We start from the raw sequence: 85,960 nt of genomic DNA, 5'->3' as shown, positions 1-85,960 counted from the left end.
TGCCAGGCGTTTTCGTAGCGGTCGTTGGGCTGGTCCGGGTTCTTGTAGATGCGCACCAGGCCGGGATGCTCCGGGTCGCTGCCGGCCACCGGGTGGTCTTCCAGTTCGCCGAAGCGGCGGGCGAAGGCCACATGCTCGGCGCGGCTGATGTCCTGGTCGCGGAGGAACAGCACCTTGTGCTGGAGCAGCAGGGCCTTGATCTCGGCGAACAGGCTGTCGTCACGGGCGGCATCGCCCAGGTTCACACCGCTGATCTCGGCGCCAATACTGCAAGTGAGTTGTTCTACGCGCATCTTGTTGTTCTCCTCAGGCGAAGTTTGTTCGGCCGTGCCGTGGGGCTTTCAGCGCGGTCCGTGAGGAGGAATCTAGGGACGAGGGGGGAGGGGGCGACCATTCATTTGATGACAGGGCTTTCGCAGTTGATGACAAGTTCCCGCGCGCCGATACGGGAATACTCTCGACATTGACCTGGGTCAGTTTTCGCGCAGGTATCGAGCCAGGTTCGAGACGAAGCCCCCTTCGATTTTCGCCTCCCGGCGAGTCTCTTTTTTTCAGTCGTCGAAATGCCGCCCACAAAAAAGAAACCCAAAAGGCTTGCCCCTCGTCTGCAAAGATTCAGGCGATGAACAGGCATCAGGATTACTGCGCCCTCTCAGCCGACCAGACGCTTGATATAGGCCTCCCTGAGCATTCGTGTGACGGTGCCGGGCTTGCCCGACCCGATGGGCTGCCCATCGATGGCGATCACGGGGTAGACCAGCGTGGTCGACGAGGTCACGAAGGCTTCGGCCGCCTGTTTCGCCTCCTCGAGGGAAAATGCCCGCTCCTCGATGCGGTAGCCGCACTCCTGGATGACCGTCAGCATGCTGGATCGGGCGATCCCCGGAAGCAGGGCCTGGGACAGCTCCCGTGTCACGATCGAGCCCTGGGCGTTCAGGATGAACGCGTTGTTCGAGCTGCCTTCGGTCACCAGCCCGTCGCGGACCAGCCAGGCGTCATCCGCGCCCTGTTGCCTGGCCGCCTCCTTTGCCATGCAGGCGTAGAGCAGCTGGGTCGTCTTGATGTCACTGCGTTGCCAGCGCAGGTCCGGCAGGCTGATGACCGACAGCCCGCGCTTGGCTATCGGACTATCCAGGATGGCCTTCTCCTGCGTGTAGATGACCCAGGTACAGGGCGTCGACTCATCCGGATAGGCGAAGTTGCGGTCCTGCACGCCACGGCTGACCTGGACGTAGACCAGGCCTTCGGTCACGGCGTTGAGCTTGACCAGCCGCGCGTGGATTGCGGCCAGCTCGGCTTCATCGAAGCTGGCGACCATCCCCAGCTCCAGGAGCGAACGGCGCAGCCGCGCCATATGGGCGGCGAAGTCGATCAGGCGCCCGCCGATCACCGCGGTGACTTCGTACACCGCATCCCCGAACATGAATCCACGATCGAATACGGAGATCTTGGCTTCGTTTTCGGGAAGGTAACTGCCATTGAGGTAGATAGTGCGCATGCTGGCTGATGCCTTTGCTGGGGACGTCCGCTATCGCTGGTGGCCTGCACCGGCTACTGGAACATCGAGGCCGACCTTGATGTTGCTCATCGACACGAGCGTCTTGAACCGCTTGACGTTGTTGCTCTCGAAGAACAGCTCCCTCGTGAGCTCGGTGTACTGCTCCATGTTCTTCACCAGCATGATGAGGACGAAGTCGCACTCACCCGCGACGTAGTAGCACTGCTGTACCTGGGGGCACGCGAGGAAGCTGCGCTTCATGGCGTCCAGCAGGTCCAGGCGCTCGCTTTCCACCTCCACCTCGGCGATGACCGTGAGTGCGTAGCCCAATCGCGAGGGGTCCACGACAGAGACTGTCTTTCGTATGACCCCATCCGCGTTCATCTTCTTCAGGCGGCGATTGACGGCGGCGGACGACAGGTTCACCTGGGCGCCAAGGTCCTGCTGGGATGTGGTGGCGTCCTGCTGGACGGCCTCCAGCAGGGCCTGGTCGAACTGATCGAGGTTCATTTCGGAAGGCTCTGAATGGAAAATCGGTAGCTGGCCCGAAAACGTAATAAAAGTTCATCGGCTAGCCGGAAATCAAGAAATCAGTACGGGATTGCGGGAATAACATTTACCCATTTACCAGAAACCCAGCGCCCCATGGGCTGCACCGGAGAGTCCGATGAGCAAGTGTCCCGATCTTCGCCTGAATGGCCTGATTCTGCTCCAGCAGATCCGCACCCTCGGTGAGATAGGTGCCGACCCGGCCAATGGTGGGCGTACCCGTATCGCCCTGACCGATGCGGAGAAGGCGGGCCGCGACCAGCTCGTTGCGTGGATGAGGGAGCTTGGCCTGGACGTCCGGATCGACCGTATCGGCAATATCTTCGGCACCCTTCGCTCCGCCACCGACCAGGGCGACCAGGCCCCTTTGATGATGGGTTCCCACATCGATACCGTGACCAACGCCGGCGCCCTGGATGGCTGCTACGGCGTGTTGGCGGGGCTCGCCGTGGCCCGTGCATTCCGCGAGGCGGACGTGCTGCCGTCGCGCTCCATCACCATCGGCGACTTCACCAATGAAGAGGGCGTTCGTTACCAGCCGGACATGATGGGCTCGCTGGTCCATGCCGGCGGGATGTCAGTCGAAGAAGCCCTGGCAACCATGGGCACCGACGGCACCCGCCTGGGCGACGAACTGCAACGCATCGGCTATGCCGGCGACCTCGAGCCGGGCGCCATCCTTCCCCATGAATACCTCGAGCTGCATATCGAGCAAGGCCCGATCCTGGAGGCCGAGAACGCCCTGATCGGCGTGGTCGAGAACCTGCAGGGCATCTCCTGGCAGCAGGTCGTCGTGCAAGGCAATGCCAACCATGCGGGCACCACCCCGACCCGTTTGCGCCACGATGCCGGCTATGTGGCCAGTGCTGTAGTGGCCGAATTGCGCCAGATCGCCAGGGACTCGGGCGGAACCACCCTGGCGACCGTCGGCTGCATGAGCTTCGAGCCCAATGTGATCAACGTCATTCCGCGCAAGGCCAGCTTCACGGTGGACTTGCGCGACCCCGACGAGGAACGGCTGGTCGCCGCTGAACGGCGTCTGGAAAAGTTCCTGGCCGTCATCGCGGAAGAGGAGGGCGTGCGGATCAGCAGCGAACGCCTGGTGCGTTTCCAGCCGGTGATCTTCGATGCCGGCCTGGCCGATGAAATCGAAGCCTCCGCCAGGCGCTTCGGCTTCAGCCACAAGCGCATGACCTCCGGTGCCGGTCACGACGCGCAGATGATCGCGCGGATCGCCCCGTCCGCAATGATCTTCGTGCCCAGCCGTGGCGGTATCAGCCACAACCCCCGCGAGCATACGGGTGACGATCAGTTGCTCAAGGGCGCCGAGGTGCTGCTCGACGTCATCGTCCGGCGCCTGAGCGCCAGCCACTGATCCATCGACCATTTCCAGGGCCCGTCGGCGTTCCTGGCGGGCATGGGCCCGGGTTTGCCCGATGAAGGAGCTGCCAATGTTGATCGCCAACCGCAACGCCAAGCGTGAAGCCTACCCCGATGACCTGAAGGGCATCATGAGCATCCGGAAGGCCAATGAGAGTCGCGCCTGGCTTTCCCAGTGGTCGCGGCTGAACAGCGCGGGTACGCCGCTGTACTCGTTGCCCGACCTGGCCGCGGAACTGGGGGTGGCGGACATCCTGGTCAAGGATGAATCGGAGCGTTCGCTGCTGGGCAGCTTCAAGGCGCTGGGTGCGCCCATCGCCCTGGTGCGCCTGATTCTTCGCCGGTTCCCGGAGCAGCGCTTCGAGGTGCGCGGCCTGCTGGCGGGTGAGTACGGCGCGGCGCTGGCCGATTTCACCGTGATCAGCGCGACCGACGGCAACCATGGCCGCGCCCTGGCAGCGGCGGCCCAGAGCGTCGGCTGCCGTTGCGTCATCGTGCTGCATGCCAACGTCAGCATCGAGCGTGAAGAGGCCATTGCGGCTTATGGCGCCGAGATCGTGCGGATCAGCGGCAACTACGACGAGTCGGTCGAGGAGGCGGCTGCACTCGCCGAAAAGAACCATTGGCTGGTGGTTTCCGATACCTCCTATGACGGCTATGAGGAGATCCCGCGCGACGTGATGCAGGGTTACGGCAGCCTCGCTGCCGAGATCATCGAGGCACTGGTCCGGCGTCAGGGCAGCGGCCCGGCGTTCACCCATGTGTTCCTGCAAGGCGGCGTTGGCGGCCTGGCGGCGGGCGTTGCCAGCTATCTCTGGGAACTCTATGGCGAGCGGCGCCCGACTTTCATCGTGGTCGAGCCGGAACAGGCCGATTGCCTGTACCAGAGCGCCATTGCCGGCGAGGCGGCCAAGGCCACCGGCTCGGTGGATTCGGTGATGGCGGGCCTCGCCTGTGGTGAAACCTCGCCATTGGCCTGGAAATTCCTGCAACCTAGCGTCGACTTCTTCATGACCATCGAGGATGACGAGGCGGTCAGTGCCATGCGCCGTTTGGCCGCCGGCAGCCAGCGCGATATCCCGCTGGTGGCGGGCGAGTCGGCGGTGGCCGGGCTCGCCGGGCTGGTGCGGATCGCCGCGTCGAAGGGCCTCAGCGCCGATGTCGGTATCGATGGGCAGTCTCGTGTCCTGCTGATCAGCACCGAGGGCGCCACCGCTCCGGGGGTCTACGCCGAACTGGTTGGCGAAACCGCCGACGCCGTCCTGTCCCGCCAGAAGGCCTGGTCGCCCACGGCCTGACTTCCACCCTCGATCCGACCAGGTAGGGTGCGCTGTGCGCACCAAGAACTGAGCTAGGCGCAGGGGTGATCCCGCAATCGGTGCGCATGGCGCACCCTACGGTGGGGCAACAGGAAGTCCAGGTGCTACGAATAAAAAAGGCCGCCAGTGTGCGGCGGCCAGGTCTCCAGCTTGTGGCTATCGACCAAGTAACGTCTGTCAGGGATCCCCGGGCCTCGTGCTGGGGAGCTCGAGACCCGGAGGAGCCGCAGATCGCAAAGGTGATCTGCGGGTGCGAGTGGTGTCGGCACCAAGCAGCCCGACACAAGTTGAATGACGACACCTCTCGTACGCGTTTGCCGTCCAGGCCTCAGCCGTTGCTGGGGAAGGCGAACTGCGCCGCCTCGTGGGTCGCGCGCTGCGGCCAGCGCTGGGTGATGGCCTTGCGACGGGTGTAGAAGCGCACGCCGTCCGGGCCGTAGGCGTGGAGGTCGCCGAACAGCGAGCGCTTCCAGCCGCCGAAGCTGTGGTAGCTCACCGGGACCGGCAGCGGCACGTTGACGCCGACCATGCCCACTTCGATCTCGTCGCAGAACAGGCGCGCGGCTTCACCGTCGCGGGTGAAGATGCAGGTGCCGTTGCCGTACTCGTGGTCGTTGATCAGCTGCATGGCGGCCTCCAGGCTGTTGACGCGGACGATGCACAGCACCGGGCCGAAGATCTCTTCCTTATAGATGCGCATGTCGGCGGTGACGCGGTCGAACAGGGTGCCGCCGACGAAGTAGCCGTCCTCATGGCCGGCCACGCGGTAGCCACGGCCGTCCACCACCAGCTCGGCACCGGCAGCGACGCCGTCGTCGATGTAGCCGACCACCTTGTCGCGGGCGGCGGCGGTGACCAGCGGGCCCATGTCCAGGCCGCTGCAGGTGCCGGCGCCGACCTTCAGGCCCTTGATCTGCGGGACGATCTTGTCCACCAGGGCATCGGCGATCGGGTCGCCCACGCACACGGCCACGGAGATGGCCATGCAGCGCTCGCCACAGGAACCGTAGGCCGCACCCATCAGCGCGCTGACGGCGTTGTCGAGATCGGCATCCGGCATCAGCACGGCGTGGTTCTTCGCGCCGCCCAGGGCCTGCACGCGCTTACCGCGCTTGGCGCCTTCGGTGTAGATGTACTCGGCGATCGGGGTGGAGCCGACGAAGCTGATGGCTTTGACTTCCGGCGCCTCGATCAGCGCGTCCACCGCTTCCTTGTCGCCGTGCACCACGTTCAGCACGCCCTTGGGCAGGCCGGCCTGGTGCAGCAGTTCGGCGATCAGCAGGGTGGAGCTCGGGTCGCGCTCGGACGGCTTGAGGATGAAGGTATTGCCGCAGGCGATGGCCAGCGGGTACATCCACAGCGGCACCATGGCCGGGAAGTTGAACGGGGTGATGCCGGCGACTACGCCGAGCGGCTGGAAGTCGCTCCAGGCGTCGATGTTCGGGCCGACGTTGCGGCTGTATTCGCCCTTGAGGATTTCCGGGGCGGTGCAGGCGTATTCGACGTTCTCGATGCCGCGCTTGAGCTCGCCGGCGGCGTCTTCCAGGGTCTTGCCATGCTCTTCGCTGATCAGCTGGGCGATGACCGCCTCGTTCTGTTCCAGCAGTTGCTTGAAGCGGAACAGCACCCGGGCGCGCTTGGCCGGCGGGGTGTTGCGCCAGGCCGGGAAGGCGGCCTTGGCGGCGTCGATGGCCCGCTGCACGGTGGCGCGGCTGGCCAGGCCCAACTGGTGGATGGCCTCGCCGGTGGACGGGTTGAACACCTCGGTGGTGCGGCCTTGGTCAGCGATGCGTTCGCCATTGATCAGGTGCGGGATGCTGCTCATGGAGGCTCCTCGGCGTGAATGCCGTTGGGCGGGTTGGGCGTCTTCTCCAGCTTGTGTCGAATGAATGGGTGAGTTAAAGCTAGATTTACTTCACTTAACTTATTGAAAAACTCACCTATGCCCAAAAAGCCTCCCCTGAGCCAGGTCAGTGACTTCGACCTGAAGCTCCTACGACTCTTCAAGACGGTTGCCGAATGCGGAAGCTTCGCCGCGGCGGAAGGCGCGCTGGGCATCACCCGCTCGGCCATCAGCCTGCACATGGGCGACCTGGAGAAGCGCCTCGGCATGCGCCTGTGCCAGCGTGGCCGGGCCGGCTTCGCCCTTACCGACGAGGGGAGGGAGGTGCTGCGCGCCAGCGAAACGGTACTGGTGGCCATCGAAGGCTTCCGCAGCGAGGTCAACCAGATGCACCAGCAGCTGCGCGGCGACCTCAATGTCGGCATCGTCAACAACCTGGTGACCCAGCCACGGATGCGCATCACCCAGGCGCTGAAGGCGGTGCGGGCGGAAGGGGCGGGGGTGCGCATCAACCTGAGCATGAGCACCCCGGGCGAAATCGAGCGGGGATTGCTCGACGGCCGCCTGCACGTGGGCGCGGTGCCGCTGATCACGCCCTTGTCGGGGCTGGACTACAGCCTGCTCTACGAGGAGCGCTCGAACCTCTACTGCAGCCATGAGCACCCGCTGTTCGAGCGCGCCGGCGACGTCAGCAACGAGGACCTGCGCAGCGCCGACGCCGTGGTCCCCAGCTACCGCATGACGGCCGAAGCCATCGGCCTGCACCAGCTGCTCAACTTCGCCGCTTCGGCCACCGATCGCGAGGGCATCGCCTTCCTGATCCTCACCGGCAGCTACATCGGTTTCCTCCCTGACCACTACGCGGCGGCATGGGTGGAGAAGGGCCTGATGGCGCCGCTCGGCCCGGATCGCCTGTTCTTCGAGGCGAAACTGGCGGTGGCGACCCGCAAGGGGCGCCGGCAGCACCTGATCCTCGAGCGCTTCCTCGACGCCCTCCAGCGCACCCGCTGATCCCTCCCTAACGCCCGCCCCATCACGCCCGCACCGGTCGAGCCAGTCGTTTGACGGCTCGACCGGCGAGTCATTGCCGCAAAAAAATCCATGACGGCCTGTTGACACGAAGTTTTGCTCGGTCCTAATCTGCATACAGCGCTGCACACATTGAAATGCACATCACAACACACAGCGCCAAATCGATAGCTGACTCTTCTGCCTACAACAACAACGTTCCCGGAGAGATTCAAAATGGCTCGGTTCTTCTCTCGCTCCATCCGCAATCTGATCGCTTGCGCCACCGCAATCGGCGCGTTGCTCTCCCAGGCCCCTGCCCAGGCGGCCGATACGCAAATCTGGAAAGACATCCAAAAGGCCGGCGTGCTGCGCTGCGGCGCGGCTGTGGCTGCCCCGTATGTCATGCGCGATGCGGCCTCCGGCCAATACAGCGGTTACTTCGTGGACCTGTGCCGCGACTTCGGCGAGAAGGTGCTGAAGGTCAAGGTGGAGTTCGTCGATACCAACTGGGACAACCTGGTTGCCGGCCTGCAAAGCGGCAAATGGGACCTGGCCATGGCCCTCAACCAGACCCCGGAACGCGCCCTGGCGGTGTCCTTCTCGGCACCGGCGACCGACTATCAGGTGTCGCTGCTGGTCAACAAGGACAACCCCAAGTTCGCCGGCGCCGGCAACACCATCGCCGACTATGACAAGGAAGGCGTGACCTTCGCCGTGATGTCCGGCACTGCCCAGGACAAGGCGATCTCCGCCGTGGTCAAGACCGCGAAGATCATGCGTCTGCCCGGCATGGACGAGACCCGCCTGGCGGTGATGTCCCGTCGCGCCGATGTGCTGGTGGATGCCAGCGACACCAATCATCTGTTCGCGGTGGCCAACCCCGACTGGGCGAAAGAGGTGCTGCCCAAGCCTGCCCTCGCCAAGCAAGGTGTCGCCTTCGGTCTGCGCCGCGATGCCAGCGCCGCCGACCTGCAGGTGCTGAACATCTACGTCACCCAGCGTCGCGAGACCGGTGAGATCGACGCCCTCGTCGACAAGGCCTCAAAGCTGGCCAACGCCGCAGAAAAAACCGCCCAGTGATCTCTCGTTGACCCCTGAGGGTCCCCCTGCGGGGCCCTCCCGGAGAATCTCCCTATGAATTCCCCCTATCTGGTGGCCGCCCAGCCACAGTCTGCGTTCGCCTCCGATTCGGCTTCCGGCGACTTCATCCAACTGCGCAACGTGTGCAAATCCTACGGCGAGCAGCTGGTGGTGATGGACAACCTGAACCTGGACATGCGTGCCGACGACCGCCTGGTGATCATTGGTCCGAGCGGCAGCGGCAAGAGCTCGCTGCTGCGGGTCCTGATGGGGCTCGAGGGTATCCAGGGCGGGACCATCAGCTTCCAGGGCAAGCCCTATATCAACGGTGGCTCCACTCGCGCAAAGACCCTGGACGAGGGCCTGCGGACCCAGATCGGCATGGTCTTCCAGCACTACACCCTGTTCCCGCACCTGTCGGTGCTGAGCAACCTGATCCTGGCGCCCACCAAGGTCCATGGTGTCTCCAAGGCCGAAGCCACCGAGCGTGCCCGCATGTACCTGGCGCGCCTGGGGCTGGAAAGCAAGCTCAACGCCTATCCCAGCCAGCTGTCCGGCGGCCAGAAGCAGCGCGTGGCCATCGCCCGGGCGTTGATGCTGGAACCCAAGCTGATGCTGTTCGATGAAGTGACGTCCGCCCTCGACCCGGAAATGGTCATCGAGGTGCAGAACGTGATGCTGCAGCTGGCCGAACAGAAGATGGCGATGATCATCGTCACCCACGACATGCACTTCGCCCGGCACATCGCCACCCGGGTGGTGTTCTGCGCCAACGGCAAGGTGGTCGAACAGGGCCCGCCGGAGCAGATCTTCACCCAGCCCAAAGAAGCCCGTACCCGGGAATTCCTCGAAAAAGTCCTGCACCTGGACTGAGGGCGAAGCCATGAACTACCAATTCGACTTCCACTTCCTGAGCGGCAATTTCGGCGTCCTCTGGGACGGCCTGAAGGTGACGCTGGAGCTGGCGCTGGTCTCCAATCTCATCGGCCTGGTCTGCGGTTTCGGCCTGTGCCTGATGACCCTGAGCCGCTGGTTCTTCGTCCGCTGGCCGGCCCAGCTGTTCATCGAGTTCTTCCGCTGCACGCCGGCGCTGCTGCAGATCGTCTGGTTCTTCTACTGCGTGCCGATGCTGTTCAACGTGTTCATCGACCCGGTCGCCATGGGCTTCCTGGCGTTGGGCCTGAACCTCACCGCGTTCAACGCCGAGGCCTACCGGGCCGGTGTCCAGGCGGTGCCGCGCGAGCACCTGGACGCCTGCGTCGCCCTGGGCCTGCGGTCCTGGCAGCGCACGCTGTACGTGGTGTTGCCGCAGGCCCTGCGCAGTGCCTTGCCGGTGCTCATCACCAACGGCATCGGCACTCTGCAGCAGAGCGCGCTGGTGGCCATCGTCGCCGTCTCCGACCTGATGTACGTGGGCAAGAGTCTGGCCACCGAGGCCTACCGCCCGCTGGAAACCTACACCCTGATCGCCCTGGTCTATTTCGCTCTGTCCCTGCCCATCGCCCAACTGGTGCAGTTGATCGAGCGTCGCCAGGACGCCGCGGCCGCGCGCTGAGGAGAACGCCATGACCCTAGACTTCGCCATCGTCCTTACCTACTGGCACGTGCTGGCCAAAGGCCTGGCGCTGACCCTGGCCATCACCCTCGGCTGCGCCCTGGTCGGCAGCCTGGGCGGCTTCCTGCTCAGCCTGCTGCGCCTGTCCCGTGCCCGGTTGCTCAAGCTGCCCACCACCCTCTATGTGGAGTTCTTCCGCGGCACGCCGCTGCTGATCCAGTTGTTCTGGGTGTTCTTCTGCTTCCCGGTGGTGTTCGGCGTGGATATCCCGCCTTACCTGTCGGTGGTGATTTCGCTGACGCTGTACATGGCGGCCATCACCAGCGAGACCTTCCGCGGCGCGCTGAAGTCCATCGCCGGCGAACAGCATGACGCCTGCACCGCGCTGGGCCTGACCTCGCGGGTGAAGGTGCTCTACGTGATCTTCCCGCAGGCGCTGCTGCGGGCCATTCCGCCGCTGCTGTCGAACGTGGTCAGCCTGTTCAAGGAAAGCGCGCTGATCTCCTCGGTGGGGATCGCCGACCTGATGTTCGTCGGCCAGAACATTTCCAACAGCACGGCCCGGCCGGTCGAGTTCCTCTCCGCCGTCGCCGTCATCTACTTCCTCGTGGCTTTCCCGCTGACCCGGCTGGTCGGCGTGGTCGAAGCCCGGATGCTCCGGCGCTACGCCTACTAACCCCCCAAAAAGCACCCTCCTGGAGAGTTCATCATGCAATTGAAAGGCATCCTGCCCGCCCTCGTCACGCCCTTCGACAAGTCCGGCGCGGTCGATCACGAAACCCTGGCTTCCATCATCGAGTACCAGCTCAAGGCGGGCGTCAGCGGCTTCGTGCCCCTGGGCTCCACCGGCGAGTACTACGCCCTGACCAACGAAGAGCGCCGCCAGGTCATGGCAACCGTGAAGGAAGTGGTGGGTGACCGTGGCGTGCTCATCGCCGGCGCCAACGGCTCCTGCACCCGCGAAGTGATCGAGCAGGTCAGGCAGACCCGCGACGCCGGCTACACCAATGTGCTGATTGCGCCGCCGTACTACGCGCTGCCGTCCCAGTCGGAGCTGATCGGCCACTACCAGGCGATCCTCGATGCGGTGCCGGATGTCAACGTGGTGCTCTACAACTACCCGGTGCGCACCAACGTGGAAGTCGGCTTCGACGTGCTGGAAGCCTTCAAGGACAACGCCCGTGTAATCGCCATCAAGGAAAGCAGCGGCAACCTGCTGCGCGCCATCGAGATCGGCAACACCTACAAGGACAACTACCAGCTGTCCTGCGGCTCCGACGACCAGGCCCTGGACTTCTTCCTGTGGGGCGCCAGCAGCTGGATCTGTGGCCCGGCCAACTGCTTCCCGGACCAGGTGGTGGATTTCTACCGCAAGTATTCCTCCGGCGACCTGGCCGGCGCCCAGGCGGTGATGCGTTCGCTGTTCCCGGTGATGGCCAGCATGGAGTCCGGCAAGTTCATCCAGAAGGTGAAGTACGGCTGCGAACTGGCGGGCTTCAACGCCGGCAACGCGCGCATGCCGCTGCAACCCTTGACCGATGACGAGAAGGCCGAGTTCCGCAAGGTATTCGAAGCTTCCCAGCGTTGACCCGAAGCCGGCATCGGCTCCAAATGGAGTCGATGCCGAAAACCCGAGAGAGCAGAGATGACCAGCCAAGTTTTCACCTGTATCGAAGGCCACACCGAAGGCATGCCCGTGCGTATGGTGGTGGGCGGCGCACCGGAACTGCGCGGTGCGACCATGAGCGAGCGTCGCCAGCATTTCATCGAAGCGTACGACTGGGTCCGTCGGGCCCTGATGCTGGAACCCCGTGGCCACTCGCACATGTCGGGAACCCTCTTCTATCCCCCGGTCAGCGCCGAGGCCGATTTCAGTCTGCTGTTCATCGAGACCTCCGGCTGCCTGCCGATGTGCGGTCACGCCACCCTCGGCTCCATCACCTTTGCCCTGGAAGCGGGGCTGGTGACGCCGAAGACGCCGGGCCAGGTGGTGGTGGATGTTCCGGCCGGCCAGATTCGTGCCCGTTACGAGCGGCAGGGCGACAAGGTCACCTCGGTGCGCTTCACCAACGTGCCGGGCTTCCTGCTGTACCAGGACGTGCAGATCTACCTGCCGCAACTGGGCAAGCTGAAGCTCGACATCGCCTACGGTGGCAACTTCTATCCGATCATCGAAGTCCAGGCCAACTACGCCGGCTGCGAACACTTCACGCCCGAGCAACTGCTGGAGTGGGGCAGGGAAGTGCAGCGCCTGGTCAACGCCAATTTCGATGTGGTGCACCCGGAAGACGCCTCGATTCGCGGCGTGAAGCACTGCATGTGGACCGGCCATCCGCTGGCCAAGGACTCCCACGGGCGTGCTGTCGTCATCGCCGGTGACAGCCTGGTGGACCGTTCACCCTGCGGCACCGGTACCTCCGCGCGGGTTGCCCAGCGTTTCGCGCGTGGCTGGCTGGCCGAAGGCGAAGCCTTCCGTCACGAGAGCATCATCGGCAGCCGCTTCACCGGCCGTGCCGAAGCTACCACCACCCTGTCGAACGGAGCTTCGGCTGTTTATCCGAGCATCGAGGGCAGTGCCTGGATCACCGGGCGGGCCGAGTTCTTCGTGGATGACACGCAGCTGTACTGGGATGGTTTCTCCCTCGGCGATTTCGTCGGCAAGAAGGGGGATGTATGAATCCTCAACAAGGCCAGCTCGTGGAATCGGCGGTCGTCATTGGCGGCGGTATCGTCGGTGTCTGCTGTGCCCTGTACCTGCAGCGCGAGGGCTACCAGGTCACCCTGGTGGACCCGGCCGCGCCGGGCGACAGCACGGCGAAGTGGAGCTGCGGCCAGATGGCGGTGAGCGAGGTCATCCCGCTGTCCAAGCCCGGCATCCTGAAGAAGATCCCGTCCTGGCTGCTGGATCAGAAGGGGCCGCTGGCCCTGCGCCCCAGCGCGCTGCCGGGCATCCTGCCGTGGTTCCTGCGCTTCGTCGCCTGTGCCCGCCACTCGAAGATCGTCGAGATCGCACGGGCCATGACCAGTCTCACCGAGACCGTGTACGAGGATTACGCGCCGCTGCTGGACGCCTGCGCGGACAAGACCCTGCTCGGTGAACGGCCGATCCTCGAAGTGTTCGATTCCCCCTCGGCCATCACCCACGAGAAGCCCCACCTGGAGCTGCGCGAGTCCCTGGGCTTCAAGGCCGAGATTCTCGATGCCAAGGCGATTTCCGACCTGGAGCCGGTTTTGGCAGGCAAGTTCAACCAGGGCCTGCTGTTCCCGGACTGGCGTTCGGTGAGCGACACCAAGGGCTTCATCGCCGCCCTGACCCAGAGCTTCCTCGATCAGGGTGGTGTGCGTGTCCGCGACCAGGTGAAGCGGATCGACGAAGTGGCCGATCGCGCCACGGGCGTCACGCTCAAGAGTGGTGATCGACTGCCGGCCAATCATGTGGTGGTGGCGGCAGGCACCGGTTCCCGGGAGTTCTTCGCCCAACTCGGCGCGAGCATCCCCCTTGCCGGCATTGCTGGTTACCAGGTGCTGCTGCCCAATCCGGGCGTGGAGGTTCGCCACTCGGTGATCTATGCCGACGGCGGCTTCTGCTTCAGCCCCATGACCCGCGGCCTGCAGATCGGCGGCACCATCGAGTTCGCCGGCCCCAATGCCGAACCCAACTTCAAGCGCGCCGACATCATCCTGGAAAAGGCCCGGCGGATCCTGCCGCAGCTGCAGACCAGCCAGTTCGAGTACGGCGTCGGCTACCGCCCGTTCCTGCCGGACACCAAACCGGTGATCGACCGTTCCGCGCGGCTTGGCAACGTCTACATGGCCTTCGGCCACGGCCAACTGGGCCTGACCCTTGGCGCCACCACTGGGCGCCTGATTGCCGACCTGGTCGCTGGACGACCGACCGCACAAGACCTGACGCCCTTCAGCGCCAACCGTTTCGCTTTCATTGGAGGACTCGCATGACTTCGTATGACCAGCTCTATATCAATGGCCAGTGGGTTACCCCGGTCAAGGGTGGCACCTTCGACACCCTCGATCCGAGCAGCGAGGCGCTGATCGCCAGGGTCGCAGCCGCCACCGCAGAGGATATCGACCTGGCGGTGAAAGCCGCTCGCCAGGCCTTCGACGAAGGTCCCTGGCCGCAGATGAGCGGTTCCGCCCGCGCTGCTGTGCTGCGCCGCATCGCTCAGGGCATCCGCGACCGCCAGCAGGAACTGGCCGAGCTGGAAGTCCGCGACAACGGCAAGCCGCTGCCCGAGGCGCTCTGGGATATCGGCGATACCGCCGGATGCTTCGACTTCTACGCGGACCTCGCCGAAGACCTCGACAGCCATCTGGAACAGCCCGTAGCCCTGGCGGACGAGCGTTTCAGCTCGGTGGCGCGCAAGGAGCCGGTGGGTGTGGCCGGGGCGATCATTCCCTGGAACTTCCCCATGCTGATGGCCGCCTGGAAAGTCGCTCCGGCACTTGCCGCCGGTTGTAGCATGGTGCTCAAACCCTCCGAACTGACTCCGCTGACTGCCCTGGAGCTGGCGCGCATCGCCGACAAGGCCGGGCTGCCTGCCGGCGTACTGAACCTGGTTCCGGGCCTGGGGCCGGACGCCGGCGCGCCGCTGGCCGAGCACCCCGGCATCGACAAGCTGGCCTTCACCGGCAGCGTGCCCACCGGCAGCCGGATCATGCAGGCCGCCGCCAAGGACATCAAAAACATCAGCCTGGAGCTGGGCGGCAAGTCGCCTTTCATTGTCTTCGCTGACAGCGATATCGAAGCGGCCGTCGAGTGGATCATGTTCGGCATCTTCTGGAACCAGGGCCAGGTCTGCTCCGCCACCTCCCGGGTGCTGGTCCAGCGCGAGCTTTATGAGCCTCTGCTCAAGCGCCTGAAGGAAGAGGCCGAAATGGTCCGCATCGGCAATGGCCTGGAAGAGGGCGTGCTGCTCGGCCCACTGGTGAACAAGGGCCAGTACGACAAGGTGCTGGCCGCCATCGCCCGCGGGAAGGAGGAGGGCGCGCGGCTGGTCTACGGCGGCGAGCGTCCGACCGGTTTCGACCAGGGCTTCTACCTGCAACCGACCATCTTCGCCGACGTGCCGGAAGACAGCTGGATCTGGCAGGAAGAAATCTTCGGCCCGGTAGTCTGCATGCGTCCCTTCGACAATGAAGACGAAGCCCTGCGTTCGGCCAACGACTCCCGCTTCGGCCTGGCCGCCGCCGTGATGTCGAAAGACCTTGCGCGCTGCGAACGGGTGGCCCGCAAGCTGCGCGCCGGCATCGTCTGGATCAACTGCTCGCAACCCACCTTCACCGAGGCGCCCTGGGGCGGCTACAAGCAGAGCGGCATCGGCCGCGAGCTGGGCGAATGGGGCCTGAACAACTACCTGGAAACCAAGCAGATCACCCGCTACGACAGCGAACAGCCCTGGGGCTGGTACATCAAGTAAGGAGGACGCCATGCGCTGGAAAAAGACCCTGCAACTGGTGGACGTCCACTGCGAAGGCGAGATCGGCAAGGTCATCACCGGAGGTGTGGTCGGCATCCCCGGCGAGACCATGCTGGACAAGATGAACTACATCAACGAAGTGGATGACAGCCTACGCCGGCTGGTGGTGCTGGAGCCGCGCGGCTGCCTGCAGATGTCGGTCAACCTGCTGTTGCCGCCGACCCGGCCTGAGGCCCAGGCGGGCTTCATCGTGCTGCAGGCGGACAAGGCCCATCCCATGTCCGGCAGCAACTGCATCTGCGTGGTCACCGCGCTGCTGGAACTGGGCATGGTGCCGATGCAGGAGCCGGAAACCACGGTTGTGCTCGATACCCCCGCCGGCCTGGTGACCGCCAGGGCCCGCTGCGAGGACGGCCGCTGCCTGAGCGTTTCGCTGGATATGGTGCCGGCCTTCGTCGAGCAGCTGGACGTGGCCATCGAGACGGAAGCCTTCGGCACCATCAAGGCCGATATCGCTTTCGGCGGCGTGTACTACGCCCTGGTGGATGTGGACCAGGTTGGGCTGTCCATCGCGCCCGAGAATGCCCGTGAGCTGGCCAGCGCCGGCGTGGCACTGAAGGAGGTGATCAACCGCCAGGTCGATGTGCAGCATCCACTGTTCAGCGCCCTCGATGAGGTTGCCTACGTGATGTTCCGCAATCGTCTCGACGGCAGCACTTACCAGACCTGCACCACCTTGCCGCCGGGGCGTGTGGACCGCTCGCCCTGCGGCACGGGCAGCTCGGCCAACCTGGCCACCCTGGCTGCACGCGGATTGGTGGAGGTGGGGGATCGGCTGACCTCCCGTTCCACCATCAATGGGGAGTTCCAGGTCCAGCTGCTCGGCCGCACCGAAGTGGGTGGCAAGCCCGCCGTTCTGCCGCGAGTGACCGGGCGTGCCTGGATCTACGGCATCCAGCAGCTGGGCGTGGACCCGGACGACCCCTTGGCCGCGGGCTTCATGTTGAGCGATACCTGGGGGCCGGCGTTTCCACATTAACTCAAGCGCGTACTTGTGAGCGGCAGGCCGGTTTGTTGGCCTTCACCGACGCGGGTTCCTGATTACAACTTGGAGAAACGCAATGCGCTTTAAGCAAGTTCTATCCGTAGTGGACTGCCATGCCGAGGGCGAAAGCGGCAAGGTAATTGTCGGTGGTGTGGGCCGGGTGGCTGGCCAGACCATGTTCGACAAGCGGGTTCACCTGGAAACCCACATGGACCATATTCGCAAAATGGTGCTATTCGAGCCGCGCGGTGCCGTCTGGCACAACGCCAACATTGTCCTGCCGTCCAATCACCCTGAAGCCGACATGGGCTATGTGATCCTGGAAACCACCGAGTACCCGGCGATGTCGGGCTCGAACACCATGTGTGTGGCGACGGTACTGCTCGAAACCGGCATCCTGCCGATGCAGGAGCCGGTCACCAATCTGACGCTCGAATCGCCTGCCGGCCTGATTCATGTGCGTTGCGAGTGCTCCGCTGGCAAGGTGACCAGTGTCCGCCTCGTGAACCAACCCGCCTTCTGCTATCACCTCGACAAGCACATCGAGGTCGAAAGGCTTGGTACCGTACGGGTCGATATCGTCTATGGCGGCATGACCTTCACGATGGTCGATGCTGCTGATCTGGGCTTCACTATCGATCCGTCCGAAGCGCGCGAACTGTGTGAAATCGGTCAGAAACTGAAGTTCGCGGCTGCCCAGCAACTGGCGGTCGAGCACCCCGAGAACCCCGCCATTCCGGGTATTACCAACACTGAGTTCATGGGGCCCCTGCGTCGTGAAAGTGGCCAACTGATCTCGAAGAACTGCGTGGTGGTGTCCCCCGGTCGTTGTGATCGGTCCCCCTGCGGTACTGGCTCGTCGGCCAGGCTGGCATTACTGCATGCAAAAGGATTGATCAAACCCGGTCAGACCTTCATCCACGAGTCCATCACCGGTAGCCGGTTTACCTGTGCCATTGATGGCCTGGCCGAGGTCGGCCGTTATCCAGCTGTTATCCCGGCCATTGCCGGTCAGGCTTGGATTACCGGCCTGTATCAGATGGGGATGGACCCTACCGACCCTTACCAGGAAGGCTTCACCGTGGCTGACACCTGGATGACCACCGTGTAACCACCAATGCTCCCCTCAGGGATGAGAGGGCCCCGTCCAGCACGCGGGTCAGCGGAGCTCGTCTGTACTACTGGGATGATTACCATGGGCGTAGTGACGATCGATGCGCAAAACAATGTTCGAAGGCACGGAGGACGCTACATCTACGAGGAGTTGCGCAAGCAGATCCTCACCCTCCAGCTGCGCCCCGGCGTGCAGCTGGACGAAGTGTCGCTGGCCGCGCAGTTCGGGGTTTCCCGTTCTCCGGTGCGCGATGCCCTGGCGCGTTTGATCAGCGAGGGGCTGGTCACCATCCTGCCGAACCGCACCACGCTGGTGACGCCTTTCGAGATCGAGGAGTTTCCCAATTACATTGCCGCCCTCGACCTGACCCAGCGCGCGGTGACCCGTCTGGCGGCGGTCAATCGCACGGATGACGACCTGAAGCGCATCCGCCAGGCCAATGCCGCGTATATCAAGGCGCTGGACGGCGGCAACTTCCAGGCGATGTCCGAACTGAACAAGGGCTTCCACCTGGAAATCGCCAGGGCAGGCAGAAATCCCTACCTGACCAGCTACTACGAGAAGCTGCTGGGTGAGGGGCAGCGGCTACTGCACCTGCATTTCGATTTCATCGTCAGCTCGGCAAAGTTCGGCCGTCCGGATGGGGATCACGACGAGATCATCGAGGCGATCACGCGGCAGGAAGCCGATGCCGCGGAACGTGCATCCCACGAACATACGATTCTGTTCCGCGATCGTTTCCTGGAGTTCATGAAGCAGAACCTGACGAAGAACATCTCCGTTCTCTAGGCGGTCAGCTCCAGCCTCCAGTCGCGTTCAACATGCAATGACCCAGTGCATTCAATCCGTCACCACGACCAGACTCCGCGATGCAGACAAAGCAATTCCCGCGACATATCGCCGTCCTGCTGCTGGCCGCCCTGGCCTGTGCTTTCGCCGGCAACCACATCGCCGCCCGCATCGCCTTCGATGACGGGGCAGGCCTGCTGCTCGCCATCCTCTGCCGCTCCGGCGTCACCATGCTGGCCCTCGGCATCCTGGTGCTCTGGCGACGGGAGTCCCTTCGTCTCGGCGCCGGGGTGCTTGGCTGGCAGATCCTGGTGGGCTGCCTGATTGGCCTGCAAAGCTTCTGCATCTATTCCGCGGTTGCCCGGATTCCGGTTGGCCTGGCCCTGCTGGTGGTCAATCTCGCACCGGTCTTTCTGGCGGTGTTCACCTACGTCCTTGGCGGCCCGGCGCCTACGCGTCGAGCGGCGTTCCTCATGCTGGTAATCCTCTGCGGCCTGCTGATAGCCCTGGATGTGCCGACGATCCTTGCCGACAAGGGAGCGCCGGACCAGCGCTGGCTCGAGGGCGTGCTGTTCAGCCTGGTCGGCGCGGCGGTGTTCGCTGCCGCCATGTGGGTTTCGGACAACCGCCTGTCCCGGATGGCCGGGACGGTGCGCAGCATGCTGACCATGGCCCTGGTGTTCCTGCTCGCCAGCATGGCCGGTATCGCCGGCGTGGTCCCCGGGGGCCTGGCGCTGCCGGAAACGCTGGGAGGGGGGATCGCCCTGGTGTTCCTGGTGGCGTTCTATGGCGCGGCGTTCTCCACGCTGTTCATCTGCATGCCGAGGCTGGATATCGCGCGCAATGCGCCGGTGATGAACGTGGAGCCGGTGGCCGGCCTGCTGTTCGGCTGGCTGGTACTCGACCAACGGCTCAGCGGGTTGCAAGTCTTCGGGGGAGCCATGGTGGTCGCCGGGATAGTGCTGCTGGCCCACAGGCGCCACGGCTGAGCCATTTCGCCAGCAGGGGCGCTGCGTTACTCTTGCCGACAAGACCCCAGGCCGTCAGCCGTACTGGGCAACAAGCAGAGAGTGGCCGATGAGCAACGATGCAGTAGAGCCGGAAAGCAACGGCCGTCGACATGGCGGGCGATTCATCTACGAAGAGCTGCGCAAGCAGATCCTCACCCTGAAACTCAAACCGGGCTCGCCGCTTGATGAGGTCTCGCTCGCCACGCAGTTCGGCCTGTCCCGCTCTCCCGTGCGGGACGCCCTGGCGCGGCTCATCACCGAAGGGCTGGTGACCATCCTGCCCAACCGCACCACGCTGGTGACGCCCTTCGAGATCGAGGAATTCCCCAACTATGTGGCAGCCCTGGACCTGATCCAGCGTGCCGTGACGCGACTGGCGGCGCTGCAGCGCACCGATGAGGACCTGGAGCGGATTCGGGCTGCCGAGGCGACCTACATGGACTCGATCACCCAGGGCGACTTCCAGGCGATGACCGAGTTGAACAAGACGCTCCACATGGAAATTGCCCGTGCCGGCAAGAACCCCTATCTCACCAGCTATTACGAGAAGCTGCTGGGCGAAGGCCAGCGCCTCCTGCACCTGCATTTCGACTACGTCATCAGCTCCGCCCGCCAGACGAAGCTGGGGCGTGACCACGAGGAGATAGTCGAAGCCATCGCTGCCCGCGACGCCGATGCGGCGGAAAACGCCGCCCACGAGCACACCATGCTGTTCCAGCGGCGCTTCCTGGATTTCATGCAGCAGAACCTCACGTCGCAGATGAGGATCTCGTAGGTATCGGGAATGTGGGGCTGGGGCCGGTCACCGGGGGAACGCCCGAATTCAGGCCCCGCATCCCCGGGGCCTGATCTTGCGGAAGATCAGACTGCAGCGGCCGGGCTCCGGCCCAGTACCCGCTCATACTCCCCCTGCGCGGTTTCCTCCGAGAATTCACCGGCCCACTTGGCTACGACGACGGTCGCGACACTGTTGCCGATGGTGTTGCAGGTGGCGATGGCCATGGACATGAAGCGGTAGACGCCGAATAGCAGCGCCAGGCCTTCCACCGGCAGTACGCCGATGGCGGTGACGGTCGCGGCGAAGACTACGAAACTGCCCCCCGATACTGCCGCGGCGCCCTTGGAGGTCACCAGCATGATGGCGACTATGCCCAGCTGCTGCTCCCATGACAGCGGCACGCCGTAGGCGTTGGCGATGAATAGCACGCACAGCGACATGTAGATCGAAGTGCCGTCCAGGTTGAAGGCGTAGCCGGTGGGCAGCACCAGGCCGACGCTCTGTTTGGAGCAGCCGAGCTTCTCCAGCTTGTGCAGCAGGCGCGGCAGGGCGCTCTCGGAAGAGGCAGTTCCGACGACGATGAAGACCTCGTCCTTGATGTATTTCAGGAAGCGCCACAGGCTGAAGCCGGAGAGGCGGCACACCGCACCCAGCACCACGGCGATGAACAGGATTACCGCGACGTAGAACATCAGCACCAGGTTCGCCAGAGACATGAGCACGGCAGTGCCGTTGCTGCCCACGGCGTAGGCCACCGAACCGAAGGCGCCCAGGGGAGCGAACTTCATGATCAGGTTGATGAACTCGAAGAAGCACTCCGAAACCCGATTCAGGCCGTCCTCGATCACCACGCGGCGCTCTTCCTTCAGTGCCAGCAGGGCGAAGCCGAACAGCACCGAGATCACCAGCACTTGCAGCAACTGGCCACCGGCGAACGCGCCGACGAAGTTGTCGGGGAAGATGCCGTAGATGAACTCCATGGTGGACGAAGGCGCATGGCCCTTGGCCAGGGCGGCCGCCGCGGCGGCGGAAGTGGCACTGTTGGGGTGGGCGTCGTGCATGCCGGAGCCTATGTCCAGCAGGTTGCCCCAGGCGAGGCCGATGGCCAGCGCGATGGTCGATACCACTTCGAAGTAGACCAGCGCACGCCAGCCCACCTTGCCGACGCGCTTGATGTCGCCGGCGGAGGCAATGCCATGGACCACGGTGAAGAACACCAGGGGTGCGACGGCGGTCTTGATCAGCTTGAGGAAGATATCGCCGAGGATCTTGAACTGGGCGGCCAGTTCCGGAGCGATGAAGCCGAAGGCGATGCCCAGGGCCATGGCAGCGATGACCTGGAAGGTCAGGTCGCGGTAGAACGGCTTTTTCGGGGAAGCAGTCATGTCTGCGATCTCTTATTGTCGTTATCGGTAAGGCGCATGAAGCAGGCCCCGCCAGTCCGCGGAACCTGCGGTAGGGCTCAGCGCTTGACCGCGCCTTCGCGGGCCAGTGCGCGGTCCACCATCTGCGGTGCCAGGCCTAGGTAGTTGGCCGGATCGGTGAGGCGCTCCAGTTCGGCGCGGTCCAGGCGCGCGGTGACTTCCGCACGCGCCAGCAGGGCGTCCAGCAGGCTGATGCCGTCCTCGTTGGCGACGCGGCAGGCGCCGTAGACCACGTCGTGGGCGACCTGGCGGCCCAGGGCAGGGGCCAGACCCATCATCACCGCCTCGGCGACGATAAGGCCGCGGGTCATGTCCAGGTTCTGGCGCATGCGCTCGGTGCGCACTTCCAGTCCGGCGAGCATGAACTTCGCCTGGCACAGGGATGCGGCGGACAGGGCGAAGGCTTCCGGGATGGCCACCCATTCGGCCTGCCAGGGGCCGGTGGAGCGCTCGAAGTCCTGGATCATCGCATCGAGCATCAGCCCCGCCTGCTGGCGTACGCCCTTGGCGGCGGCGTACATCAGCTCGCAGGAAATCGGGTTGCGCTTCTGCGGCATGGTGCTGCTGGCGCCACGGCCCTTGACGAAGGGCTCGTACACCTCGCCCAGTTCGCTGGTCATCATCATCATCACGTCCAGGGCGATCTTGCCCAGGGAACCGGTGACCAGGCCGAGGAAGTTGAGGGTTTCCGCCAGGCCGTCGCGGGCCACGTGCCAGGTGGCCTGGGGCGCGCCGAGGCCGAGTTCATCCATCAGCGCTTCCTGCACGTCCAGGCCCTTGTCGCCGAGGGAGGCGAGGGTGCCGGCGGCGCCGGCAAACTGGCCTATTTCCACGCGCGGGCGCAGTTCCACCAGGCGCTCGGCGTGGCGGTCGAACATGCTCAGCCACACGGCGCATTTGTAGCCGAAGGTGATGGGCAGCGCATGCTGCAGGTGGGTGCGGCCGGCCATGGGGGTGTCACGGTAGCGTTTGGCGAGATCCGCCAGCAGGCCGCGCACGGCCTGGACGTCGCGCTCGACTATGGCCAGGGCAGCGCGGACCTGGAGCACTACGGCGGTATCCATGATGTCCTGGGTAGTGGCGCCCCAATGCACATAGCGACCGGCTTCGCCGCAGATTTTCGACAGCTGTTCCACCAGCGGCAGGATCGGGTATCCGACGATCTCGGTCTCGTGCTGCATCAGTTGCAGGTCGAGAGCCTCGTAACGGGCGAGGGCGGCGATCTGTTCGGCTGCTTCGGCGGGAATCACGCCACAGCGCGCTTCGGCCTTGGCCAGGGCGATTTCGACTTCGATATAGCGCTCGATGAGCGCCTTGTCGGAGAACACGGCACGCATTTCGGCGGTGCCGAACATATCGCGGAAGAGGGCAGAGTCGAAAACGGTAGTAGACATGGCGTAATCCTGGGTTGCTTGTTATGTCCGTACATATTGAAATGTACGGACATATGAATACGCCCGGACTGATACACTGTCAATCTGTTGTGTGTTCCAGGACTGACGAACGGCATGAACGAAGCTCGCTACGCGCTGGTGGCCAAGGACTTGAAAGACAAGATCGCCAATGGGGGCTACCCGGTGGGGTCGTTGCTGCCCACGGAGCTGGAGTTGTGCGAGCTCTACGAGGTGAGCCGGCACACGGTGCGTGCGGCCATCACCCAGCTGCAGAACCTGGGGATGGTGTCGCGGCGCAAGCGGGTTGGAACACGGGTCGAATCTTCAGCGCCCAGCGGCGGCTACCGGCACTCGCTGGAGTCGGTGGAAGACCTGGTGCACTTGGCCGAAACCCAGGTGCGCAGCATCCAGAACGTCCGACATTTCGTGGCCGACATCGCCGAGGCCGAGCGCCTCGACCTGCAGCCGGGTGGCCATTACTTCTGCATTTCGAGCATCCGCATCGACCAGGGCCGGGAAAGCGCCCCCATGTGCTGGACGGACGTATATGCGGATGAGGCCTATGCCGAGGTCATCCCGCTGGCGGAGCAGCATCCGGGCGAGCTGATTTCCGCGCTGATCGAGCGCAGCTTCGGCCGTCGCATCGACGTGATCGACCAACAGGTGCGGGCGGTGCTGATCTCGCCTGAGCTGGCGCAGAAGCTGACGGCCGAGCCCGGCACGCCGGGGCTGAAGATCACCCGCCACTACCGCGACGAGCAGGGCAAATTGGTGGTGGTTTCGGAAACCGTGCATCCCGATGATCGCTTCACCCTGGTGATGCAGATGAAGCGGGAGAAGCCGTAATCGCCGATTTCCGGAGAGATGGTCTTCACTCCGAATGATGGGGGCGCATCCCTTTCTGCAACGATTTCGCTCAGGTGTCCTGATGGCGCGCCTTTCACTCGGTTTCAGGCTCGTGCTGGCTTCAGGATGACTCTGGACCTGCCGGTGCGCGTCACCCCTCTCCTGTTCAGGGAGAGGGATGCGTCCGGCAGTTCGTAGGACGGGGCGGGCGGCGTTCCGCGAGTTGCGATACCCATCAGCCCTGTCCGCATGGGTATCGCTCCGCTCGCGGAGCGCCGCCCGACCCATCCTACGGGGGCGATGCGGCGCCCGGTTTGTGTTGGCTTCAGGAGGGCATTGGGCTCGCCGGCGCGCGTCACCTCTCTCATCTTCAGGGGTGAAGAGACAGTTTTCGGAAGCACCGCTTCCGGTGCCAATGAACGCCTGAGCGCGAAGCGATCGGGCCGGGGCGCAGAGCGGGGGACGGGGGAGAGGGATGCATCCTACGGGGGCGATGCGGCGCCCGGTTTGTGTTGGCTTCAGGATGTCTTTGGGCTCGCCGGCATCAACCCTTGATGGATCGCTCCCGCAACTCCCGCGTCTGCTCCAGCAGCCAATCGCGGAGTATCTGCATTTCCATCGACCCGGCCAGGTCGCGGCGGCAGACGAAGTAGTGCTTGCGATCATCGGCAAGAACGGTCTCGTTGGTCGGCCTTACCAGCTTGCCCGCGTCCAGCTGCGGCTGTACCAGGTGCCGCCAGGCCAGACCGACGCCTACTTCCTCCTGGACCGCGTCCAGCAGCATCGAAAAATGGCTGAAATCCATGGTTTCCTTGCACCTGGCGGCATCGAGGCCGAACTGCTTCAGCCAGAACGACCAATCGACAGGCGCCCAGAGCCTGGCTTTCCAGTGGCTCGCACTGAGGTTCAGCAACGTGACGCTCATCAGCCCGTCGAGGGTCGTGATATGGGGGTGCTGTTCGAGAAAACCGGGTGTACAGACGGGGAATATCTCTTCGGAGAAGAGGTATGTGGCCACGTACTGCGGGTGCTCCTCGAGCCCCAGGGTCACGGCGGAGCTGAAGCTTTCCTGGTAGTCCGGGTTTGCCTCGGAGCTGATCAGGTGCAACTGGAGTTCAGGATGCTGGGCCCGCAGTCGCTTCAGCCTCGGCATCAGCCAGAGCTGGGCGAAGGCGGTGGTGGTGATCAGGGCCAGGTAGTCCAGGCTATTGCGTCGCAGCAGTTCGCGGGACGTAGCGGCTATGTGCTGCAGGGCGGAGGAGGCCGCCAGGTACAACGCATTGCCGTCGCTGGTGAGTTGGACCTTGCGGTTGCCGCGCAGGAACAGCTTCAGGCCATAAAAATCCTCCAGCGCCTGGATCTGGCGACTGACCGCTGCCTGGGTCACGCAGAGTTCCTCCGCCGCCAACTTGAAACTGCCGTGGCGGGCGGCCGCTTCGAAGGTGCGCAGCGCATTCAATGGCGGGAGTAGCTGCCTGAGGTTGCTCATTGGGCGCACCTGTCGATTCGGACACTGCGAACAGTTAACCAGAACGCAACTGGGAATGACAGGTTATGGCGATATTGTTGCCGGAATCTGCGCTGGATGCCTGCAGTTCACTTAACCAAAAGCTAAGTGAATGCCACGCAAAACTCGTTTGTCAGCAGATCGCGAACTATCGAATATCGACCTCACATCACCCCACCCGGAGGCACCAAAACAATGAGGTTCGAAAACAGGATTGTCGTGATTACCGGAGGCGCCGGTGGCGTCGGTCAGGCCCTGGTCCGGCTGTTCGCCGCCGAAGGTGCACGCCTGATGATCTCGGACATCAATGCCGACGGCTGCCAGGCGATGGTCGACCAGGCCCGTGTCCTCGGCGCCGAGGCCGACTGCCTGGCGGGCAATCTGCGGGAGAAGGAATATTGTGAAGCGGTCATCGCCCGGGCGGTCGAACGCTTCGGCGGTGTCGACATCCTGCTCAACAACGCCGGCATCATTCCCCGCGGAACCATCGAGGAAACCACCGACGAGATGTGGTTCACGGCGATGGACGTCAACCTGAATGCGGTGTTCTTCCTCTGCCGCGCCGCCATCCCCCATATGAAACAGCGTGGCGGCGGTGCCATCGTCAACACGTCTTCGGTCTGGGGCACCTATCCGGGTCCTGGCCACGTCGCCTACTGCACCAGCAAGGGGGCGGTGGCGGCACTGTCGAAGAACCTGGGCCGGGACTGCGCTCCGCTGGGCATCCGCGTCAATGCCGTCTGCCCGCACGAAATCAACACGCCGATGATCCGCAGTGGCTTCGAGCGCCGGGGCCTGGACCCGGACAAGGCCATCGAGGAGCTGAACAAGACCGTGCCGCTGGGCCGCATCGCCGAGCCGGAGGATATCGCCGATGTGATCGCCTTCCTGGCTTCCGACCAGGCCCGCTACATTGCCGGCGAGACGGTGGAAGTCACCGGCGCCAAACCGGTTTCAGGCTGAGGAACGCACATGATGCTGAACAACAAGGTGGCCGTCGTTACCGGCGGCGGGCGTGGAATCGGTCGCGGGATCACCGAGAAACTCCTGGAAGCCGGCGCTCGGGTGCTGGTCGCGCAGCGCCAACCGCTGGATGAAGGCCTGGGCGCCAATCCTCAGGTGGCCTGGGTCGAGGCCGACCTGGCCCAGCGCGATGCGCCCTATGCCATCGCGCGGGCGGCCGAGGAGCGGTTCGGCGCTGCCGATATCCTGGTCAACAACGCCGGCTTCATGTTCGAACGCTCGCTCGACGAGATGAGCGAGGATGACTGGGACCGGATGATGGCCGTCAACCTGCGCGCCCCGGTCTTCCTGGCCAAGGCCCTGCTGCCACAGTTGCGGGTGCGTGGCGGCAGTATCGTCAATATCGGCTCGATCGAGGGCATAGGTGCCAACCCCTGGCATACCGCCTATTGCGGCTCCAAGGCCGGCGTACATGGTTTCACCCGTGCGCTGGCCGTCGATCTGGGGCGCGACGGCATTCGCTGCAATGCCATCGCCCCCGGGTGGATCAACTCGGACCTGAGCCACGCCTATATCGACGCACAGCCCGATCCCGTGCAGGCCCGTTCCGGCCTGCTCAAGCTGCATCCCGTCGGGCGTACCGGCGAGCCGCAGGACATCGGCAACGTCGTCGTCTTCCTGGCCAGTGAAGCTGCGGCCTTTATCACCGGCCAGGTGATAGTCGTCGACGGCGGTCGGACTGCCAAACTGCCGTTGCCGTTCTGAGTCTTGCTTGCTGGGCCTCCTCCGCATTGCCGGCGTTGCGGAGGAGGCCGCCTGTTTCGCGAACGAAAATATCGGCTGCCTTGGCTGCCGGTGATGGCGATCTACTTCGTGGATTTCACACAGCCGTACCGCACTTCCCTGGATGGGGAATATCCATAGAAGGCCGCATAGCATTTGCTGAAGTGGCTGGAGGAGGCAAAGCCACAGGCAATGCTCACTTCGGCAATGGGCAGGTCCGAGTGCTGGAGCAATCGCCGACTTTCGGTAATGCGCAATTCCAGGTAGAAACGAACGGGCGTGGTCCCGAGTTGCTGCTGAAACAGCCTTTCCACCTGCCGCTTGGAACGACCGACATAGCGGGCAAGCTGGTCCTGGCTCAGCGGCTCTTCGATGTTCGCGCTCATCAGGGTGATCGCATCCCGGACGGGCTCGCAGCGGTCAGCCGGTCGCGATCGACCACATAGCTCTCGCTGGTCACCTGGCTATGTTTCGCGATCTCGGCGAGAGCAGCCCGATTTTCCGGATGCACTGCGCACTTGTACCCATCGAGCAGCCGTGCCTGCCCCAGGGACCATGCCGCATTCCATAGTCCGCCCAGTACAACTCCCTTCTCGTTCGCTGTCCGCAGCAAATCCGTGAGCTCAGGCGTTGGTCGCAACGGCGTTCTCAAGCCCCCACAAACCACGAGTAGATCAAGCTCGGGCAAATGGCCGCTGTCCAGTGTGGCGCTCGGGGAAATGACCAGGCCAAGCTCGCTGGCGACCGACTTGCCGTCCAGGCTGAAGGTCTTCGTTGCGAAGGCGCCCGGCCTGATCAGGTTGGCGGTGACGAGGGTGTCGAGCGCTTGCGTGAACGCTGGAAGAGAAAAAAACTCGAGCAGGACAAAGCCTACTCGAGCATGAGGTAAGGACTCATCTTTCTGTTCACCAACAAAGCGGAGGTTGCGTCCCTGCAACGCGTCGCTGAAATACCTCCTGTCTCTCAATCTTTTCCTCTTTGCGTTGCAACAGGCCTCATAAGAATCCAGCCGTCCTGGATGGTGGTGGCCATCGCACCGGGCTTGCGACTCTCCCGGGCCGTGGTGGTCAAGCTGTTTTCCCAATCGCGCCGAGGCGCTCGGGTTGAGCGTGCTTTCGACTGGTGAACACGCAGTATCACCAGGGCCAGCGCCAGGGTCGAAGTCACCTCGAGCCGGTGCTGGGGCATGACGAACATCACGCCCAGGGCGAAGACGATGAATGCGATGACGGCCCAGGTCAGCCAGGGAAACAGCCACATCTTGAAGGCGATTTCGGCGTTCTGTTTTTGCAGCAACGAGCGCATGCGCAGCTGGGAGAAGGCGATGACCAGATAGACCAGCAGGGCGATCGACCCGGAGCTGGCCAGCAGGAGCGCGAACACCTGGGACGGCGCGAAGAAGTTCAAGGCAGTCGTCAGCATGCCGATCAGGGTGCTGGCGATGACGGCAGCCCGGGGCACGCCCGCTGCGGAGGTCCGCTGGATGAAAGCCGGCGCATCGGAACGTTTGCCGAGCGAGAAGATCATGCGCGAGGAGATGTAGATCGAGGAGTTCAGGCAGCTGGCTACGGCCACCAGAACCACTATGTCCACCAGGAACTTCGCATAAGGGATGTTCATGATTTCCAGCGCCCGCTGGTAGGAGCCCTGGACCGGCAACAGGGGATCATCTGACCCGCTCAAGAGAACGGTCGCATGAAAGGGCGAATAGAAATTCGGGATGACATCCCGACTTGGCGGATGCCAAGTGCTGCTGCAGGGTGGCGCTCTGTCATGAGCCATTGGTTGCTTGGGTGCGGTAATGCGAAAGGCCGCCCGACTCGACCACCGCCCGGAAGGCGGTGGCGAATCGGCTCGATCAAGGCATCAGTTATGCGGACGCGTTGATCCAGATGGTCTTCAGTTCGGTGTACTGGTCATGTGCCCAGATCGACTTGTCACGCCCACCGAAGCCGGACTCCTTGTAGCCACCGAACGGCGTCGAGGCATCGCCTTCGCCGAAGCAGTTGACTGTCACCACGCCCGCGCGGATCTCCCGCGACAGGCGCAGGGCATTGCGCAGGCTGCCGGTGTAGGCCGAAGCGGCCAGGCCGTAGACGGTGTCGTTGGCCAGCTCGATCGCCTCGTCGATGGTCGAGAAGCTGGTGACGCTCAGCACCGGGCCAAAGATCTCCTCGACGAACAGGCGGCTGTCGCGGGCCACGCCGTCGACGATGGTCGGCTGCACGAACACGCCCGACTCGGTCTCGCCACCCTGCACCACATCGAGCTTCTGCTCGGCGGCGTATGCCAGGTAGGAGCGAACCTTCTCGAAGTGCGACTTGCTGACCATTGCGCCCAGACGGTTGTCCGGGTCCAGCGGGTCACCCAGTTTCCAGTCCTTGAGGTGTTTGACGATCAGCGACAGCAACTCGTCCTTGACGTCCTTATGGACGATCAGACGCGAGGATGCCGAGCAGTTCTCGCCCATGTTCCAGAATGCACCGGCGGTGACGAACTGGGCGACTTCGTCCAGGTCCTCGCAGTCGCTCATGACCACCGCCGGGTTCTTGCCACCCAGTTCCAGCACGATGCGCTTGAGGTTGGACTCGGCGGCGTATTTCAGGAACAGGCGGCCGGTGTCGGTCGAGCCGGTGAAGCTGACCATGGGGATGTCCATGTGGCGGCCGATGGCCTCGCCCACTTCACGCCCACCCCCCGGGACGAGGTTGAACACACCCGCAGGAATGCCTGCCTCATAGGCCAGCTCCACCACGCGCAGGGCGCTCAGGGTGGTTTCCTTGGCCGGCTTGACCACGATCGAGCAACCGGCTGCCAGCGAAGGGGCGATCTTCCAGGCCAGCATCAGCAGCGGGAAGTTCCACGGCAGCACCAGGCCGACCACGCCAATGGCTTCGCGCACCACCATGGTCACGGCCGCGTTGCCGGTCGGGGCGGTGTTGTCGTAGATCTTGTCGATCAGCTCGGCGTGCCAGCGGATGGTGTGGATGGTTTCCGGCACGTCGACGTTCTGGCACTCGCTGACCGGCTTGCCGCTGTCCAGCGATTCGAGCACCGCCAGTTCATGGGCGTTGTCTTCCAGCAGCTGGGCGAACCTGAGCAGGATGTGCTTGCGCTCGCCGGGCTGCAGCTTCGACCAGCGGCCGTCGTCGAAAGCCTGCTTGGCGGCGGCCACGGCCACATCGACATCCTGCACGTCGCAAGCGGCGATCTCGGCCAGTGGCTCGCCGGTGGCCGGGTTGGTGGTGACAAAGGTACGGCCCGACAGCGCATCACGGAATTCACCGTCGATGAACGCCTGGGTACGGAATTCCACTTTGGCGGCGATTGCCGCGTACTCCTCTTTACTCAGCAACTCAGCCATTGTTGGAACCCTCGGTGATTTTCGCGATGTTGCGCTTGAGCACGGCGATGATGTCTTTCAGCGCCTGCTGCTGTTCGCTGTCGAGCGGTTGCATCGGTGCGCGCACGCCGCCGGCACGCAGGCCGCTCAGCTCGCAGCCGTGCTTGATCGATTGCACGAACTTGCCGCTTTCGAGGAAGTCCATCAGCGGCATCAGCTCGGCCATGATGCGGCGGCCCTTGTCGAAGTCCTTCTCGATCACGCAGGCCTCGTACAGGGCCACGTGTTCGCGGGGAATGAAGTTGGAGCCGGCGCATACCCAGCTGCGGGCGCCCCAGGCGAAGAACTCCAGGGCCAGGTCATCCCAGCCGCAGGACAGGGCGATATCGGGGTGTTGCACGGCCAGGCGATGCAGGCGGGCCGTGTCCCCCGAGCTTTCCTTGATGGCTTTGATGTTCTTGCAATCGGCCACTGCAGCGAAGAACTCGTCGCCCATGCCGACGCCCATGCGGGCGGGGTAGTTGTACAGCATGATCGGCAGGCCAGCCGCGCGGTCGACGGCCAGGACGTGGGTAGCGATTTCCTGCTGGGTCGGCAGGGCGTAGGGCGGCGAGCCGACCAGGATCGCGTCGGCCTTGATGGCCTTGGCGGCTTCGGCGTAGGCGACAGACTCCTCGGTACGGATGGCGCCAGTACCGACCACCAGCGGCAGGCGGCCATTGATCACATCCTTGGCCTGCGCGGCGAGATCGAAGCGCTCCTGGGCGGTGTGGGCGTAGTACTCGCCGGTGGAGCCGCCGATGACGATGCCGTGAACCCTGGATTCGATCAGGTATTCCAGCACTTGCGCGAAGGCCGATTTGTCGATGGCTCCCTCTGCGGTCAGGGGAGTGATTGCCGGGGTGAAGATACCGTCAAAGTTCATCTTGGATTCTCCTTGGGTGAGGGTCTTGTCTGTTCACCGCGCCGCTGTGTTGTCCAGCGGCCGGGCATGTTCAGTTCTCAGGCGAGTGACGCAGCCTGTTGCAGATTGAGCGAACGGGTTTCCGGGGCCAGGGCCCAGGCGACCAGCAAGCCGATGAAGGTCACCACGGCGGCGGCGACCATGGTCTGGGCGATGCCGAGGGTTTCCAGCGAGATGGGCACGAGGTAGGTGCCTACCGCAGCCCCGACCCGCGACAAGGAGGTGCCCACGCCGACTGCGAACGCGCGAATCTCAGTGGGGAACAACTCGTTGGGGTAGACCAGTTGCAGCACCTGGGCACCGCCGATGAACAGGGCATAGGTGCCGAACAGGAACAGGACCAGGACTTCCGAGCCGGTGTGGAACGCACTCAGCCCCAGCAGGGCCAGGCCGGACCAGAGGAAGCTCTGGATCAGCATGCTGCGGCGGCCGACGGTGTTGATCAGTCGAGTGGCGATGATGCAGCCGACGACGAAGAGGAAGGTGATCGCCACCGAGCCGAAGGAGGCCCAGTCGCCCTTCAGGTGGAGCGCCTGCAGGACCTTGGGTGCGAAGGCGTAGACCGCGAACACCGGAATGATCGAGCAGGTCCAGAACACGGTGACGAACAACATGCGCTTGCCGTAGCCGGAGTGCAGGAGATTCCACACGGAAAGCTTCTTCACTTCCGCTTGTTCGGGCAGGTTCTTCAGCGAGAAGTCATTCCCGTACACCTGCTTGATAATGCTTTCAGCCTCCGCCGCGCGTCCCTTGCTCAGCAGCCAGCGGGGCGATTCCGGCGTGCCCATGCGCACGGCAAACAGGATCGCACCGATCACGGCGGGGCTGGCCAGGACGAGGCGCCAGGCATCTTCGCCACCGACACGCAGGATGAACTCACCGGCAACGTAGGCCAGTGCGGCACCGGCGAACCAGAGGATGGTCAGGGTAGCCAGGCGCGGTCCGCGATACTTCTTCGGCAGGAACTCCACCAGCAGCGAAGTCGCCACCGGGTACTCGATGCCGACGGCCATGCCGATCAGGAAGCGCAGCAGGAACAGCGCCGCGGCCGATTCGACCCAGTACTGCGCCAGGGAGCCGAGGATGAACAGGGTCGGGCCAACGAAGAAGACTTTCCTGCGGCCCAGCCTGTCGGTCAGCCAGCCGCCGAAGAAGCCACCGCAGAAGATGCCGATCAGCGCCGAGGCGGCGATGAGGCCTTGCCAGAAATCGCTGAGGTTCAGGCCAGCGGTCAGTTGCAGCATGGCAACGCCAATGATGCTGAGGACATAGCCATCGACGAAGGACCCGCCGCCGGAACGGACGGTCAACAGCTTGTGGAAGCTGTTCAGGGGGACATCCTCTACTGATCCAGGAATTGTCATTGTTATTTCCCGCTTATAGGTGTTCGGTTACATCTGGACGGCACGACACCGCGAGGCCCGAACCTGAACGAGCCACTGAAGTTTCGAGACCGCCTGAATCATTGTCAGCAGGCAACCAGGTCCACGGGTCTATTGATGATTGGCCCTGGTACTTGCATTGATCTGTGCAATAAAAAGTACTCAGCTCTCTCTGCCTGCCCGGTACTGTCCCCACTTGAGGTTGAGATTCACGCCTGCAGAAAGGAAAGGTTCCGGCGGATTTCTGTTGGGGCCGGAGGTGCGCAGCAGGAAGTCGATCAACTCGTCTCGATCGTTTGCCAGCCAATCAGCGAGGAGCTTGCCCGTGGCAGTGCCACGCGTCACACCAAGCCCGTTGCAGCAGAGTGCGCCGTAGACATTGGGTGCCAGTTCGCCGAAATGCCCCATGTGGTTTCTCGACAAGGCCAGTGAACCGCCCCAGGTGTATTCGAATTCAACGCCGGGCAGCATCGGGAATCGACGTTCAAAAGAAGTGCGATGCCGCTTCACGAAGCGATCCAGGTACTTGGTGTTGCTGCGACCATCCGGGTTGAAACTGAAACTGTTGCGAATCAAGAGGCGGTTGTCCGGCGTGCGGCGTACCGTGGTGCCGAATGGATCGGCCGGTATCAATCCCCAGAAGGGCTTGCCGCCGAGACGCGCTTGTTCATCCGCAGTGAGCTGGCGGGTGATGCTGGCGTAGGTGAAGACCGGGAGCATCCTGCCCTTGAGGAAGCCGAAGCTCATGCCGAAGGCGTTATTGGTGAGGATGAGCTTGTCGGCGGTGATGCTGCCAAAGGCGTGGGTGAGGATGGTCTTCTCACCGTACTCGACTCCGGTGATGGGCGTGTTTTCGTAGAGGCTGACGTTGGCCGGGAGGCTGTCGGCCAGGCCCTTGACCAGCGCGGAGGGCTGGATGAGCACCGTCCCCGGGGTGAACAGGGCCTTGCGGTAGAAGTGCGTGCCGATGTGCGCAGGGAGGTCGTCGGCGTCGATCATCTGATAGGCCTGGCCGAGCTTGTCCAGGCCACGCCGGTAGGCGTCCAGCACGGCGATGCCACGATCTTCGACGGCAGCCTGGTACTTGCCGCAGGCCTTCATCTGACAATCGATGTTGTGCCGCTCTACCAGCTCCTTGAGCAAGGACTGGCCGGTGAGATTGAGTTTCAGGCTGATCTTCGCGGTATCGATATCGCCGATGTAGTCATCGGCCCCGATATCGTGGGGCAGGTCAATGGCAAAACCGGCATTTCGGCCGGAGGTACCGAACCCGACTTCCTGCGCTTCGACAAGAACGATTTCGTCATCGGGAAAGTTGAGCGCCAACTGTCGGGCGGCGGCGAGGCCGGTGAAACCGGCACCTACTACAACCCAGCGAGCCGAGCTGTTGCCGTAATGGCTAGGCCTTGGTTGCCGAGGCTTGCTGAGGTGGTACCAACCACAGCTCTTGTCATCGGCAGGTAAAGACGTAACTTTTGTCATTTCATAGACCTGACTTTTTTATTTCAGCTTGATAGGCATCCCTTGCGGGAGATGACTCGCTGGACTACGAAAACCACAGTTCTCCATGCGATGACGGGCGTCGCGAAATCAGCTCGCTCGATGACTTGGTCGTGCTGCTAGAGGCAGGTCCCGTTACATGGCGATGTCGGCAAGAAGATTAATGACAGCATCAAGTCGCCAACAAGCAACATTTAGGGGTGGCAATCAATGATCAGGGGTTATGGTTTGTCGATGGGGCAGTGGAAATAAAAAAACCTGCGCAGGGCAGGTTCTTTTGGGGGTTGAACTTTAACTTAATATCCTAACAATACTGTGGTGGCGGATTGAGCAACAAAATATGGGGGATAACAATAACGCCAAGTTATCAAAGTTGCGCGAGCAGCCAGTCGCGCAGGCGGCAACAGGCATCGTCGTCTTCTTTGTCTTCGTTGAATGTCAGGTAGTGCAGGGTGTCCTTGAGCACCAGTTCCTGTTCGACGGGCCTGATAAGCAGTCCCTGGTCGACCAGGCGGCCTACCAGATGATTCCAGCCCAGGGCGACGCCCTGATGATTGAGGACCATCTGGATCAGCAGGATGTAGTCGTTGGCATTGAAGAAATGCGGGGCGTTGGCCGCACGTGCCTCAAGATCGATATCGTGGAATGCCAGCCAGACCTTCCAGTCGACATGCTCGGCGACCTGTGAGCGGCCGTAGGGGCTGAGATTCAGCAGCACGGTGTCGCGCAGACCCTCCAGGGTGCGTATTTCCGGGTGTTCCTCGAGATACTTCGGCGTGCACACCGGGTAGATCACATCGTGCATCAGGGGGTAGCTGCGATATCCCTCGCGGATCTTGGCGATCTTGGTGACGAAGATGTCCGGGCGCACACCGGGTTCCATGGACAGGAAGTTCTGCGTGGTGATCAGGTTGAGGTCGACGTCCGGGTTCGCGCCGAAAAAGCTTGGCAGCCGGGGGGCCAGCCAGTGCGCGGAGAATGCCGGCGAGCAGCAAAGGGTGAGCACGCGTTTGGTGGTGCTCTTGTTGCGGATACGCTCGGCGGCCTGGGAGATGTTGACGAAGGACAACTGCACCGCATCGAAGAAGATCGAACCTGCCGCCGTGAGCTCCACGGCGCGTCCCTCGCGCTTGAAAAGTTCGGCGCCCAGATAGATCTCCAGCTCGCGAATCTGCCGACTGATCGCGGCCTGGGTCACACACAAGGCTTCGGCCGCTCGCGTGAAATTCTGATACTTGGCTGCCGCGACGAAGGACTTCACGGCGCGTAACGACGGCATCTTGATCAGGGTCTGATCGGGCTCGGTGTGCTTGACCATAACTACAAGTAATCAAAATCCTGAATAAAAAGTCGGTTCTGTCGACCGGTGGCCTCGTCCTAGACTGCGGCCAGCTGCAATTGCGGCAGGAAGGCTTCGCTGAGGTTATCCGAAAGAGCACTCATGCAGAAAGCCCTGACCTTGGAAGGCGCGAGCTGATGAGTCCATGACTCCATTCTTCGCCGATCCAGGCAAGCACCGACAATTCCCGTGCCTGTTTTGGAGTGCATATAACAATGGATAAGAACACTGCTGTACTAGCCCTGATCCGCCAACGCAAAGAGCGTCATGCCCTTCCTCGCGCCGTTTACAGTGACCCCGAGGTGTACCGCCAGGACCTTGAACAGATCTGGCACAAGGAATGGATCTTCGCCGGGCATACCTTCGAACTGGAGAAGCCCGGCCAGTACCTGACCCTGCAGATTGGCGACTATCCGATTGCCGTAGTCCGTGGCGGCGATGGCCAGGTGCGCGCGTTTCACAATGCCTGCCGGCATCGGGGTTCCAAGGTTTGCACCGAGAACAGCGGCAAAGTTGCCAAGTTGGTTTGCCCCTACCACAAATGGGTGTTCGACCTGGATGGCAAACTGCTGTTCGCGGGCAACATGGGGCCTGATTTCAACGTTGCCGACTACGGCCTCAAGCCGGCTCATTGCGAAGTGGTGAACAGCTACATCTACGTTTGCGTGGCCGACAAGGCGCCGGATTTCGAGAAATTCCGCAAGGCCGTGTCTCCTTTCATCGCTCCGCACAACCTGGACGATTGCAAGGTGGCGTTCGAGTCCAACCTGATCGAGCGGGGTAACTGGAAGCTGGTCTTCGAGAACAACCGCGAGTGCTACCACTGCGACGGCACCCACCCGGAGTTGCTCAATTCCTACGTCGAGAACCTATCGGTAGCAGGTGTGGGTGGCGAGGATGACCCCGAGCTGGTGGCGCACTGGAACCGTTGTGAGGCGGCCGGCCTGCCCAGCCGCCTGGTGATGGACGAAGGCGGGCAGTACCGCATGACGCGCATTCCGCTTTCGGCCGGCGCCGTGAGCTACACCATGGACGGCAAGCCCGCGGTGGCCGGGCGTCTCGATCGCAGCGGCGAGAGCAATATCGGCGCGCTGCTGTACTTCAACTATCCCTCCACCTGGAATCACTTCCTCGGCGACCACGCCCTGAGTTTCCGTGTGTTGCCGCAAGGCCCCAATGAAACCCTGGTGACGACCAAGTGGCTGGTGCCGAAGGATGCGCAGGAAGGCCTGGACTATGACCTCGATCGCCTGACCCGGGTCTGGATCGCCACCAACGACCAGGATCGTCGCCTGGTCGAGGGGGCCCAGGCGGGCGTGAGTTCTCCCGCCTATGAGCCCGGGCCTTACTCATCGATTGCGGAGAACGGCGTCTGTCAGTTCGTGGATTGGTACTGCGCGACCATGACCAGCCGGCTGGCCGACTGAACCTCGTACAACTTCGACTTGGCCCCGTTTCACCCACCTGGTGACACGGGGCCTTTTTTCGTCTGGAAGGCCCTGTGGCCAACAACCTGGTGATGCAACCCATGAATACCCTTTCGCGCCGGAATGGTCATGCCAAGGGCTTCTTTCTCGTGCTGCTGGCTGCGTTCTGTTACGGCCTGCAGCCTCTGTTCGCCCAGTATGCCTACGCTGGCGGTGCCGACCCGGTGGGCCTCCTTCTGGCGCGCTTTTCGATTGCCGCCGGCGTGTTGCTGGTGTTCCTGCGCTGGCGGGGAATTCCTCTTCCCGTGGGCCCGCTGGCGCGACAGAACCTGCTGCTCGGATTCGGCTATGGGCTCGCGGCGTTGGGCTACTACAGCGCTGCCCGATCCACATCGGTGAGCCTGGCGATCATCCTGGTGTACAGCTTTCCGGCCTTTGTCACGGCGGTATCCATAACCTGGCTGGGGGAGCGGACCAGTGCGCTCAAGCTGGCCAGCCTGGCATTGGCCCTGGGTGGGGTAACGATGGCCACGGGGCTCAGCCTGTCTGGCGCCTCGATGGGGGCGCTATGGGCGCTGTTCGCCGCGGTGTGCTACGGGGCGTCGATCATCTACGGCACTCATCGGATCGTCCATGAGAACCCGCTGGCATCGGCCGCCATGCTGCTTCTGGGCTGCGCACTGACCTTTGCCGTGGCAGCCCTCGTGCAAGGCGCTGCCTTGCCTTCGACCCCCTTCGCATGGGGAGCGACCCTGGGGCTGGCACTGTTCGCCACCCTGGTGCCGGTGGCGGCATTCCTGGCCGGCTCTCCGCGCATAGGTCCGTCGGCGGCCGCGACCCTGTCGACCGTGGAGCCGGTGGTGGCCGTGACCATTGCGGTCTTGCTCATGGGCGAGCAAGTCACAGCGTCCATGTTCGCTGGCGGAGTGATGGTGCTGCTCGCGGCGGTTTTCCTGGCGCGTCAGGGGCCGGTGGAGCCGGAAATCGCTTCGCTGCAAGGCGGCGCCGCGGGTGATCGATAACATGAAGTTATGGTTAAGGGGGAACAAATGTCGTTGGACGTTGCGATAGACAAATTCTAATTTGGACTTGCAACGCGGCATCCCAAATCGATGTCCGCATTTATGGAGCAGGAATTTCTGCACGCCGGATAACCGGCCATTTGTCCGCCGCTCTTGTCATGCTGAATTCGTGACAGTGCGAAGTTACTTATTGGTTATAAGCATAAGAATGAGGGTTGTATGAGCCAGGCCGATGAGATTCTTTCGGTAAAGAACATCTTCAAGGTTTTCGGGCCTCATCCGGAAGTTGCCATGGAGATGTTGCGCAAGGGTGCCGACAAGAACGAAATCTTCCGCAAGACCGGTCATGTCGTCGGGGTGTTCGACGCCAGCTTTTCGGTCAAACGCGGTGAAATCTTCGTGATCATGGGGCTGTCCGGCTCGGGCAAGTCGACCATGGTGCGGCTGTTCAATCGCCTGATCGAGCCCACGTCCGGCAGCATTCACCTGAACGGGCGCGAGATCACCGGCCTGGCCGACAAGGAACTGCTCGATGTCCGCCGCAAGGAAATGGGCATGGTCTTCCAGTCCTTCGCGCTGATGCCGCACATGAGTGTCCTGGAAAATACCGCCTTCGGCCTGGAGATCTCCGGGGTCGGTGAGGGCGAACGCAACGCCCGGGCAATCGAGGCTCTGCGCCAGGTGGGGCTGGCCGGGCATGAATACAGCTACCCGCACCAGCTGTCCGGCGGGATGCAGCAGCGCGTCGGCCTGGCCCGGGCGCTGGCCAACGACCCGACCATCCTGCTCATGGACGAAGCCTTCTCCGCCCTCGATCCGCTGATCCGCAGCGAGATGCAGGGCGAGCTGATGCGCCTCCAGGCCGAGCAGCAGCGCACCATCATCTTCATCTCCCACGACATCGAAGAAGCGATCCGCATCGGCCATCGCATCGCGATCATGGAAGGCGGCCGGGTGGTGCAGATCGGTACGCCACAGGAGCTGCTGAACCAGCCCGCCAACGAATATGTCGAGACCTTCTTCAAAGGCTTCGACAGCTCCCGGGTACTCAAGGCCGGCGATGTAGCCCAGCTCGACCCGGCGACGGTCTGCCGGGTGAACGGCAAGGCCCCGCGCTTCCAGGCCGGGGTGCCCTACGGCTACCTGATCGACGAGCGTGACCAGTTGCTGGCCGTGGTGGGCGCGGACGAGTCCGGCAGCGTGGCGGCCGGGCAGTCGGAGGCACAGTTCAGCCTGCACAAGCAGCACCCCGTCTACACCGACACTCCCCTGCATGACGTGCTGGATATCGTCGCGGCACTCCCATATCCCGTGCCGGTCCTGGATCACAGCGGTGCTCTGAAGGGCACCATTTCCAAGAATCTGCTGTTGCAAACCTTGAGCCGCCACTGAGCGCATCCCTCGATCACGCAACAGCCGCAACTTCGGAGAGTAGGTAGCCAGCATGTCAGAGTTCAGTCTTCTCGATCCTTTCCAAACCGCGAACATCCCATTGGGTGACTGGGTGGAAACCACCCTGAATTTCCTGGTGCACAATTTCCGCGATGTATTCCGTGCCATCCGCTGGCCCATCGACCAGGTGCTCAATGGCATCGAGTACGTCTTGCAGAGCATCCCGCCGACCATCGGCATCATCCTGTCCTCCTTGCTTGGCTGGCAGCTGGCCGGCAAGCGCATGGCACTGCTTTGCTTCGTCACCCTGACCCTGCTCGGCCTGATCGGCGTATGGTCGGAGTCCATGACCACCCTGGCGCTGGTGCTGACCTCGGTGTTCTTCTGCGCCGTGATCGGCATCCCGCTGGGTATTCTCTGCGCCCGTAGCGACCACCTGGAGCGCGTGGTGCGACCTGTACTCGACGCCATGCAGACCCTGCCGGCATTCGTCTACCTGGTGCCCGTGGTGATGCTGTTCGGCATCGGCGACGTGCCAGGCGTGCTGGTGACCATCGTGTTCGCCTTGCCGCCGCTGGTGCGCCTGACCAACCTGGGCATCCGCCAGGTGCCCGAAGACAAGATCGAGGCCGCCCGCGCCTTTGGCTGCACCCCACGGCAGATGCTGACCCGCGTGCAATTGCCGCTGGCCACCTCGACCATCATGGCCGGCATGAACCAGACCCTGATGCTGTCACTGTCGATGGTGGTGATCGCCTCGATGATCTCGGTTGGCGGCCTTGGGCAGATGGTCCTGCGCGGCATCGGTCGCCTGGACATGGGCCTGGCCACCGTCGGCGGGGTAGGGCTGGTGTTGCTGGCCATCTTCCTCGACCGCCTTACCCAGGCCATGGGGGCGCGCACCAGCGCCGACCCCAGCCTGCGCTGGTACCACACCGGCCCCGTTGGCGCGCTGCTGCGTCTGTGCGGTGCCGGGCAACCCTCCGGGCGGCGCAAGACCGCCTGAGCCGACTGATTCGATCTGCCGAACCCGACAAGAAGCCACAATAAAGGTACGAAACGATGCATCGATCCAAGTTCTCCCGCAGCCTCCTGCAATGCGCCACCGCCCTGTCCCTGACGGTCGCCGCCCTGAGTGCCAGCGCTTCGGCCGACAAGCCCGGCGAGGGCGTCGAGGTCACGCCGATCTTCCCCTCCATCGCCGAAGAGCGCTTCCGCGGCGAGGTGGCGATGGAAGGCCTGCGTGAACTGGGCTACGACGTCGAGGAGCCGAAGGAGACCGAGTACGGCGTGATGATGGTGGCCCTGGCCAATGGCGATGCCGACTTCACCGTGCACCTGTGGGAAAAACTGCACGACAAGTTCTACCAGCAGGCCGGCGGTGACGAGGTGATGGTCAAGACCGGCGACATCCTGCCGGGTGTCAGCCAGGGCTACCTGATCGACAAGAAAACCGCGGACCAATACAACATCAAGTACATCACCGACCTGAAAAAGCCGGAGATCGCCAAGCTGTTCGACACCGACGGCGACGGCAAGGCCGATCTGACGGGCTGCAACCCGGGTTGGGGTTGCGAGTTGGTCATCTCCCACCACATGAAGGCGTATGACCTGGACAAGAGCGTGCACGTCAACCAGGGTTCGTACTTCGCCCTGATGGCCGACACCATCACCCGCTACAAGGAAGGCAAGCCGATCCTGTACTTCACCTGGGTGCCGCAGTGGATCGCCAGCGTGCTGGTCGAGAACACGGACGTGGTCTGGCTGGAAGTGCCGAAGACCGACCTGCCGGACGGCAACAACGAGGTGGACACCATGTACAAGGGCAAGAACCTCGGGTTTGCCGTGGACAAGGTCGTGGCTGTGCTGAACAAGGACTTCGCCGAGGAGAACCCGGCGGCTGTGAAGTTTCTCTCGCTGGTGCAGATCAGCACCGACGACGAGAGTGCACAGAACCTGAAGATGCAGCAGGGCGAGAAGAAGCCCGCCGACATCCAGCGTCATGCCAAGGAGTGGGTCGCCGCGCATCGCCAGCAGTTCGACGCCTGGCTGCAGGAATCGCGAGCTGCCGCCAACCAGTAAGCGTCCCAGGTGCCCGCCATGCGGGTACCTCTACCTTCCTCCCCTTGCCCAACTTCGTCTGTGGAGCCCCGCATGTCGCTCTATTCGTTCGTCCGCGATTTCCGTTTCCGCGACGCACCGTCCCATACCCGCGAGCTGTTGCAGACCTGCTTGCTGGATATTCTCGGTGTTGCCGCCGGTGCCCGTGACAACCACACCAGCCAGGCACTCAAGCATTACGCGCTGAGCCATTACCCGGCTGGAAAACTGGCCAGCCGCCTGCTGTTCGACGGCCGCCCGGTACACCCGCTTGGGGCCGCCTGGGCGGGGGGCTTCAGCGTCGACAGCCTGGATGCCCATGAAGGGCATTTCACCTCCAAGGGGCACGCTGGAGCGACTGTGGTGCCGGCGTTGCTGGCGCTGGTCGATGCCTGCCGCGAGCAGGGCAGGACCATCAGCGGCGAGGAACTGCTCAGCGCCCTCTGCATCGGCTACGAGACGGCGCTGCGGGCCGGCGCCGCGCTGATGGCCACCGCCCCCGAATACCATGCCTCCGGGGCTTTTTCCGGCGTCGGCGTGGTGTGTGGCGGCGCTCGGCTGCTGGGCCTGGACGAGCAGCGCTTCCGTCATGCCCTGGGCATCGCCGAATACTTTGGCCCGCGCTGCCCGATGATGAGACTCGTCGATCATCCCTCGATGCTGCGTGACGCCCATGGCGCCGGGGCCTACGCCGGCCTCAATGCCCTGTTGCTGGCCGAGGCCGGTGTCACCGGGGCGCCAGCCGAGACGGTGGAAGACGAGGCGGTGGCCGCCCACTGGCAGGATCTCGGCGAGCGCTGGGAAATCGACGCCCAGTACTTCAAGCCCTGGCCGGTCTGCCGCTGGGCCCAGCCCGCCCTCACGGCGATGACTGCCCTCATGGCCGAGCATCCGCAGATCCGTGGCGAGAATATCGAGCAGATCCAGGTGCAGACCTTCCATGAGTCCATGCGCCTGCAGGGGCATACTCCGGCGAACGCCGACGAGGCCCAGTACGCCCTGGCCTTCCCGTTGGCGGCCCTGGTGGTGCGCGGCCAGGTCGGTCCGCTGGAGGTGACGGGGGAGGCGATCCACGCCCCCGATATCCTCGCGGTGAGCCAGCGGATCGAAATCGTCGAGAGCGATGAGCTCTCCGCGCGCTTCCCCAACGAAATCCTTTCGCGGGTCCTGGTCTGGCTCAAGGATGGCCAGCTGCTGACAAGTCCGATCACCGCCGCCAAGGGCGACCCGGACACGGCCATGAGCCGCGCCGAATTCCTCGCCAAGTTCGACCTGCTGGCCGGCATCAGCCTGGGCGAGGAGCAGCGGCGCGAAATCGAACAGGCGATTGCGGCACTGCCGGGCAGTCCCAGCTGCGAGAAGCTGTTCGCCTTGTTGTTCGGGCAAGCGGGCGCGGCTTGAAGAAAGTTTGCGGGCTGTCGATAGCCGATCCCGGAATCGGTGCGCGCAGCGCACCCTAGGGTCCAGGCCAGGCGAAAGGGGGCGGTCTTGTGCAGGGGGAGGATTCGCCCCTTTCCAGGGGGCTAGCGCAAGTCCAGGTTCTACGAACGTGGATGTCTACTCCTGAACAGCGGTGAGTCGAGAGATGAGAACGTCATTCGAGAGTGTATTGAAGAGCAAGAATCTGGCGCATCTGGACAAGGCCGGCCGCGCAGGACTGACGACGCCGGTACGTCGCGTGTCCTTCATCCTGCGCGAGCACTTCTCGATGATGGCCTTTACCGGCGCGGTGGATGCACTGGTCACGGCCAACCTCATGAGTTCGACTCCGGTGTTCGAGGTGCTGGTCGTCGGTGCGCAAAGCAATCTGGTCGTGAGCGACCTGGGCATCGCTATCTCGACCGATTGCTCCCTGGCCGAGCTGGACGAGAAGCACCAGGACATCCTCGTGGTCTGTGGCGGTTTCCGCGTCCGTCTCGAGAGTGACCCCTTGCTGAGGGCGAAGCTGCGTCACGCCGACGCGGCTGGTGCGGTGCTCGGCGGGCTCTGGAACGGTGCTTACTTCCTTGCCGAGGCCGGGCTGCTGGATGGCCATGAATGCGCGTTTCATCCGGACGGGCGGGCGATGATGTCCGAGGTCTTTCCCAAGGTGAGTGTGACCACCCATTCCCACGTGCTCGATCGCAAGCGAATGAGCTGCGCGGGTGCGAACAGCTCGCTGGGCATGATGCTGGAAGTGGTGGGGCACAGTGCTGGCCAGGAGCTGCTGGATGCGGTGGAGGAGGTCCTGGGGTGCGACAAGATGCGGGAAACCCTTGATGTTTCAGTTGTGTCGATCGACTTCGATCCAACCTTGCCGCGCACCCTCAAGCTCGCCCTGGAGCTGATGCACAGCAATATCGAGGACCCGATAGATATCGTCGAGATCGCGCGATATGCGCGCATTTCCCGGCGACACCTGGAACGCCTGTTCCGGCGATACGTCAAGGCGACACCGCCGCGCTACTACATGGAGCTGCGACTCACCCACGCGCGTCAGCTCCTGCAGCACACCAACAAGTCCCTGACCGAGATAGCCGTAGCCAGCGGATTTGCCACTCTTCCGCATTTCAGTCGCTGCTTTCGCGAAAAGTTCGACATCGCCCCGGGCCAGTTCCGCGCACGTACCCATTTCAAGGTTTGAAGAAGACTCCAACGCCGCTGAGCCGCGCGGAACTACGGGAAAAGTTCAACTTGCCGGTCAGGGTCGGTCCGGGCGCGGCGTCGCGGCGGGAAAAGCAAGCGGCGATTGTGGCACTGTCGGGCACTCCCAACTGTGAGAAGCTGATTGCGCCGGTACTGGCCTTCGGACCGGCAGCCGAGTATCAGCAGGGGGATTGTCGATACGTACCCTGAATGCCCGTGAGCCGAGACATGAGAACGTCCTTCGAGAGCGTGTTGAAGAGCAAGAACCTGGCCCACCTGGACAAGGCCAGCCGCGCAGGGTTGACCACTCCGGTACGCCGCGTGTCCTTCATCCTGCGCGAGCATTTCTCGATGATGGCCTTCACCGGTGCGGTGGATGCCCTGGTCACGGCCAACCTCATGAGCTCGACTCCGCTGTTCGAAATCCTGGTGGTCGGTGGCGACAGCAATCTGGTGGTGAGTGACCTGGGCATTTCCATTTCCACCGATCGCACCCTGGCCGGGCTGGACGAGAAGGGCCAGGACATCATCGTGGTCTGTGGTGGATTCCGTGTCCGCCTCGAGAGCGAGCCCGTGCTGAGGTCGAAGCTGCGCCAGGCCGACGCGGCGGGGGCGGTGCTTGGCGGCCTCTGGAACGGCGCCTACTTCCTTGCCGAGGCCGGTTTGCTGGATGGCCATGAATGCGCCTTTCATCCGGACGGCCGGGCGATGATGTCCGAACTCTTCCCCAAGGTGACGGTGACCAGTCATTCCCACGTGCTCGACCGCAAGCGGATCAGCTGCGCCGGCGCGAACAGCTCACTGGGCATGATGCTGGAGGTGGTGCGCGCCAGTGCCGGCCAGGAGCTGCTCAATGCCGTGGAGGATGTACTGAGCTGCGACAAGAAGCGCGACATAGTCGATGTGTCTGTGGTGTCCATCGACTTCGATCCAACCTTGCCGCGCACCCTCAAACTCGCACTGGAACTGATGCACAGCAATATCGAAGATCCCATCGAAATAGGTGAGATCGCCCGTTACGTGGGCATCTCCCGGCGACACCTGGAGCGCTTGTTCCGGCGCCACGTGAAGGCAACGCCTCCGCGCTACTACCTCGAGCTGCGCCTCACCCATGCGCGCCAGTTGCTGCAGCACACCAACAAATCCCTGATCGAAATAGCCGTAGCGAGTGGCTTTGCCACCCTCCCGCATTTCCATCGCTGCTTCCGCGAAATGTTCGACATCGCCCCGGGCCAGTTTCGCACCCGGACCCATTTCAGGGTCTGACGTGCTGTAAGAGCGGCGATGGCGACTCTGGGTCGCCTTTACGCCCGTCGCAGTGATCCAGCCGAACGATCAACGGGAAAACCTCTTCCGATATTCCCTGGGGGAAATCGCAAGGTGTCGCTGGAAGGTCGCGCGCATTCGTTCTTCGTCGCCAAAACCGCATTGCCGGGCGATCTGGTCGATATTGCGGATCGACTCCTCCAGCAGGCGCCGTGCCGCTTCCAGGCGGAAGATTTCCACGGCCTTGGCCGGTGAGCGGCCGGTTTTCTGTTTGTACAGGCGGGAGAAGTTGCGCGGGCTCATGTGGCAGCGTTCGGCCAGGGCCTCCACGCTGAGCGCCGGGTTGTCGAGGTTGTCGGCTAGCCACTGGTGCAGGTCGTCGAAGGCGGCGGCGTCCTTGGCCTGTGCCTGCAGCAGCTCGCTGAACTGGGCCTGGCCGCCGGGCCGTTTCAGGAACACCACCAGCTCCCGCGCCACCTGCATGGCCACGTCGCGGCCGCAATCGGCTTCCACCAGGGCCAGGGCGAGGTCGATGCCGGCGCTGACGCCGGCGGAGGTCCAGACCGACTCCTGCCGGACGAAGATGGCGTCGTCGTCCACGTCGATGGAGGGAAAGCGCGTCCTGAGCATGTCGCACATGGCCCAGTGCGTCGCTGCGCGCTTGCCTTCCAGCAGCCCGGCTTCGGCGAGTAGAAAAGTGCCGCTGCAGACAGAGGCGGTGCGGCGGACCCGGCTCGCGCCATCGGCGATCCAGGCGATCAGTTCCGCCGATTCGGCCACCGCCCGCTCGATGTCCGGCGAGCCGGGCACGATCAGCGTGTCGATGCTGGCGATGTCGAGTTCTGCCAGCGGCCGGGTATCCACCGCCAGGCCTTCGGCGGTGGTGACCAGGCCGCCATCCAGGCTGGCGGTGAGGCGTTCGTAGCCGGGCTGGTTGCGGGCCTGCATGGCCTTGGTGGCGGCCCAGAACACCGTCTGGGCGCCGGTGAGGTCCAGCAGGCCCACTCGCGGGTAGGCGACGAAGAGGATGGTACGTGGGTGACTTGGCATGATTTCAGGGTTTTGCGTCATTTATGACGGAATCCTCCTCTCCTAGCATGGGCCCGTCAAACGATTCGCCCATATGCCAGGAGTACCAGATGAAACAAGAAATCCTGATTGTCGGTGGTGGTTTTGCCGGGGTCTGGAGCGCCTTGAGCGCCATGCGCCTGCTCGATCAGCATGGACGAACCGATATCGCCGTGACCCTGCTCGCGCCGCAGCCGGAACTCCATATCCGCCCCCGTTTCTACGAGCCTGGCGTGCACGCCATGAAGGCGCCGCTGCTGGAGCTGTTCGCCGCGGTGGGGATCACCTATGTCCAGGGCACGGCGCTGCAGATCGATCCGGAGGGCAAGCGAGTCCTGTATCGGGATGAGTCGGGCGCCGAGGCTTCCCGGGGCTTCGACCGTCTCGTGCTGGCCTCGGGCAGCCGCCTGCAGCGGCCTGCGCTGGCGGGGCTGGACGAGCATGCCTTCGATGTGGACCAGATCGACACGGCGGTCCAGCTGGAGCGTCACCTGGAATCGCTCGCGCGGCGGCCGGCTTCGGCGGCACGCAACACGGTGGTGGTGGCGGGGGGCGGGTTCACCGGGATCGAAACGGCAACGGAGATGCCGGCCCGCTTGCGGGCGGTGCTGGGGGATGATACGGCGATCAGGGTGGTGGTGGTCGACAGGGGCGAGCAGATCGCCGCCGCGCTGGGCGACGGGATTCGTCCAGCCATCAGCGAGGCGTCCCGGGAACTGGGGATCGAATGGAGCCTTGGCAACTCGGTGGCCGCGGTCGACGCCGAGGGTGTGGAGTTGGCCGATGGCCAGCGCATCGAGGCGAACACGGTGATCTGGACCGTGGGCTTTCGCGCCAGTGACCTGACCGAGCAGATCGCCTCCCCGCGTGATGCCCAGGGGCGTCTGCTGGTGGATCCGTATCTGAAGGTCAGCCATCAGGCCGCCATCTATGCCGCGGGCGACACCGCTCGTGCGGCGACGGACGAAGTCGGCAATTTCTCGGTGATGTCCTGCCAGCACGCCATCGCCCTGGGCCGCCATGCCGGGAACAACGCCGCGGCCGAGCTCATTGGCGTGGCGCCCAAGGTCTACAGCCAGCCCAAGTACGTGACCTGTCTCGATCTCGGCGCCTGGGGTGCGGTGTTCACCGAGGGCTGGGACCGCCAGGTGAAGCTGGTGGGGGACGAAGCCAAGGACCTGAAGCGGCAGATCAACACCCAGTGGATCTATCCCCCCGTGGCGGACCGCGCCGTCGCCCTGGCAGCCGCCGATCCGGCAATTCCCGTTGCATGAGCAGGCCGCGGCTTGAGCTCAGCCCATCACTGCTCCCTCTCTCTTCAGGGAGAGGGTTGGGGTGAGGGTGGCAGGGTGTTCCCCGGGCAGGCCTGCGGCCTGCATCGCGAATGAATTCGCCCCCACAGGGAAAGCACGAGCCAACCGCCGGCCCGGACTGCTCCCTCTCCCTTCAGGGGCGACCGGCGAGGGGAGGGTTGGGGTGAGGGCAAACCGGTGGCAGGGTGCATCCCAAGGGCAGGCCTGCGGCCTGCATCGCGAATGAATTCGCCCCCACAGGGAAAGCACGAGCCAACCGTCGGCACGGACTGCTCCCTCTCCCTTCAGGGGCGACCGGCGAGGGGAGGGCTGGGGAGAGGGCAAACCGGCGGCGGTGTTCCCCGGGCAGGCCTGCATCGCGAATGAATTCGCTCCCGCAGGAAAAGCACCCCTGGCGCGTCAGTGCCGCTTTTGCGCTTCGCTTCTGATCTGGCTGAGGGACTGCCGGGGCGTGATGGCGTCCGGGTCGATGCGGATTTCGATCAGGGACGGCACGCCCGCTGCGCTGCAGCGTTCGAAGGCTGCGGGGAAGTCTTCGGTGCGTTCCACCGTCTCCCCGTGCAGGCCATGGGCGCGAGCCAGGGCGGCGAAGTCGGGATTACTCAGGTCGGTGCCGCTGACCCGTCCCGGATAGTTGCGTTCCTGGTGCATGCGGATGGTGCCGTACATGCCGTTGTTGACCACGATGAAGATGACGTTGGCGCCGTAGTGCGCTGCGGTGGCGATCTCCTGGCCATTCATGAGGAAGCAGCCGTCGCCGGCGAAAGCCACGACGGTGCGCTGCGGATAGGTGCGCTTGGCCGCCACGGCCGCTGGTACGCCGTAGCCCATGGAGCCGTTGGTGGGGCCCAGCTGGGTACGGAACTGCCGGTACTGGTAGAAGCGCTGCACCCACACGGCGTAGTTGCCCGCGCCATTGGTGAGAATCGCATCGGCGGGGAGGTGGTCGCGCAGCCAGGCGATGACGTCGGCCATCTGCACCGCCCCGGGAGTGGGCTGGGCGACGAGATTCTCCCGATAGTTGCGATTCAGCGCGGCCCGCCAGTCCGGGCAGCGGTTCCCGTCCATTTCGGGCAGGTCCGCCGCCAGCGCGGCGAAGGTCGCCATGCCGCTGTTGATCCCCAGGGTGGGCTGGTAGACCCGGCCCAGTTCCTCGATTCCCGCGTGGACATGTACCAGCGTCTGCCGGGGCACCGGGATTTCCACGGTCGTGTAGCCGTTGGTGGAGACTTCGCCCAGCCTGGCGCCCACCACCAACAGCAGGTCGGCATCCTTCACCGCCTGGACCAGTTTGGGGCCGGCGGCGAAGCCCAGGTCGCCGGCATAGTTGGGGTGGGTGTTGTCGAACAGGTCCTGGCAGCGGAAGGACGCGGCCACCGGCAGGTCGTGGCGCTCGGCGAAGCGGCGGATATCCGCAACCGCGCCGGCCGTCCAGCCGCCACCGCCGAGAATCATCAGTGGGCGTTCGGCACGCTGCAGCAGGTGGTGGAGCGCCTGCATGTCTGCGGCATTGGCATGGGGCTCGATGGCGCGGGCCGGGCCGGCATCGGCGACGCTCACCCTTTCGGTCAGCATGTCTTCGGGAAGCGCTACCACCACCGGACCGGGGCGGCCGTTCATGGCGCGGTGGAACGCCTGGCTAAGGAGTTCCGGAATCCGGCGGGTGTCGTCTACCTGCACCACCCACTTGGCCAGCGGCGCGAACATGGCGCGGAAGTCGATTTCCTGGAAGGCCTCGCGGTCCCGCTGGTCGCGGGCGACCTGGCCGATGAAGAGGATCATCGGCGTCGAGTCCTGGAAGGCCGTGTGCACCCCCGCCGAGGCATTGGTGGCGCCTGGTCCGCGGGTCACGAAGCAGATGCCGGGCTTGCCCGTCAGCTTGCCGTAGGCTTCGGCCATGTAGGCCGCGCCGCCTTCCTGCCGGCAGACGACAAGGTCGATCTGCTCCTGCGCGTCATGGAGCGCATCGAGGACGGCCAGGTAGCTTTCACCGGGAACGCAGAAGGCCCGTTCGACGCCGTTGATGCGTAGGGCGTCGACCAGGATCTGGCCGCCGCTGCGACTCTTGAGTGGCTGGTTCATCGGTCATTCCTCGTGCTGGGCTGGTACGAGTGGCGGGGCCCGCTGCGACGTGATCCCGCAGGATGTCTTATAGACGCTTATCGGCCTCTGCTAGAGGAGCGGCGGCAGATGGAGCGTGGCGGAGCAGTCGAGGATGGAGCGTCGCTGGGTCGCGGCATAGAGCTCCAGTTCGTTGAGCACCGTGGCCCCCAGGGCGGCATGGAAATCGGCTTGGTTGGAGCTGAGCACGTAGTTCACCTGGGCGTTGTCGCCGAGGTTGGACTGGAAGATCCCGGCAGCGCTGACCGGCAGGAAATCCTCGTACACCAGGGGCTCATAGTGCACATGGCCGGCCTGGATGAGGTCGTCAAGGGTGCGCGGCCGTACCTCGTTGCTGCGCGCCGCCATGCCTTTGTCGGTGACGAAGTAGCGGAAGTAGGCCAGGCCCTGGGTGCGCATCTGGTCGTAGTTGTCCGGGAACGCCTGGAAGTGCTTGTCCAGCAGTTGGTTGTAGCGCCCGGCATTCTGTTCGCTGGGGAATTCCTTCAACTCGGCCCGGGCATCGTTCAGCAGCTGGTCGTACAGCTCCCGGCCTTTCGGGGTCAGGGCTGCGCCACGTTGCTCGATCTCGCCGAAGCGAGCGGTATGGCTGCCCTCGGCGCTGTCCTGGCCGACGAAGGCGACCTTCTCCTGCAGGGCCTTGAAGCTGGTCTGGCGCAGCAGGATCGGGCATTTGCGGCGCGGTGGCCCCTCCACCACCGCCTTGGGGGTGATGCCGTGCCCGGGCATGCCGTCCTGGATCTGGTCGATGTCCAGCGTGCGCGGCGTCAGGTGATTGATATGGGGGCCCTTGAAGGCCACTACATCGGCGATGAGCCGGTGCTGCCCATGCAGCTGGTCGTACTCGGCGGCGGTGACGGTCGCTTCGGTGTGCCAGCGGAAGGTTTCCAGGGCTTCCTTCACGAACTCAGCGGCATCGGCTTCGTTCAGGCCACCCTCGGCTTCGAACTTGCCGATCAGTTCCTTCGCCCGCGCGGTGAAGATATTGCGCTTGGCCAGGATGTAGCTGGCGAGCTTGCGCAGCTCCGGGTTGTCGATCAGTTCCAGGCGCAGCAGCGAGGTGAACACCCGGAACGGGCTGACCTGCAGGGCGCTTTCATGCACGGCGCGGAAGGCAGTGGAATGCACCGGCACCCCGGCCGGGCTGAGATCGTAGTAGCCCACCGGCTGCATGCCCATGACCGCGAACAGGCGGCGAATGGTGGACAGCTCTTCCGCCGTGCCGACGCGGATCGCGCCATGGCGCTCCATGGCCAGGCGGCCGAGCTCTCCGGTCCAGCGCAGGTGCTCCTCGACCTCGGGGGATTCTTCCATCACCTTGCGGTTGGTTTCCGCCACCAGGTCCAGCAGATCGCCGTAGAGCGGGACTTCGGCCTTGTACATGTCGGACATGGCGCGAGAGAACTGAGCGCGAATTTCGGACGGGTCGATGAACCCCTGGTTGTTCATGATGAAGAAGTCTCCTGGACGCGTGATGTGAGCCCGTAAGCCGGGCCGATCGGCCCGGTAGGCATGCCCCGGATTCTGCTGAGCTTCCGCATCCCGTACAAACGACATCTTCTCAGTACTTCATTCTCCTGGGGAATGAAGTGCTCCCCCTCAGTTGCAGGGCCTGGCAAGCGCCGCCGACCCGCCTCGGGAATGATTCCGGCAGCTATGGATTCCCCATCGTAGGGTGCGCCGCGCGCACCGATTGCGGGATCGACCATCGCGCGACGTCCAACCACTGGTGCGCACGGCGCACCCTACCGGCATGGTTTCTCGAGCTCGAATGAAAAAGGCCCCTGGATCAGGCCATGACCAGGAGACTTGGGCAACAACAGCGGCGTGGTTGTGCGATCAGCGTGTGGACAGCACCCTCAGGAGGGCCTGTATGGGGTGGGCGAGTTCCACGCCGCTCAGGCGGTCGGCCTGGCTGCGGCAGGAGTAACCGTTCGCCAGCAGTCGCTGGTGGCCGGCCTGTTCCTCGACGACCTTGCGCCAGGACAGGTCGTAGATCTTCTCGGAGGTCTCTCGATTGGCCGTCTCGTGGCCGTAGGTGCCGGACATGCCGCAGCAGCCCACGGGCAGCATCCTGAGATTCAGGCCCAGTCGTTTGAATACCTCCGGCCAGAGCGCGGTGGCCGCGGGAGCGTTGGTCTTCTCGGTGCAATGGCCGAGCAGGTAGTAGTCGTCTCCAGCGGCCGCCACGGGGGATTCCTCCAGGGCCTGTGCCAGCCATTCCTGGGGCAGCAGCACATCCGGCGCTTCCTGGCCCAGCAGTTTGCGGTACTCCTGGCGGTAGACCAGCGTCATGGCCGGGTCCAGTCCGACCAGCTTCACACCATGGCCGCCCAGTTCATTGAGCATGGCGGCGTTCTTCCGTGCCGCCTTTTCGAAGGCGCCGAGGAAGCCCAGCACCTGCAGTGGCTTGCCGTTAGGCCGGTAGGGCGCGAGCAGGACCTTGAAGCCCAGGCGCGAAAGGACCTCGATCAGGTCGGCCAGCAGCCGGGTTTCGAAGTAGCGGGTGAAGGCATCCTGCACGAGGATGACGCTGCGCTCGCGCTGCTCCGCCGATAGCGCTCGCAGCCTTTCCGGGCTGGCGACCGCGACATTCCAGCGCTTCAGCACCGGCTCCAGGTCGATCCGGCTGAGCAGGGGGCTGTCGACCATTCCGGCGTGGTTCTTCAGGAACGCCTGGATCACGCCCAGGCGCATCAGGCCGTTGTAGAGGGACGGGAGTTTGGCGAAGTGGGGAATGCTGAACTCCAGCGAGCCGATCAGGTAGTCCTTGAGCGGGCGCAGGTAGCGGCTGTGGTAGAGCTCCAGGAAACGCGAGCGGAACTCGGGGACGTTGACCTTCACCGGGCACTGGCCCGCGCAGGACTTGCATGCCAGGCAGCCGGACATGGCTTCGAAGACTTCGTGGGAGAAATCCTCGACGCCCCTGCGTTTGTCCAGGGTGTTTCTCACCTTGCCCAGCAGGCCGCTGAAGGGCGAGGCGGATCGGATGGCGCTGGCGGACCCAATGACGTCGACCCCGGACTGTCCCTGCAGGCGCAGCCACTCGCGGATCAGCGACGCCCGCCCCTTGGGGGACTGGGTGCGCTCGCGGGTGGCCTTCCAGGACGGGCACATCGCATCGAAGGGGTCGTAGCTGTAGCAGGCACCGTTGCCATTGCAGTGCACGGCCGACTCGTAGCTGCGCCAGATACGCTCGTCGATCTGGCGATCGAAGTCGCCGCGCATCGTGACTTCGTCGATCTTCAGCAACTCGTCCCGGGAGCCCAGCGGGGTGGCGATCTTGCCCGGGTTCAGCTGGTTGAAGGGGTCGAAGGCGGACTTGATCGCCTGCAGGGCCGGGTAGAGTTCACCGAAGAATTTCGGCGCATATTCCGAGCGCACCCCCTTGCCGTGTTCCCCCCAGAGCAGGCCGCCGTACTTGTGGGCCAGCCGCGCCACACCGTCGCTGATGGGGCGCACCAGGGCCGCCTGGGCCGGGTCCTTCATGTCGAGGGCGGGGCGCACGTGCAACACGCCGGCGTCGACATGGCCGAACATGCCGTACTGCAGATTGAAACCGTCCAGCAGGGCGCGGAACTCGGCGATGAAATCCGCCAGCGCTTCCGGCGGTACCGCCGTGTCTTCCACGAATGGCTGGGGCCGGACCTCGCCTTGCACGTTGCCCAGCAGGCCCACGGCGCGCTTGCGCATGGCATAGACCTTGGATACCGCAACAGATCCGCGGGCGAGGGTATGGCCGATCCGCCTGACGCTGGCGTCGCCCTTGAGGTGCTCGATGAAGGAGGCCACCTTCGCCTCCAGTGCCGCCGCATCGTCCCCGCTGAACTCCACCAGGTTGATGCCCAGGGTGGGGATTGCCGGATCGGCCGGGAAGTACTCGGCCACGTCGTGCCAGACGATGTCCTTCATGGCCAGCCCCAGGACCTTGGAATCCACCGTCTCGATGGAGAGCGGTGCCATCGCCATCAGTGCCCGGGCGTCCCGCAAGGCTTCCATGAAGCTGGCGTAGGACACGTTCACCAGCACCGAGTGCTTCGGGATGGGCAGGACGTTCAGTTTCGCCTCGACGATGAAACCGAGGGAGCCTTCGGACCCGCAGAGAATGTTGTTGAGGTTGAAGCGGCCGTCGGCGCCGCGGATGTGCGCGAGGTCGTAGCCGGTCAGGCAGCGGTTCAGCCTGGGGAAGCCGGCAGCGATCAGGTCGGCATGCTCGCGCTGGACATCCAGCACGGCCCGGTGGACTTCACCCAGGCGCCCTGCACTGGCGACCAGCCCGTCCAGCTCCCGATCCGAAACGGGGCCGGTCTTGAGCCACTGGCCGCCGAGCAGGATGCTGTCCAGGGCCAGGACATGGTCGCGGGTCTTGCCGTAGGTGCAGCTGCCCTGGCCGCTGGCGTCGGTATTGATCATGCCGCCGATGGTGGCGCGGTTGGAGGTGGACAGCTCCGGGGCGAAGAACAGGCCGTGGGGTTTCAAGGCCGCATTGAGCTGGTCCTTCACTACGCCCGCCTGCACCCGTACCCAGCGTTCCTCGGCGTTGATTTCGAGGATGCGGTTCATATGCCGCGACAGGTCGACCACCAGCCCGTGGGTCAGGGACTGGCCATTGGTGCCGGTGCCACCTCCGCGCGGGGTGAGGGCAATCTCCCGGAACTGCCGTTCCGCGGCGAGGGCGGCGATGCGCTGGACATCCTCGGCGTGCAGCGGGAACAGCGCCGCTTGTGGCAGGCGCTGATAGATCGAGTTGTCGGTCGCCAGCACGGTGCGGTTGCCGTAGTCAGGGGAAATCTCCCCTTGGAAACCGCGCGCCTTGAGCGACTCCAGGAAGGAACGGTAGAGCCTTGTGGGCTCTACCGGTGCAGCGATACGGGCAATCATGGCGTCAGCGGATACCTGCCAGGCATTCTTCGAAAATGTCCAGGCCCCGCTCGAACAGCTCGGGCTCGATGGTCAGGGGGGCGAGCAGGCGTACCACGTGACGGCTCTTGCCGCTGGGCATCAGCAGCAGGCCCTTGCGGCGCGCCGCCTCGATAAGCTCGGCCAACTGCTGGGTGCCGGGCTTGCCCTCCGGGGTCAGCAGTTCGATGCCGCGCATGGCATCGGTGCCGGTCAGGCGACCCAGGCAGGGCGAGATGGCGCGCTGGCGCCAGCTCTCGTAGCGGCGCTGGATGGCCTGGCTCTGGGCTTCGCCCCAGGAGGAAAGGTTGGCGTCGCTCATCTGCTTCAGGCTGGCCAGGGCCGCGGCGCAAGCCAAGGGGTTGCCGGAGTAGGTGCCGCCCAGGCCGCCCTTGGGCAGGGCGTTCATCAGCGCCTCGCGGCCCACCACCGCCCCCAGGGGCAGGCCCCCGGCGATGCTCTTGCCGAGCAGCAGCAGGTCCGGCTCGATGCCCAGGCGGGAGAAGGCGAAGCGCTGCCCGGTGCGGCCGAAGCCGGACTGGATTTCGTCGACGATCAGGTAGATGCCGTTGGCGTCGCAGAATTTGCGCAGGCCCTGGGCAAAGGCCGGGTCCATGGCCAGGAAGCCGCCTTCGCCCTGCACGGGCTCGAAGATGAAGCAGGCCACTTCGCCGATATCGATCTCGACGCTGAACAGGCGCTCGATGGCCCTGAAGGCCTCGTCCGCGGTCACACCGGTATCCGGGCTGGGGTAGGGGACGTGGTAGACCGGGCCGGGCAGGGTGCCCACCCGTTGCTTGTAAGGGGCGACCTTGCCGTTGAGGTTGAGGGTCGCCAGGGTGCGGCCGTGGAAGCCGCCGTCGAAGGCGATCACCACGCTGCGGCCGGTAGCGGCACGAACGATCTTCAGGGCGTTCTCCGCCGCTTCGGCGCCGCTGTTGGTCAGCATGCCCGCCAGCGGGTAGCTGACCGGGATGAAGTCCGCCAGGGCCTGCATCAGCTCGCGATAGCCCTGGTGGGGCACGGCGTTGAACGCCGAGTGGGTGAGGCGTTGGGCCTGGTCGGTGATGGCCGCGACCACGGCGGGGTTGCAGTGCCCCAGGTTGAGTACGCCGATGCCGCCGACGAAGTCGATGTACTCGTTGCCTTCGGTATCCCACACACGGGCGTTCTGGCCATGGGTCAGGGTGATGGGGTGAACGACCGACAGCGAGGCGCTGATGGTGGACGGGTTCATAGGCGCACCTCCGCCTGGTTGTTCAGCGGGGCGGGGCAGCGGGCACGCAGGGGCATTTCGGCATTCCTCTTCGAGGGGGATTTCCCTTTATCAGAGCGAGGAACCAAGGCCTGTCACAAGCGAAAAGAAATTATCGGGTCATTCCTTGAATTCGGGATGTCCGCTCGAGTGGGCGCTGCTGTGGGGGCGATTTCAATCGCTGGGCAGACCGCAGGTCTGCCTTGCGAGGGGCGGGGGGCAGCTGCGCTGCCCTTGGCGAATGAATTCGCCCCCATAGATTCATTGAGCGGCCTCGTACGGGCTTTCTCGGCCCACCTTTTCCAGGATCCAGTCGACGAAGGCGCGCACCTTGGGGATATCGATGGACTGCTCGGCATAGGCGATGAAGTGGGAACCCTGGCTCACCTTGTGGTGTTCCCAGGGGATCACCAGCTTGGCCTCGGCGAGTTCGTCCTCGACCAGGAAGCGCGGTACCAGGGCCACACCACAGCCGGACTGCGCCGCCCTGATGCACATGTAGAAGGTGTCGAAGCGCGGGCCATGGTAGCTGTGCTCGGTGTCGATGCCTTGCTCTTCGAACCATTCGTGCCAGGCCTCGGGGCGCGAGGTGCACTGCAGCAGCACGAGGTCGGCCAGTTCGCCGGCGCTGGAAAAGGGGCGGCCGGGAAGAATTTCGGGGAGGCAGACCGGCACCACATCCTCGCCGAACAACTCGATGCAGGTGGCTCCCGGCCAGGAGCCCTGGCCGTAGAAGAAGGCCACGTCCGCCTTGGCCTGCACCAGGTCGAAGGGTTCCAGCTCGTTGCGGATATCCAGGTGGATATTGGGATTGCGCCGGGTGAAGCCCTTGAGGTTCGGGATCAGCCAGCGAGCACCGAAGGTGGGCTGGGTGGCGACGCGCAGCACCTCGGTTTCGCCGCCATAGGAGAGGATGTAGCGGCTCGAGATATCCACCTGGGTCAGGATCTTGTTGACCTCCGCCAGATACAGCTCGCCCGCCGGAGTGAGCTGCAGGCGCCGGCGCACGCGGTGGAACAGCAGGTGCTGGAGCATTTCCTCCAGTTGCGCGACCTGCTTGCTCACGGCGCTCTGGGTCAGGTGCAGTTCCTCGGCAGCGCGGGTGAAGCTCATGTGCCGCGCTGCGGACTCGAAGCACTGAAGGGCGGCCATGGTGGGAAGCAATCGTTTGGACATGTCGATCTCGGCGGCGGAATCCGGGTGTGATCATTCCTGAGTGGAATGATGTGGTGCTTAAAGGTCGTTTGTTGGGCTGGGGGATCCGGATTAATACTGACCCCCGTCAATGATTTCAACCACTCACCAGATGCAGGAGAAAAACATGGTTGGCGAGCTGCTCAAGAGCCTTGGTGTCAGTGCCAGTGCGTACCAGGGGGGCAACCATGCCGTATACACCCCCATCGACGGTAGCCGGATCGGGCAAGTGACCCTGGAAGGCCCGGAGGCCGTTCGCGGCAAGATCGACGTCGCCCACAAGGCCTTCCTGGCCTGGCGCGACGTGCCGGCCCCGCGTCGTGGTGAGCTGGTCCGCCTGTTCGGCGAGGTGCTGCGCAAGAACAAGGCGGCGCTGGGCGAGCTGGTCTCCATCGAGGCCGGCAAGATCACCCAGGAAGGCCTGGGCGAGGTGCAGGAAATGATCGACATCTGCGACTTCGCCGTCGGCCTGTCCCGCCAGCTCTACGGCCTGACCATCGCCTCCGAGCGCCCCGGTCACCACATGCGTGAAACCTGGCACCCGCTGGGTGTGGTGGGCGTCATCAGCGCCTTCAACTTCCCCGTGGCCGTGTGGGCCTGGAACACCAGCCTGGCGCTGGTCTGCGGCAACTCGGTGATCTGGAAACCCTCCGAGAAGACCCCGCTGACCGCACTGGCCTGCCAGGCGCTGTTCGAAGAGGCCCTGAAGCAGTTCGGCGAGGCGCCGGAAGGTCTGAGCCAGTTGCTGATCGGCGATCGCAAGGCTGGCGAAGTGCTGGTGGACGATCCCCGCGTGCCGCTGGTCAGCGCCACCGGCAGCACCCGCATGGGCCGCGAAGTCGGTCCGCGCGTTGCTGCCCGTTTTGGCCGCAGCATCCTGGAACTGGGCGGCAACAACGCCATGATCCTCACCCCCAGCGCCGACCTGGACCTGGCCGTGCGCGGCATCCTGTTCGCCGCCGTCGGCACTGCGGGCCAGCGCTGCACCACCCTGCGGCGCCTGATCGTGCATCGCTCCATCAAGGACGACGTGGTGGCGCGGGTGAAAGCCGCCTACGGCAAGGTGCGCATCGGTGATCCGCGCAAGGACAACCTGGTCGGCCCGCTGATGGACAAGCAGGCGTTTACCGCCATGCAGGATGCCCTGGCCCGCGCCCGTGACGAGGGCGGTCAGGTGTTCGGCGGCGAGCGCAAGCTGCAGGACCAGTACCCCAACGCCTACTACGTGGCACCGGCCATCGTCGAGATGCCGGGGCAGACCGAAGTGGTGCGCCACGAAACCTTCGCGCCGATCCTCTACGTCATCGCCTACGACGACTTCGAGGAAGCGCTGCGCCTGAACAACGAAGTTCCCCAGGGCCTGTCGTCCTGCATCTTCACCACCGACGTGCGCGAGGCGGAGCGTTTCCAGAGCGCGTCGGGCAGCGATTGCGGCATCGCCAACGTCAACATCGGCACCAGTGGTGCGGAGATCGGCGGTGCCTTCGGTGGCGAGAAGGAAACCGGTGGCGGCCGCGAGTCCGGCTCGGATTCCTGGAAGGCCTACATGCGTCGCCAGACCAACACCGTCAACTACTCCCGCGAACTCCCCCTGGCCCAGGGGATAGTGTTCGACTGACCACGCGCTTCCCCATGCCGGACGACCGTGCCCGGCATGGGGCTTTTTTGTTCGCCGGATTCCAGGGAATGCCACGACAACCGCTCTGCGCGGTTCGTGGGCTGGCACGCACTTCCAGCAGTTGCGTCAGCCCGCGCGGATGATCGAAGAGGAAGTTTTCATGAGTGGATTTCGCCAAGAGTGTCTCTGGGAGAAGCTGACGCCCCAGCCTGTGGCGGCACGGGTGCTGTCCGGTGAAGCGCGCTTCGATGTGTGCGTCATCGGCGGCGGCATCACCGGCCTGACCGCGGCGCTCAAGCTGCAGGAGCAGGGCCGCTCGGTGTGCATCCTCGAAGCCCACGAAGTGGGGCATGGCGGCTCCGGGCGCAACGTCGGCCTGGTCAACGCCGGTACCTGGATCAAGCCCGACGATGTCGAGTCCACGCTCGGGCAGAAGCAGGGGGCGCGCCTGAATCGAGTGCTCGGCCAGGCTCCGGCGGAGGTCTTCGCCGCCATCCGCCGCCATGGCATCGACTGCCAGGCGGTGAACCAGGGCACCTTGCACATGGCGCACAACGAGGCGGGCCTGGCCGACCTGCGGGACCGCGAGGCGCAATGGCGCCGCCGTGGCGCCGATGTGGAGCTGCTGACCGGGGCCGCCTGCGCCGAGTACTGCGGCACCGACAGGATCGCCGGGGCGCTGCTGGACCGCCGCGCCGGCACCATCAACCCCATGGGCTACACCAAGGGTCTCGCCCAGGCCTTCCTCCGCGCCGGCGGCGCGCTCTACCAGCGCTCGCCGGTGGTGGACCTGCAGCGCCAGGCCAACGACTGGCTGGTGCGCAGCGACGCCGGCGCCGTGGTGGCGGGGCAGGTGGTGATCTCCACCGGCGCCTACACCGAAGGCGAGTGGACCGAAGTGCGCCGCAACTACTTCCGCGGTTACTACTACCAGGTGGCCTCGCAGCCGCTGGCCGGCGCCGCCGCCGACTGCGTCCTGCCCCATGGGCAGGGCTCCTGGGACACCCGCACCGTGCTCAGCAGCATCCGCCGCGACGCCGAGGGGCGCCTGCTGCTGGGCAGCCTGGGCAAGGCCAGCAACAAGCCGGACTGGTTCGTGCGCAGCTGGGCCGACCGCATCCAGCAACACTACTTCCCCGAACTGGGCCAGGTGGAGTGGGAGCTGCACTGGACCGGCTGCATCGACTTCACTCCCGACCACCTTATGCGCCTGTTCGCCCCGGCGCCCGGTGTGGTCGCGGTGACCGGCTACAACGGCCGTGGCAACACCACCGGCACCGTGATCGGCCAGGCCCTGGCGGAGTATCTGCTGAAGGACGACCCGGCGGCGCTGCCGATTCCCTTCGCCCCGATGAAGAGCCTGCGCACGGCCGCTCTGCGCAGCTGCTTCTACGAGGCGGGTTTCTCCCTGTATCACGCGGGCCAGTGCCTCAGAGTGATCCTCTGACCTGAACCCGGCACAAGAACAGGGCGGGCAGCCCCGGCTGCCCGCCCGAGGGAAGGGCTTTGCCCGGAAAAACCCTCGCATCGTTCCCGGACGACTTTTCGCTGCCTTGGACGCGCACTCCCGATGCGCTGATCGACAACCACTGGACAACAACAAAGAGGTCAACCCATGAGCAAAGCCAACTTCATGCAGCCCGCCCGCCTCACCGCACTGTGCGTCGCGATGGGCCTCGCCGTCGCCGCCCAGGCCGATATCAAGGTCGGCGTCGCCGGTCCCCACACCGGTGCCAACGCCGCCTATGGCGACCAGCTCTGGCGCGGTGCGGTACAGGCCGCCGAGGACATCAATGCCAAGGGCGGCATCAATGGCGAGAAGATCGTCCTGGTCAAGGCCGACGACGCCTGCGAGCCGAAGCAGGCCCTGGCCGTGGCCAACCGCCTGGTGGATTCCGACCAGGTGTCCGCCGTCATCGGCCACTTCTGTTCCTCGTCCACCATCCCGGCCTCCGAGATCTACGACGACGCCGGCCTGCTGGTCATCACCCCCGGCTCCACCAACCCGCAGGTCACCGAGCGCGGCCTTGCCGGCATGTTCCGCATCTGCGGACGCGATGACCAGCAGGGCGTCATCGCCGGTAACTACATTGTCGACGAGCTGAAGGCCACCAAGGTCGCCATCATCCACGACAAGGACACCTACGGTCAGGGCCTGGCCGATGCCACCAAGGCGCAGCTGGCCAAGCGCGGTGTGAAGGAAGTCCTGTACGAAGGCCTGACCCGTGGCGAGAAGGACTTCAACGCCCTGGTCACCAAGATTCGCGCCTCCGGCGCCGAAGTCGTCTACTTCGGCGGCCTGCACCCCGAAGCCGGCCCGCTGGTCCGGCAGATGCGCGAGCAGGGCCTGACCGCCAAGTTCCTCTCCGACGACGGCATCGTCACCGACGAACTGGTCACCACCGCTGGCGGCCCGCAGTACACCGACGGCGTTCTCATGACCTTCGTCGCGGACCCGCGCGGCCAGGCGGAAGGCCAGGCGGTGGTGGAGCGCTTCCGCGCCAACGGCTATGAACCGGAAGGCTTCACGATGTTCTCCTATGCCGCGATGCAGGCCATTGCCGCGGCCTTCCAGGCCACCGGCGGCAGCGATGGCGCCAAGGCCAGCGAATGGCTGAAGGGCAACGCGGTGAGCACCGTCATGGGCACCAAGGAATGGGACGAGAAGGGCGACCTGACGGTGTCGCCGTACGTGATGTACCGCTGGGACGCGCAAGGCAAGTACAGCCAGCTCTGACAGAAGGGCGGGCACCACGCCGCGTCGACGGGGCGGTTGGCCAGTCGATGCGCGTGATGCCCTTACTCGATCTGCCGGGCAGCCCTTGACCCGGCCCGCGCCGAGGCTTCGGCGCGGGCTCCCTCATCCCCCGCTTCGGGAGAGCCCTTGTGGACGTGCTATTTCAACAACTGGTCAATGGCCTGACCCTGGGGTCGGTCTATGGCTTGATCGCCATCGGCTACACCATGGTTTACGGCATCATCGGCATGATCAACTTCGCCCACGGCGAGGTGTACATGATCTCCGCCTACCTCGCTGCGATCACCCTGGCCATCCTGGCCTTCTGCGGCCTGGAATCCTTCCCGCTGCTGATCCTCGGCACCCTGTTGCTCACCATCCTGGTGACTGGCGTGTACGGATTCGTGATCGAGCGCATCGCCTACAAGCCGCTGCGCAACTCCACCCGCCTGGCGCCGCTGATCTCCGCCATCGGCATGTCGCTGATCCTGCAGAACTATGTGCAACTGAGCCAGGGTGCCCGCCAGCAGGGTATTCCCACGCTGCTCGATGGCGCGCTGAAGTTCCAGGTGGGCGAAGGCTTCGTGCAGCTGACCTACACCAAGGTGTTCATCCTGGTCGCCGCCTTCCTCGGCATGGCGGCGCTGACCTTCATCATCCAGCGCACCAGGCTCGGCCGCATGTGCCGCGCCACCCAGCAGGACCGCAAGATGGCCTCGATCCTCGGCATCGACACCGACCGGGTCATCTCCTACGTGTTCGTCATCGGTGCCGCCATGGCCGCCCTGGCCGGCGTGCTGATCACCATGAACTACGGCACCTTCGACTTCTACGCCGGCTTCATCATCGGCATCAAGGCCTTCACCGCCGCGGTGCTCGGCGGCATCGGCTCGCTGCCCGGCGCCATGCTCGGCGGCATCATCCTCGGCATCGCCGAGGCGCAGTTCTCCGGCATGGTCAACACCGACTACAAGGACGTCTTCAGCTTCTCCCTGCTGGTGCTGATCCTGATCTTCCGTCCCCAAGGCCTGCTCGGCCGTCCGTTCGTCGCGAAGGTGTGACATGTCGACTCAATCGACTTCCCTCGATATCAAGAAAAGCCTCCTGGATGCCATCATCGCGGGTCTGCTGGCCCTGATCGTATTCGGCCCCATCGTTGGCGTGGTGCTGGACGGCTACGGCTTCGATCTCCAGTTCGAGCGCGTGGGCTGGATCATCGCGACTGTGATGGCGGGCCGCCTGGCCGTCAGCCTTTTCCTGCAGACCCCCAGGGGCAAAGCCTTTCACAGCCGTTTCGAGCTGACTGGCAGCGGTGTCCATGTACTGCCACCCGGCCACAGGTCGAACATCCGCTGGGTCATGGCCCTGCTCGTCCTGGTGGCCGTGGCGCTACCATTCGTGGCCAGCAAGTACCTGCTCACCGTGGTCATCCTCGGCCTGATCTACGTGCTGCTGGGCCTGGGCCTGAACATAGTGGTGGGCCTGGCCGGCCTGCTGGACCTCGGCTACGTGGCCTTCTACGCCATCGGCGCCTACGGCCTGGCGCTCGGCTACGACCACCTGGGCCTCGGCTTCTGGTCCGCCTTGCCCCTGGCCGCCATCGCCGCGGCGCTGGCGGGAGCCATCCTGGGCTTCCCGGTGCTGCGCATGCACGGCGACTACCTGGCCATCGTCACCCTGGGTTTTGGCGAGATCATCCGCCTGGTGCTGAACAACTGGCTGGAGTTCACCGGCGGCCCCAACGGCCTGTCCGTACCGAGCCCCACCTTCATGGGCCTGGAATTCGGCCGGCGGGCCAAGGAAGGCGGGGTGCCGATCCATGAGTTCTTCGGTGTCGCCTACAACCCCAACCTGAAGTTCGCGTTCATCTACGTGGTGATCTTCCTCACCGTGCTGCTGGTGCTCTATATCAAGCGCCGCCTGACCCGCATGCCCATCGGCCGCGCCTGGGAAGCGCTGCGCGAAGACGAGATCGCCTGTCGCGCCATGGGCCTGAACCACGTGCTGGTGAAGCTCTCGGCCTTCATGATCGGCGCCTCCACCGCGGGCCTGGCCGGGGTGTTCTTCGCCAGCTACCAGGGCTTCGTCAACCCCACCTCATTCACCTTCTTCGAGTCGGCGCTGATCCTCGCCATCGTGGTGCTCGGCGGCATGGGCTCCACCGTCGGGGTGGTGATCGCCGCCTTCGTGCTCACCGTCGCGCCGGAGCTGCTGCGCAACTTCGCCGACTACCGCGTGCTGCTGTTCGGCGTGCTGATGGTGCTGATGATGGTGTGGAAGCCGAGGGGCCTGATCCGTGTCAGTCGAGTGGGGGTGGCCGCACCGAAGGGGTATGCGCAATGAGTGACGATATTCTGCGGGTCGAGCACCTGATGATGCATTTCGGCGGCATCAAGGCGCTCAAGGATGTGAACCTGGCGGTGCAGCGCGGCTCCATCACCGCCCTGATCGGCCCCAATGGCGCGGGCAAGACCACGGTGTTCAACTGCCTGACCGGCTTCTATACCGCCAGCGGCGGGCGCATCGAGCTGAAGGCGCGGAACCGCTCGACCAATGTCATCCAGGTGCTGGGCGAGCCGTTCCAGCCCACCGACTTCGTCAACCCGGTGAGTTTCGCGCGGCGTCTCTACTACAAGATGTTCGGCGGCACCCACCAGGTGAATCGCGCGGGGCTGGCCCGTACCTTCCAGAACATCCGCCTGTTCAAGGAAATGACGGTGGTCGAGAACCTGCTGGTGGCCCAGCACATGCAGGCCGACCGCAACCTGCTCGCCGGCATCTTCAATACGCCGGGCTATCGGCGTACCGAGGAGCGGCTGCTGGAGCGCGCCTTCTACTGGCTCGGAGTGGTCGATCTGCTTGGCTGCGCCAACCGCCTGGCCGGCGAACTCTCCTACGGCCAGCAGCGCCGCCTGGAAATCGCCCGCGCCATGTGCACCGGGCCGGAGCTGATCTGCCTCGACGAACCGGCCGCAGGCCTGAACCCGGCGGAAACCGTGGCGCTGACGTCGATCATCCGCACGCTGCGCGACAAGCACGGGGTGACGGTGCTGCTGATCGAGCACGACATGGGCATGGTGATGAGCATCTCCGACCACGTCATCGTGCTGGAACACGGCGACGTGATCGCCCAGGGCCAGCCGGAACACATCCAGAACAACGAACGGGTAATCGCGGCCTATCTCGGCGCGGAAGAGGAGGAGGTGGCATGAGTGCGCCCATTCTGGAACTGCGGGATGTGGACGTGTTCTACGGGCCCATCCAGGCATTGAAGAAGGTATCCCTGGAGATTCACGCCGGCGAGACGGTGTCGCTGATCGGTGCCAACGGCGCCGGCAAGTCGACCCTGCTGATGTCCATCTTCGGCCAGCCGCGGGTCAGCTCGGGCCAGATCTTCTACCGGGGTGAGGACATCAGCCGGCGTACGCCGCACTACATCGCGTCCAACGGCATCGCCCAGTCCCCCGAGGGACGCCGCGTGTTCCCGGACATGACGGTGGAGGAGAACCTGCTGATGGGGACCATTCCCGTCGGCATGGAGCACGCCGAGCAGGACATGGAGCGCATGTTCCAGCTGTTTCCACGTCTCAAGGAGCGGCGCAACCAGCGGGCCATGACCATGTCCGGTGGTGAGCAGCAGATGCTCGCCATCGCCCGCGCCTTGATGAGCCGGCCGAAGATCCTGCTGCTGGATGAACCGAGCCTTGGCCTGGCGCCCATCGTGGTCAAGCAGATCTTCCGGACCCTGCGTGAGCTTGCCGCCGAAGGCATGACCATCTTCCTGGTGGAGCAGAACGCCAATCACGCGTTGAAGCTCAGCGACCGCTCCTACGTGATGGTCACCGGCGAGATTCGCATGACCGGTAGCGGCCAGGAGCTGCTCGAGGACCCGCAGGTGCGTGCTGCGTACCTGGGCGGGCACTGATCCGTCCGGCCGCAGGCTGCGAATCGACGCGGCCGGCTCGCCACGGGGCGAGCCGGCCCGCGCACACTCCGGGCGCCTAGGTCACCTGCAGTATCCGCATCATCTCGTGGTCTTCGTGGGAGAGGATGTGACAGTGCCAGACGTATAGCCCTCGCTTGTTGAAACGCGCCTTGATCCGCACCACCTGGCCCGTGGGGTTGCCCGACTCCGGCTCGGGGTTGCCGGGTAGGGCCGTGACCATGTCCTTCGGCGCTGCCTGGAAGTATTCGGGGCCGACCGGCGCGGCGGAGAAGCGCTTGATGAAGGAGATTTGCGGTGCCTCGCCCATCATGCCGTCGTGCTGCGGGATCATTTGCGAGCCGGTGACCTGATACTCGAACACTTGCCGATCCAGGATCTCGAAATTGACCAGGTGCAGATGGACCGGGTGGGCATCGGCAGTGAAGTTGTAGATCTCCCAGATCTCGGTGCTGCCCAGGCTTGGCAGTTCAGTGGTCGGTTGGAACCACGCGTAGGCGGTCGCCACATTGGTGGTGTTGAGATTGCCTGACTTGACTGTCCCCAGCAGCGGCTCCAGCCGCCCGAAACCGTCATTGCCCTCGAAGAGCGCCACCCTGCGGACCGTCGCATTGCCGGGTACGCCCGCGAAGCTGGGCAGGAGCTGGGGCTGGAAGCCATCCGCCACGCCGGACCTGGGCCTGACCACGTCGAAGGCCATGACCCGGTCGGTCTGGCGGTCATCGAACAGGTCTTCCGGGGCCAGGTCGGCGCCGAACGCACCGCCGAAGGGTGAGTCGCCGCCCAGGTTCTTCATGATCACCCGGCTGCCGAAGGGGACCTGGGCGAAGTCGATGACGACGTCGTAGCGGCCACCGGGCTCGAATACCAGCATGTTCGTCTCGCGAGGCGTGCCCAGGCCCTGGTCGCTGCCGATCACCCAGAAGGGCAATGGTGCGCCGGCACTGGAATCGTTGGGGTCCGTGACGTTGCCGGCGACCGTTACGAACTGCAGCACCATGAATCTGGAGTCGCAGCCGTTCACCAGGCGCAAGCGGTAGTGGCGCGGTTCGACATTGGCCTTGGGCCAGATCTTGCCATTGACCACGATGTGGTCGCCGAAGAACTCGGCCAGTGCAGTTGGGCCTCCATTGGGGAAGTGATCGGGGGGCAGGATGACACCTTCACCCGCGATGAAGTCGTCGTAGAACGGATCGCCCGGAAACGCCGGGTAGAACAGCGCGCCCTTCTCGGTGAACATCCGGTCCTGGATCAGGTAGGCCAGTTCATAGGGATAGGCGGGTAGGCCGAGAGGATTGCCGGGCAGGCCGGTGTCGAACTGGTCACGGATGATGTACTGGCCGGCAAGGCCCGCATAGACATTGAGGCGGGTTATGCCCAGGGCGTGGTCGTGGTACCACAGGTGGCACGCCGGCACGCTGTTGTTGTAGCGGAAGAGGTCGGTGAAGCCTCCCTGGACGAAGTCCCATTGCGGCCCGGTTATCTTGCCGCCCGGGCTGTAGAAGAGTTCCGGATGGCCGTCGAACTGGAAATCACTGTTGCCGCCGTGGAGGTGGGTACTGATCGGTACCCCATTGTTCTTGATGCTGAACCGGCGGTAGTCGACGCCATTGGCCGAGTTGTCCCCATGCAGCGAATAGCACCAGTGCACATTGGTATCGAGGGGAAGCAGGTGACTCTTGCTGCGCAGTTCGTTGCGCCAGCGAACCAGGGCCTCCTCCGCTCCCCCCGCCGAACTGTTGACCACCTGGATCGTCTGGCCGGGCCAGCTGACGGTTCCTGAGCCGTAGCCCCAGACCCGGGTCCACAGTTTCTTGCCATTCGATGGTTGTATAAGGCCGGTCTGCTGGTCGGTTTCGGTGATCCGGACGTTGAAGTCAGGGTTCATGGCGGCCTGTCCGCCGACACTGAAGTCCTTGAACAGAAACGCCGGGTCCAGCGCATTGGGCGCCAACTCGACGAACTTGGGTTGCAGCGCAGGGTCGCTCAGCAAACCGACGTGCGAAAAGAATGCGGCTGCCTGCGCACGGCGCAGGAAGGGGTGGGTGGGGAGCATGAGTGCGCCCGCGGCGAGCGCGCTGTATTGGAGAATCCGACGCCTTGAGATCATGTTCAGTCCTCCCAGATTTCGGGATCGGAGGCAGATGGGGACCCCTGTCGGATGGCAGGGCGCTCTCACCATTACCCCGCTCTGGTGCCCCGGAATTGATCTGGATCAATTCCGGGCGGCCATGGCCGGCAACCATCCGACAGGCCTCTGCGTTCGGGGGATGGGTGGTTGCGATGACCCGGGGAGTCGGCGCCAGAGATCAACTTCGAGATCAGCATCAGGAACTCGCTCCGTGCGCCGCAATCTGAGGGGAACGCAATCACCCAAGGAGTCACCATGCGTTTTCGCAACACGGCTGCAACCCTCGTCCTGATCGCCGCCCCCTTCGCTTCGGCCATGGCCGATCACAAGCACCACGGTGAGCACGACGACCTGCTGCGCAGCCTGCTCTCCACCGGCGCCACCACCGCTTCCACCTACCTGACCAGCGGCGGCGACGACAAGCTCGTCGGCCCCGTGCAGGACGATGCCAGCAGCTTCATCGCCAGCGATGGCGCCATCCGCGGCCCCTACCTGGAGGCCGAGCTGCGGCGGCTGCGCAGCGAGAACCCCGCGCTGCAGGCCCACAGCGACCTGGAGCTGGCCAGCGCGATTCTCGCCGCCGACAAGCAGTGATTCCCCCTCGGTTCCCGTAGCGCTGGCCACGGGAGCCCCCGGATACCCGCCATTGGTCACCGACAGACGTCGAACCGCCTTCCGGAACATGGCTCGGGGCTGAAGGTCTGACTCTACGACCGGCTTCTGCGCGGTCTGCATCTCGGAAATCCCAAGGCTCCTGGCTTGTGGAGGGGGACTCGCGATGAAAGGAATGACTGTGTTGCTCCTGACTGCTGTGATGGCGCTGGGCGGTTGCAGCCTCCGGCTTCCAGGTATCGGCATCGATATCGGCGACCCTGGTCATGACCATGGCCACGGGGAGTTCTGTCCGCCGGGGCAGGCGAAGAAGGGCAACTGCTGATCGCCGCCCTGCATGATGCACGCGCCGACCAACGGCACAGGCAGAAATTCCTGGCCGGGAGGCGGCGCGGGCTATAGTCTGCGCCACCCGCAAAGCTTCCCGGCATGCCCCTATGGACGACGATCTCGACCTCCACGAACCCGAACACGACCACCTGCTCGACAACGACGACGAGCTGGATGACGAGTTCTTCCTCGACGACGAAGACGGCGATCCGCTCGATGCGCCGGAAGGGCAGTGCGATTACTGCGGCGAACCGACCGAGAGGACGGACCGGCGCGGTCAGTTCATCTGTGGGGATTGCGCTGACTTCGACTGAAGTCAGGCGAAGTTCTCGCCCTGGTCGAGTACGGCCAGCGCCCATTCTTCCTGGCCCGGTTCCACCAGCTCCGCCACGCGCCAGGTCCTGACGCGACCGACATCGACGTGGATGAAGCCCTTCGACGGGTAGAAACCCACGCCGCCGGCACCGATGGCGCGGACCAGCTTGCCCAGCCGTTCGACGCTGACGCCCGGAATGCGGATGTCGGCCGCCATGCCTCGGATGTGCAGCGAATTGCGCACGGCGCCTTCCAGGGTGGCGTTGTGCTGGGGGGTGCGGTAACCGCTGTTGATGAGGATGCGCGTTGGCAACTGGTTGATGCGTAACCATGCCTGGATCAGGAAGAGCAGGTCCAGCAACCTGACGTTGATCTTCACCGTGCTCTTGTACCGGACGTCCCGCAGTATGTGGCAACCCTTGCGGTAGCCGGCCAGGTCCCAGCCCTTGCCCTTGCGGAAATAGCAGAAGGTGGCGACTTCGCCCGCCGCGGGGCGTTCCAGGCGCAGGTGGCGGTCACGATTGAGCAGGCGGGCATGGAAGGCGCGGGGGCGCAGCTTCGCGTCGATTCGGCTGGCCATGGCGTCGCCGGTGGCCATGAGCACCGCGTAGGCGGCGAAGGCCTTGAGTACTTGGCGCCGGGATATGCCAGGGGTGGAAGCAGCCATGATCGACCGCGCTCCATGGGCCGGGTCCACGACTATACACCTGGCGGCGGGCGCTTCGGAGCCTCAGTAAACATCCCCGTTCGTAGAACGTGGAGTTTCTTTTGGGAGCGGGGCCTACCTACGCATTCGGGGCACAACTTCTGTACTTGCCCCACCGTAGGGTGCGCCATGCGCACCGATCGCGGGATCAGCCCCTGCGCCGCGCTCAACCCTTGGTGCGCGCGGCGCACCCTACCAGGTCAATTTGAGTCGTAACAGGCAGATCCGGTTACTTATGACCATGGGCTCCCGTGGTTCAGCGGTGGCCTTTCCTGTGCCCGTCTCGGTCTCCGTCCCTGTCATCGTGGTCGCGGTGGCTATCCCAGCCTCCGCGGTGGTGGTCGTCATCGAAGTGGTGGATGATGCAGCCGCCACTGCTGGCGAGGATGGTAGCCAGCAAGGCGATCTTGATGACCCGGGCAAGCATGGGCGGTACCTCTCGAGGCAAGGGGCGAGTCCCCATGTCCTTGAGACAGCTGCCGGGCTGAAAGGGTCAGCCTTCCGGCCTTTCCAGGCGCCGGGCGATCTGTTCGAGCAGGACCAGGTCGTCCTCGACCAGGCGGCCCTCGCTGGCGGCCAGCATCAGGCGGTCCAGCACCTGGCGCGAGCGCGGGCTGAGCCGCTGTTCGCGGGCGTAATCGCCGGCCTCGGATTCGGCGATCTGCAGCACAGGATTCAACAGGTCGTTGAGTGTCACCTCTAGCACCTTGGCGATTCGCCTCAGGTCATCGAAAGAGGGCTCCCGGGAGTCCCGCTCGTAGTTGCCGATGCGGGATTGGGATTCCCAGCCGCACTCGTTGGCCAGGGCCTGTTGCGAGAGTCCTTTCAGCTTTCTGTAGTGCGCAATGCGCGATCCAAGCGTATTCATGCCGCGAATCTTAATTACGGAATGAATCGTCCTTGGTTCACTTATCGTGTTTGCATGGTTATCGAAATGTGATTATGGTAGGCGCCAGCTCGGCAATTGCCAAGGTTGATCACGGACGATGAGGAAACCGGTATGGCCAGGACTGGTCCGCCACCGCCAGGGATATTGAAGCCCGGGGCAAGGCGGTGTCGCTGTTGCGATGGGGCTGTCAGCGCATGTCGCGATGCGCTCTGGCAGGCCCGGCGGACAGGCCGCAGCTGGTGGATACCCTGGTCCACCGGCCCGCCCGGCTGATCGAAGAATGCTGTCTCTGATTCGCCCCCTGTCCGTACCCGCGGGCAGGGGGCTTCTGCGTTCAGGCCCGGCGAGACCCATTGCTGAAATGGATAGCCACTATCGAGGCAACTGATTTCTATCAGCAGGGTCGCACCCATAGTCTTGCTCCATGAAATGCGATGGAGGTGAGGCGATGTCCCACGTTGATGTCATGTCCCTGGTCGGTACCGCGGTTCCGGAGGCGCTTCGGGCCGATGGCCATATGGCCTGCTGGTTCGTGGTGGTGGATGGCGTGATGCGTTCCGGGCCCTTCATCTCCCGCGAAGCGGCCGGCGCCAGCAAGGCGATCTGGCTGCTGGAGCTGGCCCGCCGCCAGCGCAGCCCCCACAGCCTGCTGGCTTGAGGCGCCGGCTCCCGCTCAGCCCTTTCTGCTCCATGCTCCCCTTGGCCCGCCTGTATGGCGGGCATTTTGTTTGCGCATCCGCCGTCTTGGTTAAACTGGGGCTTTTCCAGGAAGCCGTATCGTGAAGTGGGACATCTTCTGCAACGTCATCGACAACTTTGGCGACATCGGCGTGACCTGGCGCCTGGCGCGCCAATTGGTGGCCGAGCACGGCCAGGCGGTGCGCCTGTGGGTGGACGAGCCGGCCGTATTCGCGCCGCTCTGTCCCCAGGCCGATCCGGAGGCGGACAGCCAATGGCAGCAGGGCGTGGAAATCCGCCACTGGCGCCGTGACTGGCGGCCGGTCGACGCGGCGGATGTGGTGATCGAAGCCTTCGCCTGCCAGTTGCCGGAGCAATACCTGGCAGCCATGGCGGCGCGTGCGGACCCGCCCCGCTGGCTGAACCTGGAGTACCTCAGCGCCGAGGATTGGGTGGCCGGCTGTCATGGCCTGCCGTCCTTCCAGCCCAATGGCCTGCAGAAGGCCTTCTATTTCCCCGGCTTTGCCGAGGGCACCGGCGGCCTGCTGCGTGAAGCCGGGCTGCTGGAGCGACGCCGGGCCTTCCAGGCCGACCCCGAGGCGCGCCGCGCCTTTCTCGAAGAGCTGGGCGTGGAACTGGAAGACGGCGCGCTGCTGGTTTCCCTCTTCGCCTACGAGAACGCTGCGCTGGCGGGCTGGCTGGATGCCTTGGCCGCCGGCGATCGGCCGGTGCAGCTGCTGGTGCCTGTCGGCCGGGTGTTGGCTGACCTGGCGCGCTGGCTGGGGGAGGACAGGCTGGTCGCGGGTGCCCGTTTCCGCCATGGCCGCCTGTCGATTGCCGTGCTGCCCTTCGTCAGCCAGGAGGATTATGACCTTGTCCTCTGGAGCTGCGATTTCAACGCCGTGCGCGGCGAGGATTCCTTCGTCCGTGCGCAGTGGGCGGGGCGGCCGCTGCTCTGGCACATCTACCAGCAGGAAGAGGACGCGCACTGGGAAAAGCTCGAGGCGTTCCTCGCTGTCCATTGCCGCGATCTGTCCCCGGCCGCCGCGGCCGCGCTGACCGAAAGCTGGCGGGCCTGGAACCGGGGCGAGGGGATGGGCCAAGCCTGGGCTGCGCTGATGGCGCAGTGGCCGGAATTGCAATCCCACGCCGAGCGCTGGTGCGCGATTCAGGCCGGTCGAACCGATCTTGCGTCGGGTCTGGTGCAGTTTTGTACAAAACCGCTATGATACGCGGCCTGTTTTTTGTCACCCATCCACATCGGATATTCGTATGAAAACCGCTCAAGAGTTCCGCGCCGGCCAAGTCGCCAACATCAATGGCGCTCCCTGGGTCATCCAGAAGGCCGAGTTCAACAAGTCCGGCCGCAACGCTGCCGTGGTCAAGATGAAGCTGAAGAATCTGCTGACCGGCGCCGGCACCGAGACCGTGTTCAAGGCCGACGACAAGCTGGAGCCGATCATCCTCGAACGCAAGGAAGTGACCTACTCCTACTTCGCTGATCCGCTCTACGTCTTCATGGACACCGAGTTCAACCAGTACGAGATCGAGAAGGCCGACCTGGAAGGCGTGCTGACCTTCATCGAAGACGGCATGACCGACGTCTGCGAAGCCGTGTTCTACAACGATCGCGTGATCTCCGTCGAACTGCCGACCACCATCGTTCGCCAGATCGCCTACACCGAGCCGGCTGTCCGTGGCGACACCTCCGGCAAGGTGATGAAAGTGGCTCGCCTGCACAACGGCGCCGAGCTGCAAGTATCCGCCTTCTGCGAAATCGGTGATTCCATCGAGATCGACACCCGCACCGGCGAGTACAAGTCCCGCGTCAAGGCCTGAGCCTTCTAGCGAGACAGGAAAAAGCCCGGCATGCCGGGCTTTTTCGTTTCCGCCTTTCTTATTTCAGGTGTTCCTTCAGGGCCTCGCCGGCCTGTTGCATGGCGGCGCGGGTGCCAGGGACCTTGGCCAGCACGTTGAGCAGGCCGAAGTCGTGGATCATCCCGTTGTAGCGCACCGAGGTGACCTCCACGCCGGCGGCGTCCAGCTTGCGGGCGTAGGCCTCGCCTTCGTCGCGCAGCACATCGAACTCCGCGGTCTGCACCAGGGCCGGCGGCAGGCCCTTGAGCTGCTCGGTGGACGCCTGCAGCGGCGAGGCGTAGATCTCGGCGCGCTGGAGCGGGTCGGTGGTGTAGCTGTCCCAGAACCACTTCATCATGTTGCGGGTGAGGAAGTGGCCGTTCTCGAACTGGTTGTACGACGCATTGTTGAAGCTGGAATCCGTTACCGGCCACAGCAGGGCCTGGAAGCGGATCTTCGGCGTGCCCTTGTCCTTGGCCATCAGGCTGACCACCGCGGCCATGTTGCCGCCGACGCTGTTGCCGGCCACCGCCAGCCGATCGCCGTCGACTCCTATCTCCTTGCCGTGCTCGGCCACCCATTTGGTCGCGGCGTAGGCCTGGTTGATGGCGGTGGGGTACCTGGCCTCGGGGGAGGGCGTGTAGTTCACGTAGACCGCCACGGCGCCGGAGCCCGCCACCAGGTCACGGATCAGGCGCTCGTGGGTCGGGTAGTCGCCCAGCACCCAGCCGCCGCCGTGGAAGAACATGAAGACCGGCAGGGTGCCTTTCACACCGGCGGGGCGGACGATGGTCAGGTCGATCTCCTGGCCGTCGGCTTCGATGGTCTTCTGGCTCACATCGGCTTTCGGCAGTTCCAGCTTCACGCTGGCCTGGGCACCGCTCAGCACGGCCCGCGCATCCTTGGGAGCCAGGGTTTCCAGGGGCTTGCCGCCACCTGCGGCCAGGGCTTCGAGGAAGGCCTGGGTGTTGCGTTCGACGCCCGGGCTGCCAGCGGCGAAGGCTTGACCGACGGACAGGGCGAGCAGGCTGCCGGCGACGAAGGTGCTGATCGGTTTCATGGCGGGTTCCTCTATCTGGATTTGATTTGATGGCTAAAATATTGCGCGCTAAGTAAGTGCGTGATGTGGAAATTAGGCCTGATTTATTTAGTGCGCAAGATATTTATTGGAAGACTTTGGAATAGAACCCCGCCAGCTCGGGAATAAGGCCGTCAGACGGCCTTTCCCAGGCTTGCGCGCAGCGACACCAGTTCGTCCCTGAGACTGCCCAACTGCTCGATGGAGCGTTCGGTGGCGGCGAGGATGCAGGCGGGTACCGACCTGGCCTTGTCCTGCAGGGCACGGCCCTGCTCGGTGAGGCGCAGCTCCACCACGCGTTCGTCCTTGCTGCTGCGGGTGCGGGTGATCAGGCCTTCGGCTTCCAGGCGCTTGAGCAGCGGGGTGAGGGAGCCGGGATCGGTCAGCATTCGGTTGCTGATTTCGCCCACCGTGATGCCGTCGCTTTCCCAGAGCACCATCATGGCGAGGTACTGCGGGTAGGTGAGGCCCAGTTCCTGGAGCAGGGGCTTGTAGACCTTGGTCATCTGCAGGGACGTGGAATAGAGCGCGAAGCAGATCTGGTTGTCGAGCAGCAGCTCCTTGCACGGGGTGGTAGTCATTGTCGATCTCCGAAAGGCGGTCATGGCGTCTAATTTAGCGCGCAAGCCTTTCGTGGGCAAAATGCATTCCGTTCGTCTCCCGGCGAGATGCCCTTGCGCTGCGCGGGGCAGCGACCAGAATGCACTGGTCATTACCTGCAAGGACCGCAAACATGGACAACCTGCAAAACCCCTATCAGGCGCCCCAGGCCGAGCTCACCGTCAACAGCGCCGCCGAACCCCAGCTGGCCTCCCGCTGGACGCGCCTGGGCGCCGCGCTGATCGATGGCCTGGTCATGAGCCTGGCGACCGTGCCGGTGGCCTATGTCTCGGGCGCCTTCGAAGCGGCCCAGCAAGGCATCGAACCCAGCCTCGGCCAGCAACTGCTGGGCCTGGCGGTGGGTCTGGCGGTGTTCCTGCTGGTCAACGGTCACCTGCTGAAGCATTACGGCCAGACCCTCGGCAAGCGGCTGCTGAAGATCGCCATCGTCGATCTCGACGGCCAGGTGCCGGAACTGGGCGGGCTGCTGCTCAAGCGTTACCTGGTCTGGTGGCTGCTGGCCTATGTCCCGCTGGTGGGTGTGCTGCTGGTACTGGTGGATTACCTGTTCATCTTCCGCGCCGACCGCCGTTGCCTGCACGACCAGTTGGCGGGAACCCGCGTGGTGCAGCGGCCGCGCTGATCAGGCCCGGCCCAGTCCGCCCAGGGCGAGGTCCCAGGGCGGCACCGGGCCGAAGCGGTTCTTCAGGAACTCCAGTAACAGCCGGCTCCGCGAGCTGGCTTCTCCTTCCAGGCGCAAGGCATAGATGCCGCTCGGCTCGGGCGGTGGCAGGCCGTCCTCGCAGAACAGCGGCACCAGTTCGCCGCGCACCAGGTACTCGCTGGTCAGCCAGGTCGGCAGGTGGGCGATGCCGAGCCCCGCCAGGGCGCTGAACAGCAGGGTCTCGGCATTGTTCGCGGTCATGCGCATGCGTCCCGGGCGGATCAGCTGCAACTTGCCGTCCACCTCGAAACGCCAGGCATAAGGTGGCGCCAGGGCATCCCAGTCCAGCCCGTCGTGATCGGGCAGTTCGCGCGGATCGCGGGGAATGCCGCGCCGGCGCAAGTACTCTGGGCTGGCGCAGAGTACCCGCACCATGGGCGCCAGCGGGGTGGCCACCAGCCGGGTATCGGCCAGGGGGCCGATGCGCAGTACCAGGTCCACCTGGCCGAGATTCTCGCCCTGCATGTCGATGAAGCTGTCGATCAGCCGCAACTGCACGTCGAGGCCGGGATAGGCCATGAGGAATTCGGCGATGGCCGGAGCAAGGTGCCGGCGACCGAAGGGGGAGGGCGCGTCGATGCGGATCAGCCCTTCGGGGGCGCTGCTCAGTGATACCGCTTCGGCGCGGGCCAGGCGCAGCTCCGCCAGCACCCGTTTCGCCCGCTCGGCAAAGGCCAGGCCGGCGGGGGTGGCCTTCACCGCATGGGTGCTGCGCACGAACAGCGTGCTGCCCAAGGCGCGTTCCAGGGCGTCGATACGCCGCGCCACGGCCGAAGGGGTGAGCGGGTGGCGACGGGCGGCGGCGGAAAAGCTGCCGGCCTCCAGTACGTCGAGGAACAGGGCCAGTTGTTCAGTCAGGGCATCGGGGTTCATGGGGCCTGCCTATGCGTTTGGTGCATAGCCATTGTGCGTTGCTGTGCGTTTCCGTTCCAGCCGGCCGCGCGTAGCATCGGCTGCCATCTGATCTGGAGGCGTCATGGACCTGCTGGCTTTTGTTCTGAATATCCTGCTGGGCGCGCTGCTTGGCACCCTGGGTGGGCTTTTCGGCATTGGTGGCGGGCTGATCGCCATTCCCGCCCTGGGCGTGCTCTTCGGTCTCGACCAGCAACTGGCCCAGGGCACTGCCCTGGTGATGGTGGTGCCCAATGTGCTGCTGGCGCTGTGGCGCTACCACCAGCGCAACCGCATCGATCCGCGTTACGCGACGCTGCTGGCCGCCACCAGCTTCGGTTTCGCCTGGCTGGCGTCGCTCTTCGCCGTGGGGGTGGATGCGCAAAGCATGCGCCTGGCGTTCGTCGGCTTCCTGCTGGCCCTGGCCGCCTACAACTTCACGCGGATGTTCATGGCCAAGGCCCAGGCCAGCAACGAACTGCGCCAGCCCTGGCCCTGGCTGGGCGCCCTGGGTGGCGTGGCGGGGGCGGCAGGCGGGTTGTTCGGTGTCGGTGGTGCAGTGATCGCCACGCCGGTGCTGACCAGCGTGTTCGGCACCAGCCAGGTGATGGCTCAGGGGCTGTCGCTGGCGCTGGCGGCGCCGAGCACCGCGGTGACCCTGGCCACCTACGGCCTGCATCACCACGTGAGCTGGGCCATGGGCCTGCCGTTGGCGGTGGGTGGCCTGCTCAGCATCAGCTGGGGCGTGCGGCTGGCCCATGCCCTGCCGGAACGGGTGCTGCGCTCGCTGTTCTGCGTCTTCCTGCTGCTCTGTGCGGTACTGCTGGCGATCAAGTGAAGCTCAGATGCGGAAGCCTTCGATGATGTGCTCGGCCAGGGTGTCGGTCACCGGCGACTGATTGCGCTCGTTGCGCAGCAGCATGATGTTGCTCAGCGGCAACTGGGGCAGTCCTTCCGCCTCGCCGAGAATGCGCAGGTCGGGGGTGATCAGGCTTTCCAGTTGCGCGGTCACCGCCAGGCCGGCACTGGTCACCGCCATCAGCGCCGCCAGGCTCGGGCTGCTGTAGGCTACGCGATACTCGCGCCCCATGGCGTCCAGGGCGTTGCAGGCCCAGGCGCGGCAGAAGCAGTCGCTGTTGAACATGGCCAGCGGCAGCGGCGACTGCTCGTGGGGGCTGAAGCCCACCGCCTCGGCCCAGACGAAGCGCTCCTGGCGCAACAGCTCGCCGATCTCGTGCCCCGGCTTGCGGGTGACGATGGACAGGTCCAGGTCCTGGCGCTGCAGCAACTGCGCGCTGGACTCGCAATGCACCTCCACCTGCACCAGCGGATAGGCCTGGGCGAAGCGCGAAAGGATGCCCGGCAGGAAGCGCATCACGTAGTCGTCCGGCGTGCCGATACGCACCGAACCCACCATGTGCGGCTGGCGAAGGGTATTCATCACCTCGCCATGCAGCTTGAGGATGCGCCGCGCGTAGCCCAGCAGGATCTGTCCTTCGGCGGTGAGCCTGACCTGGCGGCCGTCACGCTCGAACACAGTCCGTTGCAGCACGTCCTCTTCCAGCCGCTTCATCTGCATGCTCACGGCCGACTGGGTGCGGTTGACCACTTCTGCCGCGCGGGTGAAACCGCCGTAGTCGGCGATGGCGACGAAGGTGCGCAGCAATTCGGTATCGATGGCCGGGTAGTTCATTCATCAATTCCTGAGATGCAGTGCATAAGAAACATTCGTTGGATTGATCTTAGTCCTGGCCGGAAACTGGCGCCATCCCCACAGGGAGGGCAACACGATGAAAGGTCAACACGGCTTTATCGGTACTTCGCATCACGCTCGATTCAACGCAACGCCTCACCAGGAAAGCTGGCTCGCCGCCGCATGGCACAGGATCAGACGCTGGGAGCAGCTTGTGTACGAACGGGAACAATTGGCGCGGATGAGCGATGAAATGCTCAAGGACATCGGCCTGTCCCGTGCCGATGTGATGGAGGAAAGCGAACGCCACTTCTGGGAAGACCCGCTGCAGAAGTGAAACTGCGATGCGGCCCGCCGACGGTGAAGCGCAGGGCGGGCCGCAACCTTGATGAATGGACTCGAAGGAAAGGAACCATGTCCAACACCCACGAACTGGCCCAACTGAATATCGCCTCGATGAAGGCGCCCCTGGATTCCCCGCTCATGGCCGATTTCGTCGCCAGCCTGGCACCGGTCAATGCCCTGGCCGACAATGCGCCGGGCTTCGTCTGGCGCCTGCAGGACGAGGAGGGCGACGCCACTGCCATCCGCCCCTTCGGTCCGGAGGTGCTGGTCAATCTCTCGGTCTGGCGCGATGTGGCCAGCCTCAGCGACTTCGTCTACCGGTCCGCCCATGTCGAGATGCTGCGTCGGCGCAAGGACTGGTTCGAACGCATTGCCGGCGTCCATCAGGTGCTCTGGTGGGTACCGAGGGGGCACCGGCCGGATGTCCATGAAGCGGCCCGGCGCCTGGCGCGGCTGCGGGAGGCCGGCCCGACCCCCGAGGCGTTCACCTTCCGCCAGACCTTCCTCGCCCCGGACCAGGCCGTGCCCTTTGCGCCCTTCGACCAGGTGCGCGAAAGCCAGGCAAGCTGATGCTAGTGTGAAGCGTCACTCCCCCTGCCGGCACGGAGCCCCATGACGCTGACCCTTTCCCTTCCCGAAGCCCGCCGCCTGACCCTCGCCGCCCAGGGCTTCGCCCGCGCGCCGCGCGGCACCATCCGCCACCGGCAACTGCTGGCGCAGCTGGAGGTGCTGGGGGTGGTACAGATCGACTCGGTGAACGCCCTGGTGCGCTCCCACTACCTGCCGGCCTTTTCCCGCCTCGGCCGCTACGACCGCGAGTTGCTGGACGACCTGGCCTGGGGCAAGCCCCGGCGCCGGGCGCTGTTCGAGTATTGGGGGCATGAGGCCTCGCTGCTGCCGCTGGAGCTCTATCCGCTGATGCGCTGGCGCATGCGTCGGGCGGCCAACGGCCAGGGCATCTACCAGCAGTTGGCGCGCTTCGGTTTCGAACAGCAGGCGGTGATCCAGCGGGTCCTGCAGGCGGTGCGCGAGCAGGGCGCCCTGGGCGCCGGTGCGCTGAGCACGCGGGAGGAGCGGGCCGGGCCCTGGTGGGACTGGAGCGCGGAGAAGCACGCGCTGGAGTGGCTGTTCGCCGCCGGTGAAGTGACGGTGGCCGGGCGTCGGGGGTTCGAGCGCCTGTACGACCTGCCGGAACGGGTGATTCCTGCCGACATCCTGGGCCAGCCGGAACTGTCCGAAGCCGACGCCCAGCGCCAGTTGCTGCTGCGTGCCGCCCTGGCCCTGGGCGTTGCCACCGAGCGCGACCTGCGTGACTACTTCCGGCTGGACACCGCCGACAGTCAGGCACGCCTGGCCGAACTGGTGGAGGAGGGCGCACTGCAGCCGGTGCGGGTCGACGGCTGGAAACAGCTCGCCTACTGCCTGGGTGAGCCCGGGGTGCCGCGCAAGGTCAGGGCCAGTGCGCTGCTGTCGCCCTTCGATTCGCTGATCTGGGAGCGGTCACGCACCGAGCGGCTATTCGACTTCCGCTACCGGCTGGAGATCTACACGCCCCAGCACAAGCGCCAGTACGGCTACTACGTGCTGCCCTTCCTCCACGACGAACGCCTCGCGGCGCGGGTCGACCTGCGTGCCGAAAGGGCCCGGGATCGCCTGGCCGTGCATGCCCTGCACGAGGAGGAACACGGCCTCGGCGAAGCCGGGATGCAGGCGCTGGCGGAGAACCTGCAGAGCATGGCTGCCTGGCTGGGGCTGGGCGAGGTGGCGGTGACCTGCCGCCGGCCGGGGACGGCGCGGTTGCGGGCGTGCCTGTAGGGGCGAATTCATCCGCCCTGCGGGCTTCAGGGGCTGCTTCGCAGCCCTTGGCGAATGAATTCGCCCCTACAACAACACCGCCAAACCTGTGCGTGCTGGGATCAGCGGCGAATCTGCTTCAACGTCTCCGCGATCAGGAAGGCCAGTTCCAGGGACTGGTCGGCGTTCAGGCGCGGGTCGCAGTGGGTGTGGTAGCGGTCGGAGAGGCCGTCTTCGGTGATGGGGCGGGCGCCGCCGATGCATTCGGTGACGTTCTGCCCGGTCATCTCGATATGGATGCCACCGGCGTAGCTGCCTTCGGCGCGATGCACCTCGAAGAACTGCTTCACCTCGCTGAGGATGCTGGCGAAGTCTCGGGTCTTGTAGCCGCTGGAGGCCTTGATGGTGTTGCCGTGCATGGGGTCGGAACTCCACAGCACCTTGCGGCCTTCGCCCTGTACTGCGCGGACCAGGCGCGGCATATGCTCGCCCACCTTCTCGGCGCCCATGCGGACGATCAGGTTGAGGCGGCCGGGGTCGTTGTCCGGGTTGAGGATGTCGATCAGGCGGATCAGCTCGTCGGTGTCCATGCTCGGGCCCACCTTGACGCCGATGGGGTTGCCGACGCCGCGCAGGAATTCCACATGGGCGCCGTCGAGCTGGCGGGTGCGGTCGCCGATCCAGAGCATGTGCGCCGAGCAGTCGTACCAGCCGCCGGTGAGGCTGTCGCGGCGCACGAAGGCTTCCTCGTAGTTCAGCAGCAGCGCCTCGTGGGCGGTGAAGAAGCTCGCTTCGCGCAATTGCGGCGCGCTGTCCAGGCCGCAGGCGCGCATGAAGGACAGGGCTTCATCGATGCGGTCGGCCAGCTGGCTGTACTTCTCGGTCAGCGCGGAGTTGGCGATGAAATCGAGGTTCCACTGATGCACCTGGTGCACATCGGCGAAGCCGCCCTGGGCGAAGGCGCGCAGCAGGTTGAGGGTGGCTGTGGCCTGGTGATAGGCCTGCAGCAGGCGTTCCGGGTCCGGTACGCGGCTGGCGGGATCGAAGCCGATGCCGTTGACGATGTCGCCACGGTAGGCCGGCAGCGTGACGTCGCCCTGGGTCTCGTTGCCGGAGGAGCGCGGTTTGGCGAACTGGCCGGCCATGCGGCCCACCTTCACCACCGGGCAGCCGGCGGCGAAAGTCATGACGATGGCCATCTGCAACAGCACCTTGAAGGTGTCGCGGATCTTCGCGGCGGAGAATTCGGCGAAGCTTTCCGCGCAATCACCACCCTGGAGCAGGAAGGCGCGGCCTTCGGTGACCTCGGCGAATTGACGGCGCAGCTCGCGGGCCTCGCCGGCGAAAACCAGGGGCGGGTAGCTCGCCAGGGTCTGCTCGACATGCGCCAGCTTGGCGGCGTCCGGGTACTCGGGCTGCTGCTGGATGGGTTTTTCCCTCCAGCTTTCGGGGCTCCATTCTTGGCTGCTCATCAGGGTCTCGATACGGCTGCTTGCGGTAGATGAGCCATGGTAACCGAAAGGCCCCCAGGCGGCGCCTGTGATGGCATGCATGCGGTTTTGCGGCGTTCCGCTGTTATCCTTGTGCGGCCCCGCGTGTGGGGCGCGCGGGAGCATGGGCTCCGGCGTCAATGGCAACAGGCGCCGCCGTGGCGCCGGGCCGGTGCGAATTGTCCGCACCGCCTTGATGGAGTGATGAGCTGATGTCCGAAGAGCGCCTGCTCGCGGAAGTGCACGACGATTTCGGGGTGATCCGCGTCTACGAGGTCGGCCCCTACCGCATTCTCGAGTTCGGTGATGCCGTGGAACAGAGCTGCGTGTTCACCAGCGACCCGGCCTGGCTGGAGTACGACTACACCCGCGCCATGCTGCTGGGGGCGCTGTGCCACGAGGCGCCGGAGAACGCCCTGTTCCTCGGCCTTGGTGCCGGCACCCTGACCCAGGCCTGCCTGAAGTTCCTGCCACTGGAGGACGTCGAGGTGATCGAACTGCGCCCCGATGTGCCGCGCCTGGCCATGGAGTACCTGGGGCTGACCGACGACCCGCGTCTGTACGTGCGCATCGGCGATGCCCTGGAACTTCTCGACAGCACCGAGCCGGCGGACCTGATCTTCGTCGACCTCTACACCGACCAGGGGCCGGGCGTCGGCCACCTGGCCTGGAACTTCCTCGGCGCCTGCCAGAAGCGCCTCAGTCCCGGCGGCTGGCTGGTGATCAACCAGTGGGCGGCGGATGATGGCAAGCCCCTGGGCGCCGCCTTGCTGCGCGGGCTCTTCCACCGCCACTACTGGGAGTGTCCGGTGAAGGAGGGCAACGTGGTGCTCTTCGTGCCGGCCGGCCTCGACCAGGAACTGGACCGCGAGGCGCTCGGGTCGAGGGCCCGGGCCCTGGCGCCGAGCCTCGGCTACTCGTTGCAGTCTCTGCTGGAAGTGGTGCGGCCGGCGAGCTAGGCGGTGCCTGGATGGGAAGCGCAAACCTTGTGGGGGCGAATTCATTGGCCAAGCAGACCGCAGGTCTGCCCTTCAAGGCAGCAGGGGGCAGCTGCGCTGCCCTTGGCGAATGAATTCGCCCCTACAGGTTCCTGAAACTCCGCGCGCAAAGGGCTATTTGCCCTTGAAGTGCCCATCCCGCCTTTCCAGCATCGCCCGCAGGCCTTCCTTCGCATCCTCGGTGGCCAGCAGGCGCTGGGTGGTGGCCGGGAGGCTGGCCGCGGCGGCCTTTTCCCCTTCGTCCAGGGCCTGGCGCGCCGAGGCCAGCACGGCCCTGACTCCCAGCGGAGCCTGGGCGGCCACCCGTTCCGCCAGCCAGATGGCCCGCGGCAGCAAGTCTTCGGGGGCCGTCACTTCCTGGACCAGCCCGAGGCGATAGGCCTCGTGGGCGTCGAACTCGTCGCCGGTGAGCAGCCAGCGCATGGCGTTGCCCCAGCCGGCCACCTGGTGCATACGCAGGGTGGCGCCGCCGAAAGGGAAGATGCCGCGTTGCACTTCCAGCTGCGCGAAGCGGGAATTGCTGGCGCAGAGGTTGATGTCCGCCGCAAGCATCAGCTCGATGCCGATGGTGTAGCAGTAGCCGTGCACCGCGACCAGCAGCGGCTTGGTCGGGTGCGGTCCGCCAAAGGTGCCCCAGGGGTCGATCGCGCCGTCCGGCAGTTTCCAGCCTTTGCTGAAGGCGTCGCCGACACTGGCCAGGTCCAGTCCGGCGGTGAAGTGCTCGCCATGGGCGAAGACCAGGGCGCAGCGCGCGTTGTCATCCCGCTCGTACTCGCCCAGCGCCAGCACCAGGTCGTCCAGCATGGACTGGTCGAAGGCGTTGCGCTTGGGCGTACGATCGAGGCCGATCAGCATGATGTGGCCGCGCTTTTCACGGCTGACGCGGCCTGCGGAACTGGGGGACATGGTGGCTTTCCTTTGTAGGAATCGCAGGAGGGCAGGTGGGATATAGACCCGCGCAGGGGGCTTGTCCATTGGCGGGCACCGTCGAGCGGTGTGGAAGCCGGGGTGTTGAAAAAGCTGCACGCCAGGAAGAATTTTCCTGTATTATGCGCGCCGGCCAATTGACGGCCCCGTTCAAGTACTGCGTTTTTCCCGAGGCACTTTGCCTTCGGCGGCAAGTCCGCGCTGCGGACTACCCTTGACGTTTCATCCATTCCCATAAAAGCGTTCACGCAAATTCTCTACCAGGCTGCCAGGGTTGACCCACAAGGTCCTTCACGGCATGTGCAGCCATGGAAAAAGGGTCTTTGCGGATGCACACGAGGCAGACCCATGACCCAGGAACTCGGCACTTTCGCCGCGCTCGGCATTCATCCCAGTGTTCTGGCCGCGATCACCGCGGTTGGCTATGAAGAGCCGTCCCCCATCCAGGCCCAGTCGATTCCGGTGATCCTCGCCGGCCACGACATGATCGGCCAGGCCCAGACCGGTACCGGCAAGACCGCAGCCTTCGCGCTGCCGATCCTGTCGCGCATCGATCCGGCCAAACGAGAGCCGCAGGCGCTGATCCTGGCACCGACCCGCGAGCTCGCACTGCAAGTCGCCACCGCCTTCGAAACCTACGCCAAGCAGATGCCCGGCCTGAACGTGGTCGCCGTCTACGGCGGCGCGCCCATGGGCCCGCAGCTCAAGGCCCTGCGCCAGGGCGCCCAGGTCATCGTGGCTACCCCCGGCCGCCTCTGCGACCACCTGCGCCGTGATGACAAGATGCTCGCCACCGTGCAGCAACTGGTGCTGGACGAAGCGGACGAGATGCTCAAGCTCGGCTTCATGGAAGACCTGGAAGTGATCTTCGAGGCGCTGCCCGAGAGCCGCCAGAGTGTGCTGTTCTCCGCCACCCTGCCGCCGTCGATCCGTTCGATCGCCGAGCGTCACCTGAGGAACCCGCAGCACGTCAAGATCGCCGCCAAGACCCAGACCGTGGCGCGTATCGAGCAGGCCCACCTGATGGTCCACGCCGACCAGAAGACCCCGGCCGTGCTGCGCCTGCTGGAAGTCGAGGAATTCGACGCGCTGATCGCTTTCGTGCGCACCAAGCAGGCCACCCTCGACCTGGCCAGCGCCCTGGAAGCCAAAGGCTACAAGGCCGCCGCGCTGAACGGCGACATCGCCCAGAACCAGCGCGAGCGCGTGATCGAGTCCCTGAAGGACGGTCGCCTGGACATCGTCGTCGCCACCGACGTCGCCGCCCGTGGTATCGACGTGCCGCGCATCACCCACGTGTTCAACGTGGACATGCCCTACGACCCGGAATCCTATGTGCACCGTATCGGCCGTACCGGCCGTGCCGGCCGCGATGGCCGCGCGCTGCTGCTGGTGACCCCGCGCGAGCGCCGCATGCTGCAGGTGATCGAGCGCGTGACCGGGCAGAAGGTCGCCGAAGTGCGCCTGCCCAACGCCCAGCAGGTGCTGGATGCGCGCATCAAGAAGCTGACCGCCAGCCTCACTCCGCTGGTGGCCGGCGCCGAAGCCAACTACGGCGAGCTGCTGGACCGCCTGATCGCCGATATCGGTTGCAGCCCGCGTGCCCTGGCATCCGCCCTGCTGCAGAAGGCCACCAATGGCCAGGCGCTGAACCTGGCCGATGTGGAGCGCGAGCAGCCGCTGGTGCCGAGCTTCCAGCCCCGCGAGCGCCGTGAGCGTGAGGGTGGCGAGCGTGGCGAGTACCGCGAGCGCCGCGCGCCCATGCCGCTGGCCGAAGGCCGCGTGCGTTGCCGCACCGCCCTGGGAACCCGCGACGGTATCGCCGCGAAGAACCTGCTGGGGGCCATCCTCAACGAGGGCGGCATTGCCCGCGAGGCGATCGGTCGCATCCAGATCCGCGAAACCTTCAGCCTGATCGAGCTGCCGGAAGAGGGCCTCGACCGCCTGCTGGGCAAGCTGAAGGACACCCGCGTGGCTGGCAAGCAACTCAAGCTGCGCCGTTACCGCGAGGACTGAAGCACGCCGCTGTAAACGAAAGAGCCCTGCAATCGCGGGGCTTTTTTGTGCCTGG

74 protein-coding genes and 2 pseudogenes are annotated in these 85,960 nt (G+C 64.6%); 47 read left to right on the top strand and 29 right to left on the bottom strand.

The features are described from left to right. The 3 genes from ACFPU0_RS10770 to ACFPU0_RS10760 all read right to left on the bottom strand — a co-directional run. The coding region (locus ACFPU0_RS10770; protein ID WP_377692955.1) for a TauD/TfdA dioxygenase family protein at nt 1-293 on the bottom strand (293 nt) is incomplete at its 3' end. Between the two features lie 359 nt (nt 294-652). After that, on the bottom strand, nt 653-1,498 hold the full coding sequence (locus ACFPU0_RS10765; protein WP_377692954.1) for a D-amino-acid transaminase: 846 nt from the start codon (nt 1,496-1,498) through the stop codon (nt 653-655). 30 nt (nt 1,499-1,528) lie between these two features. Beyond that, nucleotides 1,529-2,008 (bottom strand): Lrp/AsnC family transcriptional regulator, encoded by a 480-nt coding sequence (locus tag ACFPU0_RS10760; protein ID WP_377692953.1) that lies wholly within the window; start codon nt 2,006-2,008, stop codon nt 1,529-1,531. Nucleotides 2,009-2,165: 157 nt separating this feature from the next. On the opposite strand from ACFPU0_RS10760, the gene ACFPU0_RS10755 reads away from it, so the two are divergent. Further along, a complete protein-coding gene (locus ACFPU0_RS10755) occupies nt 2,166-3,422 on the top strand; it encodes a Zn-dependent hydrolase (protein ID WP_377692951.1) in 1,257 nt (418 codons plus the stop codon). A 76-nt stretch (nt 3,423-3,498) separates the two neighbouring features. Next, nucleotides 3,499-4,725, top strand: coding sequence for a diaminopropionate ammonia-lyase (locus ACFPU0_RS10750; RefSeq protein WP_377692950.1), 1,227 nt, complete (start codon nt 3,499-3,501; stop codon nt 4,723-4,725). 349 nt (nt 4,726-5,074) lie between these two features. Here ACFPU0_RS10750 and ACFPU0_RS10745 read toward each other — a convergent pair whose 3' ends face one another. Next, nucleotides 5,075-6,571: a CoA-acylating methylmalonate-semialdehyde dehydrogenase gene (locus ACFPU0_RS10745; RefSeq protein ID WP_377692949.1), complete on the bottom strand. Its 1,497-nt coding sequence runs from the start codon at nt 6,569-6,571 to the stop codon at nt 5,075-5,077. 117 nt (nt 6,572-6,688) lie between these two features. Here ACFPU0_RS10745 and ACFPU0_RS10740 point away from each other — a divergent pair, with 117 nt between their 5' ends. The 14 genes from ACFPU0_RS10740 (at nt 6,689) to ACFPU0_RS10675 (ending at nt 20,403) form a co-directional block, all read left to right on the top strand. Then, nucleotides 6,689-7,600 carry a LysR family transcriptional regulator gene (locus ACFPU0_RS10740; protein WP_377692947.1) on the top strand — a complete coding sequence of 304 codons (912 nt, stop codon included), beginning with the start codon at nt 6,689-6,691 and terminating at the stop codon, nt 7,598-7,600. A 234-nt stretch (nt 7,601-7,834) separates the two neighbouring features. Further along, nucleotides 7,835-8,680, top strand: a complete 846-nt coding sequence (locus ACFPU0_RS10735; RefSeq protein WP_377692946.1) for a transporter substrate-binding domain-containing protein — start codon at nt 7,835-7,837, stop codon at nt 8,678-8,680. Between the two features lie 54 nt (nt 8,681-8,734). Further along, the gene (locus tag ACFPU0_RS10730) at nt 8,735-9,553 is read left to right on the top strand and encodes an amino acid ABC transporter ATP-binding protein (RefSeq protein ID WP_377692945.1); all 819 of its coding nucleotides are present in this window, start codon (nt 8,735-8,737) and stop codon (nt 9,551-9,553) included. 10 nt (nt 9,554-9,563) lie between these two features. Next, complete coding sequence (locus tag ACFPU0_RS10725; RefSeq protein ID WP_377692944.1) at nt 9,564-10,235, top strand: amino acid ABC transporter permease; 672 nt, start codon at nt 9,564-9,566, stop codon at nt 10,233-10,235. Between the two features lie 10 nt (nt 10,236-10,245). Further along, entirely contained in the window at nt 10,246-10,911 is a 666-nt protein-coding gene (locus ACFPU0_RS10720) for an amino acid ABC transporter permease (protein ID WP_377692943.1), read from the top strand. A gap of 33 nt (nt 10,912-10,944) precedes the next feature. Beyond that, nucleotides 10,945-11,823 carry a 4-hydroxy-tetrahydrodipicolinate synthase gene (gene dapA, locus ACFPU0_RS10715; RefSeq protein ID WP_377692942.1) on the top strand — a complete coding sequence of 293 codons (879 nt, stop codon included), beginning with the start codon at nt 10,945-10,947 and terminating at the stop codon, nt 11,821-11,823. Nucleotides 11,824-11,880: 57 nt separating this feature from the next. Then, on the top strand, nt 11,881-12,912 hold the full coding sequence (locus tag ACFPU0_RS10710; RefSeq protein ID WP_377692941.1) for a 4-hydroxyproline epimerase: 1,032 nt from the start codon (nt 11,881-11,883) through the stop codon (nt 12,910-12,912). Further along, nucleotides 12,909-14,192 (top strand): NAD(P)/FAD-dependent oxidoreductase, encoded by a 1,284-nt coding sequence (locus tag ACFPU0_RS10705; RefSeq protein WP_377692940.1) that lies wholly within the window; start codon nt 12,909-12,911, stop codon nt 14,190-14,192. Before ACFPU0_RS10710 ends, ACFPU0_RS10705 begins: the two co-directional genes overlap by 4 nt. Continuing rightward, nucleotides 14,189-15,670, top strand: a complete 1,482-nt coding sequence (locus ACFPU0_RS10700; protein ID WP_377692939.1) for an aldehyde dehydrogenase family protein — start codon at nt 14,189-14,191, stop codon at nt 15,668-15,670. The genes ACFPU0_RS10705 and ACFPU0_RS10700 overlap by 4 nt, the downstream gene beginning before the upstream one ends. Nucleotides 15,671-15,680: 10 nt before the next feature. After that, nucleotides 15,681-16,709 (top strand): proline racemase family protein, encoded by a 1,029-nt coding sequence (locus ACFPU0_RS10695; protein ID WP_377692938.1) that lies wholly within the window; start codon nt 15,681-15,683, stop codon nt 16,707-16,709. A gap of 82 nt (nt 16,710-16,791) precedes the next feature. After that, complete coding sequence (locus ACFPU0_RS10690) at nt 16,792-17,826, top strand: proline racemase family protein (RefSeq protein ID WP_377692937.1); 1,035 nt, start codon at nt 16,792-16,794, stop codon at nt 17,824-17,826. A gap of 75 nt (nt 17,827-17,901) precedes the next feature. Continuing rightward, on the top strand, nt 17,902-18,618 hold the full coding sequence (locus tag ACFPU0_RS10685) for a GntR family transcriptional regulator (protein ID WP_377692936.1): 717 nt from the start codon (nt 17,902-17,904) through the stop codon (nt 18,616-18,618). A gap of 80 nt (nt 18,619-18,698) precedes the next feature. Next, complete coding sequence (locus tag ACFPU0_RS10680; RefSeq protein WP_377692935.1) at nt 18,699-19,607, top strand: EamA family transporter; 909 nt, start codon at nt 18,699-18,701, stop codon at nt 19,605-19,607. Nucleotides 19,608-19,695: 88 nt separating this feature from the next. After that, the gene (locus tag ACFPU0_RS10675) at nt 19,696-20,403 is read left to right on the top strand and encodes a GntR family transcriptional regulator (RefSeq protein ID WP_377692934.1); all 708 of its coding nucleotides are present in this window, start codon (nt 19,696-19,698) and stop codon (nt 20,401-20,403) included. An 86-nt stretch (nt 20,404-20,489) separates the two neighbouring features. Here the strand turns inward: ACFPU0_RS10675 and dctA are convergent, their stop codons facing one another. Continuing rightward, nucleotides 20,490-21,791 carry a C4-dicarboxylate transporter DctA gene (gene dctA, locus ACFPU0_RS10670; protein ID WP_377692933.1) on the bottom strand — a complete coding sequence of 434 codons (1,302 nt, stop codon included), beginning with the start codon at nt 21,789-21,791 and terminating at the stop codon, nt 20,490-20,492. A gap of 77 nt (nt 21,792-21,868) precedes the next feature. Next, entirely contained in the window at nt 21,869-23,224 is a 1,356-nt protein-coding gene (gene pcaB / locus ACFPU0_RS10665; RefSeq protein WP_377692932.1) for a 3-carboxy-cis,cis-muconate cycloisomerase, read from the bottom strand. 114 nt (nt 23,225-23,338) lie between these two features. Between pcaB and ACFPU0_RS10660 the strand changes: the two genes are divergently transcribed. Continuing rightward, nucleotides 23,339-24,070: a GntR family transcriptional regulator gene (locus ACFPU0_RS10660; RefSeq protein ID WP_377692931.1), complete on the top strand. Its 732-nt coding sequence runs from the start codon at nt 23,339-23,341 to the stop codon at nt 24,068-24,070. A gap of 544 nt (nt 24,071-24,614) precedes the next feature. Here ACFPU0_RS10660 and ACFPU0_RS10655 read toward each other — a convergent pair. Continuing rightward, nucleotides 24,615-25,559, bottom strand: a complete 945-nt coding sequence (locus tag ACFPU0_RS10655; RefSeq protein ID WP_377692930.1) for a LysR substrate-binding domain-containing protein — start codon at nt 25,557-25,559, stop codon at nt 24,615-24,617. Between the two features lie 213 nt (nt 25,560-25,772). On the opposite strand from ACFPU0_RS10655, the gene ACFPU0_RS10650 reads away from it, so the two are divergent. Both ACFPU0_RS10650 and ACFPU0_RS10645 read left to right on the top strand, forming a co-directional pair. Further along, nucleotides 25,773-26,540 carry an SDR family NAD(P)-dependent oxidoreductase gene (locus tag ACFPU0_RS10650; protein WP_377692929.1) on the top strand — a complete coding sequence of 256 codons (768 nt, stop codon included), beginning with the start codon at nt 25,773-25,775 and terminating at the stop codon, nt 26,538-26,540. Nucleotides 26,541-26,549: 9 nt separating this feature from the next. Next, nucleotides 26,550-27,305 carry an SDR family NAD(P)-dependent oxidoreductase gene (locus tag ACFPU0_RS10645; RefSeq protein ID WP_377692928.1) on the top strand — a complete coding sequence of 252 codons (756 nt, stop codon included), beginning with the start codon at nt 26,550-26,552 and terminating at the stop codon, nt 27,303-27,305. Between the two features lie 101 nt (nt 27,306-27,406). Here ACFPU0_RS10645 and ACFPU0_RS10640 read toward each other — a convergent pair. The 7 genes and pseudogenes from ACFPU0_RS10640 to ACFPU0_RS10610 all read right to left on the bottom strand — a co-directional run bounded on the left by ACFPU0_RS10640 (nt 27,407) and on the right by ACFPU0_RS10610 (nt 35,830). Further along, a pseudogene (locus ACFPU0_RS10640) lies at nt 27,407-28,290 on the bottom strand (GlxA family transcriptional regulator). A gap of 140 nt (nt 28,291-28,430) precedes the next feature. After that, nucleotides 28,431-28,994: pseudogene (locus tag ACFPU0_RS10635) on the bottom strand (GABA permease); the annotation flags it as partial. A 199-nt stretch (nt 28,995-29,193) separates the two neighbouring features. Then, the gene (locus ACFPU0_RS10630; protein WP_377692927.1) at nt 29,194-30,687 is read right to left on the bottom strand and encodes an aldehyde dehydrogenase; all 1,494 of its coding nucleotides are present in this window, start codon (nt 30,685-30,687) and stop codon (nt 29,194-29,196) included. Beyond that, nucleotides 30,680-31,591 (bottom strand): dihydrodipicolinate synthase family protein, encoded by a 912-nt coding sequence (locus ACFPU0_RS10625; protein WP_377692926.1) that lies wholly within the window; start codon nt 31,589-31,591, stop codon nt 30,680-30,682. The genes ACFPU0_RS10630 and ACFPU0_RS10625 overlap by 8 nt, the downstream gene beginning before the upstream one ends. A 77-nt stretch (nt 31,592-31,668) precedes the next feature. Continuing rightward, entirely contained in the window at nt 31,669-32,994 is a 1,326-nt protein-coding gene (locus ACFPU0_RS10620; protein ID WP_377692925.1) for an MFS transporter, read from the bottom strand. Nucleotides 32,995-33,174: 180 nt separating this feature from the next. Next, a complete protein-coding gene (locus ACFPU0_RS10615; protein ID WP_377692924.1) occupies nt 33,175-34,494 on the bottom strand; it encodes an NAD(P)/FAD-dependent oxidoreductase in 1,320 nt (439 codons plus the stop codon). Nucleotides 34,495-34,879: 385 nt separating this feature from the next. Further along, the gene (locus tag ACFPU0_RS10610; RefSeq protein ID WP_377692923.1) at nt 34,880-35,830 is read right to left on the bottom strand and encodes a LysR family transcriptional regulator; all 951 of its coding nucleotides are present in this window, start codon (nt 35,828-35,830) and stop codon (nt 34,880-34,882) included. Between the two features lie 236 nt (nt 35,831-36,066). On the opposite strand from ACFPU0_RS10610, the gene ACFPU0_RS10605 reads away from it, so the two are divergent. The 8 genes from ACFPU0_RS10605 to ACFPU0_RS10570 all read left to right on the top strand — a co-directional run bounded on the left by ACFPU0_RS10605 (nt 36,067) and on the right by ACFPU0_RS10570 (nt 45,683). Then, nucleotides 36,067-37,278: an aromatic ring-hydroxylating oxygenase subunit alpha gene (locus ACFPU0_RS10605; RefSeq protein ID WP_377692922.1), complete on the top strand. Its 1,212-nt coding sequence runs from the start codon at nt 36,067-36,069 to the stop codon at nt 37,276-37,278. A gap of 74 nt (nt 37,279-37,352) precedes the next feature. Next, on the top strand, nt 37,353-38,300 hold the full coding sequence (locus ACFPU0_RS10600; protein ID WP_377692920.1) for a DMT family transporter: 948 nt from the start codon (nt 37,353-37,355) through the stop codon (nt 38,298-38,300). Between the two features lie 219 nt (nt 38,301-38,519). Then, entirely contained in the window at nt 38,520-39,692 is a 1,173-nt protein-coding gene (gene proV, locus ACFPU0_RS10595; RefSeq protein WP_377692919.1) for a glycine betaine/L-proline ABC transporter ATP-binding protein ProV, read from the top strand. Nucleotides 39,693-39,744: 52 nt separating this feature from the next. Next, entirely contained in the window at nt 39,745-40,698 is a 954-nt protein-coding gene (gene proW, locus ACFPU0_RS10590) for a glycine betaine/L-proline ABC transporter permease ProW (protein WP_377692918.1), read from the top strand. A gap of 56 nt (nt 40,699-40,754) precedes the next feature. Further along, nucleotides 40,755-41,774, top strand: a complete 1,020-nt coding sequence (gene proX, locus ACFPU0_RS10585; protein WP_377692917.1) for a glycine betaine/L-proline ABC transporter substrate-binding protein ProX — start codon at nt 40,755-40,757, stop codon at nt 41,772-41,774. A gap of 72 nt (nt 41,775-41,846) precedes the next feature. Beyond that, nucleotides 41,847-43,193 (top strand): MmgE/PrpD family protein, encoded by a 1,347-nt coding sequence (locus tag ACFPU0_RS10580; RefSeq protein WP_377692916.1) that lies wholly within the window; start codon nt 41,847-41,849, stop codon nt 43,191-43,193. A 184-nt stretch (nt 43,194-43,377) separates the two neighbouring features. Further along, nucleotides 43,378-44,415: a GlxA family transcriptional regulator gene (locus ACFPU0_RS10575; RefSeq protein WP_377692915.1), complete on the top strand. Its 1,038-nt coding sequence runs from the start codon at nt 43,378-43,380 to the stop codon at nt 44,413-44,415. Nucleotides 44,416-44,645: 230 nt separating this feature from the next. Further along, nucleotides 44,646-45,683 (top strand): GlxA family transcriptional regulator, encoded by a 1,038-nt coding sequence (locus ACFPU0_RS10570; RefSeq protein WP_377692914.1) that lies wholly within the window; start codon nt 44,646-44,648, stop codon nt 45,681-45,683. 69 nt (nt 45,684-45,752) lie between these two features. Here the strand turns inward: ACFPU0_RS10570 and ACFPU0_RS10565 are convergent, their stop codons facing one another. Beyond that, nucleotides 45,753-46,754, bottom strand: a complete 1,002-nt coding sequence (locus tag ACFPU0_RS10565; protein WP_377692913.1) for a GlxA family transcriptional regulator — start codon at nt 46,752-46,754, stop codon at nt 45,753-45,755. A gap of 68 nt (nt 46,755-46,822) precedes the next feature. On the opposite strand from ACFPU0_RS10565, the gene ACFPU0_RS10560 reads away from it, so the two are divergent. Next, nucleotides 46,823-48,025: an NAD(P)/FAD-dependent oxidoreductase gene (locus ACFPU0_RS10560; RefSeq protein WP_377692912.1), complete on the top strand. Its 1,203-nt coding sequence runs from the start codon at nt 46,823-46,825 to the stop codon at nt 48,023-48,025. A 438-nt stretch (nt 48,026-48,463) separates the two neighbouring features. Here the strand turns inward: ACFPU0_RS10560 and ACFPU0_RS10555 are convergent, their stop codons facing one another. The 5 genes from ACFPU0_RS10555 to ACFPU0_RS10535 all read right to left on the bottom strand — a co-directional run bounded on the left by ACFPU0_RS10555 (nt 48,464) and on the right by ACFPU0_RS10535 (nt 57,515). Further along, nucleotides 48,464-50,146, bottom strand: coding sequence for a thiamine pyrophosphate-binding protein (locus ACFPU0_RS10555; RefSeq protein WP_377692911.1), 1,683 nt, complete (start codon nt 50,144-50,146; stop codon nt 48,464-48,466). A 90-nt stretch (nt 50,147-50,236) separates the two neighbouring features. Beyond that, nucleotides 50,237-51,634 (bottom strand): VOC family protein, encoded by a 1,398-nt coding sequence (locus tag ACFPU0_RS10550; protein WP_377692910.1) that lies wholly within the window; start codon nt 51,632-51,634, stop codon nt 50,237-50,239. Between the two features lie 390 nt (nt 51,635-52,024). Further along, entirely contained in the window at nt 52,025-55,066 is a 3,042-nt protein-coding gene (locus ACFPU0_RS10545) for an FAD-binding and (Fe-S)-binding domain-containing protein (protein ID WP_377692909.1), read from the bottom strand. A 4-nt stretch (nt 55,067-55,070) separates the two neighbouring features. Then, complete coding sequence (locus tag ACFPU0_RS10540) at nt 55,071-56,321, bottom strand: aspartate aminotransferase family protein (protein WP_377692907.1); 1,251 nt, start codon at nt 56,319-56,321, stop codon at nt 55,071-55,073. 279 nt (nt 56,322-56,600) lie between these two features. Then, nucleotides 56,601-57,515, bottom strand: a complete 915-nt coding sequence (locus ACFPU0_RS10535; protein ID WP_377692906.1) for a LysR substrate-binding domain-containing protein — start codon at nt 57,513-57,515, stop codon at nt 56,601-56,603. 145 nt (nt 57,516-57,660) lie between these two features. Here ACFPU0_RS10535 and ACFPU0_RS10530 point away from each other — a divergent pair, with 145 nt between their 5' ends. From ACFPU0_RS10530 to ACFPU0_RS10500, 7 genes are all read left to right on the top strand, one after another. Then, complete coding sequence (locus ACFPU0_RS10530; RefSeq protein WP_377692905.1) at nt 57,661-59,151, top strand: aldehyde dehydrogenase family protein; 1,491 nt, start codon at nt 57,661-57,663, stop codon at nt 59,149-59,151. 160 nt (nt 59,152-59,311) lie between these two features. Continuing rightward, entirely contained in the window at nt 59,312-60,598 is a 1,287-nt protein-coding gene (locus tag ACFPU0_RS10525; RefSeq protein WP_377692904.1) for an NAD(P)/FAD-dependent oxidoreductase, read from the top strand. A 168-nt stretch (nt 60,599-60,766) separates the two neighbouring features. Then, entirely contained in the window at nt 60,767-61,888 is a 1,122-nt protein-coding gene (locus ACFPU0_RS10520) for an ABC transporter substrate-binding protein (RefSeq protein WP_377692903.1), read from the top strand. A 149-nt stretch (nt 61,889-62,037) separates the two neighbouring features. Continuing rightward, on the top strand, nt 62,038-62,949 hold the full coding sequence (locus ACFPU0_RS10515; protein ID WP_377692902.1) for an ABC transporter permease subunit: 912 nt from the start codon (nt 62,038-62,040) through the stop codon (nt 62,947-62,949). 1 nt (nt 62,950) lies between these two features. After that, nucleotides 62,951-64,231, top strand: coding sequence for a high-affinity branched-chain amino acid ABC transporter permease LivM (livM, locus tag ACFPU0_RS10510; protein ID WP_377692901.1), 1,281 nt, complete (start codon nt 62,951-62,953; stop codon nt 64,229-64,231). After that, a complete protein-coding gene (locus tag ACFPU0_RS10505; protein WP_377692900.1) occupies nt 64,228-65,100 on the top strand; it encodes an ABC transporter ATP-binding protein in 873 nt (290 codons plus the stop codon). The genes livM and ACFPU0_RS10505 overlap by 4 nt, the downstream gene beginning before the upstream one ends. Then, on the top strand, nt 65,097-65,813 hold the full coding sequence (locus tag ACFPU0_RS10500; protein ID WP_377692899.1) for an ABC transporter ATP-binding protein: 717 nt from the start codon (nt 65,097-65,099) through the stop codon (nt 65,811-65,813). The genes ACFPU0_RS10505 and ACFPU0_RS10500 overlap by 4 nt, the downstream gene beginning before the upstream one ends. Nucleotides 65,814-65,889: 76 nt before the next feature. On the opposite strand, the gene ACFPU0_RS10495 is transcribed toward ACFPU0_RS10500, so the two are convergent. After that, nucleotides 65,890-67,941 (bottom strand): multicopper oxidase family protein, encoded by a 2,052-nt coding sequence (locus ACFPU0_RS10495; RefSeq protein ID WP_377692898.1) that lies wholly within the window; start codon nt 67,939-67,941, stop codon nt 65,890-65,892. 276 nt (nt 67,942-68,217) lie between these two features. Here ACFPU0_RS10495 and ACFPU0_RS10490 point away from each other — a divergent pair, with 276 nt between their 5' ends. After that, nucleotides 68,218-68,556, top strand: a complete 339-nt coding sequence (locus ACFPU0_RS10490) for a DUF2388 domain-containing protein (RefSeq protein WP_377692897.1) — start codon at nt 68,218-68,220, stop codon at nt 68,554-68,556. Between the two features lie 455 nt (nt 68,557-69,011). Further along, nucleotides 69,012-69,218: a hypothetical protein gene (locus ACFPU0_RS10485; RefSeq protein WP_377692896.1), complete on the top strand. Its 207-nt coding sequence runs from the start codon at nt 69,012-69,014 to the stop codon at nt 69,216-69,218. 2 nt (nt 69,219-69,220) lie between these two features. On the opposite strand, the gene ACFPU0_RS10480 is transcribed toward ACFPU0_RS10485, so the two are convergent. Together ACFPU0_RS10480 and ACFPU0_RS10475 are read right to left on the bottom strand one after the other, a co-directional pair. Further along, complete coding sequence (locus ACFPU0_RS10480; protein WP_377692895.1) at nt 69,221-69,886, bottom strand: YcbK family protein; 666 nt, start codon at nt 69,884-69,886, stop codon at nt 69,221-69,223. Between the two features lie 532 nt (nt 69,887-70,418). Next, a complete protein-coding gene (locus ACFPU0_RS10475; protein WP_377692894.1) occupies nt 70,419-70,793 on the bottom strand; it encodes a helix-turn-helix domain-containing protein in 375 nt (124 codons plus the stop codon). A gap of 469 nt (nt 70,794-71,262) precedes the next feature. Between ACFPU0_RS10475 and ACFPU0_RS10470 the strand changes: the two genes are divergently transcribed. The 3 genes from ACFPU0_RS10470 to efp all read left to right on the top strand — a co-directional run bounded on the left by ACFPU0_RS10470 (nt 71,263) and on the right by efp (nt 73,331). After that, the gene (locus ACFPU0_RS10470; protein WP_377692893.1) at nt 71,263-71,472 is read left to right on the top strand and encodes a hypothetical protein; all 210 of its coding nucleotides are present in this window, start codon (nt 71,263-71,265) and stop codon (nt 71,470-71,472) included. Between the two features lie 118 nt (nt 71,473-71,590). Beyond that, complete coding sequence (gene earP, locus ACFPU0_RS10465; RefSeq protein WP_377692956.1) at nt 71,591-72,721, top strand: elongation factor P maturation arginine rhamnosyltransferase EarP; 1,131 nt, start codon at nt 71,591-71,593, stop codon at nt 72,719-72,721. Nucleotides 72,722-72,764: 43 nt separating this feature from the next. Continuing rightward, the gene (gene efp, locus ACFPU0_RS10460) at nt 72,765-73,331 is read left to right on the top strand and encodes an elongation factor P (RefSeq protein WP_377692892.1); all 567 of its coding nucleotides are present in this window, start codon (nt 72,765-72,767) and stop codon (nt 73,329-73,331) included. A 58-nt stretch (nt 73,332-73,389) separates the two neighbouring features. Here efp and ACFPU0_RS10455 read toward each other — a convergent pair whose 3' ends face one another. Then, on the bottom strand, nt 73,390-74,409 hold the full coding sequence (locus tag ACFPU0_RS10455) for an alpha/beta hydrolase (RefSeq protein WP_377692891.1): 1,020 nt from the start codon (nt 74,407-74,409) through the stop codon (nt 73,390-73,392). Between the two features lie 152 nt (nt 74,410-74,561). Next, nucleotides 74,562-75,032, bottom strand: a complete 471-nt coding sequence (locus ACFPU0_RS10450) for a MarR family winged helix-turn-helix transcriptional regulator (RefSeq protein WP_377692890.1) — start codon at nt 75,030-75,032, stop codon at nt 74,562-74,564. Nucleotides 75,033-75,160: 128 nt separating this feature from the next. On the opposite strand from ACFPU0_RS10450, the gene ACFPU0_RS10445 reads away from it, so the two are divergent. Then, a complete protein-coding gene (locus ACFPU0_RS10445; protein WP_377692889.1) occupies nt 75,161-75,670 on the top strand; it encodes an RDD family protein in 510 nt (169 codons plus the stop codon). Here the strand turns inward: ACFPU0_RS10445 and ACFPU0_RS10440 are convergent, their stop codons facing one another. Further along, entirely contained in the window at nt 75,671-76,624 is a 954-nt protein-coding gene (locus tag ACFPU0_RS10440) for a LysR family transcriptional regulator (protein ID WP_377692888.1), read from the bottom strand. A gap of 103 nt (nt 76,625-76,727) precedes the next feature. Between ACFPU0_RS10440 and ACFPU0_RS10435 the strand changes: the two genes are divergently transcribed. After that, nucleotides 76,728-77,480: a sulfite exporter TauE/SafE family protein gene (locus ACFPU0_RS10435; RefSeq protein ID WP_377692887.1), complete on the top strand. Its 753-nt coding sequence runs from the start codon at nt 76,728-76,730 to the stop codon at nt 77,478-77,480. 3 nt (nt 77,481-77,483) lie between these two features. Here the strand turns inward: ACFPU0_RS10435 and ACFPU0_RS10430 are convergent, their stop codons facing one another. Beyond that, complete coding sequence (locus ACFPU0_RS10430) at nt 77,484-78,335, bottom strand: LysR substrate-binding domain-containing protein (RefSeq protein WP_377692886.1); 852 nt, start codon at nt 78,333-78,335, stop codon at nt 77,484-77,486. 97 nt (nt 78,336-78,432) lie between these two features. On the opposite strand from ACFPU0_RS10430, the gene ACFPU0_RS10425 reads away from it, so the two are divergent. The 3 genes from ACFPU0_RS10425 to ACFPU0_RS10415 all read left to right on the top strand — a co-directional run bounded on the left by ACFPU0_RS10425 (nt 78,433) and on the right by ACFPU0_RS10415 (nt 80,495). Further along, nucleotides 78,433-78,672 carry a DUF1127 domain-containing protein gene (locus ACFPU0_RS10425; protein ID WP_377692885.1) on the top strand — a complete coding sequence of 80 codons (240 nt, stop codon included), beginning with the start codon at nt 78,433-78,435 and terminating at the stop codon, nt 78,670-78,672. Between the two features lie 77 nt (nt 78,673-78,749). Beyond that, nucleotides 78,750-79,250: a DUF3291 domain-containing protein gene (locus ACFPU0_RS10420; protein WP_377692884.1), complete on the top strand. Its 501-nt coding sequence runs from the start codon at nt 78,750-78,752 to the stop codon at nt 79,248-79,250. 42 nt (nt 79,251-79,292) lie between these two features. Next, nucleotides 79,293-80,495 (top strand): winged helix-turn-helix domain-containing protein, encoded by a 1,203-nt coding sequence (locus ACFPU0_RS10415; RefSeq protein WP_377692883.1) that lies wholly within the window; start codon nt 79,293-79,295, stop codon nt 80,493-80,495. Between the two features lie 101 nt (nt 80,496-80,596). On the opposite strand, the gene ACFPU0_RS10410 is transcribed toward ACFPU0_RS10415, so the two are convergent. After that, a complete protein-coding gene (locus ACFPU0_RS10410; protein ID WP_377692882.1) occupies nt 80,597-81,946 on the bottom strand; it encodes a class II 3-deoxy-7-phosphoheptulonate synthase in 1,350 nt (449 codons plus the stop codon). Nucleotides 81,947-82,176: 230 nt separating this feature from the next. Between ACFPU0_RS10410 and ACFPU0_RS10405 the strand changes: the two genes are divergently transcribed. Next, complete coding sequence (locus ACFPU0_RS10405; protein ID WP_377692881.1) at nt 82,177-82,923, top strand: spermidine synthase; 747 nt, start codon at nt 82,177-82,179, stop codon at nt 82,921-82,923. 153 nt (nt 82,924-83,076) lie between these two features. On the opposite strand, the gene ACFPU0_RS10400 is transcribed toward ACFPU0_RS10405, so the two are convergent. Then, on the bottom strand, nt 83,077-83,868 hold the full coding sequence (locus ACFPU0_RS10400) for a crotonase/enoyl-CoA hydratase family protein (protein WP_377692879.1): 792 nt from the start codon (nt 83,866-83,868) through the stop codon (nt 83,077-83,079). A gap of 369 nt (nt 83,869-84,237) precedes the next feature. Here ACFPU0_RS10400 and ACFPU0_RS10395 point away from each other — a divergent pair, with 369 nt between their 5' ends. After that, entirely contained in the window at nt 84,238-85,905 is a 1,668-nt protein-coding gene (locus ACFPU0_RS10395; protein WP_377692878.1) for a DEAD/DEAH box helicase, read from the top strand. Nucleotides 85,906-85,960 lie beyond the last annotated feature (55 nt).

The sequence above is a fragment of the Pseudomonas sp. GCM10022186 genome, from assembly GCF_042656385.1.
Lineage (GTDB): Bacteria > Pseudomonadota > Gammaproteobacteria > Pseudomonadales > Pseudomonadaceae > Metapseudomonas.
This window is presented reverse-complemented; position numbering and strand designations above follow the sequence as displayed.

Coding starts and splice junctions, on each gene's coding strand:
- ACFPU0_RS10765 (WP_377692954.1), bottom strand. CDS start 1,498: ATGCGCACTATCTACCTCAATGGCAGTTACCTTCCCGAAAACGAAGCC.
- ACFPU0_RS10760 (WP_377692953.1), bottom strand. CDS start 2,008: ATGAACCTCGATCAGTTCGACCAGGCCCTGCTGGAGGCCGTCCAGCAG.
- ACFPU0_RS10755 (WP_377692951.1), top strand. CDS start 2,166: ATGAGCAAGTGTCCCGATCTTCGCCTGAATGGCCTGATTCTGCTCCAG.
- ACFPU0_RS10750 (WP_377692950.1), top strand. CDS start 3,499: ATGTTGATCGCCAACCGCAACGCCAAGCGTGAAGCCTACCCCGATGAC.
- ACFPU0_RS10745 (WP_377692949.1), bottom strand. CDS start 6,571: ATGAGCAGCATCCCGCACCTGATCAATGGCGAACGCATCGCTGACCAA.
- ACFPU0_RS10740 (WP_377692947.1), top strand. CDS start 6,689: ATGCCCAAAAAGCCTCCCCTGAGCCAGGTCAGTGACTTCGACCTGAAG.
- ACFPU0_RS10735 (WP_377692946.1), top strand. CDS start 7,835: ATGGCTCGGTTCTTCTCTCGCTCCATCCGCAATCTGATCGCTTGCGCC.
- ACFPU0_RS10730 (WP_377692945.1), top strand. CDS start 8,735: ATGAATTCCCCCTATCTGGTGGCCGCCCAGCCACAGTCTGCGTTCGCC.
- ACFPU0_RS10725 (WP_377692944.1), top strand. CDS start 9,564: ATGAACTACCAATTCGACTTCCACTTCCTGAGCGGCAATTTCGGCGTC.
- ACFPU0_RS10720 (WP_377692943.1), top strand. CDS start 10,246: ATGACCCTAGACTTCGCCATCGTCCTTACCTACTGGCACGTGCTGGCC.
- dapA (WP_377692942.1), top strand. CDS start 10,945: ATGCAATTGAAAGGCATCCTGCCCGCCCTCGTCACGCCCTTCGACAAG.
- ACFPU0_RS10710 (WP_377692941.1), top strand. CDS start 11,881: ATGACCAGCCAAGTTTTCACCTGTATCGAAGGCCACACCGAAGGCATG.
- ACFPU0_RS10705 (WP_377692940.1), top strand. CDS start 12,909: ATGAATCCTCAACAAGGCCAGCTCGTGGAATCGGCGGTCGTCATTGGC.
- ACFPU0_RS10700 (WP_377692939.1), top strand. CDS start 14,189: ATGACTTCGTATGACCAGCTCTATATCAATGGCCAGTGGGTTACCCCG.
- ACFPU0_RS10695 (WP_377692938.1), top strand. CDS start 15,681: ATGCGCTGGAAAAAGACCCTGCAACTGGTGGACGTCCACTGCGAAGGC.
- ACFPU0_RS10690 (WP_377692937.1), top strand. CDS start 16,792: ATGCGCTTTAAGCAAGTTCTATCCGTAGTGGACTGCCATGCCGAGGGC.
- ACFPU0_RS10685 (WP_377692936.1), top strand. CDS start 17,902: ATGATTACCATGGGCGTAGTGACGATCGATGCGCAAAACAATGTTCGA.
- ACFPU0_RS10680 (WP_377692935.1), top strand. CDS start 18,699: ATGCAGACAAAGCAATTCCCGCGACATATCGCCGTCCTGCTGCTGGCC.
- ACFPU0_RS10675 (WP_377692934.1), top strand. CDS start 19,696: ATGAGCAACGATGCAGTAGAGCCGGAAAGCAACGGCCGTCGACATGGC.
- dctA (WP_377692933.1), bottom strand. CDS start 21,791: ATGACTGCTTCCCCGAAAAAGCCGTTCTACCGCGACCTGACCTTCCAG.
- pcaB (WP_377692932.1), bottom strand. CDS start 23,224: ATGTCTACTACCGTTTTCGACTCTGCCCTCTTCCGCGATATGTTCGGC.
- ACFPU0_RS10660 (WP_377692931.1), top strand. CDS start 23,339: ATGAACGAAGCTCGCTACGCGCTGGTGGCCAAGGACTTGAAAGACAAG.
- ACFPU0_RS10655 (WP_377692930.1), bottom strand. CDS start 25,559: ATGAGCAACCTCAGGCAGCTACTCCCGCCATTGAATGCGCTGCGCACC.
- ACFPU0_RS10650 (WP_377692929.1), top strand. CDS start 25,773: ATGAGGTTCGAAAACAGGATTGTCGTGATTACCGGAGGCGCCGGTGGC.
- ACFPU0_RS10645 (WP_377692928.1), top strand. CDS start 26,550: ATGATGCTGAACAACAAGGTGGCCGTCGTTACCGGCGGCGGGCGTGGA.
- ACFPU0_RS10630 (WP_377692927.1), bottom strand. CDS start 30,687: ATGGCTGAGTTGCTGAGTAAAGAGGAGTACGCGGCAATCGCCGCCAAA.
- ACFPU0_RS10625 (WP_377692926.1), bottom strand. CDS start 31,591: ATGAACTTTGACGGTATCTTCACCCCGGCAATCACTCCCCTGACCGCA.
- ACFPU0_RS10620 (WP_377692925.1), bottom strand. CDS start 32,994: ATGACAATTCCTGGATCAGTAGAGGATGTCCCCCTGAACAGCTTCCAC.
- ACFPU0_RS10615 (WP_377692924.1), bottom strand. CDS start 34,494: ATGACAAAAGTTACGTCTTTACCTGCCGATGACAAGAGCTGTGGTTGG.
- ACFPU0_RS10610 (WP_377692923.1), bottom strand. CDS start 35,830: ATGGTCAAGCACACCGAGCCCGATCAGACCCTGATCAAGATGCCGTCG.
- ACFPU0_RS10605 (WP_377692922.1), top strand. CDS start 36,067: ATGGATAAGAACACTGCTGTACTAGCCCTGATCCGCCAACGCAAAGAG.
- proV (WP_377692919.1), top strand. CDS start 38,520: ATGAGCCAGGCCGATGAGATTCTTTCGGTAAAGAACATCTTCAAGGTT.
- proW (WP_377692918.1), top strand. CDS start 39,745: ATGTCAGAGTTCAGTCTTCTCGATCCTTTCCAAACCGCGAACATCCCA.
- proX (WP_377692917.1), top strand. CDS start 40,755: ATGCATCGATCCAAGTTCTCCCGCAGCCTCCTGCAATGCGCCACCGCC.
- ACFPU0_RS10580 (WP_377692916.1), top strand. CDS start 41,847: ATGTCGCTCTATTCGTTCGTCCGCGATTTCCGTTTCCGCGACGCACCG.
- ACFPU0_RS10575 (WP_377692915.1), top strand. CDS start 43,378: ATGAGAACGTCATTCGAGAGTGTATTGAAGAGCAAGAATCTGGCGCAT.
- ACFPU0_RS10570 (WP_377692914.1), top strand. CDS start 44,646: ATGAGAACGTCCTTCGAGAGCGTGTTGAAGAGCAAGAACCTGGCCCAC.
- ACFPU0_RS10565 (WP_377692913.1), bottom strand. CDS start 46,754: ATGACGCAAAACCCTGAAATCATGCCAAGTCACCCACGTACCATCCTC.
- ACFPU0_RS10560 (WP_377692912.1), top strand. CDS start 46,823: ATGAAACAAGAAATCCTGATTGTCGGTGGTGGTTTTGCCGGGGTCTGG.
- ACFPU0_RS10555 (WP_377692911.1), bottom strand. CDS start 50,146: ATGAACCAGCCACTCAAGAGTCGCAGCGGCGGCCAGATCCTGGTCGAC.
- ACFPU0_RS10550 (WP_377692910.1), bottom strand. CDS start 51,634: ATGAACAACCAGGGGTTCATCGACCCGTCCGAAATTCGCGCTCAGTTC.
- ACFPU0_RS10545 (WP_377692909.1), bottom strand. CDS start 55,066: ATGATTGCCCGTATCGCTGCACCGGTAGAGCCCACAAGGCTCTACCGT.
- ACFPU0_RS10540 (WP_377692907.1), bottom strand. CDS start 56,321: ATGAACCCGTCCACCATCAGCGCCTCGCTGTCGGTCGTTCACCCCATC.
- ACFPU0_RS10535 (WP_377692906.1), bottom strand. CDS start 57,515: ATGTCCAAACGATTGCTTCCCACCATGGCCGCCCTTCAGTGCTTCGAG.
- ACFPU0_RS10530 (WP_377692905.1), top strand. CDS start 57,661: ATGGTTGGCGAGCTGCTCAAGAGCCTTGGTGTCAGTGCCAGTGCGTAC.
- ACFPU0_RS10525 (WP_377692904.1), top strand. CDS start 59,312: ATGAGTGGATTTCGCCAAGAGTGTCTCTGGGAGAAGCTGACGCCCCAG.
- ACFPU0_RS10520 (WP_377692903.1), top strand. CDS start 60,767: ATGAGCAAAGCCAACTTCATGCAGCCCGCCCGCCTCACCGCACTGTGC.
- livM (WP_377692901.1), top strand. CDS start 62,951: ATGTCGACTCAATCGACTTCCCTCGATATCAAGAAAAGCCTCCTGGAT.
- ACFPU0_RS10505 (WP_377692900.1), top strand. CDS start 64,228: ATGAGTGACGATATTCTGCGGGTCGAGCACCTGATGATGCATTTCGGC.
- ACFPU0_RS10500 (WP_377692899.1), top strand. CDS start 65,097: ATGAGTGCGCCCATTCTGGAACTGCGGGATGTGGACGTGTTCTACGGG.
- ACFPU0_RS10495 (WP_377692898.1), bottom strand. CDS start 67,941: ATGATCTCAAGGCGTCGGATTCTCCAATACAGCGCGCTCGCCGCGGGC.
- ACFPU0_RS10490 (WP_377692897.1), top strand. CDS start 68,218: ATGCGTTTTCGCAACACGGCTGCAACCCTCGTCCTGATCGCCGCCCCC.
- ACFPU0_RS10485 (WP_377692896.1), top strand. CDS start 69,012: ATGGACGACGATCTCGACCTCCACGAACCCGAACACGACCACCTGCTC.
- ACFPU0_RS10480 (WP_377692895.1), bottom strand. CDS start 69,886: ATGGCTGCTTCCACCCCTGGCATATCCCGGCGCCAAGTACTCAAGGCC.
- ACFPU0_RS10475 (WP_377692894.1), bottom strand. CDS start 70,793: ATGAATACGCTTGGATCGCGCATTGCGCACTACAGAAAGCTGAAAGGA.
- ACFPU0_RS10470 (WP_377692893.1), top strand. CDS start 71,263: ATGTCCCACGTTGATGTCATGTCCCTGGTCGGTACCGCGGTTCCGGAG.
- efp (WP_377692892.1), top strand. CDS start 72,765: ATGAAAACCGCTCAAGAGTTCCGCGCCGGCCAAGTCGCCAACATCAAT.
- ACFPU0_RS10455 (WP_377692891.1), bottom strand. CDS start 74,409: ATGAAACCGATCAGCACCTTCGTCGCCGGCAGCCTGCTCGCCCTGTCC.
- ACFPU0_RS10450 (WP_377692890.1), bottom strand. CDS start 75,032: ATGACCGCCTTTCGGAGATCGACAATGACTACCACCCCGTGCAAGGAG.
- ACFPU0_RS10445 (WP_377692889.1), top strand. CDS start 75,161: ATGGACAACCTGCAAAACCCCTATCAGGCGCCCCAGGCCGAGCTCACC.
- ACFPU0_RS10440 (WP_377692888.1), bottom strand. CDS start 76,624: ATGAACCCCGATGCCCTGACTGAACAACTGGCCCTGTTCCTCGACGTA.
- ACFPU0_RS10435 (WP_377692887.1), top strand. CDS start 76,728: ATGGACCTGCTGGCTTTTGTTCTGAATATCCTGCTGGGCGCGCTGCTT.
- ACFPU0_RS10430 (WP_377692886.1), bottom strand. CDS start 78,335: ATGAACTACCCGGCCATCGATACCGAATTGCTGCGCACCTTCGTCGCC.
- ACFPU0_RS10425 (WP_377692885.1), top strand. CDS start 78,433: ATGAAAGGTCAACACGGCTTTATCGGTACTTCGCATCACGCTCGATTC.
- ACFPU0_RS10420 (WP_377692884.1), top strand. CDS start 78,750: ATGTCCAACACCCACGAACTGGCCCAACTGAATATCGCCTCGATGAAG.
- ACFPU0_RS10415 (WP_377692883.1), top strand. CDS start 79,293: ATGACGCTGACCCTTTCCCTTCCCGAAGCCCGCCGCCTGACCCTCGCC.
- ACFPU0_RS10410 (WP_377692882.1), bottom strand. CDS start 81,946: ATGAGCAGCCAAGAATGGAGCCCCGAAAGCTGGAGGGAAAAACCCATC.
- ACFPU0_RS10405 (WP_377692881.1), top strand. CDS start 82,177: ATGTCCGAAGAGCGCCTGCTCGCGGAAGTGCACGACGATTTCGGGGTG.
- ACFPU0_RS10400 (WP_377692879.1), bottom strand. CDS start 83,868: ATGTCCCCCAGTTCCGCAGGCCGCGTCAGCCGTGAAAAGCGCGGCCAC.
- ACFPU0_RS10395 (WP_377692878.1), top strand. CDS start 84,238: ATGACCCAGGAACTCGGCACTTTCGCCGCGCTCGGCATTCATCCCAGT.